The organism is Blautia faecis, assembly GCF_027662325.1.
GTDB lineage: Bacteria > Bacillota > Clostridia > Lachnospirales > Lachnospiraceae > Blautia_A > Blautia_A faecis.
The window spans coordinates 57,672-171,608 of sequence record NZ_JAQDKY010000003.1; the positions used below are offsets into that span (position 1 = coordinate 57,672).

Consider the following 113,937-nt stretch of genomic DNA (forward strand, 5'->3'; position numbering starts at 1 on the left):
ATTTAAATATGACAATTCCTACAATCGCCACAGCCATGCCGATCAGTTTTCGCCACTGAAAATCCACTTTTTCTACACCAAACAGACCAAATAATTCAATTATATAGGCAACTGCCAGCTGGGAAATTACAATCAGCATAGCAGCCTTTGCAGGACCTAAACTTCCCATGCTTTGAATGACAGTTATTGTAATAAATGCTCCGATAATACCGCCAAGTAAAGTATATTTATTCTCCACCTGCCACAACGCGCCAACACTGTCCCTCCCGGTAAAAATCCACGCCAACACGCAGACCAGAAACGCCGAAAACTGTACCCAGCCGGTGGATACCCACAAGCTGGTCTGCTTAGTCATCTCTGTGTTAAAAACGCCTTGAATACTCATCAATGCACCAGATATCAACGCTACAAGAAATCCCCACATACAATACCTCCATAAACTATCCTATACTTCCAGATTCTTTCTCTAGAGCGTGTTTGAAAAAGGCTTTCTGCAAGATGTGCGTCACAATTTGTGGGAGATTTCGCCCGGATGAGGGCGCCGTAGCGGGCTACGGCAACCGAATTCGAGTGAAATATACCGCAAAGTGGGGCGTGCAGATTGCAGGAATGATTTTTCAAACACGCTCTAAGCCAATCGATGTTCTGACAGCCTCCAAAAGGATACTCCCTTTCCCGGGAAGAAAAGGAGGTGCACTTGCAGCAGGCACCTCCATAATAGTATTATATGTATTTTTCAAAGATTCATTCACTTCGCAAGTTTTTCGCTTTTTTTCGTAACGCAGCACCGGCAGTAATTAGACGCCGATAAGATCCAGAGAAAAGCAGGAATGATAATAGCAAGAACGCCCGTATTCCATACCATATGAAGCAGCATGGCTACCAATGTGCAAAAAGGAAGTACCTTTCCAGTCAGCAGATAAGTCTTATAGCTTGCTTCGTAAATTTCTTCCTTCTCTGCTTCGTCACAGCTTGCAAGCCACTGCTCCTGAAAGTTTATAGAAGTAGGATCACCTTTCTTATCCGGATAAATTCTCTGAACCAGCTTTATATAGCGAATCTGCCACATACCAAAATATCCAACCATTCCCACAAACACAACCAGTCCTGCTAAGAACATCCATGTCTCACCGTCACTCTGGCTCTCAATATATTTCATAGAGTATCCTGGTGAAATAAGCAGCATCATAAGAACAGTTCCCACTGTACTCGCAATCATCCCCCAGCTGGAGGACACTTCAATATGATACTGCAATTCATGATATTCTTCATCCTCTGCATCCTGTATCTGGCTTCCCATTCTCTTCATCTTTCCAAAATGGATCTCACAGATCATAATACAGATCGCACCGCAGATACATTCCAGCAGCACTGTATGATCACGTACAGCCAAAAGAAATGCATTCATCCCATGCCCAATAGCTGCTATAGAATTCTCCCCAGTGTATGATGTAACAAAGCCAAAAATTCCTCCAACAACACCACCAGCCAGCATAATCAGTACCATTTTTAAATAGGAATTCATTTTCTTCTTAGATTTTCCCTTATTCATCTTCTCCATCCTCCGTATAAGTAAAAATATCTTCCACTGTCACCTGACAGATCTTCGCCAGCTTCAAAGCCAGCGTCACTGAAGGTGAATAGTCTCCCCTCTCAATCAGGCTGATCGTCTGTCTGGACACACCAGCCAGTTTCCCCATGTCCGCCTGATTGATTCCAAGCCTGGCACGATATTCCTTCAATCGATTCTCCAGCGCCATTTCAAAGGCTCCTTTCTCATTTGTAGTGTATTCATTTTTTTGAAATGACTTATTTCATTGTCATTATGACAAGTTTATTTGTCATTCCTTGTATTTGCATAATATCATTGACAACTTTACTTGTCAACAGGTTTTTTATATTTTCCCAAAACAACCTTGCAATCCTGTTATATCTCTACTGAAAACCGCTTTTCCAGTCTTTCTTCTGACATTATGCAAAAATATTTTCGAAATTTTCTATATTTTCCATCTATTCAACAGCTCTCACAATTGATATAATATTTTCAACAAATATGACAGCCGGGCTGGCATGTCAACTTGAAAGGAGAATCACAATGGCAGACGAAAAGAACATTGGTACCCCAGCAGAAGAGGAAATCGAGATCATCACCCTCACCGACGAAAACGGGGAAGACATGGATTTTGAGTTCCTGGACCTTGTTGAGTATGAAGGAAAGCGCTACGCAGTTCTTCTCCCACCTGTAGAGGACGTGGAAGGTGAGGACGAGAACGAAGATGAAGAAGTACTGATTCTTCAGGTTGAGGACGACGGAAATGAAGAAAACGAGAGCTATGTTTTCGTTGATGACGATGACATTCTCACCGCTGTTTTTGACATTTTCAAAGAGAAATTTAAAGACGAATTCGACTTCGCAGAAGAGTAAATTCACAAAAAGCTTTTAAGCAGCTGTACTCTATACAGTGTAAAAAGTTCCATCCCCCAACTTTTGACAAGATATATGTCAGGATTTATGGGCGATTGCCGGAATAATTTTTTAAAACAGAATCTTGAGCAATAGAAAAAAGGTACCTGAAAACCATTTCAAAGTACCTTTTTTCTGTCATTTTATTCTCATTTATAGCTTAAAATCAACCTACAATGCTTTTTTAGTGAATCTTTTTTAATTTTCACCTATTTTTTCACCAAAACTCCAGCCCTGATTTACGCCAGACATTCATCCAAAATCTCCGCCATTTCATCGATATCCGCCTTGGTAATCACAAGCGGAGGCACAATACGAAGCACGTCGCTTCCTGCAGAAATAACCAGCAGTTTCTTCTCCAGAGCCTTCTTAACAATCTCTCCTACAGGTCGTCCTGCAATGACGATTCCCTGCATGAATCCCATACCTCTTCTTGCTGCAGCACACTCATGTTTTTCCACAAGTTCATCCAGTTTTTTTTCAAGATATGGGGTTAATTCCTGTACATGAGTAAGGATCATATCCTTCTCATAAATGTCAAAAACCTTGCTTACAGCCGCACATACAAACGGATTTCCGCCATAGGTTGTACCATGGTCTCCCGGCTTCAAAGAAGCCTGTGCAACCTTCTTACTCAACACAAATGCACCAACAGGAACACCGCATCCAAGCGCTTTTGCACAGGTCATAATATCCGGCTGTACACCGTATGCCTGCCATGCAAAATAATATCCGGAACGTCCCATTCCGCACTGGATTTCATCCAGAATAAGGAGAATATCTTTCTCATCACACAGTGCGCGAACGCCCTCCAGAAACTCTCTTTCCGCTGGATAAATACCGCCTTCTCCCTGTACAGTCTCCATAATAATTGCACATGTTTTATCTGTAACCTGGGCTTTTACACTCTCAAGATCATTGAAATCAGCAAATTTCACACCACCCATGAGCGGCTCAAAAGGCTCACGGTAATGTGCATTTCCAGTGACAGAAAGTGCTCCAATAGATCTGCCATGGAAAGAATGATTCATGGCAATGATCTCATGATCTGCATGTCCGTCACGTTCATAAGCATACTTTTTCGCAGCCTTTAATGCACCTTCAATAGCCTCTGTACCACTGTTTGTAAAGAAAGCCTTGTCCATGCGGCTTGCATTTACCAGCTTTGCGCCAGCTTCGATAATTGGCTCATTGTAATACAAATTAGAAATATGAGTCAGCTTATCAATCTGTTCTTTCAGTGCTTCATCATATCCAGGATAATGATATCCAAGCGAATTTACAGCAATTCCTGCTGCAAAATCCAGATATTTGGAGCCTTCAGAATCAAAAAGGTGCACACCCTCTCCACGTTCAAAAACAACAGGAAAACGATTATATGTATGAAGAATACTGGACTCCGCTTCTTCCATCTGATTATTCATGTTCATGGTAATATTTCTCTCCATCCTCTCTTAAAATAGCAGTTCCGATACCTTTGTTTGTAAAGATTTCCAACAGTAAACTATGAGGAATTCTTCCATCAAGAATATGAACCCGGTTAACACCATGCTCAATTGCTTCAATACAGTTATTCAGCTTCGGAATCATTCCGCCGCCAACATATCCATCCTCGATCAGTTTTCTGGCATCCTGAATATGAAGCTCAGAAATCAGAGATGACGGATCATCTTTATCCCTATAAACTCCCTCAATATCAGAAAGAAATGCAAGCTTCTCTGCATGTACAGCCTCTGCAATTGCGCAGGCTGCATCATCTGCATTAATGTTATAGCTGTCATAATTATCATCAAATCCGATTGGAAAAACAATCGGAAGAAAATCTTTTTCCAGCAGATCATAAAGAATTTTCGGGTTTACTTCTGTAATATCCCCTACAAATCCAATATCCTCTCCATTGGAATATTTCTTCTTACATTTCAGCAATCCACCGTCTTTTCCACTGATACCAACAGCCTGTACGCCAAGAGATTCCACATGGGAAACAAGTTCTTTGTTTACTTTGGCAAGGACCATTTCTGCTATTTCCATTGTCTGGGAATCTGTTACCCGAAGACCATTGATAAACTTAGCCTCCATGCCTACTTTTCCAACCCATTTGCTGATTTCCTTGCCGCCACCATGTACGATAATTGGCTTAAATCCAACCAGTTTCAGGAGAACTGCATCCTTAATTACATTCGCCTTCAATTTTTCATCCAGCATAGCACTTCCGCCATACTTTATTACAACAATTTTACGGTTAAAACGCTGTATGTAAGGAAGCGCCTCAATCAGTACCTCTGCCTTATCAAGATATTTCTGATTTACCATTTTTTCTCTTAACCTTTCTTTCCTATATCTTTATGTTACAAAAGTCCTACAACTGCATGCCTTTCAGTCTTCCTCTGGCATCTAATTTACACACTCTCAAGCTTTAATATCAAGAACGATAATCTGCATTAATTTTCACATAATCATAAGTAAGATCACAGCCCCATGCAGTTGCTTTTGCGTCACCCATCTTCACATCTGCAATAGCTGTTACCTCATCCTCAGACAGGATTCTGGTTGCCTCTGCTTCATCATATCCTGTTGAAACACCGTTCTCAATAATCTTTAATTTTCCTGCGCGGCTCTCAAAATACAGGTCAACTTTTTCCGGATCAAACTGTACTCCAGAATATCCCATAGCGCATAAAATCCGTCCCCAGTTTGCATCGTGACCATAAATTGCAGCCTTTGTAAGAGAAGAAGTTACTACGGATTTGCTAAGCGTAACTGCATCTTCTTTTGTCTTAGCGCCCACAATTTTCACTTCAAAAAGTGCAGTCGCACCCTCTCCGTCACCTGCAATTTTCTTTGATAAACAGGTATTAATATAATTCAAAGCCTCCATAAATTTATCAAAATCAGCACCCTCTTCTGTGATCTCAGGGTTGCCTGCCATGCCGTTTGCAAGGAGCAAAACAGTGTCATTTGTGGAAGTATCGCCATCTACAGAAACCATATTAAAGGTATCTTTAATATTTGCACTTAGTGCTTTTTGAAGCATTTCCTTGGAAATTGCAGCATCTGTTGTGACAAATCCAAGCATGGTACACATATTAGGATGGATCATTCCGGATCCCTTGCACATACCGCCAACTGTTACTGTTTTTCCACCAATTTCGATCTGTACAGCAACCTCTTTTTTTACGGTATCTGTAGTCATGATAGCCTTGGCTGCCTCTGTTCCGGCCTCTAAAGAACCGTCAAGCTTCGGAGCCATAGCCTTTACACCATTTACAATTCTGTCAATCGGAATCTGCATTCCAATCACGCCTGTAGATGCAACCAGCACGCTATCTGCAGGGATTCCAAGTATCTCAGAAGCTGCATCAGCAGTCGCCTTACAATAGCCATATCCTTCTGCTCCGGTACATGCATTTGCAATACCGCTGTTGCAGATCACAGCCTGTGCAGATGGGTGATTATAGACCACATTCTGATCCCATTTTACAGGAGCTGCCTTCACCACATTTGTTGTAAAAGTGCCAGCTGCAACACATGGAACTTCACTGTAAACCATGGCCATATCTGTACGGCCTTTGTATTTAATTTCTGCTGCTGCCGCAGCTGCTTTAAACCCCTTTGCTGCGGTAACACCACCTGTAATTATTTCCATATTGATACTCCTCCTTTGCCCGATCAGGCAAATTATATGTTTATTTTTCAATGTAACTCAGTCCTGAAATCAGGCCCGGAGCCTGTCTCCAATTTCACTTTTACGGATACATCGGAACCTGTAATAATCCTTCCGCTTCATCAAACCCAAACATCAGATTCATATTCTGAACTGCCTGTCCGGCAGCACCTTTTACCAGGTTGTCAATAGCTCCCATCATGATGATTCTGTGGGTTCTCGGATCGATTTTGAAATTCACATCCACGTAATTACTGCCCTCTACCCACTTTGTCTGCGGACACACATCCTTATCCAGAACCCTCACAAATGTCTCATTCTCATAGCATGCATCATAAGCAGCTTTTACTTCTTCGTAGGTCACATCCTTTGTCAGGGAAGCGTATGCTGTAACCAGAATGCCTCTGTTCATTGGAACAAGATGCGGGGTAAAATTAATGGTCACTTCCTGTCCGCAGGCATATCCTAACTGATCTTCGATCTCTGGTGTATGTCTGTGTGTGGCAACACCGTAAGCCTTGATATTTTCATTTACTTCACAATAAAGATTATCAACCTTAGCCCCTCTTCCAGCACCCGTCGTTCCGGATTTAGCATCAATAATAATCGTGTTCGGATCAATCATTCCAGCCTTTAACAATGGGTAAATAGAAAGTGTAGAACAAGTTGGATAGCATCCCGGATTCGCGATCAGACGAGCTTTTTTGATGTCCTCACGGTTAATCTCACATAATCCGTACACAGCTTCATCAATAAACTGAGGGGATTTGTGCTCAATTCCGTACCATTTTTCATATTTCTTCACATCTTTAATACGGAAGTCTGCACTTAAATCAATTACTTTCGCTCTGGAAAGGATTCCCTCATTTACAAGAGAAGCACACAGCCCCTGCGGTGTTGCAGTGAAAATCACATCAACCTCATCTGCCAGAGCTTCCATGTTATCGTCCATACATTTTGCATCTACCAGCTTAAAAAAGTTCTGATAAATTCCAGCATATTTTTTATCAATGTAGCTTCTGGATCCATACCATGCTACTTCCACATTTTTATGTCCCAGAAGGAGACGTACAATTTCATTTCCCGCATAACCGGTTGCTCCAATAATTCCAGCTTTTATCATTTTAGTGTCCTCCATTATTATGGTGTCAAAAGCATGCTTTTTCAAACAGGCTCTAGAACTCATACTTGTTACTCTGTTCACTGGCAACAATGTCCGTTTTGTGAACGGAGTGAACAGTAACATGTGCTTTATAAACAATGATGAATGAATTATACATCTTCTTTGCATATTATGCAATAGTCATTTTTTCCTTATTTTCCATTCAATCTATCTTTTTTTGTGCATTTCAACGCGTATTTACCTATTATATGATGCATTTTTATGCAAAGTTTTTATAAATTTTTTTCAAATTTACTATTGCATATTTATGAGTATTGTTGTATATTATTCTTTGTGAATAACGTACAGAACGTAAGAGCCGTTATCACGATGAATATTTATTCAAAATTTAATATGCTTTATAACCCTATCTGTTTCAGAGGGATAAAAGAAAAGAGGTAAATATTATGAAAGAAAAAGTTGTACTTGCATATTCAGGCGGACTTGATACCACAGCATTGATTCCGTGGCTGAAAGAAACATTTGATTATGATGTTGTCTGCTGCTGCGTTAACTGCGGACAGGGAAATGAGCTGGACGGACTTGAGGAAAGAGCAAAGCTTTCCGGAGCTTCCAAATTATATATTGAGGATATCGTAGATGACTTCTGCGACAACTATATTATGCCGTGTGTTGAGGCAGGTGCTGTATATGAGCACAAATATCTTCTTGGTACTTCCATGGCACGTCCTGCTATTGCCAAGAAACTGGTTGAGATTGCAAGAAAAGAGAACGCTGTTGCAATCTGTCACGGCGCAACTGGTAAAGGAAATGACCAGATCCGTTTTGAGCTTGGAATCAAAGCTCTTGCACCAGACATCAAGATCATTGCTCCATGGCGTATGACAGACGTTTGGACCATGCAGTCCCGTGAAGACGAGATCGCGTTCTGCCAGGCTCATGGTATCAATCTTCCATTCGATGCAAAACACAGCTACAGCCGTGACCGTAACCTGTGGCACATCAGCCATGAGGGACTTGAGCTTGAGGATCCGGCGCAGGCTCCAAACTATGATGATATGTTAGTACTCAGCGTAACACCTGAGAAAGCTCCGGATAAAGAGACCGAAATCACCATGACATTTGAGGCAGGTGTTCCAAAGACCTTAAATGGAAAGGCAATGAAAGTTTCCGAGATCATCACAGAACTGAACAAGCTTGGCGGCGAGAACGGAATCGGCATTATCGATATCGTTGAGAACCGTGTTGTAGGTATGAAATCCCGTGGTGTTTATGAGACTCCTGGTGGAACAATCCTTATGGAAGCACATGAACAGCTTGAGGAGCTGATCCTTGATCGTGAAACTCTGGAAACCAAGAAGAAACTTGGCAGCCAGCTGGCTCAGGTTGTTTACGAAGGAAAATGGTTCACACCACTTCGTGAGGCAATCCAGGCATTCGTAGAGTCCACACAGAAATATGTAACTGGTAAAGTAAAATTCAAACTTTATAAAGGCAACATCATCAAAGCCGGAACCACTTCTCCATACAGCCTTTACAATGAATCTCTTGCTTCCTTCACAACAGGTGATATGTACGATCACCATGATGCAGACGGATTCATCACTCTGTTCGGTCTGCCGCTGAAAGTTCGTGCAATGAAGCTTGCAGAAGTAGAAAGTCAGAAACAGACCAACGACTGATCTTCATAAAAATAAGCAAAAAATATCTCCGGAAGTTCTTAATCCTCCCGGAGATGTTTTTTTGCAGCTTTTTTGTTTTATGTAAACCAATTATTTTCCAGCGCTTATTTTATTTAGCATCCAGCGCTCATTAAAAATTTTCTCAACTGATTTTTACCTTCTTCTGCTCCAGCCTCTCAGACACCCATTCCTTAAACAATGTATAAATTACAGACACCAACGGAATAAAAATCAGCATTCCCACAATTCCCATAAGATTTCCGCCCAGAGTCACTGCAACCAGTACCCAGATTGCCGGCAGTCCCACAGAGTTTCCAACTACGTGAGGATAGATCAGATTTCCCTCAATCTGCTGCAGGATCAAGAACAATACCAGAAATGCCAAAGCCTTCAGAGGACTTACCATCAAAATCAGGAAAAATCCCACCCAGCATCCAATAATTCCGCCAAACACAGGAATCAGCGCAGTAAAACTGATCAGCACTCCGATCAGCATTGCATATGGAAATCTTCCGATTGTCATGGAAACAAAGAACATGCTTCCCAGGATCACCGCCTCTATGCACTGCCCGGTAATAAAGCTTGAAAACACCTTACTTGCCAGTGTACAAACATGTCCCAGATATTCCACTGTTTTCACAGGTAAGATCGCATAAGCCGCTTTCAGGACCTGCCTGCCCAGCTTCTCTTTCTGAAGGAGCACATAACAGGAAAACACAAAACCAATTGCAAAATTCATAGCCATGCTCACCAGTCCCATAGTCACGGTAATAGTGGAGGATACCAGATTGTCCGCCCCACTTCTCAAAACGCTCACAATAGAATCAATAATTTTCTGCGGATCAATTTCTATGGTAGATGCCCATTTCACAATTTCAGAATCACTCTGGAAGGTATCTGTCAGCCATTTCTGAACTAACGGAATATCTTCTTCCACCTTTTTCACAACATTTACCAGAGTTCTTCCAAGCTCCGGTGCCACAATCAGTACTACAACGAGAATCGCCAGCACCACCAGAACAATGGAAAAGATCAGGCTCACCGGTCTTGCAAATTTTGCTGCTGCACGTCCCCTCCTGTCTTCTTTTTCCTTTGCTTTTCCAAAAACATGCCGCTCAATAAATGCCATAGGTACATTCAGCACAAACGCCATAGCTCCACCCAACACAAATGGCAGAAGAAGTCCCCACACAATTTTCACATACTTCAGCACCACATCCAGATTCTGCACTCCCAGATACAGAAGCACTGAAAAAGCGATCAGCCACCTTATCTTTTTCATATTTTCCTTATTTAGTTCCACTATTTTCAACCTCCTCCTTTCTTTCTCAGTACACTTTTGTTCTGCATATCTTACCACAAAATCCACTTTTTGACCAGTTATCCCTTTCTTTTTCCCACCTCTTTTAATTCAACGTGTTACTGTTCCCTCCGTGACCAGTAACACGCTTCGCGATGCAAAAGAATCATGCTTTGCATGATTTCGCGCCGCAATTCTCTGGTTTTCTGTGAACTTTATTGACACTTTTCCACGTTAACGCTATAATATTGATTAAATATCGTTTGCTCTAGAGCGTGTTTGAAAAAGGCTTTCTGCAAGATGTGCGTCACAACTTGTGGGAGATTTTTTTATAATTATATTGTGGGGTTTTTCCCCGGCGAAAAGGAGGTATCTTCACTAAATGAAACAGATATCAGGCAATAAGCTGCTGGTAAAAGCACTGAAAGAAGAAGGTGTTGAGTACGTTTTCGGTTATCCCGGAGCATGTACCATCGATATCAGCGATGAATTATACAAACAGGATGATGTCACCGTAATCCTTCCACGTCACGAGCAGGCACTGGTTCACGCAGCCGATGCTTACGCACGTACCACTGGAAAAGTTGGCGTATGTCTTGTAACAAGCGGTCCTGGTGCTACCAACCTTGTCACAGGCCTTGCTACAGCCAATTACGACAGCGTTCCTCTGGTGTGCTTCACCGGTCAGGTAGCACGTCATCTGATTGGAAACGATGCATTCCAGGAAGTTGATATTGTAGGAATTACCCGCAGTATTACCAAGTATGGAGTCACTGTACGCAACCGTGAAGATCTTGGACGTATCATCAAGGAAGCCTTCTATATTGCACGTACCGGACGCCCTGGGCCGGTTCTTATTGACCTGCCCAAGGATGTAATGGCTGAACTTGGCAGTGCAGAATATCCAAAGAGCGTAAATATCCGCGGCTACAAGCCAAACACCAGTGTCCACATCGGACAGCTGAAACGTGCGATCAAAACACTTTCCAATGCAAAGAAGCCTCTCTTCCTGGCAGGCGGCGGAATCAATATTTCCCATGCCAATAAGGTATTCCAGGAAGTAGTGGAAAAGACCGGTGTTCCGGTTGTAACTACTATTATGGGACGAGGTGCAATTCCTACCAACCATCCGCTTTTTATCGGAAACCTTGGCATGCACGGTGCCTATGCAGCCAATATGGCTGTAAGCAACTGTGACGTACTTTTTTCCATTGGAACACGTTTTAACGACCGAATCACAGGAAAGCTTCATGAATTTGCCCCTAATGCCCAGATTATCCATATTGACATTGACACGGCCTCTATTTCCAGAAACATCCAGGTAGATATTCCAATCGTTGCAGATGCAAAAGATGCCCTTGCAAAAATGTCCGAATACGTTTCCGACTATGCCAGCAAAAAATGGAACAGTGAGATAAACAGCTGGAAGCAGGAACATCCTCTTGTAATGCGTCCAAATGACAGATTAAGTCCGGTTGACATCATTAACCAGATCAACTGCCAGTTTGAAGAAGCCATCATTGTCACGGATGTCGGACAACACCAGATGCTGGTTTCCCAGTATGCTGAGATCACACCAGGCAAACAGCTTGTTATGTCCGGAGGACTTGGCACCATGGGATACGGTTTTCCCGGTGGTGTAGGCGCAAAGATCGGTAATCCGGACAAACCGGTTATTGTTATTTCCGGCGACGGTGGAATGCAGATGAATATTCAGGAATTTGCCACAGCTGTTCTGGAAGAGCTTCCACTGATCCTTTGTGTATTTAATAACGAATATCTTGGTATGGTTCGTCAGTGGCAGAAGCTTTTCTATGGCAAACGCTACAGCATGACCAATCTTCGCTCCGGTGCCCTTTCCCGCCGTACAAATGGCGAGGAATACCCGAAATATACACCGGATTTTGTAAAGCTGGCAGAAAGCTACGGTGCCAAAGGGATCCGGGTTTTCAATAAAAATGAGGTTGCCGCAGCCTTTGAAGAAGCAAAGAAAAATACCAAAGTTCCGACTCTGATCGAGTTCATCATTGATCCTGAAGAAATGGTTTATCCGATGGTAAAGCCTGGCGGAACACTGGAAGATTTAATTATGGATTGTTAATTAACAGGAGGTTTATCCAATGGCAGATAAAGGCATGAAAAAAAGATGGATTTCCCTCTACGTAGAAAACCAGGTAGGTGTTCTGTCCAAGATTTCCGGACTTTTCTCCGGCAAAAGCTATAACCTGGACAGCCTCACCGTTGGTACTACAGAGGATCCTACCGTTTCCCGAATGACCATCGGAACTGTAAGCGACGATGAAACGTTCGAACAGATCAAGAAACAGCTGAACCGAATGGTAGAAGTCATCAAAGTTATTGATTTCACCAATATGTTCGTCCGCATGAAAGAGATTCTTTACATCAAGGTTTTTAACTGCTCTTCTGAGGACAAAGTTGAATTATTCCAGATTGCTGAGACTTTCAAAGCCAGAGTCATTGATTACGGTAAAGACAGCCTACTTCTGGAATTCGTACAGACAGCGACCAAAAATGATGCAGTTGTCAAACTGATCAAAGAAGAATTCGGCCGCATCGAAGTAGTCCGAGGTGGAAGTGTAGGAATTGAATCCATCAGCATGATGGAAAGATAATTTAAACGATGATGCCCCTCCTGTTAAAGGAGGGCATTTTTGTAAATTTTACGAGGGGATAATCCATTATGAAAAAACAACAAATACCATTAAAAAATTCACTGATTCTCCTTTTGACAGCAACGATCTGGGGAATCGCCTTTGTAGCACAAAGTGAGGGCGGTGAAGCTGTCGGCCCTCTCACTTTCAATGCCACAAGAAACATTATCGGTTCTCTGGTGCTGATCCCGGTTATTTTACTGCTCAATAAAATAAATCCACAGAGCAATTCAGCTGATTTCACAGAATCCGACAGACAGCCAATGGCATCCAGCGGTTCAAATCCATTTTCCCGCAACAAAACCTTAATTGCCGGCGGCATAATCTGCGGTATCTGCCTGTGTCTTGCTTCCAACTTCCAACAGTTTGGCATCCAGTACACCTCCGTTGGAAAAGCAGGTTTTCTCACTGCATGCTACATTATCATCGTCCCGATCCTTGGACTTTTTATGAAAAAGAAATGCAGTCCTTTTATCTGGGTTGCGGTTGTAATGGCACTGATTGGTCTCTATCTGCTTTGCATCACAGACGGCTTTTCCATTGGAAAGGGAGACTTTCTGGTCCTGATCTGTGCTTTCCTGTTTTCCCTGCACATTCTGGTCATTGATTACTTTTCACCAAAGACAGATGGAGTAAAAATGTCTTGCATCCAGTTTCTGGTCTGCGGAATCCTCACTGCTATCCCAGCCATAATTCTGGAGCATCCCAATCTTTCTTCATTCAGTGGTGCCTGGGGCGCTACTCTCTATGCCGGCGTTATGTCCTGCGGTGTCGCCTACACCCTCCAGATCGTGGGCCAGAAAAATATGAACCCAACCGTAGCCTCCCTGATTCTCAGTCTGGAATCCTGCATCTCTGTCCTCGCCGGCTGGATTATCTTAGGACAGAAATTAAGCCCCCGGGAAATCATCGGTTGTGTGGTAATGTTCGGGGCTATCGTTCTTGCCCAGCTGCCGCAGAAAGAAACTGCCAGTGAAAAATAACGCGCTCTAGAGCCTGTTTGAAAAATTCTTGCAGAAAGCCTTTTTCAAACACGCTCTAAATCTTCCAAAACCCAAAGTAAGAGGTAACGCTTGAACCTTCCAAACGTTACCTCTTACTTATTTACCCCATATCACCCATTATACAGCTGATAATATTTACCTTTCTGCGCAATTAACTCATCATGAGAGCCTCTCTCAATAACACGTCCCTGCTCCAGAACCATAATACAGTCACTGTTTCTGACTGTGGATAACCTATGTGCAATTGCAAATGTAGTTCTGCCTTCCATCAGCTTATCCATACCATCCTGTACAAGCTTCTCTGTACGGGTATCAATAGAGCTGGTAGCCTCATCCAGGATCAGAACCGGCGGATCTGCTACTGCCGCCCTGGCGATTGCAAGCAGCTGTCTCTGTCCCTGGCTTAAATTAGCACCATTATTGCGAAGCATAGTATGATAACCATCCGGCAGTCTTCGGATAAAGCCATCCGCATTCGCCAGCCTGGCAGCTGCAATAACTTCCTCATCTGTGGCATCCAGTTTTCCATAACGGATATTCTCCATAACGGTAGCAGTAAACAGATTAGTATCCTGAAGAACGATACCCATGGAACGTCTCAGATCACCCTTTTTGATCTTATTTATATTGATGCCATCATAACGGATCTTACCATCCTGAATATCATAGAAACGATTCAGAAGATTGGTAATTGTCGTCTTACCGGCACCCGTGGAGCCGACAAATGCAATTTTCTGTCCTGGCTTCGCATACATCTTCACATCGTGAAGCACGATCTTGTCATCACGATATCCGAAGTCAACGCCATCCAGAACAATATCACCTTTCAATTCGATATAATCTGTTTTGCCAGTGGCTTTGTGAAAATGCTTCCATGCCCAGCGTCCTGTACGTTTCTCGGACTCAACCAGCTTACCATTCTCTTCTTTCACATTTACCAGGGTCACATATCCGTCATCTACCTCCGGCTTCTCGTCCAGAAGGTCGAAGATACGCTTCGCTCCGGCAAGTGCCATAACAATACTGTTAAACTGCTGGCTTACCTGGTTGATCGGCTGGCTGAAGCTCTTGTTAAAAGTAAGAAAACTTGCCAGGCCGCCAAGAGTAAATCCACCCACACCGTTTACGGCCAGCACGCCTCCAACAATGGCGCACAGCACATAGCTGATATTTCCAATCTGCGCACAGGTAGGCATCAGCACGTTTGCAAATTTGTTGGCATTATTTGCGCTCTCAAACAGCTGGTCATTCAGCTCATTAAACTTCTCAAGGCTTTCTTCCTCATGGCAGAATACCTTTACAACCTTCTGGCCTTCCATCATTTCCTCGATGTAACCATTTACAATACCAAGATTCTTCTGCTGCTCCATGAAATACTTGCCGCTGAGTCCTGCAAGATTTTTACTTGCCACCAGCATCACTCCAACCATGACCAGAGTCACGATGGTAAGAGGCACATTCAAAATAATCATACTTATCAATACACTGACAATGGTGATCACACTGGAGATCAGCTGTGGAATACTCTGGCTGATCATCTGGCGCAGTGTATCAATATCATTGGTGTAGATAGACATGATATCGCCATGTGCATGTGTATCAAAATATTTAACAGGAAGTGTTTCCATGCGCTCAAACATCTCATTTCGAAGATTGCGTAGGGTGCCCTGACTGACATAGATCATCAGACGGTTGTACGTATATGTGCACGCCACCCCAATTGCATAAAAACAGGCTACACGAAGAATTGCCATTGCAAGAGGATGGAAATCCGGAGTCTCAGATTGAAGCATAGGCATGATATACTGGTCAATCAAAGTCTTCATAAACATGGTTCCCTGCACATTGGCAAGAACACTTACCACAATGCCGATCACAACTACAATAATATGGATCCTGTAGTTCTTAAAAATATACCCCATCAGTCTTCCAAGCATCTTGCCCGGATTCTCTACCATAGGGCCTGAACGGAAGGCTGCCCCGCTGCGGCCTGGCTTCTTTATCGGTCTTTCATTGCTCATGCCTGCTCACCTCCTCTATTCTCATCAAAATCTCCACCACCCTTTATCTGTGAATTATAAACCTCCTGATAAATGGCATTGGTTTTCATCAGTTCCTCATGAGTTCCAAATCCGCTGATTTTTCCCTCATCCATGACAATGATCCTGTCCGCACTCTGAATACTGGAAATACGCTGTGCAATGATCAACTTGGTAGTATCCGGAATTTCTTCTGCAAAAGCTCTTCTGATACGTGCATCTGTGGCAGTATCTACCGCACTTGTGGAATCATCCAGAATCAGTACTTTGGGTTTCTTAAGAAGAGCTCTGGCGATACACAGACGCTGTTTCTGACCGCCGGAAACATTGGTTCCGCCCTGCTCAATATAAGTATTGTATTTGTCCGGCATTTTCTCAATGAAGTCATCCGCACAGGAAAGCTGACACGCTCTGCGGCACTCTTTCTCCGAAGCCTCTTTATTTCCCCAGCGCAGATTCTCCAGAATGGTACCGGAAAACAGCACATTCTTCTGAAGTACAACTGCCACCTGGTTACGCAGACTATCCATATGGTAGTCACGCACATCCACACCTCCAACTTTCACTGATCCGGAGCTTACATCATAAAGCCGGCTGATCAGGTTTACCAGACTGGACTTGGCGCTTCCGGTTCCACCGATAATACCAATAGTTTCTCCTGCGCGGATAGAAAGATTGATATCCTTCAGCACCGGCTCCTTACTGTCCTTCTTATAGCTGAAATCCACATGGTCAAATTCAATACTTCCGTCTGCAACTTCCATAACCGGATCCTGCGGATCATGAAGATCTGCTGTTTCATTAATAACCTCAGTTACACGCTCTGCACTTGCTGCGCTCATGGTGACCATAACAAATACCATGGAGAGCATCATAAGGCTCATAAGAATATTCATACAATATGTAAGAAGACTCATCAATTCACCTGTAGTCAGACTGCCGCCAACGATCATGTTCGCACCAAGCCAGCTGATTCCAAGAATACATGCATATACTGTAAACTGCATAACCGGCATATTCATAACTACCAGCTTCTCAGCTCTTACAAACATTTCGTAAACTTTATTGCAGGCTTTCTGAAACTTAGTGGTCTCATATTCCTCACGTACATAAGCCTTCACAACGCGGACTGCGCTGATATTCTCCTGCACGCTGGCATTTAAATCGTCATATTTCTCAAATACTTCCCGGAAATACTTCGTCGCCTTTTTCATAATAAATACGAGAAAACATCCAAGAAAAATAACGGCAATAAGGTAAATGCTGGCAACCCTTGCATTGATCATAAACGCCATCGCCATGGCACAGATCAGACTGGCCGGGGCACGGGTACACATACGCAGGATCATCTGGTATGCATTCTGCAGGTTGGTCACGTCTGTAGTCAGACGTGTGATCAGACTTGCAGTACTGAACTTGTCAATGTTTGAAAATGAAAATGTCTGAATGTTCGTATACATTGCTTTACGAAGATTACGGGCAAAACCGGAGGATGCGTATGCTCCGTATTTTCCCCCAAGAATACCGGTAACAAGTCCTGCAACAGCAAGAAGCGCCATAATGGCACCTTTTCTGTAAAGATAACTGATATTACCGGCTTCCACACCGTTGTCGATCATATCTGCCATTACAAGAGGAATCATTGTCTCCACCACAACCTCCAGTATCATAAATACCGGTGTGAGGAAGGAGGCCTTCTTAAACTCCTTTACCTGGGCAAGTAATGTCTTTATCATCAGGTTCTCCCCTTTCTGTTTTGTTTTTCTTTTTACTTGTGCTGACTTTTCCGGCAGTCCGCCGGCTTATCTTAGTTTTCATCCCGCAGACAGCACTCTCTTTGGGCATTTTCCCGGATCATGTCCAGAACTTCCATAAAGCATTCCAGTTTTTCCTGGGGAATATCAGACTTTAACACATCCTGGATCCTGTCAAAATTCTCCATAATTTCCATCTGAAATTCCATCCCCTTTTCCGTAAGCACCAGACGCTTCAACCTGGCATCTCTTGGAATAGATTCTCTGGTAATAAGCCCTTTCTTTTCCATTGCCTGAAGGATTCCTGACGCAGTAGAACGCGCCATCTGAAATTCTGCTTCCAGGTCTTTCTGAAAAACAGCTTCTTCTGAATGCCGGTACAGATAACCAATGATCCAACCCTGCATGCGGTTAATTCCGGCTTTCTCATCCACCTTGGACTGATACGAATTCACCAGACGCCCAATTACCTGATTGAGAGTACGAACCTCATACCCTATTTGCCGTTCCGCCCTGCAGCACTCATCAGGACCAGTTTTCTTCTTTTTCTCCATCTTTCCCTTCTTTCATATACTTCCATACAAAATAGTTCATGTGCGAACTGTTCGGGTTCGAACTGTTCGTGCACGAACTAATTATAAGGGGCATGTTTCTGAATGTCAATCCTGTTTTTTCAATATCCGCTTTGCTATTTGCTCGCGGAGCGTTTTTTGTGTAATAGGAAATTACTCCGTAATATTCCTATTACACAAAAAAATACCAGAAGCAAAATTCCCATTGCTCCTGGCATCCCTTTTTATTTCGAATAAAAGCTCCACTCCCTTTCATCCACAGGCAGGTCTTCCATCTGATAATTCTCAATCCGGATGAAACTTCCCATCTCGATTTCCTGAATCATACGCTCAATTCCGGAAAGCTCTCCCTGGACTTCCATTTCCACTCTGCCATCCCACAGATTGTCCACCCAGCCGGTAAGATCATTGGCTCTCGCCGCATTTTTGGCACGGTAACGAAATCCAACGCCCTGCACCTGCCCGGAAAAATATATGTGTTTTCTCACTATCGCCATCTTTTGTCACTCCTTATGTACCTTATGATATACGTCAATACCGGCAGATGCAAGAATTTTTATTATTTTCCCTCAAAAATCTGAGCAATCGGGGAATCCGATGACAAAATAACGGTCTTGTTTTCTCCTTGCATAGAAGCTTTCAGTGCTTCAAGACTTCTTACGAAGGAATAAAATTCACTTCTCTCATCTTCCCCATAAGCCTGGGAAAGAATTTTCATATATTCCTGTTCCCCTTCTGCCTTCAAAATCTCAGCCTGCTTCTTCGCATCTGAAATCTGAATGGTCACTTCCTTATCCGTCTTGTTCTGGATTACTTTTGCTTCTGAATCGCCTTCTGCTTTATATGTAGCAGCAATATTATCACGCTCTGAGATCATTCTCTCATACACAGCAGCCTTATTATCGTCCGGCAGATCCAGCTGCTTTGTTTCAAATTTAATCAGCTCTATTCCATATTGTTCCATATTATCTCCAATGGCTTCCATCACCATATCCGATAATTCTCCGTCACGGCTTGTGATCACTCTGTCCTGGGAAAGACTGCTGATCACATTTTTTGTGGCATTATATACGGCCGTATTAATTCGGCTCTCGCTGTTTTCCAAAGAAGAGTTCAGAGTCTGTGCAAATTTAAGGGGATCTGTGATTCTCCACAAAACATAGCTGTCACTGATCATGGTTTTCTTGTCCTTGGTAATCACATCAGATGCTTCCAAATCATATAACAACGTTTCCTTTGGTAAAGACTGTGTTCTTTCTATCAATGGAATTTTAAAGCTGATTCCCGGTTCGCAGATCACTCTGTCAACTTTACCAAACTGACGGATCAGCTTGTATTCATTTTGTTGGGTTATAGTTATGGAAGAACCGATTATTACTGCTCCGAGAATGCCTGCTATAAGTGCCGCTTTTTTCATTTTCATAATTTTTTATCCTTTCTATCAGATACTTATCTTAACTTCACTTAGTTTCTTCACTTGTATCTTCTTCTGTTTTCCAGTCTCCGGAAAAAGAATCCAGCGGCAATATCTTTTCCACGCCACTTCCGTTGTCGATCACAATCTTCATACCAGGCAGCACATCTTCCATGGTTTCATAGAACATTCGCATTTTTGTGGTCTCCGGATTCTTCACATATTCCTCATACATTGCATTAAATCTTGCCACCTCAGCTTCTGCCTCATTGATCCTCACCTGTTTTTGTGCCTCCGCATCCTGAATAATCTGGTCTGCCTGGGCCTGCGCTTCGGGAAGCTTTTCGTTCCTGTATTTATTGGCATTGTTAAGCGCCGTTTCCTTTCCCTGTTTCGCAGTTTCCACCTCTTTAAATGCTTTCATCACTTCTTCAGTAGGCGGCTCGGAATCTTGTATTGTTATGTTAACCAACTGAATTCCAAGATCCTGTTCCTCCATCTGATTCAAAATCATCTCTTTGATCTTGCTCTGGATTTCTCCTTTTCCGGTGGTCAGAACCTCATCCACGTTATAGCTTGCTATCACAGTTCGGATACAGCTTTGCGCAATATTTTTTAAAATCTCTTCCGGCTGCTCAGATGTGTAAAGATATTTTACAGGTTCTGAAATTCGATATTCTACAAAGAAATCCACATCAATAAAATTATAATCCGAAGTGATCATGATTCCTTCATTTTCCACTACCTCATTGTTCCCCATACTGTATCCGATTGGAAATCCCTGGATCGTGGTGTTTACCTTCTGCACCTGCTGTACAAAAGGGACTTTGAAATGTAATCCCGTTTCAGTTACTGCCTTTGGCACTCCAAAGGTTGTGAGTACTGCCTGTTCCTGCTCCTGAATCTGGTAAGTTGCATCCAGAGCCAATCCCCCTGCCGCTATAAGCCCGGCAGCACCGATTGCCAGATATTTCATTTTTCCATTTCGCTTATTCATTTTTCTCCTCCATTTCTCTTACTAACAATAGTTGTAAAGCGTTCAAAAAGGGAAAAAAAAGACTTTTATCCCAGGCACTGTTATAATGCCTGAAATAAAAGTCTCGCTGATTATCTCATAATGCGGGTAGTTTCATCTACCGTTCTGACGCATTTATGCACCATTCAGAAAAAATGGATTTCCTTTTATCTCTTCATGGCCGCTACTCCCTTTTCTTTGAGCGATATCATATCATAAGTATTCATGAAATTCAAGATGTTTTTTATATTTTTTCACTTATCTTAGCTTCCACGCCCATAAATCCCCATTCCCGCCGTGATTGGCAGGTGTTTGACTCTTTCTACTATGGTTATGCCGATTTTTCAAAAAACAGGACAACTTTTCAGAGAATATGGATTTCTTTACATTAGCATGATACAATTAAGAAAGTAAAAAAACGAGACAGCAGAGATCATCCGGCTTGCTGATTGGGATACAGCGAAAACAAACAAATTTGCAAACAGAGCAATAGCCAATAGCCTATCTTCTGAACTGTGAGAACGAAAAATTGCCCAAGGAAATAATGGTGGCATTTGAATAACGAGGGAGTGAGATACATGGAACAATTATTGATTATTGAAGATGATATAGGGTTGAATCAGGGTTTAAGTAAAGCACTGAAAGCAGATGACCGTCAGATTATATCCTGCCAAGACCTAAAAACGGCGAAGGAACAGCTGCTTTGCGGCGGTGTATCCCTGATCCTGCTGGATATCAATCTGCCGGATGGCAGTGGGCTTGAGCTGCTTCGGGAGGTCAAGGAAAACCTGCCCGGAATTCCTGTTATTCTGCTGACTGCCAATGACACCGATCTGGACATCGTAGACGGACTGGAGAGAGGCGCTGATGATTATATTACCAAGCCCTTTTCTCTTTCGGTTTTGCGTGCAAGGGTGAATACCCAACTGCGAAAGCAAGCGTCAAACCATAAAAATGCGCCGTTCCATATGGATCTATTTCACTTTGACTTTGAGGCTATGACCTTTTATGTGGGAGATTCAAAAGTTGAATTGAGCAAAACAGAACAAAAATTACTGCGTCTGCTTGTTGAAAACCGAGGCCGAACCATGACCCGTGGAGACCTTGTCGACCGGATCTGGACAGATGGCGCAGAATATGTGGATGAAAATGCTTTGTCTGTTACGATCAAGCGTCTGAGGGATAAGCTTGGCGCACAGAAATACATTAAAACCATCTACGGAATCGGTTATAGCTGGGTGACAAAAGATGAATAAAACCGGCATTGTGATCATACTGCTATGTTTTCTGGCGGCGATAGCTGCTGTATTATGGGAGCGGAGGAAGATCAGAAAAACGATGGAAGAAATCGAAAGGATGCTGGACGCTGCCATGACCGGCTCCTTTTCTGAAACCAATTTTGATGAAAGCCAGCTATCTGCATTGGAAACAAAGTTTGCACACTATCTTTCTGCCGCAGAAGCATCTTCTCAAAATATAGCGCAGGAAAAAGACAAAATCAAATCCTTGATTGCGGACATTTCCCACCAGACGAAAACGCCGATTTCAAACCTGCTGTTATACAGCGAGCTTTTGATGGAGGAAACTCTGCCTGCATCGGCGAAGGCAAATGTGGAGGCACTGTATAAACAATCGGAGAAGCTGCGATTTCTGATCGATTCTCTCGTAAAGCTTTCCAGACTGGAAAACGGGATCATTTCACTCGCCCCCCAGCAAGCAGCGCTGCAGCCGCTGCTTGAAAGCGTAGTAGAACAATATGCCGCCAAGGTTTCTGAAAAAGGATTATCTTTGCAACTGCAGGATACAGATGCTTTTGCTGTATTCGACTTCAAATGGACAGCGGAAGCGCTGGCTAATATCGTAGACAATGCCATCAAATATACAGAGCATGGCACCATTACTATTTCTGCTGTAAGCTATGAAATGTTTGCAAGGATTGATATATCGGATACCGGTTCGGGCATTTCGGAAAGTGAGCAAGCGAAGATATTTGCTCGCTTTTACCGATCAAACAGTGTGCAGAAACAAGAAGGTGTGGGCATCGGCTTATATCTTGTCCGACAGATCATATCCGGCGAGGGCGGTTATATCAAGGTTGCTTCCGTTCCGGGAAAAGGAAGTACGTTTTCCATATTTCTGCCGAAATAACAACAATTCTATCAAAATTGTTAGATTTCATTTTCCGCCGGAAAGAATGTGGAAAGAATCCTATGCAATAATCTGTATGTATAAAGGATCATTTCCTTTCATACATACAGATTTTTTCATGGAGGTACTCATTTATGGAAGTTTTACAGGCAAAAAACCTGAAAAAGATTTATGGCTCCGGCAATAACGCAGTTCATGCGTTGGATGGAGTTGATTTAAGTGTAAAGAAGGGCGAATTTGTTGCAATTGTCGGCACATCCGGCTCCGGCAAATCCACGCTGCTGCACATGCTGGGCGGGCTGGATCGCCCTACAAGCGGCACGGTCATGGTGGACGGACAGGATATTTTCTCCCTGAAGGAGGAAGCGCTGACCATCTTCCGCCGCAGGAAAATCGGCTTTGTGTTCCAAGCATATAATCTTGTTCCGGTGCTGAATGTGTATGAAAATATTGTTCTACCCATTGAGCTGGACGGTGGCAAGGTCAATAAGGATTTCGTACAGCAGATCGTGCAGACGCTTGGACTGAGCGACCGTCTGGATGCGCTGCCCAATCAGCTCTCAGGCGGTCAACAGCAGCGAGTAGCCATTGCCCGTGCGCTGGCGGCAGCACCCGCTATCATTCTGGCAGATGAACCCACCGGCAATCTGGATTCCAAAACCAGCCAGGATGTATTGAGCCTTTTGAAAGTCACCAGTCAAAAGTTCGCCCAGACAATCGTAATGATCACTCACAACGAAGAAATTGCGCAGATGGCAGACCGCATTATCCGTATCGAAGATGGTCGGATCGTCTCCCAGAACTAACGGGAGGTGGCTACGATGAATGTCAAAAATCGAAAATGTATTCGAAAACTCAGCTTAAAATCTCTTTATGCGAACCGTCGTCGCAATCTGATCGCCATTTTTGCCATTGCGCTGACAACGCTGCTATTTACTTCCATGTTCACCATTGTCTTGTCACTGAACGCCAGCTATGAAACCTACCAGTTTCGGCAGGTAGGCGGCTATGCACACGGCACCTTTAAGGATGTTTCCCCCGAGCAGGCGGAACGCATCGCTGCCCACCCAAAGGTGAAGGCTACGGGGGTACGGAAGGTAATCGGTATCGCTGCGGAGGGGGTCTTTGTCAAAATACCGGCAGAGATCAGCTACATGGATGCCAACTGCACTAAATGGAGCTATGCAACCCCTACTATCGGACGGATGCCCGAAAGCGGCAAAGAGGTAGCCATAGATACGGCAGCGTTGCAGCTGCTTGGCGTAACGCCGGAGCTGGGCGCCGAGGTCACGGTTTCCTATTCCATTACGGACAAGGATCAAACCGCCTTTACTGTAACAGATACCTTTACGCTGGTGGGCTATTGGGACTATGATGAACTAATGCCTGTTCATTACATCAACATCAGCCGTGATTACGCAGATGACATCGAAGCGCAGGCAGTGAAAACAGGTTTACAGCCTTTCCGCACCGATTTGAATGTCATGCTGGCCTCCGGCACAAACATTCAAGGGCAGATGGAGCAGGTGGATACCGATCTTGGTTACACATGGGACAGCTATACCGATCCCAACAGCGTCCGAATCGGCGTCAATTGGGGATATACCTCATCCCAGCTGGAGTCACAGCTCGATCCAGAGCTGATGGTCGCCATAGCAGCTTTTTTGCTGCTGGTGATTTTCACGGGGTATCTTATCATCTATAACATTTTTCAGATCTCTGTTGCAGGGGATATCCGGTTTTACGGACTTCTGAAAACCATTGGCACAACACCCCGGCAGCTCAAACGCATCATTCGCCAGCAGGCACTTCTGCTTTGTCTGATCGGCATTCCGGCGGGGCTGCTGCTGGGCTATGGCATCGGCGCTGTTTTGGTTCCTGTTGTCTTGCGCTCCACCCAGTTGGATGCGGGCATCACAACTATCAGCACATCGCCTGTGATCTTCCTTGGTTCTATGCTGTTCGCCTTGTTGACGGTGCTCTTGTCCTGTTCCAAGCCCGGAAAAATGGCAGCTAAGGTCTCTCCGGTGGAGGCTACCAAATATACGGATGCAATGCAGACCAAGAAAAAACAGCGCAGCACCCGGGGAGCCAAGCTCCATCAGATGGCCTTTGCCAATTTGGGACGAAACAAGAAAAAGACGGTGCTGGTGGTGGTGTCTCTGGCACTGTCGGTGACGCTGTTCAATGCACTGTGTGCCTTTGTGGGCGGCTTCAGCATGGAGAAGTATGTATCCTTCATGACCTGCGCCGATTTTATCGTCAGCACGCCCGACTATTTCCGTTACAACCCGGCAGATGAATTCATCACGCCAGAACAAATCGAAGAGATCGCAGCAAACACAAAGGCCAATCTTTCCGGCACGGGATATGCTGTGCGAAAACCCGCATACCTGTGGATGACGGAGGATGCTCTGCGGCAGGACTATGCAAGGTACGAAAGTGCTGAGCAGTTGGACAGCCATATGAGCCGTCTGGAGCACCGGGGCAATATGGTGATGGGAGATACCAGAATCGAGGCTCTGGATAACAGTCTGTTTGACAAGCTGCAAGTGCTCGACGGAGATATTTCTCCTATGCTGGAGCCAAACAATAACGCTATTGCCATTGCGGTTTCTTTGGATGATTACGGCAATCTGCTCAATCCTGAATACTACCCCAAGGTGGGGGACACGATTACCGCTACCTATGCGGATGATGTGAAATATATCGACAGCCGCACCGGGGAACTCCGCACCGAAGATACACCGGAGGAGTACTTTCAGGCAAAATTGTATGGAGCCAGAGATGTAGAGTACACGGTCTGCGCCTTGGTAGAACTTCCGAATTCCATGAGTTATCGTTATGGTGGTATTGGATATGACGCAGTTTTGTCTGTGGACACCGCACAGAGGGACAGCGGTGGTGCAGCCATTCCGATGCTCTACCTGTTCGACACAGCGGACGAAGTTGACGAGGCCGAAGCAGAGCAATATCTATCGAAGCTCACTGCCGGTGAGTTTTCGCCCTTGATGTATGAAAGCAAGGCCACGGCTCGCTCTGAATTTGCTCAGTTCCGGCAGATGTTCCTTCTGATAGGTGGTATCCTCTGTGCTATCATTGGGCTGGTGGGACTCTTAAATTTCTTCAACGCCATGATGACCGGTATTCTTTCCCGCCGCCGTGAATTTGCTGTGCTTCAGGCTGTAGGAATGACAAACCGGCAGCTCAAAACCATGCTGATCTACGAGGGATTGTTTTACGCAATGTCTTCTGTAGCGGCGGCCTTTATTTTGTCGCTGGCGGTGGGACCTCTTGCGGGAAAAATGCTGGGCAGTATGTTCTGGTTCTTTGAGTATCGATTCACCATTCTGCCTGTCCTGCTGACAATTCCGGTATTTCTTCTGCTGGGGTGGCTGATTCCTTGCATGATGTATGATAACGCAGCGAAATGCAGCGTTGTAGAGCAATTAAGGGATGCTCAATAACTGTTAAACAAAAAACGGCCCTCTGCCAATGAAAAGGCAGAGGGCTGAAAATCTACGGGTTTATATTCCGTCATAGTTTTTAAATAGGTTTCGGGGTTTCGTTCAAAACAAGACAACCGTCTCGTGTATTGCACTCCCGCAATCCTGGTATCTTATAAAAACTTCCACGCTTCCACATCAAAAACGCCTCTTGGTGTAATTCGGATCTGCGGAATAACCGGCAAAGCCATAAAGGACAGCGTAATAAACGGATCATGACCGTCTTTCACACCCATTTCATGAGCTTTATGGATCATTCGCCCAAGAGTCTCATTGTCTTTCTCAAAACCATTATCACTCATCAGTCCCATTACAGGAAGGGCAAGAGTGTCAAATACTTTATGATTCTCTACGATCGTATAGCCTCCCTGAGTACGCATCAGTTCCCGCACAGCAAGCTCCATGTCCTCATCATTATCTCCGATCACAATAATATTATGGGAATCATGGGATACACTGGACGCAATTGCTCCACCGCGGATACCAAAACCACCGATCACGCCGCAGCCGATTTTCCCTGTCATCTTATGACGCTCTACAACTGCAATCTTCTGATAATCGTCATCGGACTGGAATTTGCAGGGACCATTCCCTGCGTTCAGAGTTCCCTTTCTGGTAGTAATCTGTCCTTCTTCTGCCAGAATCACCGGAAAGATTCCATCTGCAGACTCCAGCTGAAATGCCTCTCTGGAAAATTCAGCCACATGCACTGTATTTTTCAATTCAGGGGCACACGGCTTTATAACAATCTTTGCATTTTTATCTACCAATTGCCCTTTAAAGTACACATCTTCTATGGTCACACTGACAAGATCCGAAAGAACCAAAAGATCTGCCTGTCTGCCGGGTGCCACTGCCCCCTTGTCTTTCAGTCCATAACAATTAGCTGCATTGATGGTTGCCATCTTAATAGCGGACACCGGATTCATGCCAAGGCGGATAGCTTTTCGCACGTTATGGTCAATATGCCCTTCCCGCTGGATATCCTCAATATGCTTGTCATCTGTGCAAAAGCAGAATCCGTCACCATTCATGTGTCTCTGTACCAGACCGCCCACAAGTGCCTCAAGATTTCGGGCAGCACTGCCTTCCCTTACGAGAATGGTAAGGCCGTTCCGCCGTTCTCGCATTGCATAATCAAAGAAGCTGCACTCATGGTCCGTAGCAATCCCTGCCATGGCATATGCCTGAAGATCCCCCTCTTCCAGAAACGGAGCGTGGCCATCACGGATTCTGCCTTCAAACAGCTCCAGCTTGTCATGCATGCTTTTCTCGCCCTGTACCACAGAAATGCTGTCCATTACTTCTCCAAGTCCAAGAATCCGGCTGTTATGAAGGTAAGGAGCCATATCTTCAGCAGTAAGAGTGCATCCATTATCATCAATGGCAGTAGCAGGAACACAGGATGGCATCATCACATATACATTTGCTTTCACATCTTCGGTTTGATCCAGAATATAATCAATTCCTGCCAAACCGGACACATTGGCTGATTCATGGGGATCCACGATAAAAGTAGTGGTTCCGTGCCTGGAGGCAACCGTTACCAGTTCAGCCGGTGTAACCAGTGTAGATTCCAGGTGAAGATGGCTGTCAATAAATCCCGGACATACATATCTGCCAGCCAGATCACGTTCTTCTTTCCCATGGAAGCTTCCAATTCCTGCTATAATCCCATCCTGTATGGCAATGTCTCCGCGGATGATCTCTTCCGTAAAAACATTCACAATCCTCGCATTCTTCAATACCAGGTCTGCCTTTTCCAAACCTCTTGCAATTCTGGAATACTGCTGATATTTTTCCAAATTCATATATATCCTCCTTTCATTTATCAAATAATATTTATTACATGCAAAAAATATTTTGATTATTATTTATGATAGTAACACTTGTACAGTGAAATTTCAATGTAAATTTCAAAACATCCGGAAAAGACAAAAACACCAGAGATGATTTTTACTTTTAAATCACCTCCGGTGTTTCCATCAATTCTAAAGCATTCTTTTCATTTCCGGCAGGATAGCCTTATCTCCATAATTTTCCCGGGATTTCACTTGCCATAATTATTTATCGTCTCCTGTAAGGCGCAGAATATCCCGGATTTCGTCCACATTCATATCGAGAATAACAGCCAGCTCATCAATGGTAAAACGATTCTCCCCGTCATCGTCTGTCAGCTCCTTCACTGCGTTTTCCAGCTTCTCCACCTTAGCTACCAGGCAGTCATCCTGGAATTTCTTCTGTGTCTGCTCCTCAATGGCCGCGATAATTCCCTTACGAAGCTGAAGACGCAGCCAAGCATCATCTTTACGTTCTGTCTCCGGGTCGGAAAGAGCCGTGAGCAACACCACATTCGCCTCCTGAATCAGATCTGCAAGTTGAATCTCTGTACAGTTCATATCAGCGGCCATATTTGCCGCTACCGGCAGATAAATGCTGGTAAGAGCTGCCTCTGCAATGGCATCCCCATCTGCCAGATTCTCAAACAATGTGTGAAGCATCTCCGAACTTACTTCCTTACCGTTGCTTACCTCTGCCAGGTAATCCTTCAGATATGCTTCTTCCTCTGAAGTAAGCGGGGTGCTGGTTCCTTTTGACTCCGGTTCCGTCTCACCCACTTCCTCTGTCTCCACCGGGGCAGTGTCTCCCTCTATCATAATTCCCTGCAGTTTCAGATACTGCAGTACCTTTAACATCTGACTGGTCTCAAGATCAGTACTTGCAAAATGCTCCCGAATCTGCTCATGCGTCAGCATATTTCCATTCTGCTTTCCAAGCTCACAAATATTCCTTAATTTCTCCTGAAACTGAATAACGTCCATATTATTCCTCCATGCTTCTTCGTTGTGTAAACTATAACAAATCCGTCCTGTAAAATCAAGGCATTACTGTTCACTCCGTTCACAGTAGCGCGCTTCGCGATGCACAGAAAGACGAACCTTCTTGTGACAAGCACAAGAAGTAGCGTTTGCTGCGCAAACTTAACTCTCGGGTTTTCTGTGAACTTTGTTCACAAAAAACACCTCACGGAACGTTACCAGTGAACAGCAACAAACAAATTAAAAAAATGACCCAGATCTAATTTTCATCTCGAAAATCCGATCCAGATCATTCCTCATTTCCTGCGGATGACAGGACTTGAACCTGCACGTCGTAAACACCAGAACCTAAATCTGGCGCGTCTGCCAATTCCGCCACATCCGCATATATATTATTTAAAAAACCGGAATGCCCTAATCATAAGGCTTCCGGTTCTCATTCGCAAGTGAAGCATCGGGGATTCGAACCCCGGACAACTTGATTAAAAGTCAAGTGCTCTACCAACTGAGCTAATGCTCCATATAGGACTGGGCTAGCTGGATTCGAACCAGCGAATGCAGCAGTCAAAGTGCTGTGCCTTACCGCTTGGCGATAGCCCAAAGGCAAAGGGTGGATACAGGGATTCGAACCCTGGGCCTCCAGAGCCACAATCTGGCGCGCTAACCAACTGCGCTATACCCACCACAGCGTGTCAGAAGGGATTCGAACCCCCGACCCACGGCTTAGAAGGCCGTTGCTCTATCCAGCTGAGCTACTGACACATATCTCTCTTCATCAGAGAAGCGGGTGATGGGAATCGAACCCACGTATCTAGCTTGGAAGGCTAGTGTTCTACCATTGAACTACACCCGCATTTACGCTGAAACGGTAATGTTGTTACAGCAGTCGGGGTGACAAGATTCGAACTTGCGGCCTCCTGGTCCCAAACCAGGCGCTCTAGCCAAACTGAGCCACACCCCGATGTCTTACAACATCATTTCTATGAAGTTGTCGTTCCTTGTGCTCTCAAGAATTTCTTTTCTCTCGCTCAAGGCAAGAGTTATTATATTATATGGTCTCCCATTTGTCAACACCTTTTTTATAAATTTTTATATTTTTTTCGAAAAAAGATGTAATTCCCGAAAACCCGCTAAAAATGCGGGTTTTCAGGCCCTCCACCACCTGCATTTTTCTCTTTTTCGACTATTTTCAAAAAAATATTTCAAAAAACATTTCATTTCCACAGTCAAACATACAAGTATTTTCAGTTACAAATACCGAATTTCAATTTCCGGCTCTTCCCCTTTATACAGCTCCATCACCGCATAACTTGGTCTGCGGCCTTCCTGTCTCGGAAAAGAAAGGCTTCCCGGATTGATCACCAGTACACCATTTTTCTTCTCCACCACTGGCTTATGGGTATGTCCAAAGCAAACAATCTCACAGCCTCTGGCTGCCGCCTCTTCCGAAACCCCATAAAGATCCATGGACACACCATAATTGTGCCCATGAGTCACCATGATCTTATGTCCTTCCAGCAAAATCTCATCCTCTCTTGGAAGATCACTGAAAAAATCATTATTTCCTGCCACAATGGTACAGGGACATTCTGCCAGCGCTTCAATAAAAAATTCCCTGCCCTCCACGTCGCCGCAATGAATCAGATAGTCAAAGGGCTGCTCCAAAGCTACTGCCATCTCCAGTGACTCATCTCTCCCATGAGTATCACTGACAACCAGCACCTTCATCGTAATTCTTCCTTTATTGCCTGCAAAGCTTTTCCTCTGTGGCTGATTTTATTTTTTTCTTCCATAGACAGCTCTGCAGATGTACAGCCATATTCCGGCAGGAAAAAGATAGGATCATACCCAAATCCATTGGCACCCTTTTCCTCATATCCAATACGGCCTTCCATGGTTCCACGCACAGTTTCCACTCTTCCGTCTGGAAAGGCAGCTGCAATAGCGCAGACAAAACGGGCTGTACGCTGCTCATCCGGCACGCCATCCAGCCTCTGGATCAAATTTGCATTCTTAATATGATAGTCTGTATTCTCGCCCATATAACGCGCAGAATAGACTCCTGGCTCCTTATTCAGATAATCAATCTCAAGTCCAGAGTCATCAGCAAGTACAATTTCGCCATCACTGGTAAGCTTGCTGATGGCAGTCGCCTTGATCACTGCGTTTTCCTCAAAGGTTTTGCCATCTTCCACAATATCAGCCTGAATCCCGGCTTCTTTCATAGATACCACTTCTGCATCCAGATCTGCCAGAATTTTACGGATTTCTTTCATTTTATCTGCATTTCCTGTTGCAAAAATTATCTTCTTCATTTATCAGTGCCCTCTTTCTTTTCCTGTGCCGCACGTCTTGGAGGCTTTGGTCCCAGGAACTGGTAAAAATATGTTTTCAACATTCCGTTATAGATTTTACGGTTCTTATCTGCCTTGCGTCCAATGTCATTCTCAGCTTTGTCATAAGAAGTGATCAGATACATTGACCACTTATCCAGACCGCGGTAGCTCTCACCGATCTCGCGGTAAAGCTGCGGCAAAGCTGCTTTTTCTTCCAGACGCTCACCATAAGGTGGATTCGTAATAATAAATCCGTAAGGCTTCGGGTGATGAAGCTCCTTCACAGGACGCTGCTGAAAATGGATCAGGCTTTCTACCCCTGCCATTTTTGCATTTGCCCTGGCTGCCTTCAGTGCCTCAGCATCTATGTCATAGCCCTGAATATCTGTCTCGATTTTCAGATTTACTCTGTCCTGAGCCTCTTCTACAGCCTCATACCAGCATCTTCTCGGCACAACCTGCTTCCAGTCCTCGGCAAGGAAAGAACGGTTCATACCCGGTGCAATATCTGCAGCCATCATAGCTGCCTCGATTGGAAAAGTACCGCTTCCGCAAAAGGGATCCACAAGACTTCTGTCCTTTTTCCACGGAGTTAACATAATCAATGCGCTGGCAAGAGTCTCTGTAATAGGTGCCTTCACGGTCATCTGACGATACCCTCTCTTATGAAGAGAAACACCGGAAGTATCGATTCCAATAGTTGCAACATCCTTCATAAACGCCACACGGATAGGAAAACTTGCTCCATCCTCCGGGAACCAGGACACATTGTATACGCCCTTCAGACGCTCTACAATGGCTTTTTTCATAATAGACTGGATATCAGACGGGCTGAACAGCTTACTCTTCACTGAATTGGCTTTCGCAATCCAGAATTTGCCATCTGCTGGAATGTAACGTTCCCATGGCAAAGCTTTCGTTGCCTCGAAAAGCTCATCAAATGTCTCAGCTTTCACTTCCGCAATCTTCAGAAGAATACGCTCTGTAGTGCGCAGAAAAACATTGGCATCTGCAATTCCCTGGGCATCTGCCAGGAAAGTAACCTTGCCATCCTCCACCTTGCTGATCTCATATCCCAGATCCAGTATTTCTCTTTTCAAAACCGCTTCCAGGCCAAAATGGCAGGGTGCGATCAGTTCAAATCTTTCTGTACTCATTCACCGTTTTTCCCTTCTTAAAGCACTATGCTTTTTACAATATTTCCGTCAAAATCCATGATGGAAAAAACACCGTCCTCAAGCATCGCATAGGTAGGCGGGTTTCCTTCTTTCGGAATGGATACGGAACCCGGATTCAAAAGAATGTATCCCTCCATCTGCTCTGCTTTCAGCACATGGGTATGACCATGGATCAGAATATCTCCCTCGCATAAAGGCGGAAGGTTATTCTGATTATAAACATGTCCATGCGTCGCATAAAGTGTCTTGCCGTCAATTGACAGAATACAGTAATCTGCCATCACCGGAAACTCCAGAACCATCTGATCCACTTCTGCCTCACAGTTACCGCGCACAGCATAAATTTTGTCTTTCATGGCATTCAGCATGGGAATTACCTGCTTAGGTGCATATTCTTTTGGCAGATCATTTCTTGGTCCGTGATAAAGCAGATCGCCCAGCAGAACCAGGCGCTCTGCCCCTTCTTTCTCAAAAGCATCCAGCATTTTCCTGCAATAGTAAGCAGAACCATGGATGTCAGAAGCAAACATATATTTCATAAACTTGGTTTCTCCTCTGTTTTTAGTGTTCGAATTGTCTCTCTCCTTTTCGGTTTACATAACCTCATGAAAAGGACATTTTTCTTCTTTACATTATCATGCCTTGATGGAAATTACAAGATAGTACTCTTTTGAATTTTTTCTCATATATCGCATATCAGATTTCTCCCTCTGTACTCCTTCATTCCCCCGATCACCGTTTTTGTCTTATATCCATTTCGCGCCAGAATCCTGGCCGCCTGAAGACTTGCCCCGCCCCGGTCGCAATACAGCACCAGTATTTTCCCTTTTGGAAAATCATATGTCTGCATTTCTTCAAATTCCTCATATGGCACATTTACCGCTCCCTTTATATGTCCGGTATGGTACTCTTTCGGATTTCTTAAATCTATAAGAAAGGAATCTTTCCGTCCAACATAATAATCCAGCATTTTTCCGGAAATCGGCTCTACAGGAAACATGGAAAATCCCCTTTTTTATCAGTATATCCGCAAATACAAAAAAGGTGCCAAAATGCACCTTTTTTAAGTATTGCTTTTCGCAACCTCCGCAGGGGACTTACTTGATTCAGTTAAATATGAAATAAGATCAGAAATCCGTTGTACATCTGCGGACTATTTCGCATGGAACACACACATTCTTTTCAATTTGTATTTCTCTCTCAAGAAGGTCTATCATCCGTTCCACTGTCTTTTTGCACATTACCCCCAGCTTACTGTCCACCGATGTAAGCTCAGGATCACTGCTGATTGCAAGAATTGAGTTATTATATCCGACGACCGCCAGTTCCTCAGGAATCGCCAGTCCCTTAATCTTTGCATACTTTACTGCTCCGATTGCAATTCCATCCTCCGTTGCAAGGACGCTGTCGAAATCGAGGATCCGGTTGTATTCAAGCAGCATATCCCGCGTATATTCAATGTCATTTTTGGTCTTGAATTTCAGATTTCCACGAATGGGATATCCGGCATCCTGCAATGCAGCTTCGTATCCCGCCATTTTCTGCCTGGCACTGTAGGATTCTGAATCATACATAAAAAGAATTTTCTCTTTTCCTCTCCGAATAAAGGCTTTCGTCACTTCATAAGTAGCCTGAAAATCATCCGCATAGGTGCAGTAAATATTATCGCCTGAAACCTTTGCGTTAATCATAAATATGGAAACCTGTTCCGCTGCCTCCCGAATATAATCTGTGTCAGATTCATCTTTACCATTTCCTGCATATGTAGAACCAACCAGTATCAGCGTGTCTATTTTCTTAGACAAAAGGAGTCTGACATAATCCTCCTTTTCTTCCTGTTTAAATCCGCTGCAGCCAAGAATACAGTCATATCCATGAGCATGAAGATTTTGCTCCAGATAAGATACTGCTTTTGCCATATAGATATCGTCAATATTTGGACAGATGATTCCTACTGTTTTCATCGACCCAAGACCAAGGCCTCTGGCAAACGCATTCGGCGTGTATTCATTTTCTTTCATAACCGCAAGAACCTTTTCTTTTGTCTTCGGGCTGACTTTCGGACTGTTATTGACCACTCTGGATACTGTTGCGATGGAAACATTTGCCAGCTTTGCAATATCATATATATTCACTATCGTTCTCCTGTTCGTTCTGGTAATAATAGAAAATAAGCTTTCTGATATCAATCATTTTACAGGTCAAACCCAAAATAGTCTACTGCATTATTGTATGAAATTCCACACACGATTTCCTTTAAAGTCTTATAATCAGCCGGATATTCTCCATTTTCCACCCATCCGCCAATAAGCTCGCAAAGAATTCTGCGGAAATACTCATGTCTGGTATAGGACAAAAAGCTTCTTGAATCAGTAAGCATGCCAACAAAGTTTGCAAGCAGTCCCAGATTTGCAAGTGATGTCATCTGTGCGATCATACCTGTTTTGTGATCGTTGAACCACCATGCACTTCCCTGCTGAATTTTACCTGCTGCCTCTGTTCCCTGGAAGCAGCCAAGGATTGTTCCAATTGCTTCATTGTCATTGGGATTCAGGGAGTACAGGATTGTCTTTGGAAGTTCATTTGATGCGATCAGAGAATTCAGGAAATCTGCTGTCTGAGCACTTGGCGCATAGTTATTGATGCAGTCATATCCGGTATCCGGTCCGAGCTGCTCATACATAAATGCATTGTTGTCTCTCTTGCATCCATAATGGATCTGCATTACCCAGTTCTTTTTCTGATATTCTTTTCCAACAAACTGCATAAAAGCTGTCTTGAAGATCATTTCTTCTTCTCTTGAAATGCTTTCGCCATTCAGTCTCTTTTTAAAGATCTCATTTACTTTTTCTTCTGCTGCAGGCGCATACATAACATATTCCAGTGCATGGTCAGATACGCTGCATCCCATCTGTGCAAAGAATTCCATTCTCTTAAGAAGGGCTTCTTTCAGATCTGCGAAATCAGCAATTTCAACGCCACTGACCTGTGAAAGCTTTTTCATGTATTCCGGATATTCCGGTTTTTCCAGATTCATTGCCTTGTCCGGACGCCATGCAGGAAGCACTTTCACCTCAAAGCTGTCATCCTCTGCAAGAACTTTATGCCATTTCAGATCATCTACCGGATCATCTGTTGTGCAGATTAATTTTACATTGGACTTGCGGATAATGTTTCTTACAGACATATCATCTTCCTGAAGCTTTTTGTTGCACAGGTTCCACACTTCTTCAGCTGTATCTCCGTTCAGATATCCTGTATATCCGAAATATCTCTGCAATTCCAGATGGCTCCAGTGATAGAGCGGATTTCCGATTGCTTTCCCAAGAGTTTCTGCCCATTTCTGGAATTTTTCACGATCACTGGCACCACCTGTAATGTAGTACTCATCTACTCCATTTGATCTCATCTGACGCCATTTATAATGATCGCCACCAAGCCACACCTGGGTAATATTCTCAAACTTACGATCCTCTGCAATTTCCTGGGGATTGATATGGCAATGGTAATCTACAATTGGCATTGTCTCTGCATACTCATGAAATAACTTTTTTGAAGTTTCTGTTGAAAGTAAAAAATCTTTGTCCATAAATGCTTTCATAAAATAATTCTCCTCTCCTTTCTATCCGTTTCAACAAAATGTAAGGTCTTACATTTTATTTACAGTATACGACAAATAAGTATCATTTTCAATTCACGAAGTATTTGCAGAACAGACAAATTTTCGCACTACACATTGTGTATTTTTACCATTTTCAGCTTTTTTTCCATTTCCTATTGACGTTCCCGTTTTGTTGATGTAATTTGTATGTAAGCTCTTACATACATTATTTTCACATAAAGGAGGTTATTGATTTCTTGAAATCTTTTATTAAAATTAATCCTTCAGATAATGTAGCCGTTGCGCTTCAGCCTCTGGCGAAAGGCACTGTGATCAAACTTGATAACTCCACACTCACTCTTACAGAAGAAATCATGCAGGGACACAAGTTTGCATTAAAAAGTCTCAAGCCTGGTGATTCCATTATTAAATATGGTAATCCCATTGGACGTGCAACCGCAGAAATTCCTGCAGGTTCCTGGATTCATACTCACAATTTAAAAACAGGGCTGGGAGATCTTCTTACTTATACATATAACAAAACTATCACAGAGCTTCCACACCGGGAGCCAAAGTTCTTCCAGGGCTATCGCAGAAAAAACGGTGGTGTTGGTGTACGCAATGAAATCTGGATCATTCCTACAGTAGGCTGCGTTAACAATGTGGCATCTGCTATTGAACGAGCCACACAGAAGTACATGACAGACCAGATTGATGGTGTCTGTGCTTTTCCACATCCTTACGGATGTTCCCAGATGGGTGATGATCAGAATAACACACGTCAGATTCTTGCTGATTTAGTGAACCATCCTAATGCAGGCGGTGTTCTGGTTCTTGGACTTGGCTGCGAAAACAGCAACATCGATGAATTAAAGAAATTTATCGGGGACTATGATCCTGAGCGTGTACGTTTTCTCGTTGCCCAGGAATGCGAAGATGAGATCCGTGATGGTATTGAAATTGTCAAAGAACTGATTTCCTATGCCTCCTCATTTAAACGTGAACCAATCAGTGCATCTGAACTGGTGATCGGTATGAAATGCGGCGGCTCTGATGGTTTGTCCGGAATCACGGCAAACCCTACTGTTGGTGCATTTTCTGACAAACTGATTTCTATGGGAGGATCTACAATTCTTACAGAAGTTCCTGAAATGTTCGGTGCTGAGGAATTACTTATGAACCGCTGCGAGACAGAAGATCTGTTCAACCAGACAGTTGCCCTTGTCAACGATTTCAAAAACTATTTTAAAAGTCACAACCAGACCATTTATGAAAATCCTTCTCCTGGAAACAAAAAAGGCGGTATTTCCAGTCTGGAAGATAAATCTCTCGGATGTACGCAAAAATCCGGAAGTGCACCTGTCATGGGAGTTCTTTCTTATGGAGAACCTGTAAAGGAAAAAGGATTAAACCTGCTGAGTGCACCTGGCAATGATCTTGTCGCCTCTACTGCCCTTGCTGCATCCGGTGCACACATTGTACTTTTTACCACCGGACGCGGAACACCATTTGCAAGTCCTGTACCTACAGTAAAAATCTCCACAAATAACCAGCTTGCAAAAAAGAAGCAGAACTGGATTGATTTCAACTGTGGAGTCATGGTAAATGATACTCCTCTTGATGAGCTTTCAGAAAATCTTCTGGATTTTGTCCTTGAGATTGCATCCGGAAAGAAATCAAAATCCGAAGAAGCAGGTTTCCATGATATGGCAATCTTCAAACAGGGCGTTACTTTATAAAACATAAATCGAATTGCGGAAGCAGCGTAGCTGCGTAGCAATCCGGATATCAAATGAGTGTCAAAAGACCTTTTAACACTCATATCATTATATATGAGGAAAAATGAAAATGAAAAAATTATCTTATGCTGTTTTAAAAGAACAGGGCTATGATGGATACCTTCTTGAATCAGCGCCGGAACGTGTACTTCAGTTTGGTGAAGGAAACTTCCTCCGTGCATTTGTAGATTATTTTATAGATGAGTTAAACGAAAAAGCCGGATTCAACTCCAAAGTTGTTCTGTGCCAGCCAATCGCTCCAGATCTCGATGACAGGTTCAACGAACAAGAGGGTCTTTATACCTTATTTCTCCGTGGATTCCAGGATGGCAAAAAAATAAATAAAAAGCGTGTTATCTCCTGTGTAAGCCGTTGTCTCAATCCATATAAGGATTTTGAAGCAGTTCTCGCATGTGCAGATAACCCGGACCTCCGTTTTATCGCATGTAATACAACAGAAGCCGGAATTACTTATGATTCTTCCTGTCAGTTTACTGATGTTCCGGCTGGCAGCTATCCTGGAAAACTTACTCAATTTATGTATCGCCGTTTCCAGAAATTCGGTCAGAAAGCCGGCAAAGGATTTATCATTCTTTCCTGTGAGCTGATCGATGATAATGGAAAAGAGCTTGAAAAATGTGTATTAAAATATGCAAAGCAGTGGAATCTTGGTGAAGACTTTATCAACTGGATCAAAGCTGAAAACATCTTCTGCTCTACACTTGTAGACCGTATTGTAACAGGTTATCCAAGAAATGAAGCTGCTGCAATCTGTGAAGAACTTGGCTATAAAGATAACCTGATCGACACAGGTGAAATCTTCGGCTTCTGGGTAATCGAAGGACCTCAGTCAATCAAAGACGAATTCCCGGTTGACAAAGCGAACCTTCCAATCCTGATCACAGACAATCACAAACCATACAAGCAGAGAAAAGTACGTATCTTAAATGGTGCTCATACCTCCTTTGTACTGGGTGCTTACCTTGCAGGACAGGATATTGTCAGAGACTGCATGAACGACGATGTGATCTGTGGATTTATGAACAAAACTATTTATGATGAGATCATCCCTACTCTGGACCTTCCAAAAGCAGAGCTCAAAGATTTTGCCGCTGCTGTTACAGAACGTTTCAAAAACCCATTTATCGATCACGCTCTTCTTTCCATTTCTCTGAACTCTACATCCAAATGGAAAGCACGTGTTATGCCGTCACTCAAAAAATATGTTGAACGCAAAGGTACACTTCCTGCATGCATCACAGCTTCTTTCGCCTTCTACATTGCATTCTATAACGGATATGCTATGAGCGAAGACGGACTTACAGCCAAAAGAGCAGCTAATGAATACACTGTAAAAGATGACAAAGCAGTTCTCGAATTCTACCTTGCACATAAAGATGATTCCGCAGCGGATCTTGTTCATGCAGTCTGCACCAATACTTCCTTCTGGGGCGAAGATCTGACACAGATTTCCGGATTTGAAGCAGCTGTATGCAATTACTTAACTCAGATCCGCGAAAATGGTGCGTATGAAGTAATGAAAGCACTGGCTTAAATATATTACTGAATCATAAGTTCTTTCCATGATTGAAAGCGACGGTGCAGGACGCGTGCAACGTTAGAGCGTGTCTGAAAAAGGCTCTGGATTTCCTTCCGCATTGCTCATCAAAAACCTCCGGCATACATTAAACCTCCCAACATGGGCGCAGAGTCAACAGACCCTGCGCCCTTTCTTAAAATATTTTAATATCTGGAAGTAGTATCTTCCCCAGACTCGTAAGAATTACGACTCTTGTTTTTGCTGCTGTTTTTTGAGTAAGAATTCTTGCAATCCTGAGAATTCATCTCATTTTCATAAGATCTGTTTGTTGAATTTTTGCTGTTCTTGTTTTCAGACTCATAATTTTTTGCCATTTGAGTATTCCTCCTGTTGAATGCCGCTGTTCGCGTTCTGTTCCGCACCCAGCAGCTGTTTTCAGATTACTTTGTGTATTGTAACCAATTGCAGAAAGAATATTCATCAAAATGATATTGCTTTTTTTTCCAATTTATATTATAATTGGCTTTGTAAAAGAATTTACCCTTCAAAAATTTTTTTACATAACCCCTTATTTAATTATTTATACTCCCCTCGAAACACCCGGTAGCTCCCCTACCGTGTGTTTCTCTTTGGATTTCTAAGGGTTTGCGGGATTTTGGTGTTCACCATTCTTGTAATATTTCTGTAACATTTACCCCTCGTACCCAAAATATACCCAAGATTGCATTTCAAGTACCCAAATCAGTTTCCTCCGACGCAAAAATGAGGGCAGCTTTTAACCACCCTCACTCAAATTCTTCAAAAACAGAAATTGTTTTTTTCTTTTTTCCCATGTATAATTAAGCAAGAAAATACGCAAGTTAATAAGCAAGTTAATCATTATACACGGAGGTATTTTATGGGAGATTACGCACCACCTTTTACCATTACCAACAAAATACTAACATATGTGTCCTCTATTTCAGAAAAAATCGGACGCATTACAGCTACCAGCAGCCTTGAATCCAAGCCGCACCTTAGACGAAACAACCGCATTAAATCCATCCACTCATCTCTGAAAATTGAAGCCAACTCCCTTTCTTTAGGACAAGTCCGGGATGTAATAGGGGGAAAAACAGTTCTTGGAAAACAAACAGAAATACAGGAAGTAAAAAACGCATACGAAGCTTATGAACGCCTGTCAGAAATCGACCCTTACAGTATCAAAGATTTAAAAACATTTCACGGCATAATGACCAGATATCTTGTAAATGAATCTGGGGACTTCAGACATGGGGAAGAAGGCGTTTTTAATGGTGACCAGTGTATTTTCATGGCTCCACCCGCACACCTTGTTCCAGAATTAATGAGTGATCTTTTTAACTGGATGAATAAATCCAGAAACACGATCCATCCTTTGATTCTTGCCAGCGTGTTCCACTATGAATTTGTTTTTATCCATCCATTTTCTGATGGAAATGGCAGAATGGCAAGGCTATGGCACACCGCTATTCTCGCAAAATGGAAGCCTATATTTGAATATATTCCTATCGAAAGCCAGATTGAGAAATTCCAGACTGAATATTATGACGCAATCGCCCAATGCCATAGGGCAGGCTCTTCCACTGACTTTATTGAATTTATGCTGTCACAGATTGATAAAATTCTGGATGACATCCCGGCCCAAATCAATGAAGAAAACCATTTGCTCTCAGATTATGTTCAGAAACTACTTTCTGTAATGGAATATGACATTCCTTATACCAGCAGCGCACTAATGGAAAAACTAGATTTGAAATCAAAAGAAACTTTCCGAAAAAATTATTTACATCCTGCCATTAAGCTTGATCTGATCCGCATGACTATCCCGGATAAGCCCAGGAGCAGAAGTCAGAAATATATTAAGCTTTGAACCCAAGCAGACTTTCTGGCAGAAAAATTCAAGGGGGGACTTTTCTCCCCCTTGCTAAAACATCGCTGCTAACTTGTTAATTTCCTCAGCCTTCTTGTCCGGAAGTACATGAGAATAGATATCCAAAGTCATCGTGATTGACTTATGCCCCAGAATTTCCTGCATGACCTTTGGCGGGATTCCCCTCTCAAAACCGCGTGTTGCAAATGTATGACGAAGCGAATGGGGTGTATGCTCTCCAAACGTGTGTCCGTCCTCCCTGATTTGAACTATGATTTTTTTCATGTCCTGATACAATGCATTCTCAGAAATGCACCTTCCAAAACTGCCTGTAAACACCAGATTTTCAAAACCTGGCTCTGGTCTCCATTTATCACCCAGAAGCATTCTTGTCGCGAGCTGGCGCTTCCTGTGCTCTCGCAGTACGGTCACCAGATTGTCAAGCATTGGAATGTCCCTTTTGCTTGTTTCAGACTTTGGCTCATCAATCATATATTTTACTTTAGCCTTCGCTATGTACTTCAAAGTCCCATTCACATGTATAATTTTATTATCAAAATCTATGTCTGCCCATTGCAACGCACGCAGTTCTCCGTTACGCATTCCCGTTCCAAGGGCTACCATATAAAGATCATAGAACTGACTGTTCTTCGAATATCTCATAAACAAATTCTGTTCTTCTATCGACATTACTCGTATCTTCTTTTTCTTCTTTTCTTTCTTAACAGAAGTGTTCTTAACAGGATTTCGCAGTACCATTCCATTGCGTACAGCCTGTGTATACATCCCACTCAATATAACCTTCACCAAGTTAATGGTCGTGGAACTATAACGACGTGCCATATCATTAAACAACTTCTGTATGTGTTCTCCTCTGATATCTTTCAAGTGCTTTCTGCCAAAGGGTTCTTTGATATGTGACTTATATTCATCCAGATATACCTTGTAAGTTCCGTATTTTACACTGTTCTTTTTATACTCTTCCATCCATGTATAAAACCAGGAATCTACAGTCACATTGCTTTCTTTCGCATAAAGCCCATGCTCAACTTCATATCTTTTTTCAACAATTTCACTCTGAAGCAATTTGAGATTTGTATTGTATAAAGTATATAATTCTCCTTTATAGGTAAAACGAGCTTCATATAGTCCACTTTTTCTACGCCTTATACCCTTGGGTAGCTTTTTTTCTTTAGAATCTGTGCTCATATTATCCCTCCAGTTTTCAAGTGCCCTCCAGCATTTACTGGAGAGCACCATAGACATCACTTTAAGTTTGTTACATCTGAAAGATACTGATTAACCTTTGGCATATAAATCAGTACCCGCCTTCCAATTTCAACCCGCGCCCCAGACTGGCGTGCGATCTTGTCAGCGGTGTACTGTCCACAGCCCAGGATTTTCATAAATTCCTTCCGGTTTACGCATACCGGAGTAGCTGAAATCTCATTAATAGTAGTGTCTGTCATAGCAATTCCTCCTAGTTTTCCCCTGTATTATTAGCTTTTCACGATGTTTCAAATGATAAGAACAAATGGTTTCTGCAACGTGGTACTGCCATCTTCTGCAGATCCATATGCCTCTTCAAAGATTTTCCCCAAAACTTTGTTTAAATCACGCTCTTCTAATTTACTGCAATCTACAACCTTTACTTCTAAATCAGTGCTTTCTTTTTTCTTCATAATATCAATCCCTGACCTTTCTTATTTTCAAATTCTGACAAGTTTTCAGTTACTGGACTTTGAATCCACCGCACATATGATCGGTATGTCCCAAATTTTTGAATTGTGATTAACACTGTACTTTCCTTTTAAGATGGCCTGTCCTTTTGGCAGCTCCCATAGTGCTCTTCGCCAACTTTTCCAAGCTTCACAATCTACAAGCTGTGCAATCCCCTTCATACTTCGCTCTGAAGGACGAAACAGCAACATTGTATCTACCTGCTGTAACGTATCAATCTGCTCTGGCTTGTAATTTGAAAGAATCTGAGTTGCCAGCCATACACCCAGTCCACATTTGCGTCCTTCACGCAGCATTGCTCCAAGTGTACTCTCTTTGCCAAGTGCAACATTCTGAAACTCATCATACAAGATGTAATCTACACTGTGTAAATCTGCACTGTTACCTTCATCTTTCACACTCTGCCACAGCAACGCTGACATAAATTCCGTCAAAAACTTTTTCGTGCCACCTTCAAGTTCAGTAAACTGCATTATAGTGACAAGTTTGTTATCTTCCAGCTCCTTGTCCATCTCTGGCGTCTTCTTGCGAAAAATGATATCAAGCTTTTCATATTGTCCAATGATATCTAACAGTTTCTCACCACGTTCCTTACTCTCGTCATCCGTCAAACCTTGCACATACCCATCCAGAACCGATATTACCGAAGCAAACGTAAGCTCCTTCTCCTGTTCCTTTAGAAGTTCCATCACTTTGTGCAGAAACTCCCGCTGTCGGTGTCCCCTAAATGGGAGCGCCACTATCAATGCCTCTTCAAAAGCAGAATAGACATTCTTGCCTGTATACCAGTATGTAATCCCCGGCTGGGTTCCATCAAACACATAAGTCTGATCCTTGCAGGCAAACTTGCTTCTTTCCTGCTCTTCCATGGTATAACTTCCAGAGTAGTCAAAAATCACACACTTTTTCTTCTGCTCTACCGCCTCCTCAATCATTCGATAGCAGCACCAGGTTTTACCGTAACCAGATTTTCCAAGAATCAGTCTGTGGTTGTTTGAAGCCATCGGAGTACCTTTCACTTCAATTGTATTTCCCTCTTGATCTCTTAACATAGTTGCACAGTCTCCTTTCTAGTGGTTGCACTTTGGATATCATTTTTTATAGTTCGCACCGTTTTGCGGTTTCCACACTATACGCATATTCTTTTCATTTTCATCTTCTTCGTCTCTTCCGAGACCTTCAAGCGGAACGGAAAATGCTTGGTCAAATAATGCCTTTTTGAACCGATAAGTTTGTATCGGCACTTCATTCACACGCAGTTTGTATGTTAGCCCACTCTCATCTGGTAATAAAAGTTCCTGCTGTTTCCATTTTACGAGTGTCTCCCGATACTTATTGGATGGAATGCGGTTAGTTTTCATTATTTCCTTGAACACCTTAGTCGGAATCCATAAATATTCCTGGTCATAGTAACAACCGTCCTTCACATATCCACAGCCATAACGCCTCTCTCTAATGAATATCTTACTCATTGAGCTTCTCACAGCCTTTATTATCCTTTCGCCTATTTCCTGTCGGTCAGTTAAACTGCGCCACATAGCTTCCCAATTTAAACTTCCGGTTATTCCCAAACCAGCTGCAAGATCAATTCCCTTATCTTTTGCAAACCCTGACAGGATTTCCCAGATTACCTTCAGAAGCACCAGGCTCATATTTTCTTCCAGGTTGGTCGACCACTTCTTTATAACAGCCCTTACCTCAGCCATATGTGCTTCTACATATGTCACTAGCTCATACAAGAATGCGTCAACTGCATTTCCTCTTAGCATATCTATAAGTTCTGGCGTGAAAGTATGTTTGTCTGTGATAATATTGATTGCGCTGTCCAGGTCTGATACATACTCATTCACCACTACCAATGAAGCATTTACTTTCCAAGGAATGTTCAAGGATGAACAGTCTCTTTCACATATTTTATTCACAATATCTCCCAGATTCCGTTCTATACTCTTCCGCCTATGAGAATCTTCGTCACTTGGTACATGTACTATCAACACCTCATCATTTATGGTACGAACATAATCTGAAATTAGTTTTGATCTAACATTTGCTTCCTGGATTTCCCAAATTCCTCTGTTGAACACCTGATACAACCGACAGAACAGTTCCTTGTCCAGTCTACCGATTAACACAAAGTTCAAAAAGTAATTACTATAAATCCCTGCCTCTTGAAAAAGGTTTGCCAGTACACCGCTAACCAGTGTCTCCAGCACTACAACGCGGTAATGCTTACTTTCTATACTGGCAATTCCCTTCAGAAACTTTTCCAGTAGTTCCTTTCCACGATATTCTGTTGTAAAGTGTTTATCCATAACCGGAAGTTCCGGCATACCGCTAGGTATAAATGTCTGGAACCATTCGGCATATCTCCATTGGCTTTGCCACCATCCTGCCATTCCATCCAATTCCTTTATACTTCTAGCATTTGCAATTTTCGGGGCAAAATAATCAAAGAGAGCCTCCTTAATCAGTTTATCTTTAAAGCATGGATCAAACTGAATCCCAGCCTCCACGAACCATTTGTATAGATTTGTTCCAGTTACTTTTTCTTTATCGCATATAACCCATGTCCTTTCGTTCATAAAAATAATCGCTACATATCTTTTCGTTTTTCCATGTAATTTTGGAAAACTGAGATGGTATATATCACACTCGCCGGTTATGTTAAAAATAAGTTGAGATTGCGTAGAAGTCCCATCATCATATAACTGAGCAAGGCAATAAACTCCATTCCCCCCTATCATAATACAAGGTTTTCCATGTAGTTTTTTGCTCTTCCTTGCCATCCGTTCCATGAGCTTCTGGTTGTCATACAAGCTCTTTTGCGTATTATTATGCAGCGTGTTTACAGCAGCCACCATCTCTGCATTACTCTTTGTAACCTCATAAAGAACTCTTTCTGGCTCGCTCACTGGGATACTCATTCCTGGTCCTGTGCAAGTATTCATTGGATAGCCAGGATTAAATCCGTTTGTCATCTTCATGTCCTCCTTTTTTCTTTTTGTTATGGCTACATTATAGGACATGATTACTTGTTATATAATTTATCCGAAATATATTTTTTGTTTATTTATGTATCAATATATCTCAAATTATGATATGATTATCTCATATTACATGATTATTTTTTTATAAAAGGAGTAAAATAATGAATTTAGATATTTTTAGTAATAAAGATAATATTGAACAGGAATATATTTTAAAGTATTTTTTTCTCACAGATCCCATTGCCTTAGCAAAAGATATTATAGACAAGTTACCCACAGCTCTTAAAGATATAACTGATATTGACAACTTTTTTCATATTACATTCGAAGAATTATACAACTATCTCGGCCTATACTCTGATTTTATTTCGACCAATGGTAATCTGCATACTTTTTTTGGTGAAAGTGTTTTTGATTCCGATACACTTACAGTGCTTTCCTATTTGCTGAAATTATCCCTGTATAATTTTTGCATTTCAGAAGGCTTTTTCTATTTTCTTGAAAATGATTGTTTCTATAATGCAAACAGAGCTTTTTATCCCCTCACCGCAACCTATAAAGATTACTTTCGAACTGGTTTTTTCTCTACACCCAGTTATGATAACGAAACTTCTAAAACAATTGATGCTGATATATACAATAGAGCACTCCAGCAAAGTTCACATCGCATCAGCCTTTTTAGCAAATTAAAAGAAGATAGTTTCCTACGTTTCGTTATTCGCGACTGTATCAAAAATGACACTGACAAAAATAAGCAATATTACGACCAGGTCATAGAAATAGCAAAAAAAACCACCAAAGTTTCTATGGATTTGCTTGGTTTTTCGCCTGACCGAAAAAGAGCAAATGTACTCTACGTCCCCAATATATACAAATTTCCTGCTTATACATATTTTACAGAAAGATCACTTAGTTCCTTAAGTAAAAACATGGAACGAACTTTAACATTCGAAAGAGAAGGAAAACCAACCAACAGTTCAAACACCAACAATACCTACAAGAACATCATTAGTCTTTATAGCAACTTGTACAATGCACTCACAAATTCTGGCTTTGAAAATCTATCTGATTCAAAAGCCGATCTTTATACTTTCTGTACCCTAAATGAACGATACTTTGGTTTTTCGACAGTTTCCTATATTGCTCAAAAATATGCAGAGTTAGATTTTACAGACCATAACACTATTTTCTACGAAACATTAACAGATTTATCGCTTTGTCCACTTGTCTATAACAGACACTTTTTTCTGCAATATGCTCTTGAAGCTGTAAAAAATAATAAAGTTTTAGAAACCCAATTTCTAGCAATTCCTTCAAATGTGAAAATTGCTGAATCAGCATCAGAAAAACAGTTAACTACTGCTGAAATAAATCTACGCAAACAAAACTTGATAAAAGATTATTTTCGGATGTTAAACCGTATGGTCTTGCCATTATTTTCTGCACTCTGGAAAACAACCTTAAGTCATTTGATGGATTCATTAAAAATAGAAAAACCTATTGAAATTTTCCAACTATACATTGAAAACCATTTTGAACTCCAAACTGCCGACTTTACAACTTTAAGTTCGGATGAGCTTATACATTGTCTCAATCTCCGTGACAAATCAAACGACAGGAATGCATACTGGACTGTGTTCGTAGCAGAGATTGAAAATATCTACTGTAATAATCAGAAGTCTCCGCTTAACTTACAAAACTATGATAAATGTGAAAATCCACTTAACCTCCCTAACCAACTTGATTTCAGCAAATTACTGCGTGACTTTTTATTGCGCCCACAAAACTATACCCGAGAGATGGATAACAGCTTACCCATCTATTCCTACTTCGCACCAACAGATTTCAAAGCTCGTCGCAATCCTTATAACAGACGAATTATTGATTTTCAAAACGCACGAGCTAAGAACATATATGACTACTGTACCAAACTACTGATCCTTTAAAATGTCCTCTTTTAAAATTTTTTTGTAATTTTCTTCAAAAATAACCTTATAATTCAACTTTTTCTTCCGTTTTTTTCAAAAGAGGGCATTTTCACAACCTCTACCTTACGAGAGACCAGATAAGCCCCCTTATCTGGTCTCTCAAAATCTTAGTTTCTGCATTTGATACATGTAACAAAAATCACACACCTTTTGATTCATCCGCTTGCTGCTTTTTCACCAGACGGTAGAAACTCGCACTGGACATTCCCAGTTTCTTCTGTGCAGCCCTGGCTGTGATTACCCCAGACTTCCACTCGGCATACACCTCTTCAAAATTATCGGGCACTTTCAGATAAGGACGTCCCAGGTGCTTGCCTTTCCTTTTGGCTGCTTCGATCCCTTCCCTCTGCCTTTTGCGGATTGTCAGACGCTCCTGCTCTGCCATGGAAGATAATACTTCTATCAGAATATTCTGTATCATGTCAATGATCCATTTCTGGTTCTCTGGCACCTGCACCATGGAGCTTGGGAGGTCTAAAATCATCAGCCTTACCTTGTGCGCCTTGAACCATGCCACCTCATTCTTGATATCTTCCTTGTTCCTGCTGAGACGGTCCAGGCTCACTATATATAGGACATCCCCTGGGCGCAAGCCGAATATTCCTTTCAATGCATTATAGCCAGGGCGGTCCAGATTCTTACCTGACTGCTTGTCGGTTACAATATTTTTTGGTTCCACATATTTCTGCAATGCAAGGATCTGACGGTCAAGATTCTGCTCTGTAGAACTTACCCTTGCGTAGCCATATATCATCACATCACCTCGGTAATCCTGTCTGTCTCCAGTTCATACATGAAAACATGATTGCTTGCGACTTCATCATCTGGTGTTGATTCCTGTATTACAGCTTCCAGACATTTTGACAGCATCTCTACATCCTCTGTGTATCTGCTGTCATGTATCGCAACTTCATGGATACTGGTCGGTACAATATAAATAGCTTGTGTACCATATGCCAGACATATCATCCTTGCTACTCCGGGATAGAACACTGCAGTCGCACCATTGGTCTTTTTATCCGTGCTTAGAAAACAGCCATATCTTCTCTCATTCTCCGTAGGGCTGAATTCTTTTATGGGAATTCCACCATATCTACCAGTAAGGATAGAGAGTTTCAGTTGCATACCGTCATAAAATCTTGGCGGTGCCATTTTCACGGTATTATCCATAGCCTGCTCCAAAACGTCTTCTTTTGACAGCTCCCACTTATCCAGATAAGTATTGTCTATCAGTGTTGTGCACAGTTTTCCATCATCCTCATTTATCCGCAGATACACCCCCAAAATGATATCCCCGATCTTTCTGTAAATTCCTCGTTCCAGTACTGTCACCTTTTTATTTGTACTGACAATACGAATATATAAGTCTTCCTTCACACGCTCATAATCATCAAGCATTCTGATCTTTTCCAGCCCCTTGATTTCCTTATGTCCGTCTTTTTCTCTGATGATTTCTTCTGCGATCTGCCTTATACTGTAACCGGATTTATAAGCCCGGTACATGCTTGTCGTAGTCGCACCAAATCTTATCGGCTCGTTTCCTTCCTGGATCACCAGACTTTCTTCCAGCATATTGCCATCTGCCGGTTCATAACAGGCATATTCTTTTTCAGTAAGGCGTTCCTCTATCTCTGCTAACATCTGATTTTTAAATTCCATGTAATCCATCTGCAATTCCTCCGTTATTTTTACTCTTTGTAGCTCCGCAGCGGTACTTCTGACTGCCGTACATTTTTTCTTGGGTCTGACATAACTAAATGCTGCGTCATCCCATATCTACAATTTCCAGCTTCTCGATCAGCCGCCCATAATCAGGCGGCTGATTTTGTTCGTTTCAGTCCATTCAGTGCTCTTTTCCTTGATACCTCATCCAGTTCGGAAAGAGACTTAACACCATACCGCTTTAGAATCTGTTCCTCTGGCACCTTCGTCCTTTCCAGCTCCCTGTACAGTTCCTGCCATTCCTCGTTTGCATCTCCATTGTTCTTCTCTGCAGCGTTTAAGTTTCCCCATCTGAAAACCTCCGCTTTCTTCTGATTGATAACCGAAATCCCTGTAATGACCTTATCTGCCGAAATAGTGATTGCACTTACACTAAAACTGTCTTTCACAACCTTCTTCTGGTCTTTCTCTGTAACCACCACTTTACTGGCTGGGATAAAAATGAAGGGAGCCGTATACAGCTCCCTTCCAATTCCCAGATTCACGCATGCTCTTTTGAACGAATCCGAAGCAGCACTTTTCTCCTTTTCAAAATCCCCTGTTGTTCCCACATCCTGCTTGGAAATCCAGGTCTTTTTCTCCGGGTCCCAGATACTCACGGTACAGTACAGGGAATTTCCAATCATCATATGGCTTCTCTGCCAGCCATATATGCCAAAGGCTTCATCCAGGATTGCCTGGTCTACCCTTGCATTCTTATATAACAGAAGCGAGATTCCTTTCTCACCGATACTGCCTACCCTGCATTCGATTTCATCTGCATGTAAGCTTCTTATCTTCGATTCCACAGCCATAGTACCAGCCCCCCTTTAAGATGCAATGGACAGGGTACGGTAAGCATTTACACTGGTATACTGGTTATAAATCTCCGGCTTTTCTGCTTTCAGCCTTTTAGAATCCAGTAAATTCTTCTCAATCCGTTTCCAGCGTACGATCTGCCCATTGTCAAATTTTCCCTCTTCATGCTCCCCTAGAGCCGCTTTCAGCTGATTGGAGAGACCTGTTTTCCGCTTCTCCATATCCTTCAGCTGGTCACTTACATCCTGGTATTCCTCCAGGACTTTCACCAGGGAACGGTCAAGCGGGACACTGTCCTTCACGGATTCCTTATACTTTCTGTCCAGAAACTCTTTCGTAGCCTCAGAATCATCTATCTCCGGGCGGATATCGCACTTTACGTTATACTCCCAGAACTTTTTCTCTGCATAGACCAGATCAGCAATCATCTCTTCATCACGCAAGATCGTATAATATATAAAATGGTTGCCGCCGATCAGAGCCGCAATGTACGCTTTCTGCATATTGCAGACTGCCAGGTAATGCTGGACCTGCATCATGTACTCTGTAGGAATCTTTCCATTCTTCCATTCATCCTCCCGATACTGACTGACAGTCTTGGCTTCAAAAATACATTTTTCCCCCTGCTCGTCAGTGACAATTCCATCCACATCCGCAAACATGAATGAAAACTGCGGATGGAACATCATAAAATGTTTCTGCCGTACCTTCAGACCTGTACGGTTCATAAATTCCTTACGGATAATCCCCTCCATCACATTGCCCCAGTATGTATACTCATTGGAGTTCTCCAGCACCGGCGTTTTGCCAGTCTTGTCTTCCCACAGCTGCTGGATGGAACGCCAGGGATTCTTCCCCATCACCACGGAAGCATCAGAGCCTCCGATTCCATTTCGGCGGAGTTCCAGCCACTCTTCCCTTGTTAAATCTTTTGTCGGAATCATAATATTCTTCATTCTGCATTCTCCCCTGTAAAAATATCCATTACTTTCATAAACTGATTTACAGCTACCAAAACATCAACTACCAATATGCAGATCCCTGCTATGATCTCAAAAATCTTCATCCTTACTTTCTACAGGCTTTTCAGCCATTCCTCCGTTCTTAAATTCCGGTTATTACAGCCCTTATAAATGAAATAAGCTGATCCCGGAATATCAGCACCTCCAGGATCAGCAAGCATAAAACAATGATAATCTCTACCAAACCGAATTTTTTCATCTGTTCCTCCTTATGCTGTCAGCACCATCTGGTACGCCTTGTCGATCAGCGGGTTTCCGTCCGCGGTTCTGGCAAAAATATTCTCCCTGTAGTTTGCAGTCTTTCTTCTTGGGGTAGAATGGGTTGCAAAATCCGATACTGCATTGATAAAGCGGTAGCCATTGTTTCCTACGTCTTTCAGATCTGGAGCGTCAAAGTAGCGCATTCTCATGTCTTCCCTCAGTCTTTCAATGCCACGCTTCTGCTGTGGGGTGAAATTTTCTTCTACCGGAAGCAGAATCTCGATATAATCCATGACCTGTTTTTCAGACAGCCTGATTCCCCTCAGATTTTCAAATTCTTTTCCAAGAGCAGACATATACTCGTCCGCCAGGAACAGGGTATTCTTCGCTTCCTCGATCTTTCCGCTGATATCCCCTGTGTGGATCATAGACCAGCTCCTCTTTGCCGTGCGCAGGGCAAGGTTAAGCGTATTATTGCATACTACACGGATAGGGGTAAGCGCCGTCTTTACCGCCCCGGAACCGTCATGGGTATTGGAAAATACCATGTATGGGCTGATACGCTCGCCGGCAATGATATATTCCCTTGGAAGTCTTGCAAGCAGCCACACCCTTCTCCCCTCCTGCAGGGAGCCAGCTGTTTCGTAGCGCACTCCTTCTCCTAACAAGGCATCTGTAAATGCAAAGGCTTCCTCGTTCTGGATAACCTTGTAGCGGTCTGTGACCACACCTAATATCTTCCTGTCAGAATCCCTTACATTTGCCTTATAGCCCTGGATCAGTTCGTCATTTTCCGTATAGACAGGTTCCTGGAGGACTTTCCAGTTCAGCCCGGCAATCCGCAGTGCTTCCCTTGATTCCGGTGCTTCTGCCACCAGGGTTCCCAGTCCGTGCCATGGTTTCTCTCTTGTATAAAACATTGTTTCAACTTCTGCAGCCATAATTTCATTCTCCTTTTTCCATTGATTTTTATTCGTTCTTTCTACTGCTTCTTTTTATCAAACATCCTGCTCATGGTTTCATTAAGCTTTTCCTCGTCCTGTTCTTTTATGCTGTAAACCTCTCCCTGGCTACTGATAATAATATGATCCAGTAACGGAATCCCCAGCATGACACCGCAGGCTTCCAGCCTTGCAGTCAGGTTTATATCTTCCTTACTCGCTTTTGCTCTGCCTCCCGGGTGGTTATGAAAACAGAAGATGCCATATGCATTCGCCAGGATCGCTGACTTAAATATATCTGCCGGTTCTGCATAGCACACATTCTTACTGCCTTTTGCAACCAGCTCCATTAATACAGGCTCCAGTTCCCCATTCACAGCACACACATAGAGCAGTTCCTTATCCTGCTTGCCGAAAAAAGAGGCTGCAAAACCTGCAGCCTCCTCCGTTGTTGTAATACCTGTATTTCCATCTTTCCCCTCGTATAATACGGAGCCTTCCCTTACCAGCTCCGTATGTACACACATGACTCTCTTCTTCATGCTGCCTCCGTTTCTTCCTGCTCTAGGAGCAGCCCAATTTCCTTGATCCCGGTATCCATGCTGTTTTCCAGTTCCAGCTGGAAAGAATCTCCTTTTCCCATCCACCTGGCATAAAAGAACTGGATCACATTTGGCAGGACCAGAAGACAGCGCAGGACCTCTGATTTCATCTCACCGCTCTTTTCCAGCAAAGTCTCTGCAATATTCTCCCGACAGTTGATCTGATACGCCCTCTGGTAAATCCTCTCTGGGGCTAACTGTAATACTCGCTTCTTATACTGCTTCCGTTCCAGCTTGATCTTGGCATTGAACAGCCTTACAATTTCATCCTCTCCCATGTTTCATCACCTCCTGTTTTTGTTTTTCTCAATCTTTCTTTGTGCCGCCGAGAACATTACCGATTGTATCTGCAACCTTACCCAGCAGCTCAAATAACAACTCCCATGAAAAATCCATTGGCATAACTCCTTTCTCTGATATATTTGGACATGAAAAAAGCAAAGGAATGTTTCAGCCTTTGCTTTTTCATAATTATAATATGTAATTGAAATTTTGAACTTGTTTTTACACTACTCCAATTCCACAAACTGGAACTTGATTGTTAAAAACTTGCAAAATATTTTTCTAATGAATCTACAAACTCACCAATATGAATTCCATCAATAAATGAGTAATGAGTCTGTACAGATATAGGCACCATTATCCTTACATCTTTTTCCCAATACTTTCCCCAGTCCAATAAAGGTGTGGTATTATTTTTTAGCTGAATTTGTATGAGAAACATGTACATATTTTATTCGCAGCTAGGGGAACATTGAAAAATATCATTCCCAAATGGGCCTGTGAAATAGGGTTCTTGTTTATTTGTAATCTTCTTAGCATTGACACAGTATTCTCTAAGGTTATCCATCATAGAAATATTCACCCTTTTGTCTGAATTCTCTGAGGGAACACCTTCCCTGTTTTATTTTAGTATCGTTTTGGATTTTCTCTCATAAAGATAAATTCTGCTACAGAGCGGTCATATGTTTTAATGTGTCCAAACAGCCAGTCAATCACATTTTTCTGTACAAGTTCACTGACCCGCTCAGTTGGTCCTTCATAATCCTGCAGGTATTCACGCAGTTCCTGAATTGTCTTTTTAAACTCTTCATGTTTTTCATGATGGTTTTCACGCTCTGGATAACCGGATTTTTCCTGAAGCTTTTCCTCTTCTTTGAAATGAAAGTCAGTATATTCATCCAGATAATCCAGCATTTTGATTGCTTTTACTTTGCTGTCGCCATTTTGACAGGCAGTTACAAAGTTCTGGATACGGTCGATCAATTCTTTATGCTGGGTATCAATTGTTTCATTTCCTGTTACTAAATTGTCATCAAAGGTAATATTTAAATCGTAAGTCATAATCTGGTCTCCATTTCTTTTTATATGTTCTCTTGGGATTTTTTTGTGTCTGTCAGTTTCACACCTGCATTTTCTGCTTAGTCTTCTACAGGAACAAAAACATCTTTTCCTAATCCACATATCGGGCATACCCAGTCATCTGGAATATCCTCAAATGCAGTTCCTGGAGCGATACCTCCGTCTGGATCGCCTACTGCCGGATCATAAATATAACCACATGGTTCACATTCATATTTTTTCATAGTTATTTTCTCCTTTTCAATGTTGATTCATTTTGTTAATAGATTCCTACTGAATTTTTCAGTATTTTGTTGCTTTTTTATGTATGTCTGTATTATACATGATACTTTCTATTATGTCAATAATAGTAATTGTTATTATTTTTATTTTGTGTATTTTAAATTCAGTAATATCTGACTAAAATGTTACGAAAAAGACTGGTTCTACACTATTTCTGAAAATCTGACAGTGCATTGCTCTTTCTCATGTAGCATCATTCATTATCCTATATGAATTTGCCATATATATTCCTCCAAATTCCGATTGAACAAAAGATTAAAAGTCCATAGGTAGTAGCTACTCGGACGCTCACTTTGTTCAATTAGGTCAAAACGAAAATGGAGTAAACGAAGAAGCAGTTCACTGAAATGTCAAAACTGCTTTTTCGTTTACTCCATCATCGATTCTAACCTAAAAAATTTGTGGTAATATTATACCTTGCAGTCAAAGATATTGCCACTATCGTTTCTATTTCTCCAATTCGAACTCAAACCTTTGTACAACACAGTTGTCCTTTACCTCAGAGCAGATCTGATCTGCATTCTCATATAACATTGCCATTGTCTTTTTACACATCTTCGGAGAATCTGAAAGAATCCAGGAAATTCCATAAGATAATTCAATATACCCATAGGTATCATCATCTTTTTTCATGGTCACAATGTTCAATTCCAATAACTTAGCCAGTTCCATCGAAGCTCTCTGCAGTCTGATAAACAAAGCAATCTTCTCGGGATCAGGAACAATCTCTTTCATTTTTTCCTTCTCTTTAAAGCTTCTGATAATTTCTGCTAACTGAAAATCTCTCCGGTCATTTTCCAGCTGTAATTCTCCTTCAGAAAGATTCTCAGATTCTTCTGCTATCTGCTTATCCAGTTCTTCCATTTCCTTAGCTGCAACGTCATAATATTTACATTCTATCAGCATTCATCTTCTCCTTACAGACAAAAATGGAACAGTCAAACAAATACGTCCGAACTGTTCCCTCACTTCTTAAGTCCTCGGAGCATTGCCAATACAACAGCCTGCTCATCAGCACTCAGATCATTCCATATCTCCATCACTTCATTCTGTTTATCCGTCAGATGATTTTCTTTTTCATCCTGGAAAAACTGAGACAGTGTTACATCCAGTGCACTGCATATCTTTTCAAGCGTCTGTAATGATGGTGTACTCTCATTTGCAATAATCCTTCCAAGGGAAGACTGTGCAATTCCTGTCAGCTGTGCCAGTCTGTATTTACTCACATGACGTTTTTTGCATAAATCCTTTATATTCCCAGCAACATACTCTTCTATCTGCAAGTAAATACACCTCCGTTCATCATTACTGGTTTTATTTTACCTTCAATCTCAGCATTTTATTAGAGGTATATTACGCAAGCATTTAGTTGTGTTTTAAAAAGTATTTATACAAAAAAAGAAAATTTATTAAAGCGAAGATATGTTCCGGTTCTTATGTATCGTGTTTTACTGATACCAACTATAATAACAATTTCATTTTATCATGTATGGAATGGTTTGTCTAATATAATAAATTTTAATTCAACCAATAATTAACACATCCCTTTTTCTTTTTGTTTAGCAAATCAATAGCCGCAAATGCCGGTGGCATTTGCGACCATTCTAAACATCTTCTTTACTGAATATACGCCCTCTTCCAGTTATAAAAACTTGGAATACTGCCAGATATGCCTCAGCTCTCCACTGAGGATGTGGCTCCCCCCAGCCAGAAATGATATGCTCATTCCTGGTTTGCTGCCAGGCAGATGTATAAAATATCCTGGCAGCGCCCAATTCGTATATTTCTCTACATATTCATAATAAAAAATGTATTGCTTGAATAATTAAGAGAATGACTGCAACTCGGCTTCGATCAGAGTCCGTCACCTATATGTTGGTTTGATTTTATTTTTTAATAATCCATTGTCTCATTCTCGATTATCTCGTCTTCGTTTTTCGTTATGTCGTCCTCAGCTTGTTCTGTATCCTCTTCTGAATTTACTTCTAGATATGAATCCTGAATAAGCTCTGCCTGCTGGCAAGGATAATTAGAGAAGACATATACGGTACAATCCTCTCTTAAAAGTCTTGCCCTTCCAATCGCCTGTTCCAGTTCTGATTCTATGAAGAAAAGCTGCAAATTACGCATTTCCTCATCACCATATGTCATCATAGTGTAACTGAACCCTTTTCTTTCCACACGATATTTATGTAAGCTACCGCTTGTACTATACCCAAGCATTGCGCCTACGAGCTTATATAAAATTGGGGAATTATGCGGAGTACCGATTACTGCTATATCTAAACCTTTATATGTATTAAATCCCTCAGTTTTGCCAAAATGGATTTCTGAACTTGGAAATAACATTTTGAAGCTGATGATCGGAATATCCTTAATATACTCATCTTGTATCTGATTCACAATGTCCATCATACCATTTTTCTTAAAGAAAGCTCTACTAAGCGGATGCGCCGTGTACTGGAGCAATTTTCCTTTATATTCAGCCTTATGGGTTTCTCTGAAATAAACCTTTTTTCCAGAGAAATAATCCCTATATAAAGTCCTGTCCGCAGTTGCAGATAATATTGTCAATTTATTGCTGTCTTGAAAATCATTTTTCCTGATAAAAACAATTTCCTGTTTATCTTTACGCATAATAACATGGGTACTCTCAAACAGTTTGGGAACTGGTCCTGCAAATTCCTTACGGTGCCAATACAGAATATCTAATGCCTTCTCTGATAAAGGCGTAAAATCAACGCGTAAAGTTTCATTATCTTGCAGTTTTAAGATTTCCCTGAGCTGTTCCTGGTTATCGCCTACTATCAATGGACAATTCAGCATATTTTTCACCGTTGCCACTGGCAAACTGCCTGTCATGTGAAACAGAGTCATAAGCAAATCTTCATCAATGATGATTTCATACTCCTTCATTCGATACAGCTCTTTCATTAAAAAAAGCGCATGTGTAGTAATTATACACCGCGCTCCGCTATAACCTATTTCCTGTTTTTTGAGTACCCAATCAAGCTTCTTTAATTGTTCTGCTGAAAGTTCCTCCTGATGTTCATTTCGATACGCACTTACTATTCGCTTTGCCCGCTTTGCAAATCCCTGGGAAAATGCCCAATCGAGCTCCTCTTTCAAACCAGGGAACGGTAACTGCGTTGCTTTTGTATATATGCTCTCGGTGATTTCACATTTAACACCTTTAGCTTCTATCCTTTCAGCCAACTCATGTTGCAGTTGGATTGTCGGGGCTGCTATAAGAAATTTCTTATCAGCCCGGTTCTTTACAATTTCTGAGTACTGCTCTGTTTTACCAAGAGCAGTCTGTGCGTTTATAACATGAATATCTGAATCCCTAGCATCTACTGCTTTCTCCAGAAATTCTCGGAGATCACCTTCACACTGCTCGATTTCGTAAAAATCTTCAGTGCTTTCCAGTTTCCTGATCTTCCGACTAGCTTTTGTATAGAGAGAACTGGCTTTGCACCTATCATAATATGGACATGGTTTTTTTGAGTTTATACATTGTTCTGGTCTATATCCATTGCAACTCATTTTTTTTAGATCATATTTCCATTTTGGTGTGAGTTTATCCATTTTTTTCATATTATCCTCGAACAATTGTCTTCCGCCTTTTATATTTATTAAACTAGTGGCGAGAAGAAATTCCAAATCATGGTGCAAGTCTTTTCCATTAATAAAATCTCGTAATAAAGCACACAATTTGCATAATGACTCTGAATCAAACGAGGTTAGCATAGGACGTGCTTCCTTTATTTCTCGTCCCTTCACAGAATCTGCGTTGCCGTTCTGTTCTTTCTGATATGGCAACATAACTATACCATTGTCTGTAATTTTATCTTCAATTCCATCGGAATTAAATTCAGCGTCATTGAAGATACATATTTCCCCATCAGAAACTTTGATTCCTGATTTTTTACCAAAATTCTTTATATCAGTACTGTAATTTCTCCCCTTGGTCACCCGATAGTACGTTTCCGCTTCTCGCGCAAGTTCTACAACATTGATTCTTGCATCCAGATTTTTTTCTATTACTCCCTTTCCCCCGAGAAACATCCTTCCCAAATTAACACAGGATGAATCTGATTCTGGAAAAACAGCAGCCAGTATATAATTAGCCGCTTTCGCAAGCTCCGAATTGCTAATCCAACGATCCATTAGAAAAACTGCTCGGAAACGATTGCATTCTTCACTCCAGCTGAGAGTTTTATATGTAAATAAAAATGGAACTCTGTATTCTTCACAGCGTTTTTTAAATACTTCCATCTCAATCGTACCATCAAAATCCAATACTAAAAATCTCTGTTGCACAAAGCGCTCATCCCTGGTTGCACCATTCACAATAGCTCTGGTAAAGGTACAGCCTTTTTTCCCAACACGTTTTACAATTTCACTTAAATCTAAATCTACTATATTATTACTTACAACATTACTCATCATTCCCATGTGTTTCTTTGCTTCTTCTTTACTTGTATAATAGTTTTTATCAATATTAATAATCATAATAGTTTCTCCTTTTCCTCAGATGATTTTTCTTAATTCAACCACATCTGGTAAACTTTGGAACCCTCTGAAGCTTTTGTTAAGCATGGTGTAAAATTTATTATTGATATATATTTTTAATAAAAACTATACACCAATACTTAAAAATGCTTCTAAAAAACTCCCAACACCTCCTGTTCTCGTTCAAATAAGTATTTTGAAGTTGAAAAAAGTTATATACATCTGAGCTTCTTTATTTTTTCTTTTATAGGATTGTTCTGCTTGTATTTTTTTCTTACAAAACTAACCTTACTCACATATAAATAAAAACCAGTATCAGACAGGAGGAAACTATTATGTCAACTACATCTAATCCAGTACCTGTAGGGAAAGAAAATTCTATTTTGACTGTTTTAAGTGTCTCAGAAGTTGCTGAGTATCTTGGAGTAGGAAAGAACAGAGTTTATGAATTACTTAATACTGGAAAGCTGAATGGATTCCGCATGGGATCTACCTGGAAGATTAGCCGAATGGCTTTGGAGAATTATATCTTGAATGCTTCGAAGCTTTAAATTCAGACAAAAAAGAAAACAGGGCATGTCACAGATATGTGACATGCCCTTTAACACCTCTATTCCTTAATAACAGAAATCCATCCAGTCTTCATAATCTTGATATCTGCAATCTCTTAATGATCTCTCAAATTTGTCATAATTATTATATCCAATATACTTACCATTCTTGCGAGGAATATACGCATATCCCCCCTGGTTAAATTCACTTAGAGATTCGTACTTATAAGTATATCTATAGACAAGTTTAAGTTTTGTTCCTTTCATTTGGTAAACGTCATATCCTGTAGACTGTCTGCTTTGTGTCCATTGTAATACAAGATATTTCTTACCCTTTTGCTGGCGAACAGATGATATTCCTATATAACCCTTTTTAGATGTCATTCTTACAACTTTGCCTTTTTTATAGGTATACACAACAACTCCATATTTATTTCCATTCGGATACTGGACAACAAGTTCTGGGACACCATCCTTATTGATATCAACTAATGTATCGGTAGTTTCTCCCTGGCTTGTATAACGACTGGAATTCCAAATATGTTTTTTCAAAAATTTTCTATATGTTCTAGTAACTGTTTTCATTGAAGGCTTTTTAGCTGCAGACACTGGAACTGTTACCAACAAACAACACATCATTGCCATTACAATAATTAAAGCTCTTCTTACACTTTTCTTCATGTTAAAGTCCTCCTTGTTTTATTTTTTAATTTTCACTTTTTTATCGGTGGAATAAGCAACTTTATAGCCAAAAATTTCACTTTTCCAATATAGAACTAGTCTTTATACATTCAATGGAAAATACACTTTATAAGCGCCCACGGAATAAGAATCCAGCCTAAGAAAAATCCAAACGCAAATCTAGTTAAAAAAATAGAACCCCAACTTCCAATCATAACTTTGTTTGCATAAATAGTTTTACCAGTTGCCCAATAACCTAAGATAACGTAAAGAATAATTAACATATTTTCTACCTCCTTTTAACTTGCGTAATCACCATTTTTCCACTTGCCATCATATATGATTTTCCCATTCTCATCATACATAACACCTTTACCATCATATTTACCTTTTCGGAAGTGTCCCTCATATTTAATCTGGTCACTGTTTGAATAGTATTCAACTCCATCTCCATTCATTTTTCCATCCTTCATATCCCCCTCATATAATAAATATTTATTACTGTAAATATAGCAATCATCTCCTTGAAGCTCTCCATTTTTATTTGTTCCTATGTTAAGCTCTATGCCCGAATTAACAAGGTACAAATCTGCTAGTTCTGACGTTCCTCCCGGTAGAAAATTCAAATACGCATCCAAGTCCGGATATTTTATTGACATTCCAAAGCCGTTTTGGTTTCCTTTTGAAAAATTACCAATATATGAAATAGATTCCACATAATCATTTACATCATTTGTTGGAAGCATTCCCATCTCTATTACGTTATTGACGCTATATATCAAATTAACATCATAATCTTGCAGCTTAATTCCTGTCCCATCAAATCTTCCATCCTTAAAATTGCCGCAATAAATTGGTCTGTAACAGCCTTCATCCTCAAATAAAAGACTTAATACTCCAAATCCAGAAGGTCTGTTATCCTCCATGTCTCCTACATATACATAATTTGAACGTTCAGACGTAAGTGAATAATAATCAGCAGAAAACACTTTACTATTTAATTTTACAGATACTGGATCATTATTTGCTTCTAGTTCATCCTTCTTACTCCAGAATTCTTCTGCAACCTCTACTAAATTTTCAATTTTACTAAAATCATACTCCTTTAAATACCAAAACAAATAATCTGTTGACCATATCGTCGAATCATATCCATTTTCATTTGTATCATCATATTCATCCGTGTCACCGTATTCCTCCGTATCATCATATTCATCCGCGTTGTCGTATTCATCCACATCATATTCTTCTACATCATTAGACATACTTTCTTTAACAACATTTTTCCCAGCAATATCCGCAGCTTTTTTTACACTATTATTACTAGATGATGTTTCAATAACTGAACTTCTTCCATCTGCTACCGCACTTTCTGTCTTCGGCCTGTTTTTTTCTGGTACTACAGAAGTCTCCGTGTCTTCTGCTGCATTCCCTTTATCCTGAGAAGATTTATCATTACAACTACTAACTGCCATTACAATAATTATCAACACAATTATTGTAGATATTGGTCTAAATCTAAAACAGTTTTTTATTTCCTGCACAAAAACTCCTAAATTTACTTCTCCGCGATAAACTACAAGTCCAATTATCACTAGTATCAGCCAAATCCAAAATATTGTCTTTAGCATTGTGATTCCTCCTTTTTGTCTGCCGTTAAATTATCTACATTATTCTCTACCACTTCCAATAATTGCTTATGTACAATCTTTCCATCTACAGTAAGTAAATTCCATATATTTTGCTGGTTTCTTATTTCCTTTTTCTGAAGATAATGCACAATACATCCAGCCGCAATTCCAAGCAATCCTATCGGCGAAAACATAAGAATTAATATTCCTAAACCTACAAGTCCCCATATAATTCCGTATTTTTGAAAAATAGATTTCTTTTTCCACTTTTCATATTTCTGAAATATAGAAATATTTTCAGCATTCATCCCTTTAATCGCATCTATGTACCTGTTTTTATCAGCAGATTTTCCTATTAAGCCTATAATTTTAATTGCTTGATTTTTAGATTCTTCACTGTGAATGTCTACATTTTGAAACAGGACAGAAAATTTCTCTGAATCTTCTATTTCCCAAATCTGTTGTATTCTATTATCCATTTTCAAAAGAAACATTTGAGCAATATGAGAATCAAACGACTGAGATATAATCCACTCTCTCGCACTATTACATTGCCCTTCATTCATACTATTAATTTCCCGGTATTTTTTATTTAAAATATTGTAATCATCTTCAGCTTTTTTTCGAGCTTCTCTAGTTGGATATTCAATTCCTTGAAATGACCTTGCTTGCAAATCAAATTCGGCTATTAACTTATTGATTTTCCCAACAACTACATTTCCTTGTATATCCGTTATATTTTGCACATTATCCAATATTTGTTTAATTTTTAGTGTTTGTGCCTCTGTATCGTGTGGAAGTTTTTCATATAAGCTTTTTAATGCAGACTCTATCACATTTTTAGGTACACTCGCTCCTATAAATGTAAATAATTGTAATAGCTTATCCATCTGATCTGGAAACTCATTCATTGTATACGCTGGAAAATTTTTAAGCACTGGACACGAATTCAATATTCTTAAGACATAACCAGCTTTATTTTCCAGATTGGGATTAACACGAATATATGTAAACATTTCAACTGCTTCATCTTGATCTTTATCCGTAATTATTTCTATAGGCACATGCTTTTGCATAAATAGCTCTTCTACGTGCGATCTGAGACTTACTATGTCATTAATTACTCCCAATACATATACATACTTCATATCTTCAAATTCTCGCTGTGCATATTCTGCAAACCTGTGCATTTGTTCCTCATAAGGCAAGCCATCTTCTTTCATTTTTCTTTTGGCTTCATTTTCTCTTTGCCTTATTTCTTGATTCCAATGCTTATATTTTTTCCGAAGAGGCTCCTCGCCTGGAGTAAGAAATATCTCCTTAGCCTCAATCCCCTTCAATACATTCTTTTCTATGTACTGAATTGTCACATCATACATTGTTACATATATTTCAGTAATATCCTCATTAGTCGTATATAGTAAACCATTCAAATCACCTGCATTATCAAACAACTGACCAACTTGCATTTTTATCAGCTCATATAAATCGTCCATAAAAAAATGCAACTTAATATCACGTAATTTTCCCTCACTGTATATTAGCTTTTTCCCAAATAGTTCTATCTCATATGCACTTCCTGCCATGCCCTTTCTCCTCCAGTAGTACTTTTATTAGTTAAAATTATACGACACTACATATTAATTTGCAACGCATTATCGTCTAAAATTAACGATATCTTATATAGAAAGTTGGTGATACCGTGATTCCTGTACTGGATCGTATTACACACTACCGTGATCAAAAGGGTTGGTCTGAATACCAGCTTGCTACCGAGTCTGGTTTGACACAATCTACAATTTCATCCTGGTATCGAAAAAAGCTATTACCTTCTATTCCCTCACTTGAAAAAATATGTAATGCCTTCGGTATTACACTTTCTCAGTTCTTCGCAGAGAGTGAAATGCCTTATACTCTTACTAAAACCCAGGCACAATTATTAGAGGCTTCAACAGCCCTCTCAGAAGAACAACAGCTTGCATTAATCGAATTTATAAAGACTCTTTAAAAGGCTATGCGTATTCCCCACGCATAGCCTTCTCTTTAATACCTTGTATCATTTGAACCTATTCCCTTTTGCATTCCATAAAAAGCTGAAAGGCACACTTGAATCCTTGTGTAAACCCAATTTCTTCTCCTATCTCAGCAATCGCAAATGCCAGATCAACGCCTTCTCGTCCAGTTTTATCTTCAACCTGGATAGAAGCCTTGTTATTTTCCAGAAGTTTTCTGACTTCTGACAGTAATTTTTCATCCTGCCAGCCGCTCCGTCCCAGTTCTTCCAGTTCCATGTCATACAATTTTTTTATCATACTGTCCATAATGTTCTGAACCTGCTCTGGTTCCAATTCTCCCTTCTATGAGCATATCTAAATATTTACACCTTGCTACAGATTTGAAGATATAAAAAAAGAGACCAGAATTCAAATTTCCAGTCTCTAATCAATCTTCTATATAAAATTACAATCCTTCATCACCTTTTGGAATATCAGCTAAATTATGCCTTTCCCAAACCATTGCCTGTAATACTGCTGATATAATCGTCAATGTCCTGTACAATGCAATGATCTCCCATTGTATGCAGCGATTCAAAATACTTTGTAATATCCCCATAGATACCGTATTTTTCAAAAGTTTTTGTCACATCAGCTCCAGAAAGTCCTTTAAAATGGCGGTATCGTTCCATGCAGTAAATTAAGAAATTTGATTCCTTACTCATCTCTCACGTCCCTTCTCTACGTGTCACGTAATCGTCATTCAATACTTTACTTCTGACTGACAGCATTTCACGCTATCATACCATTGATTTCCTCGAGTTCATATAACGTAAATGGATCAATATCTACGCAATCAGCTTCGTCCCATTTGCCAGAAATATCCCAGGCAAGCGTTCCATTCATTACCGTACAAGCATTTTTGAAGTTCTCAATATCCCTCATTGGTGCCATAATCTCAGCCTTTAAATCGTTTGTAGCATCATAATCAACTATTTTTCCATCATCAAAAAAGACCTGTACATGAAAATTATCCAAAGGAATCACCTGTACAACTGTAGGAAAATACTCATTCATAAACGTTCACCTCCACATATTATATAAGCGGATTAATTCTGTTCAACGGCTTCATGTCCTTTGACAGCTCCCAGTTCTGCATCAATTCGTCCTGGTGAATTGTACACCACGCCAGTATCAATCGTAATTGCTTATTTGGTAATGATCCCTTTATTACCTGTATATTGTTGATATCAACTAATGCTTTATGTCCATTGTACTCTGCATGGAAATGCGGTGGCATATGGTCATTATAATACATCGTTACCCGAATCCCATAAAATAATGATATCTCTGGCATATACAACATCTCCTTTTCAATGCTTTTTTATAGTGTACCATTTTTTTATAATAAGCGCCATAAAATAGGATAAGAATTTGCCTTTTCATTCTGTTTCCGTACCCAAAATATACCCAAGATTTCTTCCTCACCTATAAACTTTCGTAAACTTCAACACCCGATTTTCCGCGTATTTACGCCATTTCACGTCGTATCAAACTATGCCTTTTATAACCCCTTATTTAATTATTTATACTCCCCTCGAAACACCCGGTAGCTCCCCTACCGGGTGTTTCTCTTTGGATTTATAAGGGTTTGCGGGGTTTTGGGGTTCACAATTCTCGTAATATTTCTGTAACATTTAATAGATATGTCCAAAATATGTCCAAGATTCTATTTTCCGTCCAATCTTGGCTCTCCAAAATAACCCAAAATGAGGACAGTTTTATCACTGCCTCCTACAATGCTGTCCCTTTCTTTGGAACAAATAAATAACTCATATCCGCGTGTTCCAGTTCAAGCAGCGAAAGCTTTCTATCAATTCCTCCGGCATACCCTGTCAGACTTCCATTTGTGCCTATCACACGATGGCAGGGAATGATAATAGAAATTTCATTGTGTCCAACCGCACCTCCAACTGCCTGGGCAGACATGCGGGATACATTTTTCAGCTCTGCCATTTTGCGGGCAATTTCTCCGTATGTGATCGTCTGTCCATAGGGAATCTGCAATAAAATCTTCCACACTGCCTGTCTGAATGTTGAGCCGTCCGGATGAAGTGGCGGAGTAAATTTCGGTTCTTCACCGGAGAAATAAACATCCAGCCATTTTTTCGCTTCCGTGAGAATCTCTGTTTCCTGTGGAATATGCTTGTCTGGAAGTGTATTCGCAAAATATTTCTGTCCTTCAAACCATAGACCAGTAATTCCCACTTCATCTGCCGCCAGTAAAATATGCCCTAACGGCGATTTATATTTGTATGTGTATATCATATTTATACCTCAAAAATGCATGAGGTAGTGTCAACTCCATACCTCCAAAATCGGCTCACCCCCAGTAAAATCAACGATTCTGGGCTATATAGCCTTTACCTCCCCTTTCTTTGGTTTAGGTGACCTTAATTTTACGTTGGAAAACCAGTCAAGGCCGGGCTGAAAGCCCGTAAAATTCAGCCTTGACGGGGTTTCCGTAAGTAAAATATACTTGGTCAGCACCAAGGAAAAAAGAGATAATTTTTTCTTAATTCGTTTTACACTACCGTCGTTCAAACAACATGCTCCTTAAATGCTTTTCATTGTCAACACATCAATTTGTAAAATACAGAAAATCCCCACATGGTCTCTCATAATTATTAATCAGCTTATTCATGACCTGACCATTGTAATACAATGTGGCGGAGCCGCCGCCATCCAGGTTGTAGGCGTACTGACAACCATAGCTATTGAAGATATTAACAAGATCCCAGTGGTTCAGACCGGCGTAACTGCCAGTGTCGGTGACAAGAAGCACATAAATGCCAGGTTTCACCATTCCCACAGCAGTTCTCGGATAATATTTGGCTGTTTCTGACCAGGCAGGCTGGGCCTGTCCATCTTTGATCAGAATCGGACCAAAATTATAGGTATCTTTCACGCCCTCTTCCAGAAGAGCTTCGCCTTTTAATCCCTGCTCTGGTGTATAAATAGTGCCATCATATTTTACAGCCATTACGCTGTAACTGGTCTCATAATTTCCATAAATCACACCATTCTTGATACACATTCCAAGAGGTGACGGCCGCCCTGTCTGGTAACTAAACGCACTTCCATTTACTCCGATAATACCCCCATTACCAGAAACCGCACCGGAGGTAGTCTGTCTGGCACCACCATAGGTTCCATAAGATAAAGCGGATTTCAGCTGTCCGGAATTTTTGATTTTTATCAGCGCTACCCAGTAAGGAACATTATGTGTGGATTTTCTGCGCAGATCAATATTAAGAGAGCTGCTTTTATATGTATAGCGGTTATCATTCACCTTCACATCCGGTCTGGTCTGTCCGGTTCTTCTCCCGCTATCATTTACATAATATTTTCCCACCCACACATTTGTATACAAAGCACCTGTTTTCTTATCAAAATAATAACGATATTCACCAATTTTCTGCCATCCTGTTGCCATTCTGGAATTAGGAAGGAAATAATATCGCTTTCCTCCGTAGCTCAGCCAGCGGTTGGCAATTGCCACACCTGACTTATTGAAATAATAAGAGTATTTCGTTCCTGTAGCCCATCGGTTGCGGAACATAATGCCATTCTTCCGGTTGTAATAATACCGTTTCCCGCCTGATTTCAGCCAGCCTGTATAGCGTTTTCCATTCTTTGTGCTGTAATAACGCTGACCTTTGTAGGTAATTTTTCCCCAAAGCAGTTTTCCCTTGGAATTATAAAAATAATAGTCTTTTCCCCGCTTCACCCAGCCATGCTTTTTCGAAGTGATACTCACAGTCGTATTGGAAGCCTTCACATAAGAAGCGGCCCACACCGGAGAGGAACACATGGTAAATATCAAAAACAGAAAACAGATAATCCCAAAGCTTCTTTTTTTCAATTCCTTCTCCCCCCTCATTTCAATAAAAAATCGTAACAGTTCAGTACTTTCACAGTTACACGCTCCGTGATGTACAGAACTCACTAAGCATTTGCTTTCTGGTTATAAAAAATTCGGGGCAGACAAATTACTTCGTCTGCCCCGCTGTATTTGCCTTGCTGCAGGTAATTATTATGCGGCTGCCTGCTCGCATAAATTACTGATTAAGCTGCCGGTGTCTCACTGTCATCCAGTGTATCTCCAGCCATATCTGTCTGCTCTTCGGACTCAGCAACACCATCTGTCTCCGTACTCTCAATATCGCTGTCGCCTGTAGCAGCGATCACATCGTCCAGCCATCCCTCAGGCATGCCTGCGCTGGTCAGATTCTCTGTGATTGCATCCATATTCATGGAAGCTGTATAAGCTTCAACTTCATCATCATTACTGAAATCATAAACATCTGTCAGGGAAGCAACATCAACTGCGGCAAGTGCCTCTCCGCCATTGCCGCCTGTCAGAGAAACTGAACCAAGAGTCGCACCACCTGCTGCAATAGCAAGATTCCAGTCAATGCTGTCCTCATCTGCACCATCGGCTGTAAAGATCAGCTGCATTCCACCAAATGGATCATAGGAATTTCCATCTTCATCTTCCACAGGCGCTCCGGAAATTGTGTAAGTTCCCTTCCAGATTCCGTCCTGTACTGCCTTGGTATCATAATCTGTAACATCAATCACAGCTGCATCCGCTTCACCGGAAGAAATCGTGTAAGTTCCGCTTAACAGGTCACCTTTCAGCTCACCGCTTCCTTCAATTGCAACCTTGTCATCTCCGGAACCCAGCTGCATGGAAAATCCTCTCTTATCTCCATCCGCTGTACACAGATATCCGAAAAGCTCTTCCTCCTGCTCATCATCATTCAGAAGGAACTGGCGTCCAACAACCTCTCCGTCACTGTCAACCCATGCCCTTAAAATAAATCCGGACTCGTCAGTCTCATCAGCTTCTGTATCCAGATCTTTCTCCATATCCTCGATTGCTTCCAGGAAAGTCTCATAAGTATAATCTGGATCATTCATGGCTTCTGTCCAGGTCTCAATAAGCCCCTTCAGTTCTTCATCAGACTTGGCTGTATCCAGAATCTGCTGGAACATTGGAAGTGCCTCTGCCTGTGTAACATGTCCTTCCAGAACGCTAAGCTCCTGACTTACATCTCCTGCAACAGCTTCCTGTGCTCCAGGATTCTCAGCATCTGCAACATTATCAAAAATAATATCTGTGTATCTTGTAAGAATAGATGTCACTAAGTCTGCTTCCGGAAGGTTCTCCAGAGTGGAAAAATAGCTGTTCATGCTATCTGCCAGATCAAGACTCGTGGTAAAGGAAGAATCCAGTTCCTGATCTGCCTCTTCCACTGCTTCCTGAGTCATCTGCTCCATATTCATTTTAATATAGCCATCACTCAGCTCCGGAATTCTCATATAAATTTCAGAATTCTCTGTATCAAAATAATATTCTATTGTACAGATCTTGGTTCCATTTACATTCACATCCATAAACTCAGTCATGGACTTATCAGACATGCTTACATTTCCACTGATGGAAGCATCCGCCAGCCAGGAGATATCCACAGGAGAAAGCATTCCCAGAATTGCTTTTCCACCATCTTCCAGACTTACCTTTATTTCCGCATTTCCCTTAACTTCTTCTGTATCCATTTCAGAAAGGCTCTTTGCGTAATCAGCACCAAATTCCTCGATCATTTTGGCAAAGGCTGCTTTCTCTGTTTCCTTGTAAGAATCTGCTGCCCATGTGGTAGCCGGTACTGCACTGATTCCCATAAGGGATGCTAACAAAATTGCGGTAATTTTCTTTCTCTTCATAAGATCCTCCTTTGGTATAAATCCTTACGGATTCTGCAATCTTTCCGTTGCTGTTTGCTGGTAATTCCCAACTGCTCTCATTACCAGTTAAGCAGCCAGTTTCTGTCAACGATCCGTCACGGACTATACAAAGTTCCATAACAGACATATCTGACAAAACAAGTTAATATCAGAATAGCATTTGCCGAACTTATTGTCAATAACCCATAAATATTCTGACGATTCCCGTGACAAAAAAGTGGTTACTGTTCCATCTGTGACCAATAAAACAAAAATTTTTCCCACAAACAAATCCTATAAATCCGGACAGGCTCTGATATATCATATTGTACCATTTACTCTCCACTGTCCTGTATAATATAACTATCCAGTTTTTCCATATACCTCTGGTCACGCTCAACAGTAATCACAATCACGTCATCCGGTTCATATTTATCCAAAAGCTCCTGGTCAAAGTCATCAATTCTCACAAATATGGTTTTCTGATAGCGATAGGGCATGTATTTTTCAAGGCGGAGTCGAAAAGAATCCCCGATCACCATTAAAGTTTTCTCATTCTCCGAATTGGATTTAAACACTTTCAGGATCTCCTCGCCGCCTTCACTCTCCTCTTTTTTCACCTTGTAACGGATACCATCGTGAAAATAATTCAACCCATACTCCCTGTCATCATTCAGCTCTTTATACCGCCCGATCATCCTGGACAGATCCCCCCTGCAAGGTTTAGTTCCGATCAGAACCTGAATATCTTCGATTGGCAGACTTTCACCTGTCATATCCTGTACAATTTTCTCGTTGGTAATATAGCCGCCTAAATTGTTCATATGAGTATCATATTTTCGGAACAGCTGGTATTTTTCAGTAAACTCCCTCAGATAATCTGCCAGAAAATCAAATTCCACGTCGGAATTTTCTTTCATATATTTTGCAAAAGTCTCCATTCTGGAATCCCCGATTCCAATCATCTTTGGCTTCTCCGGCATATACTTCGAATAAAGTGTCTCTTTGTTGGGAGCCACATAGTAATGGAACTGTTCCACGCCCCTGTTCAGGAACCAGTCCCGTACTTTTGCAATTCCGGATGCAATTTCCGCACTTTGTTCCAGTGTATACACATTGGTTTTCTGGTAATCTGCCATGGCATTTTCTCCCTCCCTTTCCGGCAGGTAAAACAGCCAGTTATCTTCTCCGATCACCACATCCCCGATCTTTGTATTGCGGAAAAATTCCGTATCAATAAAGTTGCAGAACTTCACCAGGTCATTTTTGAAGGGCACATGATCCTTATAATACGCCTCAAACTGCTCCGGGAAGTCTCCCAGAGATTCCAGATTCACCTCCGGAAATTCAGCCAGTTTTCTGTTTTCATTGTTTTCCGTATCAAATCTGCCGGAAAATCCAGCCCACACCACTCCTGGCAGAACCAGACTTCCTGCAAATAATACGATCAGAATTTTCTGTTTTCTCATATGCTTCCTGTTAAAATCTGAAATAAATAAACGGGTTATAGCTGTTATTTACAAGTGCCGCCACACTCAGCCAGAAAATCACCATACAGGCGATCATTCTCGGAACTGTCACCATTCCATTGGCAGGGATTTTTCCAGCGGAATGTACCCGGACCTTCTCATATATCTTCTGCAAAACTCCTGCAAATAAAACACCCATAACGATCAGAAAGATCATTTTGCTGTCAAGATATGCAGAAAGAAGAATGGTTCCTCCATGTGCCACAAACATATTTCTCACATAAGTGAAAAACAGGGAAATATTTTCTGCACGGAACAGAATCCATCCAAAAAACACCGCGGTCACTGTGTAGCCCCAGCCCACGATTCTAGGCAGTTTTTCCAGTTTTTTCCCAAGCCACACACGTTCCAGTATAAGAAAAAAGCCATGATAAAGCCCCCAGAGGATAAACGCCATTCCAGCCCCATGCCACATTCCGGTAAGGAAAAATACGATAAGCAGGTTTCGATAGGTGCATGCCGCGCCTTTGCGATTTCCTCCCAAAGGAATATAGACATAATCGCGAAACCAGGAAGACAGGGAAATATGCCATCTGTGCCAGAATTCCTGCACAGAACCAGCTGTATAAGGATAATTGAAATTCTCCTGGAATTCAAATCCGAACATTTTTCCAAGACCAATGGCCATATCGGAATATCCGGAAAAATCGTAATAAATCTGCATCATGTAAAGAATTGCGCCCAGCCACAGAGCCTTCCTGGATACCGCGTATGGACCATATTTAAAAATTTCATCCACCACACGGGCAAAGGAATTGGCAAGAAGAACCTTTTTCCCAAGTCCCCAGCAAAAACGCATTATCCCGGCTGCAAATTTTCGGATAGTCTCTTTTCTTCCTGTAATCTGAGCTGCAATGTCGCGATATTTTACAATAGGTCCTGCGATCAGCTGTGGGAAAAAGGAAATATACAAAAGCATATGCCAGAAATTGTGCTGTGCCGGCACCTCTCCCCTGTACACATCGATCACATAGGACAACGCCTGGAAAGTATAAAAAGAAATTCCAATTGGAAGCGCCACCTGAAAAAGAGTGGTTCCTGTTCCATCTGCTGAAAAAAGTCCGGTTATGGCTTCTGTCAGAGTGCCAAAATACTTGAAATATCCCAGCAACCCCAGATTAATAATCAAAGTTGCCACAAGAATCTTTTTTTTCCTGGTCTGATATTTTTCAATCAGAATTCCGCCGGTAAAATTCACCGCCACGGAAAACAGCATAAGGAAAACATAAAGCGGCTCTCCCCATGCATAAAAAAGCAGACTGAAAAATACCAGGATTCCATTTCGGATTTTTCCGGGACTTATATAATATGCTGCCAGTACTAAGGGCAGAAAGATCCATAGAAAGAGCATCGAGCTGAAAACCATGTGTATCTCCTTTATTTTTCAAACAGGCTCTGGAGCATGTTTGTCTGTCAATGCTCAGTATTATAACATAAAAGACCCTCCCCATACCAGTATCCTGAAAAAATTCACATTCTGGTATGAGAAAGGTCTCCGTTTTTTAACTGAGAGAAAAATCCATCCGTTCTCACTTATTTCGTATTATAACTGCACAGAACTTTTTTCGCGTGCAGATTACGGGAATGATCTGAGGCATACCCTCCTCATTCCAAGCCACTTACCAGATTTTGGAGTCCACAGCTGCGCGCTCGATCGGCAGGCCTTTCATATATCTTTCCATGAACATATTAAAGCCTTCTACACCCTCCGGATCTGGATTCAGGGTGCTTCCCTGATTTCCTGCAAATACCTTGGTATCCAGGAAGTCTTCCAGGGTCTCATTCTCCTCTTTATTTACAAGATAGGAAGCGAGCACTGCAATTCCCCATGCACCGCCTTCACCGGCAGTCTCCATAACAGAAACCGGGGCATTTACAGCATCTGCAAGGATCTGCTGTCCAACACCTTTTGTCTTAAACAGTCCGCCATGACCAAGAAGACGGTCAACCTTTACCCCCTCTTTCTTAAACAGGATGTCAAGACCAACTCTCATAGCGCCAAGGCAGGTATAAAGATTGGTTCTCATAAAGTTGGCAAGGTTGAATTTGCTCTCTGGAGAGCGTACAAACAGTGGTCTTCCTTCTGTAAATCCAGTCATATGCTCACCGGAGAAATAGCAGTAGGATAAAAGTCCGCCGCAGTCCACATCCCCTTCCAGAGCCTTGTTGTATAAGGTTCCGAAAAGCTTGTTCATATCAGCTTCCATACCCATTGCTTCTGCAAACTCACGGAAAATATTTACCCATGCATTCAGATCAGAAGTACAGTTATTAGAGTGTGCCATTGCAACCGGATGTCCGGATGGAGTCGCAACCATATCAATTTCAGAATATGGTGCAGATAACTCCTTCTCCAAAACAATAGAGGCAAATACAGAAGTACCTGCGGAAACATTTCCGGTACGCTTTGCAACGCTGTTGGTAGCTACCATTCCAGTGCCAGCGTCACCTTCCGGCGGACACATAGGAATTCCGGCTTTCAGCCTGCCTGTTACATCAAGAAGCTTTGCTCCCTCTTCTGTCAGGCAGCCAGCATCCTGTCCCGCAACAAGACATTTCGGCAGAATGCCGCGAAGCTTCCATGGGAACCCATAAGAAGCAACCTGCTCATCAAACTGCTGAACCATTTTTTCATTGTAATCCCTGGTAGTGCTGTCCACTGGGAACATTCCTGCAACATCGCCAATTCCAAGAACTCTTTTTCCAGTCAGTTTCCAATGTACATATGCCTCCAGAGTGGCAATGTAATCAATATCTTTTACGTGAGGCTCGCCTTTTAAAATTGCCTGATACAGATGTGCGATACTCCATCTCTGAGGAATATTATACTGAAAAAGTTCGGACAGTTTTCTGCTTGCTTCTCCCGTAATATTGTTTCTCCAGGTTCTGAACGGAACCAGAAGATTTCCTTCTTTGTCAAATGGCATGTAGCCGTGCATCATGGCACTGATTCCAATAGCACCAACGCTTGTCAGCTCCACACCATATTTCTCCTCTACATCCTTTGCCATCTGCTGATAACAGTCCTGCAAACCGGACCAGATATCTTCCAGACTGTATGTCCATACACCATTCTCATAGCGGTTCTCCCACTCGTGTCCGCCGGATGCGATTGGTGCATTATTTCCATCTACCAGAACTGCCTTGATTCTTGTGGAACCGAACTCAATTCCAAGTGCTGTCCTGTTATCCAGGATTGCCTGCTTTGCTTCTGCTGCTCCCATGTGTAAAATCCTCCCGTTGTTGTTATATAATACACAGCTTTTCTACTGCATATTGTGCTATTTCTCCAAATTTCAAACTATTTAGAGCCTGTTTTTATTATAATATGCTTCCAGAAAGGCGTCAATATCTCTCCCAAAAGCTTTTTGTAAAATATGCGCAGCTGTTTGTGCCAGGCATTTTTTCGGGGACAATTGCCACCCTACAGAATATCAATCAGTGCATCAATATCTTCCATCTTCGTCGCCCAGCTTGTTGCAAAGCGGATCACAGTATGATTCTCGTCATATTTTTCCCAGAAGCTGAACTTCACTTTTTCGCCCAATTCCTCCATTTTCTTATTTTCCAGGATAACAAAAATCTGATTGGTTGGGGAATTAATGAAAAATTCATAGCCCTTCTCTTTTAATGCAGCTTTCAGTTTTGCAGCGGTTTCAATAGCATTTTTACTGATTTCCAGGTACAGATTTCCTGTAAAAAGAGTATCAAACTGAATTCCAAGCAGTCTGCCTTTCGCAAGAAGCGCTCCCTGCTGTTTGATCATAGTAAAGAAATGTTTCGGTGCTTTCTTCGGAAAAACGACTGCTTCACCGCACAGGGCACCAACCTTGGTTCCTCCGATATAAAATACGTCTGTATAATTTGCAATATCTTTCAAAGTCACATCTGTCTCTGCCACCAGTCCATAGCCCAGTCTGGCTCCGTCCAGGAATAGCGGGATCTCATATTCCCTGCATACACTGGAAATATCTGCCAGTTCCTGCTTTGTGTAAAGAGTTCCGTATTCTGTCGGATGTGAAATATAAACCATGCCTGGAAAAACCATGTGATCATAGCTTCCGTCTGCGTAGTAGGTCTGGAGATAATCTTTCAGATCTGCGGCAGAAATTTTACCATTGTCCTGGGGAAGTGGAAGAACTTTATGTCCGGTAAATTCTATTGCTCCGGCTTCGTGCGCATTTACATGACCGGTAACTGCGGAAAGCACTCCTTCATACCGGTTCAACACGGACGCGATCACCACTGCATTTGTCTGGGTACCCCCTACCAGGAAATAGACCTCCCCATCTGGACAGCCACATGCCTCTTTTATTTTTTCTTTCGCTTTGTCACAGAAAGGATCCTGTCCATATCCCGGAACCTTTTCCATATTGGTTTCCATTAATCTTTTTAAGATTGCCTCATGAGCACCTTCGCAATAATCATTTTCAAAATACAACATGATGTAACTCCTTTGTTTCATATTTTTCACTTGTACCATACAGGTATATTTTACTTTGATTTCGTTTTTTAATCATATACCTGCCCTGAATTTTTTACAAGAAAAATGTTTCCGGATAACAGTTCCGTAACCAAATGGCCAATAAATTCTTTCTTTTATATAATTCAGGGTTGACATTCCCACCTTTGCCGAATTATAATTACCACAACAAAATACATTTGCAGTCACGCTTCAATAAAAGGGAGTAGCTGGCATATCAAATGCACTGTTTCTGGTTTAGTGCATTTTTGTATATGGATTTTCATGCGTCAGAACGGTAGACAGTTCCATGAATCTGTCGCCCGCAGAAAATTGAAATGGCAAGACTTTTATTACAATAGTCGCATATCTTCAGATATGCAGTATTGTAATAAAAGTCTTTTTTATACCCCAAAAACAGGTTATAAAATGCCTTTCCTACAAGGCTTTCATTTTTATAACAATATTAACATTATGCAAGTATTTTTATCTATTTAAGCACTTACATTCAAACACCCAAAAGGAGGAAAAAGAAATGGAATTTTTAACAGACGGAATCCTTGCATTAACCTGGCAGCAAATTGTGATGTTTGCCGTCGGAATCACCCTGATCTGGCTGGCTATCAAAAAGGGATTTGAACCAGCCCTGCTTCTGCCAATGGGCTTTGGTGCCATACTTGTGAACCTGCCTTTTTCCGGAGTTTTAAACCAGACTCTGGCTGGCGGGATCCAGGCAAACGGAGTCATTGAATGGCTGTTCCATGTGGGAATTGAAGCCTCAGAAGTCATGCCGATTTTACTTTTCATCGGAATTGGCGCTATGATCGACTTCGGTCCCCTGCTTTCCAATCCCTCTTTGTTCCTGTTTGGCGCAGGTGCACAGCTTGGAATTTTTGCTGCAATTTTACTGTCCACCATCCTTGGATTTGACCTAAAAGACGCTGCTTCTATCGGAATCATCGGTGCTGCCGACGGACCTACTTCCATTCTGGTATCCCAGGTCCTGAATTCCAAATATATCGGCGCCATTGCAGTTGCCGCCTATTCCTACATGGCACTTGTCCCAATTGTACAGCCCTTTGCCATCCGGCTTGTCACTACAAAGAAGGAACGCTGCATTCACATGGAATATAATCCGAAATCCGTTTCCAAAACCATGAAGATTGCTTTTCCCATTATAGTTACTGTAATCGTTGGGCTGGTAGCACCTCAATCTGTTGCGCTGGTTGGATTTCTCATGTTCGGCAACCTGATCCGGGAATGCGGCGTCCTGGGCACCCTGTCCGACACAGCCCAGAATATTCTGGCAAATCTGATCACCCTGCTTCTTGGAATCACCATTTCCTTCAGCATGCGTGCAGAACAGTTTGTAACAAAAGAGACCTTACTGATCCTGGTGATCGGACTTTTTGCTTTTGTCATGGACACCATCGGCGGCGTTCTCCTGGCAAAATTTATGAATCTTTTCCTGAAAAAGAAGATCAATCCTATGATCGGAGGCGCCGGAATTTCTGCATTTCCAATGTCCTCCCGTGTAGTTCAGAAAATGGCCATGGAAGAAGATCCCACAAATGTAATTCTCATGCAAGCCGCCGGTGCCAACGTGTCCGGACAGATTGCTTCTGTAATCGCAGGAGGCATGGTTATCAACCTGGTGACAAAATTTTTATAAAGATTTTATAATGAGGAGGGTCTTATCTATGAATACATCAAATATCATTATTGCACTTGAAATCATGGCAAAAGGTATGGCAGGAATCTTTACTGCCATTCTGATCATCATTCTTTGTGTATGGCTTCTCGGAAAAATCGGAAAATAAATACTCCAATATATCTATAGCGCTTCTCTTTTCATCCCCGACAAAAAACGAGCCAAGGTCACATGCAGCATTGACCTTGGCTCAATATTTTTACTAATACATCGTTTCGTAAATAACTATACCAATCGCGTAGGATGTAGATCCGAGTGTGCAGGTCTAAAATCCACATTTTCTCTCTGTTACTCTGCTGCATCAGCAGCATTCTCAGAGGCAGAACCGGGCTCCCCATCATAATTTTCCAGGAAAGAATGTCTCACACCATATTGTTTATATCCCACAACTGTATCAATATTTACATTCTCTACGCTCTTGAAAATGTTGCCCTCTACAAACGGATTCACCTTTTTCAGGTCACGGATCAGTTCCTTGATTTCTACACGTTTGGAGCGATTTTCGTTATTGCAGGTAGTGCAGGTATCTGTAAATTTACATGCACACTGAATAAAATGGAGATCATTGTAGTCACGCCATGCCTTAATATCATCCTCCCGCACCAGATACAATGGACGGATCAGTTCCATTCCCTCAAAGTTGGTGCTGTGAAGCTTGGGCATCATAGTCTGTACCTGGGCACCGTAAAGCATGCCCATAAGAATGGTCTCAATCACATCATCATAGTGGTGACCAAGTGCAATCTTGTTGCAACCCATTTCTTTTGCAAAAGCATAGAGATGCCCGCGGCGCATTCTTGCGCAAAGATAACAAGGAGATTTCTCCACATTAAATACAGACTCAAAAATATCAGACTCAAAAATACGAATAGGAATATTTAACCTTCTGGCGTTTTCCTCGATTACCTGACGGTTGGCCGGACTGTAGCCCGGATCCATAACCAGAAATTTCACCTCGAAATCAAATTTATTATGAAGCTTCAGTTCCTGGAAGCACTTTGCCATCAGCATAGAGTCCTTGCCGCCGGAAATACAGACTGCAATCCTATCTCCCGGCTTCACAAGCTCGTAAGTATTGATTGCCTTGGTAAACCTGGACCAGATTTTTTTCTTAAATTTCTTGCGAAGACTGATCTCCACATTTTTCGCAAAATCTTCGTCCTGGGAACTCTTCATGGCATCCATAAGCCAGGCAATGTACCCTTTCTCAAGGCTTACTGCATCCAGCCCCTCTTCCTCGAGCTTCTTAGCGATTTCTTTACTATTGATTCCGCGGCTGCAGCAAATAACCAGTTTTCTGGTCTTATCCACTTCCGGATTCTCCATGATTTCCTCTGGCTTACAGGCCAAAGCCCCCTTAACAGCGCCATGGGAAATCTCAATCTCGTCGCGGACATCAATGATCTGATAGGACTCCGCTGGTAACTTTTTTAATTCTTCTATTGTTATACTGCTCATTTAAATCCTTCCCTGAATATATTCTATAATGTCCATACTTTATATCACGATCTCAACAAAACTGTAACTCGTTCCTGCTCAGAAGAAACCTTGCTGAATATGATTGTTACTGTTCACTGGTCACGTTCCGCGAGGCGTTTTTTGTGAACAAAGTTCACAGAAAACCCGAGAATTGCGGCGCGAAATCATGCGAATGCATGATTTCTGTGCATCGCGAAGCGCGTTACTGTGAACGGAGTGAACAGTAACATATGATTCTCTAAAGCATGTCCGACATTTTTTTGTTACAAAACGGACATGTCGTCTATCGGCGACATCTCTATATATGAAAATCAGCTGCTGTGCGCCTGCGACACTCCCGCATCTGCCGTTCGTGACGTTCATAGTATCATGTTAATTCCGATTCTTAATCAGTGACACAATAAACAAAATCAACGCCAGTACCGCAAAAAACGGAATCACTGCCACCAGAATATGAAACAGCAAAAAGACGACTATCAGCAGGATCACCACGCCCAGAAGTTTGCTGTACCAGGTATCAAACCGCCATACATGTACATGATTCCGGCTGGAGCTCTGGGTATTCTGTGCGTCATCCGAATAGGTGCTGTACTCCTCATAATCCAGCTGCCCGTTATCCACATCTATATCCAGCAAAGTCCTGGCGATCAGCCTTGGATCTCCAAGTTCATCAAGAACCTGCTGCTCATCACGTCCACTACGTACCTGTGACTGAATATAATCTTCATAGTAACGCACATGCGCCGCCACCTTACCCTCATGCATCTGTCCGGACAGCTGACTTCTCAATGTATCCAGAAATTCTGTTCTATTCATTCAATTATTCAACCTTTCTTATATAAAACCACGAATCATTATCCTGTTTCAAACAGGCTCTGTGCATTTTCTATTCTAACAATACTTGCCCTCATACGCAACTATCCAAGTCATAAAATTTTTATGAAGTCTGAATCGGAGATTATATTTTTCCATTCAGACAAATTTTCTCCACATTCAAAGCATTTGTTATTTTTCACAAATATACATCGTCTTTTTTGACAATAATGCTGTCTGTTAATTTATTGACAAAATGTTTTTTTAATGATACAATGAACACATCAATTGAAAAGCTTCTGAATACTGACGGATCGTGGAGTTAACCACAGGGACTTCAGGAGCAGATCATGAGGATTACTGTTTACAGCTGCTGCACCATATTTTGCAGACAGCATAGACCGTAATTTCCAGCCGACCGTCTGGGCAGTATTTGAATCATCAGATACTGCCCTTTTTTTACCGGGAGGTACCTCTGACATGAGGGAAATACCGTTGTCTTTTTAAGAAGCGGTCATATAAAAACCATTTAATCTTACACAACGAAAGGAGCTTTTATTATGGGGTTTAAAAGTGACATCGAAATCGCACAGGAATGTGAAATGAAACCAATCACTGAGATTGCAGCTAAAGCAGGTATTGCGGACAAATATCTTGAGCAGTATGGTAAATACAAAGCAAAAATCGACTACAATCTTCTGAAAGAAACAGATAAGAATGATGGCAAACTGATTCTGGTTACCGCTATCAACCCGACTCCTGCCGGAGAAGGAAAAACCACTACTACAGTTGGTCTGGCAGACGCTATGCAGAAGCTTGGCAAGAACGTTATGGTAGCTCTTCGTGAGCCATCCCTTGGACCGGTATTCGGTGTAAAAGGCGGTGCAGCAGGCGGCGGATATGCCCAGGTAGTTCCAATGGAAGATATCAACCTTCACTTCACAGGTGACTTCCACGCAATCGGCGCAGCAAACAACCTTCTTGCGGCAATGATCGATAACCATATTTTCCAGGGCAATGCTCTTAACATCGACCCACGTAAGATCACATGGAGAAGATGTGTAGATATGAACGACCGTCAGCTTCGTAATGTAGTAGACGGACTTGGCGGAAGAACAAACGGTATGCCTCGTGAAGACGGCTATGACATCACGGTAGCTTCCGAGATCATGGCTGTTCTCTGTCTTGCAAGTGATATCAAAGACCTGAAAGAAAGACTTTCCAGAATCATCATCGGTTATACATATGGCAAACCGTCAGAGCAGAAACCGGTAACAGCTGGTGATCTTCATGCAGAGGGTGCTATGACAGCACTTCTGAAAGATGCTCTGAAACCAAACCTTGTTCAGACACTGGAGCATGTACCTGCAATCGTTCACGGCGGACCATTCGCAAACATTGCTCACGGATGTAACTCCGTAACCGCTACCAAGATGTCTCTGAAGCTTGCTGATTACACCATCACAGAGGCTGGATTCGGTGCTGACCTTGGTGCCGAGAAATTCCTTGATATCAAATGCCGTATGGCTGGTCTGAAACCAAATGCAGTTGTTATCGTTGCTACTGTCCGTGCACTGAAATACAATGGCGGCGTTCCGAAGGCTGATCTTAACAATGAGAACCTTGAGGCTCTTGAAAAAGGTCTTCCAAACCTTCTGAAACACGTAAGCAACATCAAAAATGTTTACAAGCTTCCATGTGTTGTTGCAATCAATGCATTCCCGACTGATACCAAGGCAGAGCTTGACCTGGTAGAAGCAAAATGTAAAGAGCTTGGCGTTAATGTTGCACTTTCTGAAGTATGGGCAAAAGGCGGCGAAGGCGGTATTAAATTAGCTGAGGAAGTAATCCGTCTTGTTGAAGAGCCAAACGACTTCACATATTCCTATGAGCTTGAAGGCTCTATCGAAGATAAGCTGAACCAGATCGTTCAGAAAATCTATGGCGGTAAGAGAGTTGTTCTCACAGCAAACGCTCAGAAACAGGCAAAACAGCTTGAGGAACTGGGATTCGGAAACTGCCCGATCTGTGTAGCAAAAACACAGTACAGCTTAACAGATGACCAGACCAAGCTTGGTGCTCCTACAGACTTCGAAGTAACCGTTCGTAACCTGAAGATTTCCGCAGGTGCAGGCTTCATCGTAGCCCTCACAGGAGAGATCATGACCATGCCAGGTCTTCCAAAGGTTCCGGCTGCTGAGAAAATCGATGTAGACGAAACAGGTAAGATCACAGGACTGTTCTGATTTTTACATGTCAGCCAGGTTTCCGTGTAAACATGGATTTGGCACGTTGCTCACAAAAATCAACGCCCGGGAGACCCAAACTCCCGGGCGCTTTTTACATACAAGCAAAGTGTATCCTTTGAAAATAAAATAAAGGATTTTATCAGCCTGCCAGGGACAAATGCCCTGGCAGTATTTGTATATTACTTATTTCAGCTTCTCCCCTGTAAGCATCTCATATGCCTGGAGATATTTGTCGATTGTCTTGTCCACGATTTCCTGTGGAAGAGTCCAGTCGTTGTCCGGGTTTGCTTTCAGCCAGTCACGGGCAAACTGCTTGTCAAAGGATGGCTGGCCATGACCTGGCTCATATCCATCTGCCGGCCAGAATCTGGAGCTGTCCGGTGTAAGCATCTCATCACCAATAACAATATTACCATTTTCATCAAGTCCAAACTCAAATTTGGTATCTGCAATAATAATACCTTTGCTTAAAGCATACTCAGCACATTTTTTATATAATGCGATGGTGTAATCACGAATCTTCTCTGCATACTCCTGACCATGTCCCGGATAGTATTTCTCAAGATGGGTAACGCTCTGCTCAAAAGAAATATTCTCATCGTGGTCGCCAATCTCAGCCTTGGTAGAAGGTGTGTAAATAGGCTCAGGCAGCTTGTCAGACTCTTTCAGACCTTCCGGAAGAGTAATTCCGCAAACTGTACCATTCTTCTGGTAGCTTGCCCAGCCGCTTCCAGTGATATATCCACGAACGATGCACTCAACCGGGATCATATCCAGCTTGCGGCACATCATGCTGTTTCCGTCAAACTTATCCTGCTGGAAAAACTCCGGCATATCTTTTACATCAACAGAAATCATGTGGTTCGGCAGGATATCCTGGGTCATATCGAACCAGAACTTGGACATCTGGGTAAGAACAGTGCCTTTCTTCGTCACTTCGTTGTTCAGGATCACATCAAAACAGCTGATACGGTCTGTCGCAACCATGATCAGGCTGTCTCCGTTGTCGTAAATCTCGCGTACTTTGCCTTCTTTAACTGGCTTCATTTCCTGCATAGCTTTACACCTCATCACTTTTCTATTTTTCATTTTTGTAAAAGTCCCAAAGGCATGACTGTTTCACAACCTCAGCCTGCCTGTTTCCGCTTTTACAGCACCCAATTATTTTACCATTTTGCAAACAAAAAAACAATTCTCTTAAATGCCGAAATCAAGGCATCTTTTCCCGAAATCCATGTGAATCTTCACATGTAACCATTCAAAGTGATTGATTCCTGCATTATCTTCGTTTTATAATAAGAAAAAACAACCAGCAGGATACTCTGCCTGCGAGGGGCATTTCAGCTCACAAAACTAATTTACCATATATTCCAGGAGGCACTATGATCTATAAATTTGCAGCCGCCGACATGGACGGTACTTTATTAAATGACAAAAACGAAATTACACCATACACCATCGAAATAATCCGGCAGGCAGCCGCGCAGGGACTGATTTTCTCCATATGCACCGGGCGCCCCATTCAGGGAGTGGAGCGCTATCAGAAACAGCTGGGCATTCAGGGACCTGTGATCACTTATAATGGGGCTATGATCCTGGATTCTGCTGACGGACGCGTTCTGTATAGACAGGAGCTGAAAGCTGACGATGCGCGTCTGATTCTGGAAGCAGGACTGAACTATGATACTACCATGTGCATCTGGTCGGACAATAAATTATATGGGAACAAGCTGAATGACCGGATTCAGGAATACAGCCAGGCTACCAAGGTAACGCCCCTTCTCATGCCATCTATCGACGAGCTTTTGGCGCAGGGGATTACGAAAATTCTCTGGTATGACGATGTTTCCCAAATTCAGCAAATAGAAAAAGAGCTACGGAAAACAGCTCATTTTCATAACGTAACTTTTTGCACCTCCAAGCCCTTCTATCTGGAGTTCTTCAGCAGTAAGGTGTCAAAGGCTGCAGCTATTGATTGCATTGGTAAGCTCTACGATTTCACCCCCGCTGAAACTATCGCTATCGGCGACGGTTTCAATGACCTCTCCATGATCCGCTATGCTGCCCTTGGCGTTGCCATGGCAAATGCACCAGATGGCGTGAAAGAGTCTGCGGATTATATCACTGCACGCACTAACAATGAGGATGGTGTTGCAGAAGTTCTGGAGAAATTTGTTTTATAGAATCATGACTATACAAAAATGGTGATTGTGTTAATTATTTCACATTCAACACAATCACCATTCTATTAATCCGTTTTAAACCAAATTTTGTCCGCCTTGCTATATCTCTTACAGATTCTTAAACAGCGGCTTCATAGCCGGATACAGTTCTTTGAACTTCTGGTATCTCTCCTCATATTTCGCAGCCAGTTCTGGAGTAGGCTCTACAGTATCCACTACTTTTGCAAGCTTCTTGCCAGCAGTCTCAACGTTCGGATAAACACCGCATCCTACTGCTGCCAGCATAGCACCGCCAAGGGATGGTCCCTCTTCCACTTCCAGAACGTCAACCTTAATATTCATAACATTTGCAATAATCTGCTTCCACAGCGGGCTCTTTGCACCACCGCCACAGATCTTGGTACGCTCAATTTTAATTCCAAGACTCTTTGCAACCTCCAGAGAATCACGAAGTGCGAAAGCAACTCCCTCCAATACAGCCTGAGTCATATCTGCTCTTGAGGTGTCCATGGACATGCCGAAGAATACGCCTCTTGCATCTGGATCGTTGTGTGGGGAACGCTCGCCCATCAGGTATGGCAGGAAGAATACGTGATTCTCACCAAGCTTCTGGATAGGCGCCTGCTCTGCTGCGAAGTCCTTCGTTCCAAGAATCTCCTCGGCCCACCATTTATTACAGGAAGCAGCGCTGAGCATACATCCCATCAGATGATAGCTTCCATCTGCATGGCAGAAAGAATGAAGGGCATTGTGCTCATCTACACCAAAATTCTTGCTGGAAATAAATACAGTTCCAGAAGTACCAAGGGAAATATTGCACTGTCCATCACCAACTGTTCCAGTACCAACAGCTGCTGCCGCATTGTCTCCAGCACCAGCGATAACCTTTACATTCTCAGAGAAGCCAAGCTCTTTAGCAACCTCTGGCTTCAGTGTTCCAACAACCTCCCAGCTCTCATAAACCTTCGGAAGCTGCTCCTCTTTCACACCGCAGATTTCCATCATTTCTTTAGACCAGCAGCGATTCTTTACATCCAGAAGAAGCATACCTGAAGCGTCAGATACATCTGTGCAGAAGGAGCCGCTTAAACGATAAGCCAGGTAATCCTTTGGAAGCATGATCTTCACAACTTTTGCAAATTTCTCTGGCTCATTTTTCTTCATCCACAGGATCTTCGGAGCAGTAAAGCCTGCAAATGCGATATTTGCAGTATACTGGGAAAGCTTGTCCTTTCCGATCACATTATTCAGATAATCTGTCTCTTCAGAAGTACGTCCGTCATTCCACAAAATTGCAGGACGAATTACCTGATCCTGATCATCTAAAGTTACCAGTCCATGCATCTGTCCGCCGAAGCTGATTCCGGCAACCAGGGAGCGGTCAATGCCCTCTGTCAGTTCTTTCATACCAGCCATACTCTGGGTATACCAGTCTTCCGGATTTTGCTCAGACCAGCCCGGATGCGGGAAAAATAATGGATATTCTTTTGATACGATATTACAGATTTTTCCGGATTCTTCCATAAGAAGAAGTTTTACTGCGGAAGTACCAAGATCAACACCGATAAAATACATTTTTATCCTCCTTAAGTTCATGCCTTAGGCGCTCCTTCTAGGCTTTCCGGCCAGAACCCTCTTAGAATGCTCTGCCCGCCTATTCTAAAAACAGCCGTACCGCATAAAGTGGTACGGCCGTTTCTATATACGCCTATAATTCTATTCAAATCGTCCCTTCCTGCTTTTTAAGCAAGAAGCAATCATTCTACATTGCTCTCAACTTTGTACACAGCAATTACTTACTGTTTATTTAAGCATTAGCCCCATGGATTCTCTGTAGGATATCTTACACCAGCTGGCTGGTTGTAACCGATCTTCTTAACATCAAGTCCAAGGAATTTCACTACTTCGTAGAATGCCTTTCCATAATGTCCGAACATAACTGCACCGTGATGCGGGTAGTTGCCCTCGATCAGTACGTGACGGTAGAATCTTCCCATCTCTTTGATTGCGAAGATACCAATACCACCAAAGGATCTTGTAGGTACGTCAAGAACTTCACCTTCTGCAACATAAGAAACAAGCTCTCCCTCAGAGTTGCACTGCAGACGATAGAATGTAATATCAGAAGCAGCGATATCTCCCTCCAGAGTTCCTCTTGTGAAATCTGGCTCAGATCCTTCCGGTTCAAGAAGTCTGTGCTGGATCAGCTGATATTTAACAGCTCTGGAATCGCACATCTTGCAGGCCGGAGTATTTCCGCAATGGAAGCCCATGAATGTATCGGTAAGCTTATAATCATATTTGCCCTTGATATCCTCATCATAGATGTACTGAGGAACGGAGTTGTTGATGTCAAGCAGTGTAACAGCGTCATTGGAAATGCAAAGTCCGATGTACTCGCTAAGAGCTCCGTAGATATCAACCTCACAGGATACCGGGATTCCTCTTGCAGCAAGACGGCTGTTTACATAGCATGGCTCAAATCCAAACTGTGACGGGAATGCAGGCCAGCATTTATCAGCAAATGCAACGTATTTTCTTGCTCCCTTGTGAGCCTCAGCCCAGTCAAGAAGAGTAAGCTCAAACTGTGCCATTCTCTCACTAAGGTCAGCATAGTATCTGCCCTCGCCCATCTCCTTCGCCATATCTGCACAAACTTCCGGGATACGAGGATCGTTCTCATGCTCTTTGTATGCAACCAGAAGGTCAAGTTCAGAGTTCTCTTCAATCTCAACGCCCAGCTCATAGAGTCCTTTGATCGGTGCGTTACATGCGAAGAAGTCCTGTGGACGTGGTCCAAAGGTAATGATTTTCAGGTTACGAACACCGATAACGGCACGTGCAACTGGTACGAAGTCAGCGATCATGGTAGCAATGTCAGTTGCAGTTCCAACCGGATATTCCGGAATATAAGCTTCAAGATGACGCATCTTTAAGTTGTAGGAGCAGTTCAGCATACCGCAGTAAGCATCACCACGACCATTGATCATATCGCCATCGCCCTCAGCAGCAGCTACATACATGCAAGGTCCGTCAAATCTCTCAGCAATCAGGGTCTCTGGAGTCTCTGGTCCGAAGTTTCCAAGGAAAACAACAAGTGCATTACACTCAGCTTTGTTTACATCCTCGAGAGCCTTCTCCATGTCTTTCTCATTCTCAACAGTTACTGGACATTCATAAAGCTCACCCTTGTAAGCGTCCATGATAGCTGCGCGTCTCTTCTCAGAAAGCTGAATCGGGAAACAGTCACGGCTTACTGCGATTAATCCAAGTTTTACTACTGGTATATTGTTCATAATAGGTATTCCTCCATATGTTAATTTTTTAAGAAACTTTCAATTGTGGTAGCTATGTAAGCTCCTCAGGTCTCAATATTCATTTTTCAAACAGACTTTAGTAGTTACCCGCCAACAACGTGTCGGTTTATCTTCTGAAAAAAATGAGCAACTATGAATTATTTTATCAGTCAATTGTGATATTCTCACCCTTCAGACCATTAAATGCGCCAGCGATCTTCGCATCCTCATGTGCGATCAGCCATTTGTTCTTGGCTGTCATCAAGCTGTCCTCTCCCGTCTTCTCAGTCTGGAAAGTAAGGTCTGTGTTAGTTCCTTTCGGAAGTACAACAACACACTGGAAACCGCCCTCATTCACATGACATGGTGCGTAGTGAAGTGTGGTAGCGTATACCTCGATTCCGGTTCCTGCCGGTACAAGGAATGCCTCGATCTTAGATGTATCATAGGTATGATCCGGCTCAATGTCCTGCTGATGTCCGATAAGAAGGACAAGATCTGTAACCGCTACATTGATCTCGGAATTACGATGATACTCCACTGCATTCAGCTTCTTGTTATGGCCGTTGCAGTATCCGATCTGGACCGGCAGCCCGCCGTATCCCTTATTCTGCAGGTCCTTCATAATATCCAGTGCCTCCAGCTCCTCAACAGATGGAACATAGATTACGTCCTCTGGAACCGGAGTGTGTTTCATCTCCTTGATAAGACCTGTAAAGTCGTATCCCTCCAGCACCTGTCCATATTTACGGAATGCCGGATCTGTTACTTTCTGAATCTTCACGATTAACCTCCTTTTGCGCATATCAGAATGCGGACATGGCTACTATCTGCCACTCTCACAGCAGTCCAACATGCTCATACTCAAGATTCCCGAACCAGCTGCTGATCTCAGTCTGCCCTGGTTCTTTCTGCATGAAAAAAGCATACCATATTCTGATATGCTTTACGACGGTTTTCTTGTCTTATCTATAGCACTTTTTTGACATTTTATTCTTTTGGAGTTGTATTAAATTTTTGTCTTACTTCGCTTGGAAGTCTGTTATATTTCTTCTGAAACTCTCTGGAAAAGGCTCTGCTGCTGGCAAAACCGTTGTCCAGGGCAATCTGGCTCACTGTTTTCTCTGTATTCATCAGTTCCCGACATGCATAAGACATGCGAATTTCCTGTAAATAAGTCTTAAAATTGATTTTTGCATACTTTTTGAACATTCGCGACAAATAAGCGTCTGAATAGCCAAATAAATTTGCCATCTCAGAAAGTTTCAGTTCTTCTGTATAATGCTCACGCATATAAGTGGTAATTTTTGACAAAGCATCCAGTCGTCGGCTGTCCTGAATTTCCTCCTGTGCAGCCTCGGTCTCACGATAATCCCTTACCATCAGGTACAAAATATTGTAGTACAGTGCCATAGTCCGGTACTCCCATCCTTCTTCACGGGCACAGTACACCTTATAAAGCTCCTCAATAAAAAATGCCAGCTTCCGATTATCCGGAGCCTTGGACTTCTGATCCTTTGCCACACGGGCTGCACTTGTAAATCGGATAAACCGCTGGGCAGTAAAATATTTTTCAAACTGCTTCAGTGGAATCTGCAAAACCACAGTCTCATTTTTCCTGGGGGCGTGAATGGAGTGGATCTCATTGGAATTGATGATGATCAGCCCGCCAGCCTCCAGGGGGTACTCTTCTTCATTAAGAAAAAAAGTCAGTCTGCCTTTTAGCACTGCAAAAATCTCAATTGAGGTATGCCAGTGTTTTTCTCTTTCGTAATTGCCGTGTCCGCCTTCAAATAAAAAGATTTTGAAAGGAAGACCTTCGTTTGGTATGATCAATTCATGCTGAAATTCCAAGATTTCACCTCCGGCAGGTATATTTCTATAAAGCCGCGCCATTTTCTTTCAGTTCCGAACCGGCTAGAGCGTGTTTGAAAAAGGCTTTCTGCAAGATGTGCGTCACAATTTGTGGGAGATTTCGCTCGGATGAGGGCGCGGTAGCGGGCTACGGCAACCGAATTCAGGTGAAATATACCGCAAAGTGGAGTGTGCAGATTGCGGGAATGATTTTTCAAACACGCTCTAAAGTCTCTTGCTGTAAGAATATCATTTTCCCCTATATTTGACAATCCTGTTTCTTAGATTCTTTTTGGCTCCGCTGCCACGTCTTTTCTCGTTTCGTATTTTCTTAAATACAAGTTTTTTCTTATCTTGTATTTACCAGCTCAAACGCTTATAATTGAAATTAATTTTCAATATGTTATTTTTATTTTCGGGAGGTTTATCATGAAATTTATATATCCTGCTGTTTTTAAGAAAACCGAAGATGGTCGTTATAAGGGAACTTTCCCAGACCTGGAAGGCTGCTTCGGAGAAGGAGACACTTTAGACGAAGCTATCGAAAGCGCTAACGCTGCTGCATTCGACTGGATTTCTGTAGAGCTCTCCGAAGAAGTTCCAGAGCTGCCTCCGATCACAGATCCAGATGATATGGAATTAGAAGATGAGGATGTGGTCAGAAATATCCAGGTGAACATCCGGTTGTATGATGGGTGGGATGAATGAAGTTTACCGTGAGTGTTTGAAATGTCCGCTTACGTTCCAGACTTCACTGACTTACCTAATAAGTCCAAAATGGGGAGGCAAAGCCTCCCCATTAATTTTATCACTGTACCTGGTCAGAACCTTCTCAGTTACAAAATATTTTTGTTTTATCTTGCCTGCTTCTTCACTGCCACTGCAATGGACAGACCGGGAGCATAATATGGAATCAATGTAGCCTGCAGTGCATGATAAATATCAGACTTTCCAGGCCATACGGTCTCCAGAAGATTGTTCTCTCTGTCCAGCTGGTGGAACCAGGAACCGTTTACGTGATCCAGAACTTTCTCATCCAGATATTTCATAAACTCTGCATAATCTGCTGCGTATTTCTCATTATCTGTTACATGGAACAGAACGGAAGAGGTGTTGATTGCTTCTGCAAGAGTCCAGTGCATTCTGTCATGGACTACAGGTTTGCCGTTCCAGTCTGTTGTGTAACAGATTCCCGGTGCACCGTCTGCATTCCATGCGTCAGCAACTGCGCGGTTATACAGATTCTCTGCAGCTTCAATATAAGGTGCTGCGCCAGCCTTATCCTCTTTATATGTAGAAAGCGCCCACTGTGTGATCAGTCTTGCCCACTCAATTCCGTGTCCCGGAGTTGCGCCGTATGGCTTAAACTGGTCGTCCGGGCGGTCTTTGTTGCATTCCAGATCCGGTACCCAGTCACTGGAAAAATGCTCCGGTATACGCCAGTTATTGTCCTTTGCCCATACCAGAACATGGTCGATGATCCTGCCTGCACGTACACGATATTTCTCATCCCCGGTCACATCAGCTGCGGCAAGAAACGCCTCAACGGTATGCATATTTGCATTCAAGCCTCGATAGGAATCCAGCTCTGTAAATTCTGTGTTCCAGGTATCACAGGAAAGTCCTTCTTCCTCGTTCCAGAATCTCAGATCATAAAGTGCCAAGGCATCTTTCAAAAGCTCTGCTGCCCCTTCTCTGCAGGCCAACACGCCGGAAGAAGCTGCCAGAATTACAAATGCATGGGCATAGCACTGCTTGGTTGGAACAATTTCATTGTCCTTTGTAAGACCAGCATACCAACCACCATTTTGATCATCGTGAAGCTCGCCTCTAAGCCCCTTCAACGCTGCATCAGCCAATGCCTCGCTGCCTTCATGTCCAAGCATGGAACCAATGCTGTACACATGTGTCATACGGCTTGTGATCCAGGTTTCACGGTTACGGTCTTTCCAGGGAGTGCCGTCATCTCCAAGATAATAGGAGCTTCCTCCTGGTGACGGAAACTGATGTCCGAAGCTTAATAAGCCATCTCTAACATCCTGCAGAAATTTCTGGTTTTCAGCTGTTCCAAGCTGATATTTATTCTCTGTAACTGCCATTTCTGTTTTCTCCTTTTATACTGTAATATCCTGTGAAAGTCCCGCTCTACAGCTGACTCTCATATATAGTGATGTCACAAATAGGCAACAAATCCGTTTTGTGATGATCTCCCACTTTGCAATCTTCATTTTACCTTATCTGGAAGGCCTTGAACAGAGGGGTGAACTTTGGCTTTTATGGGGATTTTTACTGTTTCACTTTTCTGACACAATTATACTCCCAGACGGGATTTCGGTCAATTTATTTAAGTTTCATCAAAACAGCCGCCATTAGTACGTTATTTGCACTAATAGCGGCTGTAAATGTTATTATTGTTATAATAATCTATATTCTGTTTTTTTCAAAAACAGTTCCAATCAGCAGATAGCTTTTCCAAGCTCAATGCAGGCTGCCTGAGCCTCATCATCTGGCTCTTCGTTGCAGATTACACTGTCAACAGCAAGTGCAACGCCATCGTTCTGGCATTTTTCTTCCCAGCTGCGCATCCAGTCGCCGTCTCCCCATCCGTAGGAACCGAAGAGCGCTACTTTTTTGCCTGCAAGCTTTGGCTCACATGCTTCGAATACCGGCTGGAATACGGAATCCTCAAGCTCCTCATCTCCCATTGCAGGGCATCCGAAAGCTACACCGTCAAAACTGCTGATATCTGTTCCATCAAAATCATCTGCACTGATCACTTCTACCTCAGCTCCTGCAGCTTTTGCACCTTCCGCTACTTTATTTGCCATTTCCTCTGTATTACCAGTTCCGCTCCAATATACAACTGCTACTTTACTCATAACTTCACTTAACCTCTTTCTTTTATAATTTTATTGCCAGCCTGTGAGATCATTTATGTTTTATCCTCCACATCTGGCACTTTAATAACGAAAGTCAGCTTTTCCGTGACTCTTATCGCTTTTTAGCTGTCACCCATAGTGGACTTTCATTGTATGTCAGGCAGCCACTGTCAGCTGCAGAACACTCCTGCCTTTTGCCCATAGATTCCGATAAACCTCGCGGCATTTATGGTACTTCTGAAACATTTTCAATGCTTCACATTCATTACAATATACTTTCCAGCAGCCGGAACATTTATAATTCTGTCCGCCATTCTGGATAAAACCAATTACGTCCCCAAGTGGATAATCAAGAAAAATCCCAATCTCATGTGGAAAATCTTCTGATGCCTCAAAGCGCTTCTTCAGTAACGCCAGGCACTGTTCCGGTTCTGTATTTTCATATCCATATTTTTCCAGAAACCGGGCAACTCCAGGACGATTCAGATTCTGTGCCAGCTGTTTTTCCCGGTATACATAAACCAGAGAACGGTTACCACGACTGCGAAGTGCCAGCAGCTTCACGCCCTTTGGATTCATCAGCTGATTCCACCTGGAAATCTGAAGGTCTATATTTTCTCCCTCTTCACAACAGGCATTGAAAAGATTGGCTGCTTTTAATGAAGCAAGGGTGGGAGCACAGTGCTCAATGAGACATTTCTCGATCATGATAAACTCCTGTCATTAGCTGCATTCAAAATACTATAACCCCTTTGCGAATGTGGCTCGCAAATTCTTCTTTATGCCATCACTGCATGCTCATCCAATGCACACTTTAAGGCGCTTGCGCTGCTGGTATGGATGCGCGCTACCGGAATGTTGTTTTTCTTTGCTTCCTGGGATGCACTGATGACCATTTTATGGGACACTGTATTGGTAAAAAGCACCATCAGATCCGGGCATCCGATTTTTTTACGGATGGCGCCGTTCTCTTTTGGAAAAACCTTCGCCTTATATCCATAGTCTTTGCAGATATCGGTATACTGACATACCATTCTCTCATTTCCGCCGATGATTACAATACTCATGTAAATTGTCCTTTCCGGGTTTCCTGAAGCTTCTGAAAATGAAGAAACCTCCCTGCTTCCATGCAATGTTTTCTCCTTATTTTCGTTAGTCTGTTCTAACCCTTTGTTAAAAAAATTAGAAGCTTTCCGTTTTCTGTTTACAACCTTCCCAGTAACGCCTGCACTTCTGAAATATGTTTTAGTTGCTGCAGTCCTTTACATTTTATTTTATGTAAAATGTGCTGATTATATATTTTTATAGTTCTACGCTTCGGTTAGCTTATGCTAACTTTTATGATGTTAGTTTACACTAATCCTTTATTTCTGTCAAGTACTAAGCAAAAAAAAGAGAGCTAATGAAAAACAGTCTCATTAACTCTCTGATTATATTCAGAAGTTCCACTATTACCGCAGAGCGTGTTTGAAAAATCATTCCCGCAATCAGAACCCGATTTTTTTACAATGTCCGCAATGCGCGACACATCCGTTCAGATTTCCTCAGTGCCCACCAGATTCTTCATACTGTTCATACCGATCAGCAATGTTGAAGTATTGTGAAGCAATGCTGAGGTAGTCGGCTGCAGGATTCCGGCAACGCCCAGCAGGATCAGACCAGTGTTAAATCCTACGATCGTTCTGTAATTATTGTGGATACGCTTCATCAGCGCGTCACTGATATGCTTCAGAACTACGATACCTTCCAGATTATCCGCACCGATAGTGATGTCTGCAATCTCTCTTGCAATCTCAGCGCCTTCGCTTACTGCAATACCTGCGTCAGCTGCAGAAAGTGCCGGGGAATCGTTAATTCCATCACCCAGCATGACAACCTTGCGTCCTTTTGCTTTCTCTTTTTCCACGAAGCTTGCTTTATCTTCCGGAAGAACCTCAGAATAATATTCGTCAACGCCGACCTTGGCAGCAACAGCCCTGGCTGTACGTTCACTGTCTCCGGTCATCATAACCACCTTGCTGAATCCGGCTTTTTTCAGCGCTTTTACAACTGCAGGAGCTTCCTCACGGAGAGGATCCTCAATGCAGATAACAGCTGCAAGACTGCCTTCAATTGCAAGATACAGATGGGAATACTCATTTGGAAGATTTTTAAACTTCTCTTCCATGCCTTCCGGAATGGTACATTTCTCATCCTCGAATACAAAATGGGAGCTTCCGATGATTGCTTTTTTCCCTTCAATGGTTGTAGAAATACCATGAGCCACAATGTATTCTACTTTGGAATGCATTTCCTCATGATCCAGTTTTCTCTTCTTCGCTGCGTCTACAACAGCTTTCGCCATGGAATGGGGAAAATGTTCTTCCAGGCAGGCTGCAATTCTTAGCAGTTCATTTTCGTTCTGTCCATTAAACGGGACAACCTCAGCTACTGTAGGTTCTGCCTTGGTAAGCGTACCAGTCTTGTCAAATACGATCGTATCGGCATCCGCAACTGCCTCCAGGAATTTACCGCCTTTCACAGTGATTTTGTATTCTCCTGCCTCCCGGATAGCGGAAAGTACGGAAACCGGCATTGCCAGCTTCAGGGCACAGGAGAAGTCAACCATCAATACGGAAACAGCCTTGGTTACATTTCTGGTAAGCAGATAGGTAAGTGCTGTACCGCCAAGTGTGTATGGGACCAGTCTGTCCGCCAGGTGCTCGGCCTTGCTCTCAAGACCGGATTTCAGCTTCTCAGTATCCTCAATCATGGCTGCGATCTTCTCATAACGGCTGGAACCACCAACTGCTTTTACAGTAATGACAGCCTCACCCTCTTCCACAACCGTACCTGCGTATACGGAATTTCCTTCCACTTTTCTTACAGGAACAGATTCACCAGTCAGGGAAGCCTGGTTTACCATAGCCTCGCCCTCTGCGATCAAACCGTCAAAGGGAATCACATTTCCCATATGTACTACAACCATATCTCCGGCCTGGATCTTGTCTGCGTCCACCAGCACCTCTGTACCTTCACTGCGAAGCCATACCTTACCAGTGTTCAGAGACATGGTACGTGCCAGATCATCCACTGATTTCTTGTGGGTCCACTCCTCAAGCAATTCTCCGATTCCAAGCAGAAACATAACAGAACCAGCTGTGGAGAAATCGCCGCGGAAAATAGAAACACCGATTGCAGTTGCATCCAGAACCGGAACCTCGATCTTACGCTTCCAGAGTGTCTTAACCCCCAGCCAGATGTATTTCACAGACATTGCAGTGGTATAGATTGCAGACAATGGATATGGCAAAAGCAGCTTGCGTCCGTAATGGAAAATAACTTTATTTACCAGCTTCTCCTTATAAGTCTCATTTAATTCTCTTCCGGAATTCTCCAGCACCTGGGCCGGTACGCTGACACGGCTGTAACCAAATGCCTGAATTGCCTTTAACAGTTCATTCCGTTCTCCGGTGTAATAGATAAGAGCATCACTGGTACGGTTAAAGACCTGGGCCTTCTTTACTCCATTCAGATTTTCCAAGTAATACTGAAGGGTATCTGCCTGGGTAAAATTCATATATTTTTGAAAAAGATGGACTCTGATACGTCCTTTTTTCTCATGTTTAATTGTAAATTTCAACTTGTTCACCTACTTTTTCTTCAAAGCAAGAGTTACTGTTCATTACGTTTACCGTAATCGCTTCGCGCCACACTCTTCGAAATTTTAGTAAGGTTTGTTCACCAAAATATTTCGCAGAGTTTTTCAAAGGAACAGCAACGATTAAGAGGACTGTCGCAAAAACGGCAGTCCCCAATATGTTTGCAAGGTATTACACTGCCAGATTACTCAGCAGCTTCCTCTGTCTCAGCCTCTTCAGCTTCATCAGTCTCTTTAAACTCTGTCTCGCCTTCAGCTGTCTCATCCTCAAACGGCTCCTCAGCTGCTTTTCTGTCCTCGTTGATCTGCTGTGCATCTGCATAGATATCACCTGCATTTTCCTGAACAGTTGTAACCGTCTTCATTACACAGTCCTTTGCTCTTAAAACAGCTGCTGTGCACTCTGTGTAAACTTTTTTCGCATCTTTGCTGGAAAGAAGCTTGATACCTGCTGTTCCGAATAAAACACCTGCTGCAAAAAGTCCTGTCTTGTCCCATTTAAAACTTGCCATGATTAAATTCCTCCTTATAGTGAAACGCTATTGTTGTTAATTATTTTTCAATATTTTGGTATTATATATCAGGTTTTCTGAAATTCCCAGTGCTATTTTGCTTATCGAGAAATATTCTCATTATCTCCCTGTTTTAGGGCGTGTTTGAAAAAACTTTCTGCAAGATGTACGTCACAATTTGAGTGAAATATACCGCAAAGAGGAGCGTGCAGATTGCGGGAATGCTTTTTCAAACAGGCTCTAACTCTCTCCACTGGATAACTGCTATTTTTATATGCCTTCATACTATCATGCCAGTTTTCAAGCACCGCACTTTGACATGGTCATCTCAATACTCTCAATATCCTGATCTCCAATATAGCCCATATTTTTCAATCCTTCTCTTACAACCTGTTTCCATACTTCAGAAGGCAGCTTACAGACAGTAGCATCGCTAAGTCTTACCGTGCAGCCATTTTCCTGGCAGCATGCTGCACAGCTGGAAATCCGGTACATGTTCTTTCGGCTGATGGCGCCGATTTTTTCCAGCATATTTACCATACGGTAAATTGTGGCAGGTCCAATATTTCGGTCTTTCTCCTGCACCTTGTAATAAATCTCCTTACAGCAGGAACACTCCTCCTCCAGAATAATATCCAGTATCAGCTGGCGCTGTCTGGTGATCCTGCAGCCTTGTTCGCGTAATCGTTCAAGGATCATATCTTTCTGCATTTGTGTCCGCTGATATGCTTCCTGATTTTCATATGCTTTTTCTTCAACTGCGTTTTTCATCATTTTCATCGCCATCCTTTTTGATTTCTGTATGATTTTATATCAGGGCTGGAATTTCTATATAAGGAGAAACCATAACGGTTCACGCCTTCACTGCTGCAGAGCATCTTTTTCCAAAGTGAAAAGATATGGTGATTTCCCCTTATATAAAAATTCCAGCCTGTATCTTTTAAGGGATACAGGCTGAATTATTTTTAACAACTTTGCTTAAGCAATACTCTTTGTATTAACTTTTAAGCTGTTGCTCTCTTTATATGGTCTGAACAGCAGGTACAGGAATACTGCAACCAGAACGAATGCAACAACTGTTCCGATTCCAAATCCGCCGCCTGTAAGCAGTGTACCAATCTGATAAATGCAAAGGGAAACTACATAAGCAAGACCGCACTGATAGCCGATTGCAAACCAGAACCATTTTGCATTGTTCATCTCTCTCTTAATAGCACCCATAGCTGCGAAACAAGGAGCACAAAGAAGGTTGAATACCAAGAATCCGTATGCTGCAATAGGAGTCATTACCTGTGCAAGATTTCCCCAGATCTCAGCTCCATTCTCTGCAACCTCAGCAAATCCGAAGAGCATACCAAATGTAGCAACAACGTTCTCTTTTGCAATAAGACCTGTTACGGCAGCAACTGCCATCTTCCAGCCTTCTCCTGCTTTTGTCCATCCAAGAGGAGCAAAAATCCAGGCGATTGCAGAACCGATCTTGGCAAGAATACTGTTGTTCAGCTCTTCTACCATTCCAAAGGAACCGCCTTCCCAGCCGAATCCCATAAGGAACCAGAGAACGATGGTGGAAAGAAGAATGATGGTACCGGCTTTCTTGATGAAGGACCAGCCTCTCTCCCACATGCTTCTCAGAATATTGCCAACGGTTGGCCAGTGATATGCCGGAAGCTCCATAACGAATGGTGCCGGCTCGCCAGCGAACATTTTTGTTTTCTTAAGGATAATACCGGAGCAGATGATTGCTGCGATGCCAACAAAGTAAGAGCTTGTAGCAACCCATCCGCTGTTGTTAAAGAATGCACCTGCGATCATTGCAATGATCGGGAGCTTCGCACCACAAGGAACAAATGTTGTAGTCATGATTGTCATTTTACGGTCACGGTCGTTCTCGATTGTACGGGAAGCCATAACTCCAGGAACACCACATCCGGAACCGATCAGCATTGGAATAAAGGATTTTCCGGAAAGACCGAATTTACGGAAGATTCTGTCCATGATGAATGCAACACGAGCCATGTAACCGCAGGACTCAAGGAATGCAAGGAACAGGAACAGAACCAGCATCTGCGGCACGAAACCAAGTACAGCGCCAACACCGGCAACAATACCGTCAAGAATCAGTCCCTGCAGCCATGCAGCGCAATTTACAGCTTCCAGAGCAGACTCAACTGCCGGAGGAATAATCTCACCGAAGAGTACATCATTTGTCCAATCTGTTACAATAGTTCCAACAGTGGTTACAGACACATAATAAACAACCCACATTACAACTGCGAAGATCGGAAGCGCCAGCCATCTGTTGGTTACGATTCTGTCGATCTTATCGGAGGTTGTAAGTTTCTTTCCTGTAGAGGATTTTGTATAGCACTGTCCAATAATGGAAGAGATGTATACATAACGCTCGTTTGTGATAATACTCTCTGTATCATCATCGAATTTATCTTCCAGAGCCTTTACTTCGTAAGACACATCCGGAACACTCTTCATCTGCTCTACGATCTTGTCATCTTTCTCGATAAGCTTGATTGCAAAGAAACGTTTCTGAGCCTCTGCAACAGTTCCTGTCAGCTTATTCTCAACAGATTTGATCGCATCCTCAACATCCTGTGCAAATTCGTGAACCGGAATTGTTTTCTTTTTGCTCTGTGCTGCGCTGATTGCTTTCTCAGCAGCTTTCATGATTCCGGTTCCTTTCAGAGCGGAAATCTCAACTACTTCGCAGCCAAGCTTTTTGCTTAATTTGTCAATGTGGATCTTGTTTCCGGATTTCTGAACCAGATCCATCATGTTGATAGCCATAACTACCGGGATTCCAAGCTCCATGATCTGTGTGGACAGATACAGGTTACGCTCAAGGTTTGTACCATCTACGATGTTGATGATCGCATCTGGCATTTCATTGATCAGGTAATTTCTGGCAACCACTTCCTCAAGTGTGTATGGGGAAAGGGAATAAATACCAGGAAGGTCCATGATGGTTACATCCTTATGACCTTTCAGTTTACCTTCTTTTTTCTCTACTGTTACACCAGGCCAGTTACCAACGAACTGGTTAGAGCCGGTCAGTGCATTGAATAATGTGGTCTTGCCGCAGTTAGGATTACCTGCAAGTGCAATCTTAATCGACATTTTCATGCCTCCTCTTTCTTTCCAGATTTTCTTTTTTTCCGGGCTTATTATATACAGCTTCTGCTGATTTTAGTTGCCCTGTGCTGCCTATTGTTTTAATCAGCTTTCGTTTGTTAGCCTTTCAACCTTATATTAGGTTTTGCTAACCCGCAAGGTAAAAAAAATTGCCCATTCTATTCCAGAACATGCAATTTCATGCTGTGCTGATTTTACCACTGTTCATATGACAACATTTGTAAAATGTTTTTCAAAAATATGTGACCAGTAACTTTTCCCTTATGTACACACAGCAAAGTACTATATCCTGTACAGTACTTATTCTACCTCTATCATTTCTGCATCGACTTTTCTCAGAGACAGTTCATAATCTCTCACGGTTACCTCAATAGGATCTCCAAGCGGTGCAACTTTACGTACATAGATCTGTACCCCTTTGGTGATTCCCATATCCATGATACGTCTCTTTACTGGTCCTTCACCGTGCAGTCTCTTCACTGTGACAGTCTGACCTACGCCAACTTGCCGTAATGTTTTCATAATACTTGCTCCTTTTTTCTGGATTTCAGACCATGATCCGATTCGCCATATCCTTGCCAATGGCAACTCTGGAATCTTTCACATTCACGATCATGTTACCGCTGATCTCACTTACAACGGTTACTGTAGCTCCCTGTACAAATCCAAGATTTTCAAGGAATTTACGGGTTTCTTCTTTACCGCCGACTTTTTTAATCACCTGCGGCTCTCCTTCGTTTACCATTGATAACGGCATCATATCATCCTTCCTTTTTTGTGCTTTAGAAACACCTATTTATTATTATGTTTCGCTTACGTTAATTAGTATATTCTAATTCATATAAGCTGTCAATAATTTATTTGCACTTTTTTCTCATTTTTTTCACTGCAATTTCGTAAATTCTGACCAGTGCTTTTTGAAAATGTTTCGGGATTCCAGAGTGTGTTAAAAAAAATCTCTACAAAATATACCGCAAAGTGGGGCGTACAGATTGCGAAACGTTACCAGTGAACATCAACTGCGGGAATGCTTTTTCAAACACGCTCCAGGATGAATGGTGGATTTATGAGGAATTATTGTTTATAATGTAAAAGAAGATAAAAAGTGTTGAATGAGCGTATTTTTATGCTTCATACATTGTTTTAGATAGTAAAATCTGTGAAAAAGTTACATGTATAAAAAAATCACATGCACCTTATTGAAAAGAAAGGATTACTTTTTATGAAACAGGGAAGCAAAATCGGGATTGTCTGTTGTTCCAACGGACTTAGGCCAGAACAGGCCGAAACAATAAAAATGTTGGTGCAGATTCTGGAAAAATCCGGACTAGAAGTAGATCTTAGCCCTTATCTTTATGGAGATGAAAACGGACAGGCTGGAACTGCCAGGGAACGTGCCGGGGCTCTTATGAAATTTTATGAGGATGATTCTGTCACGGATATTTTTGACGTATCTGGCGGGGATATGGCCAACGAGATTTTATCCTATCTGGATTTTCAGACCATTGCTTACGAAAAAAAGCATTTTTGGGGATATAGTGATCTGACAACAATTATAAATGCCATTTATGCCCGAACAGGGAAATCATCTGTCCTGTACCAGATACGAAATCTCACCTACGATCACAGCCAGTCCCAGATAACGGACTTTCTTAGTACTACCTTGGCGGGGGCCACTTCTCTTTATGATTTTCCTTATGAATTTGTGAGGGGGACTCATATGGAGGGAATTGTAGTAGGAGGAAATATACGGTGCCTTTTGAAGCTGGCTGGCACGCCTTACTGGCCGGATATGCGGGAGAAAATCCTGCTTCTGGAGTCCTTTGGAGGAAAACTGCCGCAGATGGTGACTTATTTAAGCCAGTTGAACCAGATGGGGGTATTTAAGAAGGTGAATGGGATTTTATTGGGGACGTTTACGAAAATGAAGGAGGATAACTGTCAACCAGATATGGCGCAGCTAGTCCTTGAATTCGCAGAAAAAAAGACACCCGTTGCGAAATCACCTTTGATCGGGCATGGAACGGATTCAAAGGCGATTCGCATCGGGCATCGTTTAAAGTTATTCTCCGCAGAAGAAAACAAACGGATATATAAAGAATTTTAGATCCTAGCCACTCCGCTCTTAATGGCAGCTTCAGCAGTAGCCTTCGCAACCGCATCTTTCACTCTTGAATCAAATGCTGCTGGCAGAATATAATCAGCGCAGAGTTCTTCGTCGCTTACCAGGCCTGCAATGGCATAAGCTGCGGCAATCTTCATTTCGTCGTTGATGTCAGATGCACGGACATCAAGGGCACCGCGGAAGATTCCCGGGAAGCAGAGAACATTGTTCACCTGATTCGGGTAGTCGGAACGACCTGTGGATACTACCGCTGCGCCTGCTGCCTTGGCCTCATCCGGAAAAATCTCAGGAGTCGGGTTTGCGCAGGCAAAGATGATCGGATCTTTCGCCATAGTGCGAACCATATCCGGAGTAAGGGTTCCAGGTGCGGAAACACCGATAAATACGTCAGCGCCTTTGATCACTTCACTCAAGGAGCCCTTCTCATGATTGGCGTTTGTGATCTTCGCCATCTCTTCCTTAATTGGGTTCAGCCCCTCACGGCCTTCGTAAATTGCACCTTTACGATCTGTCATAATAACATTCTTAAGTCCCATGGAAATAAGAAGTTTGATAATCGCGATTCCGGCAGCTCCTGCTCCAGAAGTAACGATCTTAATGTCTTCGATTTTTTTGCCAACAACCTTCAGCGCATTGATCACACCTGCAAGCGTAATAACTGCAGTACCATGCTGGTCGTCATGGAAAATCGGAATATCACAGCACTCTTTCAGCTTCTTCTCAATCTCAAAGCATCTCGGTGCGGAAATATCCTCCAGGTTTACACCGCCGAAGCTTCCAGCCAGAAGGCGAACGGTCTGCACGATCTCATCTACGTCCTTGCTTCGAACACAAAGTGGAATAGCATCTACATCACCAAACTCTTTGAACAGAACGCATTTGCCCTCCATAACCGGCATACCAGCCTCTGGACCGATATCTCCAAGGCCAAGAACAGCGGTACCGTCAGTTACTACAGCAACCGTATTCCAACGTCTGGTCAGTTCGTAACTTTTATTAATATCTTTCTGAATCTCAAGGCAAGGCTGTGCAACACCAGGGGTGTAAGCAAGGCTTAAAGCATCCTTGGAATCAACCTTTGCTCTTGAAACAACTTCAATTTTACCTTTTAACTCATAGTGCATCTTTAAGGATTCTTTTGCGTAATCCATGTTCGTATCTCCTCTTCTGAAAAAATGTGTGGGCACCTGCTCTCATTATTATACGCAGCAAGTCCCGCTCGGATACAAAATATCCACTTTGGGCTACAAGGGAAAGTATATACGAAACTTCGTCAAATCACAACATGAAAATATGAATAAATCTCTCAATAAACAAAACACCGTTCCAACCTGGCTGCTACTATTAACCCGAACCCTCAAAACGTATTGCCGAAAATAAAATGCTCAGCATAAATCAGGGCAAACTCCCGAAGAAATAGAAGTCTGCCCCAATATCCTCCAATATTCTATTTTCTTATAATTCTCTTACTCCACATTCTTCAGCGCCACATCCATTGGAATCTTCTTGATCCTTCTAAATTGCAACAAGGCTACCAGCACATACGCTCCCATTCCCATCGCAAACATCTCCGGATAAACCGCTGGTTTCAGATATAAGGTCAGCCAGCCTGAGAAGGATGACATCAGATATCCGTAAATTCCATATATCGTCCAGGTAGACAGCAGCAGGCTAAGTAAAATGGACAAGATCACCACCCACGTAGTGGATGTAAGATACAGGCTGTTGATCTCCCGGTTTTCATACCCCAGAATCGTTACCATAGAAATGGCATTGGCATTTTTCTCAATGATCAGCTTGGTAAGCAGATAGATCAGGAGGGCAAACAGCACAACTGCAAATATATTGATCAGCTGGAACATTTCTCCCATAGACACATCCAGCTGACGGCTGACCTTTGTCAGATCGTCCTCCGTAATCGTTGTTGCGATCAGATTCTCATCCAGATCTGTGATCTTTTCCCTGGAAAAATAACCGTTAAAATAATCCTCCTTTTCCCCAAAGGTTTTCCTGTAGGAGGAAATCGGCATAAATACCGTCAAAGATGCCGGATAATCGTAGATTCCCTGCACTGTAAACTCATAAGTCTCACTTCCGTAAGCTTCCTTCAGAACAATGGTATCTCCGGTCTTTATCTTATACTTTTCTGCATAACCGTCAGAAATCAGAACTCCATCAGTTGGAAGTTCCGTGCTTACATACGCACTGTCGTCCGCGATTCCATAGACCGTTATGGTCTCTCCTTCCTGATCTGGCAATACATTTTTCATGGAATTCAGGCAGAATTTTTCTGCTGACTTCTCATTTGTTTTCAAAGATGGAGTAAGAAATTTCTGCAGCATTCCCATAACCGTATATTTCTCATCTTCATCTGGCTCCTCCGGTACATTCAGCACATACTGGTACGGCGCGATCATGTTCTTCAAAATTTCTTCCTGATAATGATCCAGAAGCGGCTTCATCATCATTCCAAAAAGCAGCAGTACATTTGCAAAAAAGATTCCAATAAACAAAGTCAGATAACTGGACTTATTCTGCAGGATAATACGAAGCCGGAAGCGGTTGAAAAACTTAAAGTCCGGAAGACGCACAGCTTTTTTCCGTTTGGAAGCAGACAGATCATGACGCAGGAATTTCAAAGGAGAAAGACGCAGTTTCCCTGAAATCAGAATCAAATTGATTCCCAGCATGATCACTACCGGAACCACTGTGGTCAATATAAATGCATCTGCATTCCAGCGTGTTTCATAGGTCGGCAGGCTGTAACTGCCATAATACATACCTGCACAAAGATTTTTAAAGGAGGTGTAGCCCAGCACGTTTCCAAGAACAGAAGCAACCACAGTTACGATCACCGGCATGGAAATATAGTGGACCAGAAGTTCTCTTCTGGAATATCCGGAAGCACGCAGAGTCCCGATCACAGAAGCTTCTTTTGTAATGGTATTATTTGTTGTAACTGCAAACACAAAAGCAATGATGACGATCAGAATATACAGCAGCACCTCCATCATAGCCTTATCACCGCCCATATCTTCACCGGTAAAAGTGATGGCCTGATTGGAATAGGCCGGGATAAAACCTGTCACATTTCCATATTTGACCAGAACCTCCAGAAAATCCTCTGACATGTTTTTCGCTTCAATATCATCCTTTGGTGCAGTCTCATACTGCCAGGAATAGCGGTACTCCAGATGGGTTGTTCCAAAAGCATCCGCACCTTTCTCGGTCATAATACCCACGCCAAATTTTACAGCATCAAACATCATATCGCTGTTATCGGAAAATAAACAACTGTAGTCAGGTAATGCCACCAGTCCGGTAACTGTCAGTTCTTCTCCTGCGATTTTCAGCTTGTCACCAACCTTCAGCTTGTTATTATCTGCATACATCCGGTCAATGGCAATCTCGTTCTTTGCAGCTGGCATTCCCCCTAACATCAGGCACACAAGATTCATATCGGTACGCTCCTGATAGATACGCATGGTTTCCTCTTCGTTTCCGTCCAGATCCGCATCTGTGGCCTCATCCCGATAAAAATTTTCGCAGATTCGTACTTTTCCATTTTTTTCAATTTTCTTTAAATCGCTTTCGCTGGCTTTCGAAGAAAGGGTAAAGTTGCCATGCTCAATGTTATATTTTTCGAAACCTTCGTCATAAGCAGCCAGCATACTGTCATCAGCCACAAGAAAGCCCGAGACAAAGCCTATGGTCAGTGTCATAAACAGAAAGATCACAATATATTTTCCGAAATCACTTTTCAATTCTCTTGGAAGACGTTTCCACAATGGATTCTTCATAGCGCACCGCCTTACCAGTCCAGATCGTCGGCTGCGACTTTGGACTCATTGAGATAGTTTTTGCGGATCTGACCGTCACGAAGCTTCACTACGCGGTCTGCCATATTCTTAATGGCATCGTTGTGGGTAACCATGATGATGGTATTTCCGTACTTCTGGTTGACCTGCTCGATCAGACGCAGAATTTCCTTGGATGTGTTGTAATCCAGTGCACCTGTAGGCTCGTCGCAGAGAAGAATGTCCGGATTTTTTACAATAGCACGACCAATGGCCGTTCTCTGTTGCTGACCGCCGGAAAGCTGGTTGGGCAGCTTATGTCTGTGCTCATAAAGCCCCAGTGTATGAAGCAGCTCGTCAATATCCAGGGCCTTATCGCTGAGATATGCGCCCACCTCAATATTTTCCTTTACATTTAAATTTGGGATCAGATTATACATCTGAAAAATATATCCCAGATGCTTCCGGCGGTAAAGAGTCAGCGCTTTCTCCTTCATATCTCCTGTTTTTTCCCCATCTATGGAAATATAGCCCTCATCTGGCTCATCAATTCCACCGATAATATTCAAAAGTGTGGATTTTCCAGAACCAGACGGTCCAAGAAGCACGCAGAATTCCCCTTTTTCCACAGAAAAATCAATTCCCCGAAGAACCTCTGTCCTGCTGTCTCCGGAACCAAAGCCTTTCTTCAAATCTTTAATTTCAAGAAACATCTCTTTTCCTCCCTGTAAATCATTATCGTTCATGAACATTTTTCATAAAAAACAATTACAAGCATTCATCATTCTGTCTTTTGTTAGTTTATGCTAACTTATATTTATCATACCTCTTTTATCCGGTTATGAAAAGGAGGGGAATTGAGAATAATTCTCAACATCTGCATTTTCGCTTTTTCGAAAATTATTTTGTTAAAAATCACCTTTACCAAATTTTTCTTCTTAATTTTTTACATATTTTTTCACAGAAAATGTGGCATTTCCATAAAAAATTCGATATAATATTCACAATGTTTATAGTTTTTCACAACATTGTGAAATCTGTTATTCGGGAGATTTTTGCATGAAAAAAATAGCACTTATTACAGATGGCTGGGGACGTTATGTAACCTATACCTGGATTCAGGGATATCGAAATTACATGGCTGCCCACCAGTCAGATATGGATTTATATATTTTTCAGAGCTTTGGGAATTTCAGTATGGATGAGAAGCATAATGCAGGAGAATATAACATTGCACGGCTTCCGGATTTTTCAGAATTTGACGGCATCCTTCTGGATCTTGCCACCGTGTCCCAGCCAGACCTGATTGCAGAGATAATTGAACGCGCGAAGCTCAGCAGCATCCCAGCAATTTCTCTTCTTGAGCAGATTCCAGGACTGTACCATTCCGGAATTGACAACTACGAAGCCATTAGCCGGATTGTTGAGCACCTGATCACAGAGCATGGATGCCGTACCTTAAATTTCATCGGCGGGCCAGAATTTAACAGGGAAAATCAGCTCCGTTTCAAAGCTTACAGGGATGCCCTTCTTCGCCATGGGATTCCTTTCGAGGAGCAGCGCGTGATCCATCATAATTATGAAATTGAAACCGGAATCCAGGCATTTTTCACATTTAAAGAGAAAAACCTGCTTCCAGATGCCTTTGTCTGTGTCAACGACAATACAGCTGTAGGCGTCTGTCTGGCCGCCAAGGAAGCCGGATATTCTATTCCCGGGGATTTTCTGGTAACCGGTTTTGACAACGAAGACAAGGCTTCCTATTATGAGCCCAGAATTACCACAGTAGGCTTCTCCAAAGCCGATATCATGGAAAATGCCCTTTTAATGCTGGAAAAAATCTGGAATGGAAATGCAGAGGAAACTTATATATACGCACCTTTCACCTACGTTTTTCAGGAAAGCTGCGGCTGTGTTTCCCAGAATCCACCTGACCGTGGAGAGTATGTAATCAAGCGCATCGTTGCAGAAGCACGTCAGAGCGATATGCAAAACTGGATGATGGATCTGAACCGTGTTCTCCTGGACTGTGCAGGATACACAGAGCTTGCAGGACGTATGCAGAACTGGCTGACAAAGCATGGTTGCGGAAATATTTATCTGTTTTTGAACCCGGATATCTTTATGAGCGAAAATATAGATGCACTGCCTGAGCTTCCGGAGGATACTTATCAGACAGAAGGATACCCGGAGGAGATGGCACTGGTTTACCCGCCCCTGGATGGTACGAACCGGCTTCACCTTAATCTGAAAGAAATTCTTTCACTTCCACAGGCAGAAGCTACCAGAGGACAAAATATTTACCAGTTCTGTCCTCTGCATTTTCGTGAACGGGAGATTGGCTTTCTGATCATCACCAATTGTGATTATCTTCTGGAGCATCAGTTCCTGTTCGAAACCTTAAATGCACTCCAGACTTCCATGGAAGCCCTGTATGCAAGACTTACCCTGCGTAAAATGAACAAACAGCTTTCTCAGCTTTACATCCATGATTCTCTCACCGGACTCTACAACCGGATGGCTTACGAGAAGCTTGCCATGCCTCTTTTCCATCAGTGCATGCAGAAAAATCAGCCAGTTGGAATCATGTTTGTGGATGCAGATCACCTGAAATATATCAATGACACCTTTGGGCATGATATGGGAAATCTTGCTATCAGCAGCATTGCTTCCGTCCTGCGGCAGCACTGTCCGGCAGAGTCCGTTTCCATACGCTATGGAGGAGATGAATTCGTATGCGTGATTCCTGATTATAATAAACAGAAAATACAGGAGCTGGCTCATACCCTTCTGGATTCTCTGGAAGTGTTTTCTGCCAACAGCCGTGTGGGATTCCCCATTGAAGCAAGCATCGGATGGGTAATTGCCGATGATCCGGGGCTGACCTTGAATGATTATATCAATCTGGCAGATGAGAAAATGTATTCTGCAAAAAAAGCGCGGAAGGCTGAGCGAAAGATTTGATCTGGAGCTTTATCTTGTTTCTGACAAGAATCCCGCCACAATAAGTATCAGATTCAGGCTATGTCGGTGTTTTCATTTTGATCTGATATATTCTATGAATATAAATAACATGTTTTAACGCCTAAAAAGACACCAGATTCGTTCAGGAAAATCTGGTGTCTTATAAAAAATACCGTATCATTTTTGAATCGCAAAACGTGCTTGCTCCAGATTTTTCCTGTCTACAAGTATTTCGTACTGCTTGGCTTGCTCCGCTGGATTTCCTGCACTTCCCACACGTCCCCGAATAGTTCCGCTGCCTGTCCATTCTCCCAGCTGATCTTTTACTTTGTACTTATACTTGATATTCTGACTATCCAGAATATCCCGGATCTCATTAAATCTTTTCAAGTCTGTGCCAATCCATAGGCTTTCTGAATTAAGTACTGTGAACATTTTTCCTCTCTCCTTCCGCGAACTTTAATTCACTCAATAATTTTTCCGAACAAGCTTCACGCTTTTGTTTGAATTACCGTACCATAATTATAGTATTATTTCAATATTGGATTTATATTTCTTATTACCCGCGGTCTGATTTTGTGTACAAAAAAACAGAACCATCGATTTCTCAATGATTCCGCTTCTCAATTACGTGTGTTAGAGGATTCGAACCCCCGGCCTTTTGGTCCGTAGCCAAACGCTCTATCCAGCTGAGCTAAACACACATTTATTACTTGTGAAGTATTTGTCCCTCACAACAATGGATATTCTACACGATACCTGTGGTTTTGTCAACACCTTTTTGAAATTTTTTTAAAATATTTTTTTATAGGTATTTTTTGCACGATTGGTACTATTTTAAAGACTCTATCAGAGCTCTCTAACTTCTTCCAGCATGACGGTGCCTCCCTATCTCCTGGCTTTCTTCGCCTGCCAGTTCAGCACTGCGCCAATCATATAAATAGCCGGGAACATCAGCATTCGGATCACGGAAGCCGGATCGAAATCTCCGAAGATCATAGTAACGATCACTTCTGCCACAACCTCTGCAATAAGAAGGCCTCCCATTCCCACACAAAGGCCTGCATTCTCCACCTTACCAGCCTGTTTCACACCAACCACGCCAGCTGCCAGATAGATTACTCCTGCCACCAGAACCATCACATTGCTTGCAACCAGCTGGCTGTAAGTCATACCGTTCTGATTCAGATATTCTACAACTGCGCTGTCACTACTGCCCTTCATAACCAGAGAAAGCGTGTTTCCACTTCCAAATGCCAGCAGAACGCCAAGAAACAGAAGAAGCATGCCGCCAACCTTCAGGATTGTCTCTCCCGGTGCCTGTTTTTTTAACATAATCCAATACTCCTCATTTCGTAGAATTTTCAAAATATTACAAACACAGCCCCCGCTCCCAAAAATAAAAAGCCCGAAACAGAGTCCCAAAGGCTCTCTGTAAGTTTTCAAACAGCTTCTGACATCTTTTTAATAAAAATCACGGACAGACCTAAAACGTCTGTCCGCTAATTTCAAATTATCCGTAGTTCAAGAAACTATTTTCCTAGAGCATGTTTGAAAAAGGCTCTAGAGCGTCAAAGCACCTGCTTACGCATCCAGAAGAAACGCCTTATAAGCCTTCTTCGCCTCGTAAACATCCGCCTTGCTGGTAACCTCCCACGGTGCATGCATACTGAGAACAGAAACACCACTGTCGATTACTTCCATACCATAAAGAGCTGCGATAAAAGCGATGGTTCCGCCGCCGCCTACATCAACCTTACCAAGCTCAGCTGTCTGGAAGCAAACCTTATGGTCGTCAAAAATTCTGCGGACTCTTGCCACATACTCTGCATTGGCATCATTGGAGCCGGATTTTCCACGGGCACCTGTAAACTTGTTGAGAACGATACCTCTTCCAAGATACGCAGAGTTCTTTTTCTCAAAAGCTTCTGCAAATGCAGGATCATAGCCGGCACTTACATCTGAGGAAAGCATGCTGGAATTCTTCAGCGCCTTTCTCAGTCTGAGATCTGAATACTGTCCCATTGCATCCAGGACCTCTGCTACACTGTTCTCAAAGAAACGGGACTGCATACCAGTTGCTCCCACGCTTCCGATTTCTTCCTTATCTACAAGGAGACAGCAGCTTGTACGCTTCGGTGCTTCCATCTCAAGAAGAGCCAGAAGGGAAGTATATGCGCAAACTCTGTCATCCTGTCCATAACCCGCGATCATGCTGCGGTCAAGACCACAGTCACGAGCCTTGCCAGCTGGAACGATCTCAAGCTCTGCGGAAAGGAAATCTTCCTCTTCCACACCGTATTTCTCGTTCAGAATACGAAGTACATTCTCCTTAACAGCCTCTTTCTTCTTGTCATCTGGAAGATCCTTCAGTGGCTGGCTTCCAATCAGGATATCCAGCTTCTCACCCTCAACAACCTCGGAAGCCTTCTTCGCCATCTGCTGTCCTGCAAGATGGATTAAAAGGTCTGTGATGTAAAGAACCGGATCGTCCTCATCCTCGCCAACAGTTACATTTACAACTGTGCCATCCTTCTTCACAATTACGCCATGCATTGCCATTGGAAGAGCAACCCATTGATATTTCTTTACCCCACCGTAGTAATGAGTGTCAAGATAAGCCAGATCCGTATCCTCATATAACGGATTCTGCTTAATATCCAGTCTCGGAGAATCAATATGAGCACAAAGGATATTCATACCCTGTGCCAGATCATCCTCTCCAATATGATACAGGGCAATGATTTTCTGCATTCCGACCTGGTAAACTTTATCTCCTGCTTTCAGATCTTCGCCATTTTTCACCTTTTCTTCAAGGGAAACATAGCCTGCTTCCTCAGCCTCTTTCACAATCTGTGTGATACATTCACGTTCTGTCTTTCCTACATTTAAGAAATGACGATATTTCTTTGCCACAGTTTCCAGATCCTGCATATCAGCATCTGAATATGTGAGCCATGCGTTTGGACGTTCCATAATCTATATCCACCTTTCTCCTGTTTTCATTTTACACAGGGAAAATAATCCCTGTGTTTTCCTCATCCAAAATTCATTATAGCGTATAACCAGGTAAAAAGCTACCGGCAAATAGGTTTTCTTGCACAAATCTTTTTCTCTTTATTACTATTTGCGGCCTGACTCGTAATCACACCTTTATCCCTGAAAATTTCTCTGTTCTCTTGCCGCGCAGTCCAATACTTTGCACTGCCTTTTTTGATATATCCAAATCCGGTTCAAGGTCTCCTGTATCGGTTAAAACAAGCATATACTTCCTGTCGTCTTGGCACTGCATAGCCGCAGGAAGTATAGCCTTCTGACAGAAAAGACAGCCCTTCTTTTTCCAATTTACTGCAAAGCAGCTCCACAATTTCCGGCAGTGTCCTTTTCCCATCGATCAGCTTTTCCACTGCATATTTCAGCAATGCGCCTAAGGCTCCCGTCTGCTCACTGTCAATCAGCTGTTCCATATACCGCAGATCCACATCCTGTTTTCCAATGGAAAAACCATCTCTGCCATGTACCTTTACTTTCAGCCTTTCCGGCTTATCCTGCGCCTTAAAATGACCGTAATAATCCTTCTTGGAACTGTTCAACGGCGTATTTTTTGACATGATGCGATGGCTTTGTGGTACTTTAAATCCAGCTGCCGTATTCTCATTTAAAGGATAATCCCTGCAAAGTTCCCGGACTTTTTCTGTGATATCTACCGGCATATAATTGTCCATCTGGATCACGGTATCTGCAATATGGAAAAAAGCCCCGGAGCTTCCGGCAACCAGAATTGTGGAAATCCCCTCCTTTTCATATAGATCCCGGGCACGTTCCAGAAATGGGGTGATCGGCTCTTTTTCCCGGCTGATCACATGCTGCATAAAGGCGTCGCGCACCATAAAATTAGTAGCAGATGTATCTTCATCCAACAGAAATACCTTGCTTCCCGCCTCTATTCCCTCCACGATTCCTGCTGCCTGGGAAGTACTTCCGCTGGCATCTTCCGTAGAAAAACAGGTGGTATCTTTTTTATTGGGAAGGTCATTTATAAACAGGGAAATATCCACATCTTTCACAAATCTGCCATCCTCAGAACGCAGCTTCTGGGCTGTGGAATCCGTGATCACATACTCTCTTCCATCTCCCTGGATGTGGTTATACACGCCCAGTTCCAATGCATTCAGAAGGGTAGATTTGCCGTGATAACCACCACCAACGATCAACGTGATTCCCTTAGGAATTCCCATTCCGGTTATTTTTCCCTTATGGGGAAGCGCCATAGTCACCCGAAGACTTTCCGGCGAAGAAAATGTCACGCTCCCTTTCATCGGCTTAGATGAAATACCACTCTCTCTTGGCAGAATCGCGCCGTCATTTACAAAAGCAACCAGGGAACGCTTCTTTAATTCTTCCCTGATATACGCCTGATCTTCTGCCAGGAAAATAGTATTTTCCAAATCTTTTCCACTTAAATTTCTGTATACAAATGCTTTTTCCACACAAACCGGCAGAAATTCAAAGAAAATTTTTTCCAGCTCTCCCGCATTTATGGTACGTCCATTTGCCGGAAATCCTACAAAAAACCGGACGGTAATCCCCTGCTCTGTAATCTCACAGGCCGTTCGCTCCAGCACCTCCTGACCGCATCTGGTCACAGAAATAAGTCCACTTTTTCCAGAGCCTTTTGCCCGAAAAGTATAGCGGTTCACCTGCTGTTCAAACTGTCTGGTAAGATAGTCTGCCAAAGTAATTCTGGTCAGTTTATCTTTATAGTATTCCGCTGGAAATCCAGCTTCTCTGTGAAAAATTTTCACACTGATATGGGACGGTGACGCAAATGGATCGCCCTGTACATGATCAATTGACAAAACATATTTGTTAAACTGATATGCCCCTTTCAGGGATTTATAGGCAGGATAGCTCTTCCGATTGATGGAATGAAGCATGTCCTGCAGCTGATTTGATGACTGCATAAGTACCTCCCATAATAATCTTTGTT

The 113,937-nt window shown here is 42.3% G+C and carries 108 protein-coding genes, 8 tRNA genes, 1 pseudogene and 1 riboswitch (1 of these 118 cut by a window edge); of the genes and pseudogenes, 25 read left to right on the forward strand and 92 right to left on the reverse strand.

Annotated features, from left to right (window positions below; all coding sequences use genetic code 11):
* Both PGQ38_RS02665 and PGQ38_RS19685 read right to left on the reverse strand, forming a co-directional pair.
* Window positions 1-424 carry the 5' portion of a DMT family transporter gene (locus tag PGQ38_RS02665; RefSeq protein ID WP_118579731.1) on the reverse strand. 11 nt of this gene lie to the left of the window's left edge, so 424 of the gene's 435 nt are visible here — the first part of the coding sequence; it begins with the start codon at window positions 422-424; the stop codon falls past the left edge of the window.
* A complete protein-coding gene (locus PGQ38_RS19685) occupies window positions 406-579 on the reverse strand; it encodes a DUF6783 domain-containing protein (RefSeq protein ID WP_308768404.1) in 174 nt (57 codons plus the stop codon). Before PGQ38_RS19685 ends, PGQ38_RS02665 begins: the two co-directional genes overlap by 19 nt.
* On the opposite strand from PGQ38_RS19685, the gene PGQ38_RS19690 reads away from it, so the two are divergent.
* Window positions 499-780 (forward strand): DUF6783 domain-containing protein, encoded by a 282-nt coding sequence (locus PGQ38_RS19690; RefSeq protein WP_319017271.1) that lies wholly within the window; start codon window positions 499-501, stop codon window positions 778-780. The genes PGQ38_RS19685 and PGQ38_RS19690 overlap by 81 nt on opposite strands.
* Here PGQ38_RS19690 and PGQ38_RS02670 read toward each other — a convergent pair.
* On the reverse strand, window positions 749-1,552 hold the full coding sequence (locus PGQ38_RS02670) for a DUF3169 family protein (RefSeq protein ID WP_204453842.1): 804 nt from the start codon (window positions 1,550-1,552) through the stop codon (window positions 749-751). The genes PGQ38_RS19690 and PGQ38_RS02670 overlap by 32 nt on opposite strands.
* Entirely contained in the window at window positions 1,545-1,760 is a 216-nt protein-coding gene (locus tag PGQ38_RS02675) for a helix-turn-helix transcriptional regulator (protein WP_118579737.1), read from the reverse strand. The genes PGQ38_RS02670 and PGQ38_RS02675 overlap by 8 nt, the downstream gene beginning before the upstream one ends.
* A 335-nt stretch (window positions 1,761-2,095) precedes the next feature.
* On the opposite strand from PGQ38_RS02675, the gene PGQ38_RS02680 reads away from it, so the two are divergent.
* Window positions 2,096-2,425, forward strand: coding sequence for a DUF1292 domain-containing protein (locus tag PGQ38_RS02680; protein ID WP_118579740.1), 330 nt, complete (start codon window positions 2,096-2,098; stop codon window positions 2,423-2,425).
* A gap of 278 nt (window positions 2,426-2,703) precedes the next feature.
* On the opposite strand, the gene PGQ38_RS02685 is transcribed toward PGQ38_RS02680, so the two are convergent.
* The 4 genes from PGQ38_RS02685 to argC all read right to left on the reverse strand — a co-directional run bounded on the left by PGQ38_RS02685 (window position 2,704) and on the right by argC (window position 7,251).
* A complete protein-coding gene (locus tag PGQ38_RS02685) occupies window positions 2,704-3,894 on the reverse strand; it encodes an aspartate aminotransferase family protein (protein ID WP_118579743.1) in 1,191 nt (396 codons plus the stop codon).
* Window positions 3,881-4,777 carry an acetylglutamate kinase gene (argB, locus tag PGQ38_RS02690; protein WP_118579746.1) on the reverse strand — a complete coding sequence of 299 codons (897 nt, stop codon included), beginning with the start codon at window positions 4,775-4,777 and terminating at the stop codon, window positions 3,881-3,883. Before argB ends, PGQ38_RS02685 begins: the two co-directional genes overlap by 14 nt.
* A gap of 109 nt (window positions 4,778-4,886) precedes the next feature.
* Complete coding sequence (gene argJ, locus PGQ38_RS02695; RefSeq protein ID WP_148461743.1) at window positions 4,887-6,110, reverse strand: bifunctional glutamate N-acetyltransferase/amino-acid acetyltransferase ArgJ; 1,224 nt, start codon at window positions 6,108-6,110, stop codon at window positions 4,887-4,889.
* A 100-nt stretch (window positions 6,111-6,210) separates the two neighbouring features.
* Window positions 6,211-7,251: an N-acetyl-gamma-glutamyl-phosphate reductase gene (argC, locus tag PGQ38_RS02700; RefSeq protein ID WP_148461744.1), complete on the reverse strand. Its 1,041-nt coding sequence runs from the start codon at window positions 7,249-7,251 to the stop codon at window positions 6,211-6,213.
* Between the two features lie 446 nt (window positions 7,252-7,697).
* Between argC and PGQ38_RS02705 the strand changes: the two genes are divergently transcribed.
* A complete protein-coding gene (locus tag PGQ38_RS02705; protein WP_204453840.1) occupies window positions 7,698-8,933 on the forward strand; it encodes an argininosuccinate synthase in 1,236 nt (411 codons plus the stop codon).
* A gap of 142 nt (window positions 8,934-9,075) precedes the next feature.
* On the opposite strand, the gene PGQ38_RS02710 is transcribed toward PGQ38_RS02705, so the two are convergent.
* Window positions 9,076-10,236: an AI-2E family transporter gene (locus PGQ38_RS02710; RefSeq protein WP_204453838.1), complete on the reverse strand. Its 1,161-nt coding sequence runs from the start codon at window positions 10,234-10,236 to the stop codon at window positions 9,076-9,078.
* Window positions 10,237-10,512: 276 nt separating this feature from the next.
* On the opposite strand from PGQ38_RS02710, the gene PGQ38_RS20950 reads away from it, so the two are divergent.
* From PGQ38_RS20950 to PGQ38_RS02725, 4 genes are all read left to right on the forward strand, one after another.
* Window positions 10,513-10,638: a DUF6783 domain-containing protein gene (locus PGQ38_RS20950; RefSeq protein ID WP_465220761.1), complete on the forward strand. Its 126-nt coding sequence runs from the start codon at window positions 10,513-10,515 to the stop codon at window positions 10,636-10,638.
* Window positions 10,616-12,334: a biosynthetic-type acetolactate synthase large subunit gene (gene ilvB / locus PGQ38_RS02715; RefSeq protein ID WP_118579758.1), complete on the forward strand. Its 1,719-nt coding sequence runs from the start codon at window positions 10,616-10,618 to the stop codon at window positions 12,332-12,334. Before PGQ38_RS20950 ends, ilvB begins: the two co-directional genes overlap by 23 nt.
* Window positions 12,335-12,353: 19 nt before the next feature.
* A complete protein-coding gene (ilvN, locus tag PGQ38_RS02720; protein WP_118579761.1) occupies window positions 12,354-12,866 on the forward strand; it encodes an acetolactate synthase small subunit in 513 nt (170 codons plus the stop codon).
* An 83-nt stretch (window positions 12,867-12,949) separates the two neighbouring features.
* Window positions 12,950-13,888 carry a DMT family transporter gene (locus PGQ38_RS02725; RefSeq protein WP_204453863.1) on the forward strand — a complete coding sequence of 313 codons (939 nt, stop codon included), beginning with the start codon at window positions 12,950-12,952 and terminating at the stop codon, window positions 13,886-13,888.
* A 131-nt stretch (window positions 13,889-14,019) separates the two neighbouring features.
* Here PGQ38_RS02725 and PGQ38_RS02730 read toward each other — a convergent pair whose 3' ends face one another.
* The 6 genes from PGQ38_RS02730 to hflK all read right to left on the reverse strand — a co-directional run bounded on the left by PGQ38_RS02730 (window position 14,020) and on the right by hflK (window position 20,685).
* Window positions 14,020-15,867: an ABC transporter ATP-binding protein gene (locus PGQ38_RS02730; protein ID WP_334292314.1), complete on the reverse strand. Its 1,848-nt coding sequence runs from the start codon at window positions 15,865-15,867 to the stop codon at window positions 14,020-14,022.
* A gap of 59 nt (window positions 15,868-15,926) precedes the next feature.
* Window positions 15,927-17,684 carry an ABC transporter ATP-binding protein gene (locus PGQ38_RS02735; protein ID WP_118579767.1) on the reverse strand — a complete coding sequence of 586 codons (1,758 nt, stop codon included), beginning with the start codon at window positions 17,682-17,684 and terminating at the stop codon, window positions 15,927-15,929.
* A gap of 71 nt (window positions 17,685-17,755) precedes the next feature.
* Window positions 17,756-18,256, reverse strand: a complete 501-nt coding sequence (locus tag PGQ38_RS02740; RefSeq protein ID WP_118579770.1) for a MarR family winged helix-turn-helix transcriptional regulator — start codon at window positions 18,254-18,256, stop codon at window positions 17,756-17,758.
* Between the two features lie 242 nt (window positions 18,257-18,498).
* The gene (locus PGQ38_RS02745) at window positions 18,499-18,771 is read right to left on the reverse strand and encodes an acylphosphatase (RefSeq protein ID WP_118579773.1); all 273 of its coding nucleotides are present in this window, start codon (window positions 18,769-18,771) and stop codon (window positions 18,499-18,501) included.
* Window positions 18,772-18,833: 62 nt separating this feature from the next.
* Entirely contained in the window at window positions 18,834-19,697 is an 864-nt protein-coding gene (gene hflC / locus PGQ38_RS02750) for a protease modulator HflC (RefSeq protein ID WP_118579775.1), read from the reverse strand.
* A gap of 37 nt (window positions 19,698-19,734) precedes the next feature.
* Window positions 19,735-20,685, reverse strand: coding sequence for an FtsH protease activity modulator HflK (gene hflK / locus PGQ38_RS02755; RefSeq protein ID WP_204453834.1), 951 nt, complete (start codon window positions 20,683-20,685; stop codon window positions 19,735-19,737).
* Window positions 20,686-21,281: 596 nt separating this feature from the next.
* On the opposite strand from hflK, the gene PGQ38_RS02760 reads away from it, so the two are divergent.
* The 4 genes from PGQ38_RS02760 to PGQ38_RS02775 all read left to right on the forward strand — a co-directional run bounded on the left by PGQ38_RS02760 (window position 21,282) and on the right by PGQ38_RS02775 (window position 26,318).
* Complete coding sequence (locus tag PGQ38_RS02760) at window positions 21,282-21,959, forward strand: response regulator transcription factor (RefSeq protein WP_148461752.1); 678 nt, start codon at window positions 21,282-21,284, stop codon at window positions 21,957-21,959.
* An 82-nt stretch (window positions 21,960-22,041) separates the two neighbouring features.
* On the forward strand, window positions 22,042-22,851 hold the full coding sequence (locus PGQ38_RS02765; RefSeq protein ID WP_270430763.1) for a sensor histidine kinase: 810 nt from the start codon (window positions 22,042-22,044) through the stop codon (window positions 22,849-22,851).
* Between the two features lie 134 nt (window positions 22,852-22,985).
* The gene (locus tag PGQ38_RS02770; protein ID WP_118579787.1) at window positions 22,986-23,657 is read left to right on the forward strand and encodes an ABC transporter ATP-binding protein; all 672 of its coding nucleotides are present in this window, start codon (window positions 22,986-22,988) and stop codon (window positions 23,655-23,657) included.
* Window positions 23,658-23,672: 15 nt separating this feature from the next.
* Window positions 23,673-26,318: an ABC transporter permease gene (locus PGQ38_RS02775; RefSeq protein ID WP_270430765.1), complete on the forward strand. Its 2,646-nt coding sequence runs from the start codon at window positions 23,673-23,675 to the stop codon at window positions 26,316-26,318.
* 152 nt (window positions 26,319-26,470) lie between these two features.
* Here the strand turns inward: PGQ38_RS02775 and ade are convergent, their stop codons facing one another.
* From ade to uxaC, 16 genes are all read right to left on the reverse strand, one after another.
* Window positions 26,471-28,168, reverse strand: coding sequence for an adenine deaminase (gene ade / locus PGQ38_RS02780; RefSeq protein ID WP_173769500.1), 1,698 nt, complete (start codon window positions 28,166-28,168; stop codon window positions 26,471-26,473).
* 252 nt (window positions 28,169-28,420) lie between these two features.
* On the reverse strand, window positions 28,421-29,179 hold the full coding sequence (locus PGQ38_RS02785; RefSeq protein ID WP_173771163.1) for an RNA polymerase sigma factor region1.1 domain-containing protein: 759 nt from the start codon (window positions 29,177-29,179) through the stop codon (window positions 28,421-28,423).
* A gap of 301 nt (window positions 29,180-29,480) precedes the next feature.
* A tRNA-Leu gene (locus PGQ38_RS02790) sits at window positions 29,481-29,561 on the reverse strand.
* A 62-nt stretch (window positions 29,562-29,623) separates the two neighbouring features.
* Window positions 29,624-29,696: transfer RNA gene (locus tag PGQ38_RS02795), tRNA-Lys, on the reverse strand.
* A gap of 8 nt (window positions 29,697-29,704) precedes the next feature.
* A tRNA-Gln gene (locus tag PGQ38_RS02800) sits at window positions 29,705-29,776 on the reverse strand.
* Between the two features lie 9 nt (window positions 29,777-29,785).
* Window positions 29,786-29,859: transfer RNA gene (locus tag PGQ38_RS02805), tRNA-His, on the reverse strand.
* 5 nt (window positions 29,860-29,864) lie between these two features.
* Window positions 29,865-29,938, reverse strand: a tRNA-Arg gene (locus PGQ38_RS02810).
* Window positions 29,939-29,958: 20 nt separating this feature from the next.
* Window positions 29,959-30,029 (reverse strand) — tRNA-Gly (locus PGQ38_RS02815).
* Window positions 30,030-30,062: 33 nt separating this feature from the next.
* Window positions 30,063-30,137, reverse strand: a tRNA-Pro gene (locus PGQ38_RS02820).
* A 287-nt stretch (window positions 30,138-30,424) separates the two neighbouring features.
* Window positions 30,425-30,904, reverse strand: coding sequence for a metallophosphoesterase family protein (locus PGQ38_RS02825; protein ID WP_148461758.1), 480 nt, complete (start codon window positions 30,902-30,904; stop codon window positions 30,425-30,427).
* A complete protein-coding gene (locus tag PGQ38_RS02830; protein ID WP_118579802.1) occupies window positions 30,901-31,491 on the reverse strand; it encodes an XTP/dITP diphosphatase in 591 nt (196 codons plus the stop codon). The genes PGQ38_RS02825 and PGQ38_RS02830 overlap by 4 nt, the downstream gene beginning before the upstream one ends.
* Window positions 31,488-32,669, reverse strand: coding sequence for a THUMP domain-containing class I SAM-dependent RNA methyltransferase (locus tag PGQ38_RS02835; RefSeq protein WP_148461759.1), 1,182 nt, complete (start codon window positions 32,667-32,669; stop codon window positions 31,488-31,490). Before PGQ38_RS02835 ends, PGQ38_RS02830 begins: the two co-directional genes overlap by 4 nt.
* Before the next feature lie 17 nt (window positions 32,670-32,686).
* Window positions 32,687-33,229: a phosphodiesterase gene (yfcE, locus tag PGQ38_RS02840; protein WP_195392066.1), complete on the reverse strand. Its 543-nt coding sequence runs from the start codon at window positions 33,227-33,229 to the stop codon at window positions 32,687-32,689.
* 143 nt (window positions 33,230-33,372) lie between these two features.
* Window positions 33,373-33,690 carry a rhodanese-like domain-containing protein gene (locus PGQ38_RS02845; protein ID WP_148461761.1) on the reverse strand — a complete coding sequence of 106 codons (318 nt, stop codon included), beginning with the start codon at window positions 33,688-33,690 and terminating at the stop codon, window positions 33,373-33,375.
* Between the two features lie 127 nt (window positions 33,691-33,817).
* Entirely contained in the window at window positions 33,818-34,825 is a 1,008-nt protein-coding gene (locus PGQ38_RS02850; RefSeq protein WP_148461762.1) for a LacI family DNA-binding transcriptional regulator, read from the reverse strand.
* 59 nt (window positions 34,826-34,884) lie between these two features.
* Window positions 34,885-36,291 (reverse strand): glucuronate isomerase, encoded by a 1,407-nt coding sequence (gene uxaC, locus PGQ38_RS02855; RefSeq protein WP_118579817.1) that lies wholly within the window; start codon window positions 36,289-36,291, stop codon window positions 34,885-34,887.
* Window positions 36,292-36,548: 257 nt separating this feature from the next.
* Between uxaC and PGQ38_RS02860 the strand changes: the two genes are divergently transcribed.
* Together PGQ38_RS02860 and PGQ38_RS02865 are read left to right on the forward strand one after the other, a co-directional pair.
* Complete coding sequence (locus tag PGQ38_RS02860; RefSeq protein ID WP_118579820.1) at window positions 36,549-38,030, forward strand: UxaA family hydrolase; 1,482 nt, start codon at window positions 36,549-36,551, stop codon at window positions 38,028-38,030.
* 109 nt (window positions 38,031-38,139) lie between these two features.
* The gene (locus PGQ38_RS02865) at window positions 38,140-39,624 is read left to right on the forward strand and encodes a tagaturonate reductase (protein WP_270430769.1); all 1,485 of its coding nucleotides are present in this window, start codon (window positions 38,140-38,142) and stop codon (window positions 39,622-39,624) included.
* 188 nt (window positions 39,625-39,812) lie between these two features.
* On the opposite strand, the gene PGQ38_RS02870 is transcribed toward PGQ38_RS02865, so the two are convergent.
* Complete coding sequence (locus PGQ38_RS02870) at window positions 39,813-39,983, reverse strand: hypothetical protein (RefSeq protein ID WP_173716171.1); 171 nt, start codon at window positions 39,981-39,983, stop codon at window positions 39,813-39,815.
* A gap of 524 nt (window positions 39,984-40,507) precedes the next feature.
* Between PGQ38_RS02870 and PGQ38_RS02875 the strand changes: the two genes are divergently transcribed.
* The gene (locus tag PGQ38_RS02875) at window positions 40,508-41,500 is read left to right on the forward strand and encodes a Fic family protein (protein WP_204453818.1); all 993 of its coding nucleotides are present in this window, start codon (window positions 40,508-40,510) and stop codon (window positions 41,498-41,500) included.
* Window positions 41,501-41,554: 54 nt separating this feature from the next.
* On the opposite strand, the gene PGQ38_RS02880 is transcribed toward PGQ38_RS02875, so the two are convergent.
* Genes PGQ38_RS02880 through PGQ38_RS02900 form a run of 5 tightly spaced genes read right to left on the reverse strand, consistent with a single transcriptional unit; the run spans window position 41,555 to window position 46,026 of the window.
* Window positions 41,555-42,709 carry a tyrosine-type recombinase/integrase gene (locus PGQ38_RS02880; protein ID WP_204453816.1) on the reverse strand — a complete coding sequence of 385 codons (1,155 nt, stop codon included), beginning with the start codon at window positions 42,707-42,709 and terminating at the stop codon, window positions 41,555-41,557.
* 56 nt (window positions 42,710-42,765) lie between these two features.
* Complete coding sequence (locus PGQ38_RS02885; RefSeq protein WP_173718876.1) at window positions 42,766-42,969, reverse strand: hypothetical protein; 204 nt, start codon at window positions 42,967-42,969, stop codon at window positions 42,766-42,768.
* A 48-nt stretch (window positions 42,970-43,017) separates the two neighbouring features.
* A complete protein-coding gene (locus tag PGQ38_RS02890) occupies window positions 43,018-43,182 on the reverse strand; it encodes a hypothetical protein (RefSeq protein ID WP_173718875.1) in 165 nt (54 codons plus the stop codon).
* A gap of 45 nt (window positions 43,183-43,227) precedes the next feature.
* The gene (locus tag PGQ38_RS02895; RefSeq protein ID WP_204453814.1) at window positions 43,228-44,292 is read right to left on the reverse strand and encodes an ATP-binding protein; all 1,065 of its coding nucleotides are present in this window, start codon (window positions 44,290-44,292) and stop codon (window positions 43,228-43,230) included.
* A gap of 39 nt (window positions 44,293-44,331) precedes the next feature.
* Window positions 44,332-46,026: a hypothetical protein gene (locus tag PGQ38_RS02900; protein WP_204453807.1), complete on the reverse strand. Its 1,695-nt coding sequence runs from the start codon at window positions 46,024-46,026 to the stop codon at window positions 44,332-44,334.
* A 362-nt stretch (window positions 46,027-46,388) separates the two neighbouring features.
* Here PGQ38_RS02900 and PGQ38_RS02905 point away from each other — a divergent pair, with 362 nt between their 5' ends.
* Window positions 46,389-48,173, forward strand: a complete 1,785-nt coding sequence (locus tag PGQ38_RS02905) for a hypothetical protein (RefSeq protein WP_270430773.1) — start codon at window positions 46,389-46,391, stop codon at window positions 48,171-48,173.
* Between the two features lie 181 nt (window positions 48,174-48,354).
* Here the strand turns inward: PGQ38_RS02905 and PGQ38_RS02910 are convergent, their stop codons facing one another.
* The 13 genes from PGQ38_RS02910 to PGQ38_RS20955 all read right to left on the reverse strand — a co-directional run bounded on the left by PGQ38_RS02910 (window position 48,355) and on the right by PGQ38_RS20955 (window position 59,660).
* On the reverse strand, window positions 48,355-48,969 hold the full coding sequence (locus PGQ38_RS02910; protein WP_204453804.1) for a recombinase family protein: 615 nt from the start codon (window positions 48,967-48,969) through the stop codon (window positions 48,355-48,357).
* On the reverse strand, window positions 48,969-49,883 hold the full coding sequence (locus PGQ38_RS02915; protein ID WP_270430774.1) for a DUF5688 family protein: 915 nt from the start codon (window positions 49,881-49,883) through the stop codon (window positions 48,969-48,971). The genes PGQ38_RS02910 and PGQ38_RS02915 overlap by 1 nt, the downstream gene beginning before the upstream one ends.
* 143 nt (window positions 49,884-50,026) lie before the next feature.
* Window positions 50,027-50,731, reverse strand: a complete 705-nt coding sequence (locus tag PGQ38_RS02920; RefSeq protein ID WP_270430776.1) for a hypothetical protein — start codon at window positions 50,729-50,731, stop codon at window positions 50,027-50,029.
* A 15-nt stretch (window positions 50,732-50,746) separates the two neighbouring features.
* Window positions 50,747-51,691 (reverse strand): YqaJ viral recombinase family nuclease, encoded by a 945-nt coding sequence (locus PGQ38_RS02925; RefSeq protein ID WP_270430777.1) that lies wholly within the window; start codon window positions 51,689-51,691, stop codon window positions 50,747-50,749.
* A 275-nt stretch (window positions 51,692-51,966) separates the two neighbouring features.
* Window positions 51,967-52,899 (reverse strand): DUF932 domain-containing protein, encoded by a 933-nt coding sequence (locus PGQ38_RS02930; RefSeq protein WP_173719761.1) that lies wholly within the window; start codon window positions 52,897-52,899, stop codon window positions 51,967-51,969.
* A gap of 41 nt (window positions 52,900-52,940) precedes the next feature.
* Window positions 52,941-53,441 (reverse strand): JAB domain-containing protein, encoded by a 501-nt coding sequence (locus PGQ38_RS02935; RefSeq protein ID WP_270430778.1) that lies wholly within the window; start codon window positions 53,439-53,441, stop codon window positions 52,941-52,943.
* Window positions 53,438-53,779 (reverse strand): DUF3848 domain-containing protein, encoded by a 342-nt coding sequence (locus PGQ38_RS02940; protein WP_118579832.1) that lies wholly within the window; start codon window positions 53,777-53,779, stop codon window positions 53,438-53,440. Before PGQ38_RS02940 ends, PGQ38_RS02935 begins: the two co-directional genes overlap by 4 nt.
* A gap of 263 nt (window positions 53,780-54,042) precedes the next feature.
* Window positions 54,043-54,231 (reverse strand): CatA-like O-acetyltransferase, encoded by a 189-nt coding sequence (locus PGQ38_RS19695; protein ID WP_306467787.1) that lies wholly within the window; start codon window positions 54,229-54,231, stop codon window positions 54,043-54,045.
* A 179-nt stretch (window positions 54,232-54,410) separates the two neighbouring features.
* Window positions 54,411-54,845 carry a bacteriohemerythrin gene (locus PGQ38_RS02950; protein ID WP_270430779.1) on the reverse strand — a complete coding sequence of 145 codons (435 nt, stop codon included), beginning with the start codon at window positions 54,843-54,845 and terminating at the stop codon, window positions 54,411-54,413.
* A gap of 77 nt (window positions 54,846-54,922) precedes the next feature.
* Window positions 54,923-55,087, reverse strand: a complete 165-nt coding sequence (gene rd, locus PGQ38_RS02955) for a rubredoxin (RefSeq protein WP_005608410.1) — start codon at window positions 55,085-55,087, stop codon at window positions 54,923-54,925.
* Window positions 55,088-55,592: 505 nt separating this feature from the next.
* Window positions 55,593-56,051, reverse strand: coding sequence for a hypothetical protein (locus PGQ38_RS02960; protein WP_173771184.1), 459 nt, complete (start codon window positions 56,049-56,051; stop codon window positions 55,593-55,595).
* A 59-nt stretch (window positions 56,052-56,110) separates the two neighbouring features.
* The gene (locus tag PGQ38_RS02965) at window positions 56,111-56,428 is read right to left on the reverse strand and encodes a helix-turn-helix domain-containing protein (protein WP_173771185.1); all 318 of its coding nucleotides are present in this window, start codon (window positions 56,426-56,428) and stop codon (window positions 56,111-56,113) included.
* Between the two features lie 610 nt (window positions 56,429-57,038).
* Window positions 57,039-59,660 (reverse strand): hypothetical protein, encoded by a 2,622-nt coding sequence (locus PGQ38_RS20955; RefSeq protein WP_270430781.1) that lies wholly within the window; start codon window positions 59,658-59,660, stop codon window positions 57,039-57,041.
* A 335-nt stretch (window positions 59,661-59,995) separates the two neighbouring features.
* Here PGQ38_RS20955 and PGQ38_RS02975 point away from each other — a divergent pair, with 335 nt between their 5' ends.
* The gene (locus tag PGQ38_RS02975; RefSeq protein ID WP_173736649.1) at window positions 59,996-60,211 is read left to right on the forward strand and encodes a helix-turn-helix domain-containing protein; all 216 of its coding nucleotides are present in this window, start codon (window positions 59,996-59,998) and stop codon (window positions 60,209-60,211) included.
* Between the two features lie 66 nt (window positions 60,212-60,277).
* On the opposite strand, the gene PGQ38_RS02980 is transcribed toward PGQ38_RS02975, so the two are convergent.
* From PGQ38_RS02980 to PGQ38_RS02995, 4 genes are all read right to left on the reverse strand, one after another.
* Complete coding sequence (locus tag PGQ38_RS02980) at window positions 60,278-60,892, reverse strand: hypothetical protein (protein ID WP_270430783.1); 615 nt, start codon at window positions 60,890-60,892, stop codon at window positions 60,278-60,280.
* A 110-nt stretch (window positions 60,893-61,002) separates the two neighbouring features.
* Window positions 61,003-61,176: a cystinosin-like protein gene (locus tag PGQ38_RS02985; protein ID WP_173729020.1), complete on the reverse strand. Its 174-nt coding sequence runs from the start codon at window positions 61,174-61,176 to the stop codon at window positions 61,003-61,005.
* Between the two features lie 15 nt (window positions 61,177-61,191).
* A complete protein-coding gene (locus PGQ38_RS02990) occupies window positions 61,192-62,523 on the reverse strand; it encodes an MORN repeat-containing protein (protein ID WP_270430786.1) in 1,332 nt (443 codons plus the stop codon).
* Window positions 62,517-64,109, reverse strand: a complete 1,593-nt coding sequence (locus tag PGQ38_RS02995; RefSeq protein WP_270430788.1) for a hypothetical protein — start codon at window positions 64,107-64,109, stop codon at window positions 62,517-62,519. The genes PGQ38_RS02990 and PGQ38_RS02995 overlap by 7 nt, the downstream gene beginning before the upstream one ends.
* Window positions 64,110-64,225: 116 nt before the next feature.
* Here PGQ38_RS02995 and PGQ38_RS03000 point away from each other — a divergent pair, with 116 nt between their 5' ends.
* Window positions 64,226-64,531, forward strand: coding sequence for a helix-turn-helix domain-containing protein (locus PGQ38_RS03000; protein WP_330674425.1), 306 nt, complete (start codon window positions 64,226-64,228; stop codon window positions 64,529-64,531).
* Window positions 64,532-64,589: 58 nt separating this feature from the next.
* Here the strand turns inward: PGQ38_RS03000 and PGQ38_RS03005 are convergent, their stop codons facing one another.
* From PGQ38_RS03005 to PGQ38_RS03055, 11 genes are all read right to left on the reverse strand, one after another.
* Window positions 64,590-64,871, reverse strand: a complete 282-nt coding sequence (locus tag PGQ38_RS03005; RefSeq protein WP_118581757.1) for a hypothetical protein — start codon at window positions 64,869-64,871, stop codon at window positions 64,590-64,592.
* A 149-nt stretch (window positions 64,872-65,020) separates the two neighbouring features.
* Complete coding sequence (locus PGQ38_RS03010) at window positions 65,021-65,242, reverse strand: DUF3791 domain-containing protein (protein WP_195699105.1); 222 nt, start codon at window positions 65,240-65,242, stop codon at window positions 65,021-65,023.
* 67 nt (window positions 65,243-65,309) lie between these two features.
* A complete protein-coding gene (locus PGQ38_RS03015) occupies window positions 65,310-65,594 on the reverse strand; it encodes a DUF2442 domain-containing protein (protein ID WP_118581763.1) in 285 nt (94 codons plus the stop codon).
* A gap of 19 nt (window positions 65,595-65,613) precedes the next feature.
* The gene (locus PGQ38_RS03020; protein ID WP_118581766.1) at window positions 65,614-65,874 is read right to left on the reverse strand and encodes a DUF4160 domain-containing protein; all 261 of its coding nucleotides are present in this window, start codon (window positions 65,872-65,874) and stop codon (window positions 65,614-65,616) included.
* 437 nt (window positions 65,875-66,311) lie between these two features.
* Complete coding sequence (locus tag PGQ38_RS03025; protein ID WP_270430790.1) at window positions 66,312-66,845, reverse strand: methylated-DNA--[protein]-cysteine S-methyltransferase; 534 nt, start codon at window positions 66,843-66,845, stop codon at window positions 66,312-66,314.
* A gap of 313 nt (window positions 66,846-67,158) precedes the next feature.
* Window positions 67,159-68,442 carry a phosphodiester glycosidase family protein gene (locus tag PGQ38_RS03030; RefSeq protein WP_173719175.1) on the reverse strand — a complete coding sequence of 428 codons (1,284 nt, stop codon included), beginning with the start codon at window positions 68,440-68,442 and terminating at the stop codon, window positions 67,159-67,161.
* Between the two features lie 203 nt (window positions 68,443-68,645).
* The gene (locus PGQ38_RS03035) at window positions 68,646-70,307 is read right to left on the reverse strand and encodes a hypothetical protein (protein WP_270430792.1); all 1,662 of its coding nucleotides are present in this window, start codon (window positions 70,305-70,307) and stop codon (window positions 68,646-68,648) included.
* Window positions 70,308-70,642: 335 nt separating this feature from the next.
* The gene (locus PGQ38_RS03040) at window positions 70,643-71,776 is read right to left on the reverse strand and encodes an alginate O-acetyltransferase AlgX-related protein (protein ID WP_270430794.1); all 1,134 of its coding nucleotides are present in this window, start codon (window positions 71,774-71,776) and stop codon (window positions 70,643-70,645) included.
* A 10-nt stretch (window positions 71,777-71,786) separates the two neighbouring features.
* The gene (locus PGQ38_RS03045) at window positions 71,787-73,202 is read right to left on the reverse strand and encodes an MBOAT family O-acyltransferase (RefSeq protein WP_270430795.1); all 1,416 of its coding nucleotides are present in this window, start codon (window positions 73,200-73,202) and stop codon (window positions 71,787-71,789) included.
* A gap of 253 nt (window positions 73,203-73,455) precedes the next feature.
* Window positions 73,456-75,060: a xylulokinase gene (locus tag PGQ38_RS03050; protein WP_118581787.1), complete on the reverse strand. Its 1,605-nt coding sequence runs from the start codon at window positions 75,058-75,060 to the stop codon at window positions 73,456-73,458.
* Window positions 75,061-75,260: 200 nt separating this feature from the next.
* Entirely contained in the window at window positions 75,261-76,280 is a 1,020-nt protein-coding gene (locus PGQ38_RS03055; protein WP_173716178.1) for a threonine aldolase family protein, read from the reverse strand.
* A 553-nt stretch (window positions 76,281-76,833) separates the two neighbouring features.
* On the opposite strand from PGQ38_RS03055, the gene PGQ38_RS03060 reads away from it, so the two are divergent.
* Window positions 76,834-77,970 carry a sodium ion-translocating decarboxylase subunit beta gene (locus PGQ38_RS03060; RefSeq protein WP_118581790.1) on the forward strand — a complete coding sequence of 379 codons (1,137 nt, stop codon included), beginning with the start codon at window positions 76,834-76,836 and terminating at the stop codon, window positions 77,968-77,970.
* Between the two features lie 327 nt (window positions 77,971-78,297).
* On the opposite strand, the gene PGQ38_RS03065 is transcribed toward PGQ38_RS03060, so the two are convergent.
* Window positions 78,298-79,467 (reverse strand): PP-loop family protein, encoded by a 1,170-nt coding sequence (locus PGQ38_RS03065; protein ID WP_270430797.1) that lies wholly within the window; start codon window positions 79,465-79,467, stop codon window positions 78,298-78,300.
* 393 nt (window positions 79,468-79,860) lie between these two features.
* Window positions 79,861-80,304, reverse strand: coding sequence for a DUF1700 domain-containing protein (locus PGQ38_RS03070; RefSeq protein ID WP_270430799.1), 444 nt, complete (start codon window positions 80,302-80,304; stop codon window positions 79,861-79,863).
* A gap of 289 nt (window positions 80,305-80,593) precedes the next feature.
* A riboswitch (ZMP/ZTP riboswitch) is annotated at window positions 80,594-80,736 on the forward strand.
* Between the two features lie 125 nt (window positions 80,737-80,861).
* Between PGQ38_RS03070 and PGQ38_RS03075 the strand changes: the two genes are divergently transcribed.
* On the forward strand, window positions 80,862-82,547 hold the full coding sequence (locus PGQ38_RS03075; protein WP_173717513.1) for a formate--tetrahydrofolate ligase: 1,686 nt from the start codon (window positions 80,862-80,864) through the stop codon (window positions 82,545-82,547).
* A gap of 186 nt (window positions 82,548-82,733) precedes the next feature.
* On the opposite strand, the gene PGQ38_RS03080 is transcribed toward PGQ38_RS03075, so the two are convergent.
* Window positions 82,734-83,606, reverse strand: a complete 873-nt coding sequence (locus PGQ38_RS03080) for a phosphoribosylaminoimidazolesuccinocarboxamide synthase (RefSeq protein ID WP_173717512.1) — start codon at window positions 83,604-83,606, stop codon at window positions 82,734-82,736.
* Between the two features lie 326 nt (window positions 83,607-83,932).
* Here PGQ38_RS03080 and PGQ38_RS03085 point away from each other — a divergent pair, with 326 nt between their 5' ends.
* Window positions 83,933-84,733 (forward strand): Cof-type HAD-IIB family hydrolase, encoded by an 801-nt coding sequence (locus tag PGQ38_RS03085; RefSeq protein ID WP_195992669.1) that lies wholly within the window; start codon window positions 83,933-83,935, stop codon window positions 84,731-84,733.
* A 108-nt stretch (window positions 84,734-84,841) separates the two neighbouring features.
* Here the strand turns inward: PGQ38_RS03085 and xylB are convergent, their stop codons facing one another.
* From xylB to PGQ38_RS19700, 5 genes are all read right to left on the reverse strand, one after another.
* Window positions 84,842-86,308, reverse strand: coding sequence for a xylulokinase (gene xylB / locus PGQ38_RS03090; protein WP_270430801.1), 1,467 nt, complete (start codon window positions 86,306-86,308; stop codon window positions 84,842-84,844).
* A gap of 239 nt (window positions 86,309-86,547) precedes the next feature.
* Window positions 86,548-88,029 (reverse strand): L-fucose/L-arabinose isomerase family protein, encoded by a 1,482-nt coding sequence (locus tag PGQ38_RS03095; RefSeq protein WP_118581802.1) that lies wholly within the window; start codon window positions 88,027-88,029, stop codon window positions 86,548-86,550.
* Window positions 88,030-88,195: 166 nt separating this feature from the next.
* Window positions 88,196-88,813: a DUF4867 family protein gene (locus PGQ38_RS03100; RefSeq protein WP_226815961.1), complete on the reverse strand. Its 618-nt coding sequence runs from the start codon at window positions 88,811-88,813 to the stop codon at window positions 88,196-88,198.
* A 206-nt stretch (window positions 88,814-89,019) separates the two neighbouring features.
* On the reverse strand, window positions 89,020-89,883 hold the full coding sequence (locus tag PGQ38_RS03105; protein WP_173719166.1) for an AraC family transcriptional regulator: 864 nt from the start codon (window positions 89,881-89,883) through the stop codon (window positions 89,020-89,022).
* Complete coding sequence (locus PGQ38_RS19700) at window positions 89,862-90,059, reverse strand: DUF6783 domain-containing protein (RefSeq protein ID WP_334304065.1); 198 nt, start codon at window positions 90,057-90,059, stop codon at window positions 89,862-89,864. Before PGQ38_RS19700 ends, PGQ38_RS03105 begins: the two co-directional genes overlap by 22 nt.
* On the opposite strand from PGQ38_RS19700, the gene PGQ38_RS19705 reads away from it, so the two are divergent.
* Together PGQ38_RS19705 and PGQ38_RS03110 are read left to right on the forward strand one after the other, a co-directional pair.
* Window positions 89,979-90,152 (forward strand): DUF6783 domain-containing protein, encoded by a 174-nt coding sequence (locus PGQ38_RS19705; RefSeq protein ID WP_334304066.1) that lies wholly within the window; start codon window positions 89,979-89,981, stop codon window positions 90,150-90,152. The genes PGQ38_RS19700 and PGQ38_RS19705 overlap by 81 nt on opposite strands.
* A 160-nt stretch (window positions 90,153-90,312) precedes the next feature.
* Complete coding sequence (locus PGQ38_RS03110; protein WP_118581811.1) at window positions 90,313-90,591, forward strand: type II toxin-antitoxin system HicB family antitoxin; 279 nt, start codon at window positions 90,313-90,315, stop codon at window positions 90,589-90,591.
* Window positions 90,592-90,737: 146 nt separating this feature from the next.
* On the opposite strand, the gene PGQ38_RS03115 is transcribed toward PGQ38_RS03110, so the two are convergent.
* From PGQ38_RS03115 to PGQ38_RS20370, 7 genes are all read right to left on the reverse strand, one after another.
* On the reverse strand, window positions 90,738-91,982 hold the full coding sequence (locus tag PGQ38_RS03115) for an AGE family epimerase/isomerase (protein WP_118581814.1): 1,245 nt from the start codon (window positions 91,980-91,982) through the stop codon (window positions 90,738-90,740).
* 357 nt (window positions 91,983-92,339) lie between these two features.
* On the reverse strand, window positions 92,340-92,762 hold the full coding sequence (locus tag PGQ38_RS03120) for a flavodoxin (RefSeq protein WP_118581817.1): 423 nt from the start codon (window positions 92,760-92,762) through the stop codon (window positions 92,340-92,342).
* 156 nt (window positions 92,763-92,918) lie between these two features.
* Window positions 92,919-93,470, reverse strand: coding sequence for a DUF3793 family protein (locus PGQ38_RS03125; protein WP_118581820.1), 552 nt, complete (start codon window positions 93,468-93,470; stop codon window positions 92,919-92,921).
* A 71-nt stretch (window positions 93,471-93,541) separates the two neighbouring features.
* On the reverse strand, window positions 93,542-93,829 hold the full coding sequence (locus tag PGQ38_RS03130; protein ID WP_118581906.1) for a DUF2325 domain-containing protein: 288 nt from the start codon (window positions 93,827-93,829) through the stop codon (window positions 93,542-93,544).
* 467 nt (window positions 93,830-94,296) lie between these two features.
* Window positions 94,297-96,384: a heavy metal translocating P-type ATPase gene (locus PGQ38_RS03135; RefSeq protein WP_270430803.1), complete on the reverse strand. Its 2,088-nt coding sequence runs from the start codon at window positions 96,382-96,384 to the stop codon at window positions 94,297-94,299.
* 203 nt (window positions 96,385-96,587) lie between these two features.
* Window positions 96,588-96,914: a DUF6110 family protein gene (locus PGQ38_RS03140; protein WP_204454609.1), complete on the reverse strand. Its 327-nt coding sequence runs from the start codon at window positions 96,912-96,914 to the stop codon at window positions 96,588-96,590.
* Between the two features lie 101 nt (window positions 96,915-97,015).
* Window positions 97,016-97,168 carry a DUF6783 domain-containing protein gene (locus PGQ38_RS20370; protein ID WP_416386734.1) on the reverse strand — a complete coding sequence of 51 codons (153 nt, stop codon included), beginning with the start codon at window positions 97,166-97,168 and terminating at the stop codon, window positions 97,016-97,018.
* Between PGQ38_RS20370 and PGQ38_RS20375 the strand changes: the two genes are divergently transcribed.
* Complete coding sequence (locus PGQ38_RS20375; RefSeq protein ID WP_416386735.1) at window positions 97,097-97,342, forward strand: DUF6783 domain-containing protein; 246 nt, start codon at window positions 97,097-97,099, stop codon at window positions 97,340-97,342. The genes PGQ38_RS20370 and PGQ38_RS20375 overlap by 72 nt on opposite strands.
* A gap of 76 nt (window positions 97,343-97,418) precedes the next feature.
* Here PGQ38_RS20375 and PGQ38_RS20380 read toward each other — a convergent pair.
* The 4 genes and pseudogenes from PGQ38_RS20380 to PGQ38_RS03160 all read right to left on the reverse strand — a co-directional run.
* Window positions 97,419-97,700 (reverse strand): annotated as a pseudogene (locus PGQ38_RS20380) (transcriptional repressor); the annotation flags it as partial.
* A 192-nt stretch (window positions 97,701-97,892) separates the two neighbouring features.
* A complete protein-coding gene (gene feoB / locus PGQ38_RS03150) occupies window positions 97,893-100,046 on the reverse strand; it encodes a ferrous iron transport protein B (protein WP_204454610.1) in 2,154 nt (717 codons plus the stop codon).
* A gap of 315 nt (window positions 100,047-100,361) precedes the next feature.
* Window positions 100,362-100,583, reverse strand: coding sequence for a FeoA family protein (locus PGQ38_RS03155; protein ID WP_118581832.1), 222 nt, complete (start codon window positions 100,581-100,583; stop codon window positions 100,362-100,364).
* A 25-nt stretch (window positions 100,584-100,608) separates the two neighbouring features.
* Window positions 100,609-100,821: a FeoA family protein gene (locus PGQ38_RS03160; protein ID WP_118581835.1), complete on the reverse strand. Its 213-nt coding sequence runs from the start codon at window positions 100,819-100,821 to the stop codon at window positions 100,609-100,611.
* Between the two features lie 462 nt (window positions 100,822-101,283).
* Here PGQ38_RS03160 and PGQ38_RS03165 point away from each other — a divergent pair, with 462 nt between their 5' ends.
* Window positions 101,284-102,168, forward strand: a complete 885-nt coding sequence (locus tag PGQ38_RS03165) for an LD-carboxypeptidase (protein ID WP_204454612.1) — start codon at window positions 101,284-101,286, stop codon at window positions 102,166-102,168.
* Here PGQ38_RS03165 and PGQ38_RS03170 read toward each other — a convergent pair.
* The 3 genes from PGQ38_RS03170 to PGQ38_RS03180 form a co-directional block, all read right to left on the reverse strand.
* Window positions 102,165-103,337, reverse strand: a complete 1,173-nt coding sequence (locus PGQ38_RS03170; protein ID WP_148461790.1) for an NAD(P)-dependent malic enzyme — start codon at window positions 103,335-103,337, stop codon at window positions 102,165-102,167. The genes PGQ38_RS03165 and PGQ38_RS03170 overlap by 4 nt on opposite strands.
* Window positions 103,338-103,652: 315 nt before the next feature.
* Window positions 103,653-105,986 carry an ABC transporter permease gene (locus tag PGQ38_RS03175; RefSeq protein ID WP_270430809.1) on the reverse strand — a complete coding sequence of 778 codons (2,334 nt, stop codon included), beginning with the start codon at window positions 105,984-105,986 and terminating at the stop codon, window positions 103,653-103,655.
* An 11-nt stretch (window positions 105,987-105,997) separates the two neighbouring features.
* Window positions 105,998-106,696, reverse strand: a complete 699-nt coding sequence (locus tag PGQ38_RS03180) for an ABC transporter ATP-binding protein (protein WP_204454614.1) — start codon at window positions 106,694-106,696, stop codon at window positions 105,998-106,000.
* Window positions 106,697-107,042: 346 nt separating this feature from the next.
* Between PGQ38_RS03180 and PGQ38_RS03185 the strand changes: the two genes are divergently transcribed.
* Window positions 107,043-108,947: a diguanylate cyclase domain-containing protein gene (locus PGQ38_RS03185; RefSeq protein ID WP_204454616.1), complete on the forward strand. Its 1,905-nt coding sequence runs from the start codon at window positions 107,043-107,045 to the stop codon at window positions 108,945-108,947.
* A 177-nt stretch (window positions 108,948-109,124) separates the two neighbouring features.
* Here PGQ38_RS03185 and PGQ38_RS03190 read toward each other — a convergent pair whose 3' ends face one another.
* From PGQ38_RS03190 to PGQ38_RS03210, 5 genes are all read right to left on the reverse strand, one after another.
* Window positions 109,125-109,382, reverse strand: coding sequence for a hypothetical protein (locus PGQ38_RS03190; RefSeq protein WP_173719155.1), 258 nt, complete (start codon window positions 109,380-109,382; stop codon window positions 109,125-109,127).
* Between the two features lie 195 nt (window positions 109,383-109,577).
* Window positions 109,578-109,651, reverse strand: a tRNA-Arg gene (locus PGQ38_RS03195).
* Window positions 109,652-109,835: 184 nt separating this feature from the next.
* Window positions 109,836-110,282 carry a metallophosphoesterase family protein gene (locus PGQ38_RS03200; protein WP_173719154.1) on the reverse strand — a complete coding sequence of 149 codons (447 nt, stop codon included), beginning with the start codon at window positions 110,280-110,282 and terminating at the stop codon, window positions 109,836-109,838.
* 249 nt (window positions 110,283-110,531) lie between these two features.
* Complete coding sequence (locus tag PGQ38_RS03205; RefSeq protein ID WP_204454617.1) at window positions 110,532-111,923, reverse strand: aminopeptidase; 1,392 nt, start codon at window positions 111,921-111,923, stop codon at window positions 110,532-110,534.
* Between the two features lie 257 nt (window positions 111,924-112,180).
* On the reverse strand, window positions 112,181-113,911 hold the full coding sequence (locus PGQ38_RS03210; RefSeq protein WP_204454618.1) for an ABC-ATPase domain-containing protein: 1,731 nt from the start codon (window positions 113,909-113,911) through the stop codon (window positions 112,181-112,183).
* Between the last annotated feature and the right edge of the window lie 26 nt (window positions 113,912-113,937).

Excerpts from the sequence above, each read along its gene's own strand:
- PGQ38_RS02895 (WP_204453814.1), bottom strand. The coding sequence starts at position 44,292 with ATGTTAAGAGATCAAGAGGGAAATACAATTGAAGTGAAAGGTACTCCG.
- PGQ38_RS02785 (WP_173771163.1), bottom strand. The coding sequence starts at position 29,179 with ATGGACGTTATTCAGTTTCAGGAGAAATTAAGGAATATTTGTGAGCTT.
- PGQ38_RS03010 (WP_195699105.1), bottom strand. The coding sequence starts at position 65,242 with ATGAGTAAGGAATCAAATTTCTTAATTTACTGCATGGAACGATACCGC.
- ade (WP_173769500.1), bottom strand. The coding sequence starts at position 28,168 with ATGAATTTGGAAAAATATCAGCAGTATTCCAGAATTGCAAGAGGTTTG.
- PGQ38_RS02765 (WP_270430763.1), top strand. The coding sequence starts at position 22,042 with ATGGAAGAAATCGAAAGGATGCTGGACGCTGCCATGACCGGCTCCTTT.
- PGQ38_RS02890 (WP_173718875.1), bottom strand. The coding sequence starts at position 43,182 with ATGAAGAAAAAAGAAAGCACTGATTTAGAAGTAAAGGTTGTAGATTGC.
- rd (WP_005608410.1), bottom strand. The coding sequence starts at position 55,087 with ATGAAAAAATATGAATGTGAACCATGTGGTTATATTTATGATCCGGCA.
- PGQ38_RS03180 (WP_204454614.1), bottom strand. The coding sequence starts at position 106,696 with ATGTTTCTTGAAATTAAAGATTTGAAGAAAGGCTTTGGTTCCGGAGAC.
- argC (WP_148461744.1), bottom strand. The coding sequence starts at position 7,251 with ATGATAAAAGCTGGAATTATTGGAGCAACCGGTTATGCGGGAAATGAA.
- PGQ38_RS02675 (WP_118579737.1), bottom strand. The coding sequence starts at position 1,760 with ATGGCGCTGGAGAATCGATTGAAGGAATATCGTGCCAGGCTTGGAATC.
- PGQ38_RS02730 (WP_334292314.1), bottom strand. The coding sequence starts at position 15,867 with ATGGTAGAGAATCCGGGCAAGATGCTTGGAAGACTGATGGGGTATATT.
- PGQ38_RS03035 (WP_270430792.1), bottom strand. The coding sequence starts at position 70,307 with ATGAAGAGAAAGAAAATTACCGCAATTTTGTTAGCATCCCTTATGGGA.
- PGQ38_RS03040 (WP_270430794.1), bottom strand. The coding sequence starts at position 71,776 with ATGAGAAAACAGAAAATTCTGATCGTATTATTTGCAGGAAGTCTGGTT.
- PGQ38_RS02935 (WP_270430778.1), bottom strand. The coding sequence starts at position 53,441 with ATGAAGAAGAGAGTCATGTGTGTACATACGGAGCTGGTAAGGGAAGGC.
- PGQ38_RS02770 (WP_118579787.1), top strand. The coding sequence starts at position 22,986 with ATGGAAGTTTTACAGGCAAAAAACCTGAAAAAGATTTATGGCTCCGGC.
- PGQ38_RS02705 (WP_204453840.1), top strand. The coding sequence starts at position 7,698 with ATGAAAGAAAAAGTTGTACTTGCATATTCAGGCGGACTTGATACCACA.
- PGQ38_RS03110 (WP_118581811.1), top strand. The coding sequence starts at position 90,313 with ATGAAATTTATATATCCTGCTGTTTTTAAGAAAACCGAAGATGGTCGT.
- PGQ38_RS02670 (WP_204453842.1), bottom strand. The coding sequence starts at position 1,552 with ATGAATAAGGGAAAATCTAAGAAGAAAATGAATTCCTATTTAAAAATG.
- PGQ38_RS03115 (WP_118581814.1), bottom strand. The coding sequence starts at position 91,982 with ATGGCAGTTACAGAGAATAAATATCAGCTTGGAACAGCTGAAAACCAG.
- ilvB (WP_118579758.1), top strand. The coding sequence starts at position 10,616 with ATGAAACAGATATCAGGCAATAAGCTGCTGGTAAAAGCACTGAAAGAA.
- uxaC (WP_118579817.1), bottom strand. The coding sequence starts at position 36,291 with ATGAAAGCATTTATGGACAAAGATTTTTTACTTTCAACAGAAACTTCA.
- PGQ38_RS02825 (WP_148461758.1), bottom strand. The coding sequence starts at position 30,904 with ATGAAGGTGCTGGTTGTCAGTGATACTCATGGGAGAGATGAGTCACTG.
- PGQ38_RS03050 (WP_118581787.1), bottom strand. The coding sequence starts at position 75,060 with ATGGGAGCAGCAGAAGCAAAGCAGGCAATCCTGGATAACAGGACAGCA.
- PGQ38_RS02760 (WP_148461752.1), top strand. The coding sequence starts at position 21,282 with ATGGAACAATTATTGATTATTGAAGATGATATAGGGTTGAATCAGGGT.
- PGQ38_RS02990 (WP_270430786.1), bottom strand. The coding sequence starts at position 62,523 with ATGCTAAAGACAATATTTTGGATTTGGCTGATACTAGTGATAATTGGA.
- PGQ38_RS02930 (WP_173719761.1), bottom strand. The coding sequence starts at position 52,899 with ATGGCTGCAGAAGTTGAAACAATGTTTTATACAAGAGAGAAACCATGG.
- PGQ38_RS03055 (WP_173716178.1), bottom strand. The coding sequence starts at position 76,280 with ATGTTGTATTTTGAAAATGATTATTGCGAAGGTGCTCATGAGGCAATC.
- PGQ38_RS02940 (WP_118579832.1), bottom strand. The coding sequence starts at position 53,779 with ATGGGAGAGGATGAAATTGTAAGGCTGTTCAATGCCAAGATCAAGCTG.
- PGQ38_RS03025 (WP_270430790.1), bottom strand. The coding sequence starts at position 66,845 with ATGATATACACATACAAATATAAATCGCCGTTAGGGCATATTTTACTG.
- PGQ38_RS02975 (WP_173736649.1), top strand. The coding sequence starts at position 59,996 with ATGTCAACTACATCTAATCCAGTACCTGTAGGGAAAGAAAATTCTATT.
- hflK (WP_204453834.1), bottom strand. The coding sequence starts at position 20,685 with ATGAATAAGCGAAATGGAAAAATGAAATATCTGGCAATCGGTGCTGCC.
- PGQ38_RS03190 (WP_173719155.1), bottom strand. The coding sequence starts at position 109,382 with ATGTTCACAGTACTTAATTCAGAAAGCCTATGGATTGGCACAGACTTG.
- yfcE (WP_195392066.1), bottom strand. The coding sequence starts at position 33,229 with ATGAAATATATGTTTGCTTCTGACATCCATGGTTCTGCTTACTATTGC.
- PGQ38_RS03140 (WP_204454609.1), bottom strand. The coding sequence starts at position 96,914 with ATGGCAAGTTTTAAATGGGACAAGACAGGACTTTTTGCAGCAGGTGTT.
- PGQ38_RS03200 (WP_173719154.1), bottom strand. The coding sequence starts at position 110,282 with ATGTTAAAAAAACAGGCACCGGGAGAGACAATCCTGAAGGTTGGCGGC.
- PGQ38_RS02835 (WP_148461759.1), bottom strand. The coding sequence starts at position 32,669 with ATGAGTACAGAAAGATTTGAACTGATCGCACCCTGCCATTTTGGCCTG.
- PGQ38_RS02910 (WP_204453804.1), bottom strand. The coding sequence starts at position 48,969 with ATGATATATGGCTACGCAAGGGTAAGTTCTACAGAGCAGAATCTTGAC.
- PGQ38_RS02735 (WP_118579767.1), bottom strand. The coding sequence starts at position 17,684 with ATGATAAAGACATTACTTGCCCAGGTAAAGGAGTTTAAGAAGGCCTCC.
- PGQ38_RS02960 (WP_173771184.1), bottom strand. The coding sequence starts at position 56,051 with ATGCTGATAGAATGTAAATATTATGACGTTGCAGCTAAGGAAATGGAA.
- PGQ38_RS03095 (WP_118581802.1), bottom strand. The coding sequence starts at position 88,029 with ATGAACAATATACCAGTAGTAAAACTTGGATTAATCGCAGTAAGCCGT.
- PGQ38_RS02925 (WP_270430777.1), bottom strand. The coding sequence starts at position 51,691 with ATGAAGAATATTATGATTCCGACAAAAGATTTAACAAGGGAAGAGTGG.
- PGQ38_RS03075 (WP_173717513.1), top strand. The coding sequence starts at position 80,862 with ATGGGGTTTAAAAGTGACATCGAAATCGCACAGGAATGTGAAATGAAA.
- PGQ38_RS03015 (WP_118581763.1), bottom strand. The coding sequence starts at position 65,594 with ATGAATGAGTATTTTCCTACAGTTGTACAGGTGATTCCTTTGGATAAT.
- PGQ38_RS02920 (WP_270430776.1), bottom strand. The coding sequence starts at position 50,731 with ATGGCTGTGGAATCGAAGATAAGAAGCTTACATGCAGATGAAATCGAA.
- PGQ38_RS03210 (WP_204454618.1), bottom strand. The coding sequence starts at position 113,911 with ATGCAGTCATCAAATCAGCTGCAGGACATGCTTCATTCCATCAATCGG.
- PGQ38_RS03045 (WP_270430795.1), bottom strand. The coding sequence starts at position 73,202 with ATGGTTTTCAGCTCGATGCTCTTTCTATGGATCTTTCTGCCCTTAGTA.
- PGQ38_RS03165 (WP_204454612.1), top strand. The coding sequence starts at position 101,284 with ATGAAACAGGGAAGCAAAATCGGGATTGTCTGTTGTTCCAACGGACTT.
- PGQ38_RS03080 (WP_173717512.1), bottom strand. The coding sequence starts at position 83,606 with ATGCAGGAAATGAAGCCAGTTAAAGAAGGCAAAGTACGCGAGATTTAC.
- PGQ38_RS19695 (WP_306467787.1), bottom strand. The coding sequence starts at position 54,231 with ATGTACATGTTTCTCATACAAATTCAGCTAAAAAATAATACCACACCT.
- PGQ38_RS02870 (WP_173716171.1), bottom strand. The coding sequence starts at position 39,983 with ATGGCAAAAAATTATGAGTCTGAAAACAAGAACAGCAAAAATTCAACA.
- PGQ38_RS03175 (WP_270430809.1), bottom strand. The coding sequence starts at position 105,986 with ATGAAGAATCCATTGTGGAAACGTCTTCCAAGAGAATTGAAAAGTGAT.
- PGQ38_RS02905 (WP_270430773.1), top strand. The coding sequence starts at position 46,389 with ATGAATTTAGATATTTTTAGTAATAAAGATAATATTGAACAGGAATAT.
- PGQ38_RS03130 (WP_118581906.1), bottom strand. The coding sequence starts at position 93,829 with ATGAGTATTGTAATCATCGGCGGAAATGAGAGAATGGTATGTCAGTAT.
- PGQ38_RS02740 (WP_118579770.1), bottom strand. The coding sequence starts at position 18,256 with ATGGAGAAAAAGAAGAAAACTGGTCCTGATGAGTGCTGCAGGGCGGAA.
- PGQ38_RS02845 (WP_148461761.1), bottom strand. The coding sequence starts at position 33,690 with ATGTTTCCTGTAGAGCCGATTTCCGGAAAAATGCTGGATTATTATGTT.
- PGQ38_RS02980 (WP_270430783.1), bottom strand. The coding sequence starts at position 60,892 with ATGAAGAAAAGTGTAAGAAGAGCTTTAATTATTGTAATGGCAATGATG.
- PGQ38_RS02685 (WP_118579743.1), bottom strand. The coding sequence starts at position 3,894 with ATGAACATGAATAATCAGATGGAAGAAGCGGAGTCCAGTATTCTTCAT.
- PGQ38_RS02865 (WP_270430769.1), top strand. The coding sequence starts at position 38,140 with ATGAAAAAATTATCTTATGCTGTTTTAAAAGAACAGGGCTATGATGGA.
- hflC (WP_118579775.1), bottom strand. The coding sequence starts at position 19,697 with ATGAAAATGAAAAAAGCGGCACTTATAGCAGGCATTCTCGGAGCAGTA.
- argB (WP_118579746.1), bottom strand. The coding sequence starts at position 4,777 with ATGGTAAATCAGAAATATCTTGATAAGGCAGAGGTACTGATTGAGGCG.
- PGQ38_RS03060 (WP_118581790.1), top strand. The coding sequence starts at position 76,834 with ATGGAATTTTTAACAGACGGAATCCTTGCATTAACCTGGCAGCAAATT.
- PGQ38_RS03065 (WP_270430797.1), bottom strand. The coding sequence starts at position 79,467 with ATGAGCAGTATAACAATAGAAGAATTAAAAAAGTTACCAGCGGAGTCC.
- PGQ38_RS03185 (WP_204454616.1), top strand. The coding sequence starts at position 107,043 with ATGAAAAAAATAGCACTTATTACAGATGGCTGGGGACGTTATGTAACC.
- PGQ38_RS02985 (WP_173729020.1), bottom strand. The coding sequence starts at position 61,176 with ATGTTAATTATTCTTTACGTTATCTTAGGTTATTGGGCAACTGGTAAA.
- PGQ38_RS02995 (WP_270430788.1), bottom strand. The coding sequence starts at position 64,109 with ATGGCAGGAAGTGCATATGAGATAGAACTATTTGGGAAAAAGCTAATA.
- PGQ38_RS02900 (WP_204453807.1), bottom strand. The coding sequence starts at position 46,026 with ATGGCAAGGAAGAGCAAAAAACTACATGGAAAACCTTGTATTATGATA.
- PGQ38_RS03070 (WP_270430799.1), bottom strand. The coding sequence starts at position 80,304 with ATGAATAGAACAGAATTTCTGGATACATTGAGAAGTCAGCTGTCCGGA.
- PGQ38_RS19705 (WP_334304066.1), top strand. The coding sequence starts at position 89,979 with ATGTGCGTCACAATTTGTGGGAGATTTCGCTCGGATGAGGGCGCGGTA.
- PGQ38_RS02880 (WP_204453816.1), bottom strand. The coding sequence starts at position 42,709 with ATGAGCACAGATTCTAAAGAAAAAAAGCTACCCAAGGGTATAAGGCGT.
- argJ (WP_148461743.1), bottom strand. The coding sequence starts at position 6,110 with ATGGAAATAATTACAGGTGGTGTTACCGCAGCAAAGGGGTTTAAAGCA.
- PGQ38_RS02775 (WP_270430765.1), top strand. The coding sequence starts at position 23,673 with ATGAATGTCAAAAATCGAAAATGTATTCGAAAACTCAGCTTAAAATCT.
- PGQ38_RS03125 (WP_118581820.1), bottom strand. The coding sequence starts at position 93,470 with ATGATCGAGAAATGTCTCATTGAGCACTGTGCTCCCACCCTTGCTTCA.
- PGQ38_RS02950 (WP_270430779.1), bottom strand. The coding sequence starts at position 54,845 with ATGACTTACGATTTAAATATTACCTTTGATGACAATTTAGTAACAGGA.
- PGQ38_RS19690 (WP_319017271.1), top strand. The coding sequence starts at position 499 with ATGTGCGTCACAATTTGTGGGAGATTTCGCCCGGATGAGGGCGCCGTA.
- PGQ38_RS03170 (WP_148461790.1), bottom strand. The coding sequence starts at position 103,337 with ATGGATTACGCAAAAGAATCCTTAAAGATGCACTATGAGTTAAAAGGT.
- PGQ38_RS02830 (WP_118579802.1), bottom strand. The coding sequence starts at position 31,491 with ATGAAGAAGATAATTTTTGCAACAGGAAATGCAGATAAAATGAAAGAA.
- PGQ38_RS02875 (WP_204453818.1), top strand. The coding sequence starts at position 40,508 with ATGGGAGATTACGCACCACCTTTTACCATTACCAACAAAATACTAACA.
- PGQ38_RS02915 (WP_270430774.1), bottom strand. The coding sequence starts at position 49,883 with ATGGATTACATGGAATTTAAAAATCAGATGTTAGCAGAGATAGAGGAA.
- PGQ38_RS03120 (WP_118581817.1), bottom strand. The coding sequence starts at position 92,762 with ATGAGTAAAGTAGCAGTTGTATATTGGAGCGGAACTGGTAATACAGAG.
- xylB (WP_270430801.1), bottom strand. The coding sequence starts at position 86,308 with ATGTATTTTATCGGTGTTGATCTTGGTACTTCCGCAGTAAAACTTCTT.
- PGQ38_RS03155 (WP_118581832.1), bottom strand. The coding sequence starts at position 100,583 with ATGAAAACATTACGGCAAGTTGGCGTAGGTCAGACTGTCACAGTGAAG.
- PGQ38_RS02680 (WP_118579740.1), top strand. The coding sequence starts at position 2,096 with ATGGCAGACGAAAAGAACATTGGTACCCCAGCAGAAGAGGAAATCGAG.
- PGQ38_RS03160 (WP_118581835.1), bottom strand. The coding sequence starts at position 100,821 with ATGATGCCGTTATCAATGGTAAACGAAGGAGAGCCGCAGGTGATTAAA.
- PGQ38_RS02745 (WP_118579773.1), bottom strand. The coding sequence starts at position 18,771 with ATGGCGATAGTGAGAAAACACATATATTTTTCCGGGCAGGTGCAGGGC.
- PGQ38_RS03085 (WP_195992669.1), top strand. The coding sequence starts at position 83,933 with ATGATCTATAAATTTGCAGCCGCCGACATGGACGGTACTTTATTAAAT.
- feoB (WP_204454610.1), bottom strand. The coding sequence starts at position 100,046 with ATGTCGATTAAGATTGCACTTGCAGGTAATCCTAACTGCGGCAAGACC.
- PGQ38_RS03205 (WP_204454617.1), bottom strand. The coding sequence starts at position 111,923 with ATGGAACGTCCAAACGCATGGCTCACATATTCAGATGCTGATATGCAG.
- PGQ38_RS03020 (WP_118581766.1), bottom strand. The coding sequence starts at position 65,874 with ATGCCAGAGATATCATTATTTTATGGGATTCGGGTAACGATGTATTAT.
- PGQ38_RS20955 (WP_270430781.1), bottom strand. The coding sequence starts at position 59,660 with ATGATTATTAATATTGATAAAAACTATTATACAAGTAAAGAAGAAGCA.
- PGQ38_RS02885 (WP_173718876.1), bottom strand. The coding sequence starts at position 42,969 with ATGACAGACACTACTATTAATGAGATTTCAGCTACTCCGGTATGCGTA.
- ilvN (WP_118579761.1), top strand. The coding sequence starts at position 12,354 with ATGGCAGATAAAGGCATGAAAAAAAGATGGATTTCCCTCTACGTAGAA.